The 115,343-nt window shown below is 60.6% G+C and carries 86 protein-coding genes, 1 tRNA gene, 6 rRNA genes and 1 riboswitch (1 of these 94 running past the window's edge); of the genes, 33 read left to right on the plus strand and 60 right to left on the minus strand.

Features of this window, described 5'->3' with window-relative positions; all coding sequences use genetic code 11:
• Positions 1-77: 77 nt before the first annotated feature.
• Complete coding sequence (locus tag FFA61_RS06530) at positions 78-1,271, minus strand: Fic family protein (protein WP_005964900.1); 1,194 nt, start codon at positions 1,269-1,271, stop codon at positions 78-80.
• A 91-nt stretch (positions 1,272-1,362) separates the two neighbouring features.
• Here FFA61_RS06530 and FFA61_RS06535 point away from each other — a divergent pair, with 91 nt between their 5' ends.
• The 3 genes from FFA61_RS06535 to FFA61_RS06540 are packed head-to-tail and all read left to right on the plus strand — an operon-like array spanning position 1,363 to position 3,357.
• Positions 1,363-2,907, plus strand: coding sequence for an aminopeptidase P family protein (locus FFA61_RS06535; protein ID WP_005964903.1), 1,545 nt, complete (start codon positions 1,363-1,365; stop codon positions 2,905-2,907).
• 8 nt (positions 2,908-2,915) lie between these two features.
• Positions 2,916-3,050, plus strand: coding sequence for a type II toxin-antitoxin system RelE/ParE family toxin (locus FFA61_RS09520; RefSeq protein ID WP_276670129.1), 135 nt, complete (start codon positions 2,916-2,918; stop codon positions 3,048-3,050).
• A 10-nt stretch (positions 3,051-3,060) separates the two neighbouring features.
• Positions 3,061-3,357: a HigA family addiction module antitoxin gene (locus FFA61_RS06540; RefSeq protein WP_005964908.1), complete on the plus strand. Its 297-nt coding sequence runs from the start codon at positions 3,061-3,063 to the stop codon at positions 3,355-3,357.
• Between the two features lie 48 nt (positions 3,358-3,405).
• On the opposite strand, the gene FFA61_RS06545 is transcribed toward FFA61_RS06540, so the two are convergent.
• Entirely contained in the window at positions 3,406-4,110 is a 705-nt protein-coding gene (locus FFA61_RS06545) for a YflT domain-containing protein (RefSeq protein ID WP_005964911.1), read from the minus strand.
• Positions 4,111-4,206: 96 nt separating this feature from the next.
• On the opposite strand from FFA61_RS06545, the gene FFA61_RS06550 reads away from it, so the two are divergent.
• The 4 genes from FFA61_RS06550 (at position 4,207) to FFA61_RS06565 (ending at position 8,079) form a co-directional block, all read left to right on the plus strand.
• Positions 4,207-5,496 carry a magnesium transporter MgtE N-terminal domain-containing protein gene (locus FFA61_RS06550; RefSeq protein WP_005964914.1) on the plus strand — a complete coding sequence of 430 codons (1,290 nt, stop codon included), beginning with the start codon at positions 4,207-4,209 and terminating at the stop codon, positions 5,494-5,496.
• Positions 5,489-6,094, plus strand: a complete 606-nt coding sequence (locus FFA61_RS06555) for a DUF1003 domain-containing protein (protein ID WP_005964917.1) — start codon at positions 5,489-5,491, stop codon at positions 6,092-6,094. Before FFA61_RS06550 ends, FFA61_RS06555 begins: the two co-directional genes overlap by 8 nt.
• A gap of 145 nt (positions 6,095-6,239) precedes the next feature.
• Complete coding sequence (locus tag FFA61_RS06560; RefSeq protein WP_005964920.1) at positions 6,240-7,370, plus strand: Mrp/NBP35 family ATP-binding protein; 1,131 nt, start codon at positions 6,240-6,242, stop codon at positions 7,368-7,370.
• 79 nt (positions 7,371-7,449) lie between these two features.
• A complete protein-coding gene (locus tag FFA61_RS06565) occupies positions 7,450-8,079 on the plus strand; it encodes an O-methyltransferase (protein ID WP_040314215.1) in 630 nt (209 codons plus the stop codon).
• Positions 8,080-8,183: 104 nt separating this feature from the next.
• Here the strand turns inward: FFA61_RS06565 and FFA61_RS06570 are convergent, their stop codons facing one another.
• From FFA61_RS06570 to FFA61_RS06595, 6 genes are all read right to left on the minus strand, one after another.
• On the minus strand, positions 8,184-8,348 hold the full coding sequence (locus tag FFA61_RS06570) for a DUF3117 domain-containing protein (protein WP_005964926.1): 165 nt from the start codon (positions 8,346-8,348) through the stop codon (positions 8,184-8,186).
• Between the two features lie 115 nt (positions 8,349-8,463).
• Entirely contained in the window at positions 8,464-9,198 is a 735-nt protein-coding gene (locus FFA61_RS06575; RefSeq protein WP_040314433.1) for an LOG family protein, read from the minus strand.
• A 103-nt stretch (positions 9,199-9,301) separates the two neighbouring features.
• A complete protein-coding gene (locus tag FFA61_RS06580) occupies positions 9,302-9,883 on the minus strand; it encodes a 50S ribosomal protein L25/general stress protein Ctc (RefSeq protein ID WP_005964931.1) in 582 nt (193 codons plus the stop codon).
• Between the two features lie 152 nt (positions 9,884-10,035).
• Entirely contained in the window at positions 10,036-11,007 is a 972-nt protein-coding gene (locus tag FFA61_RS06585) for a ribose-phosphate diphosphokinase (protein WP_005964934.1), read from the minus strand.
• A 37-nt stretch (positions 11,008-11,044) separates the two neighbouring features.
• A complete protein-coding gene (locus FFA61_RS06590; protein WP_040314217.1) occupies positions 11,045-12,085 on the minus strand; it encodes a bifunctional UDP-N-acetylglucosamine diphosphorylase/glucosamine-1-phosphate N-acetyltransferase GlmU in 1,041 nt (346 codons plus the stop codon).
• Between the two features lie 43 nt (positions 12,086-12,128).
• A tRNA-Gln gene (locus FFA61_RS06595) sits at positions 12,129-12,199 on the minus strand.
• Positions 12,200-12,207: 8 nt separating this feature from the next.
• On the opposite strand from FFA61_RS06595, the gene FFA61_RS09525 reads away from it, so the two are divergent.
• From FFA61_RS09525 to FFA61_RS06605, 3 genes are all read left to right on the plus strand, one after another.
• Entirely contained in the window at positions 12,208-12,330 is a 123-nt protein-coding gene (locus tag FFA61_RS09525; protein WP_005964939.1) for a hypothetical protein, read from the plus strand.
• A gap of 54 nt (positions 12,331-12,384) precedes the next feature.
• Entirely contained in the window at positions 12,385-13,005 is a 621-nt protein-coding gene (locus FFA61_RS06600; protein ID WP_005964941.1) for a TetR/AcrR family transcriptional regulator, read from the plus strand.
• A gap of 102 nt (positions 13,006-13,107) precedes the next feature.
• Entirely contained in the window at positions 13,108-13,617 is a 510-nt protein-coding gene (locus FFA61_RS06605) for a MarR family winged helix-turn-helix transcriptional regulator (protein WP_005964944.1), read from the plus strand.
• A gap of 72 nt (positions 13,618-13,689) precedes the next feature.
• On the opposite strand, the gene FFA61_RS06610 is transcribed toward FFA61_RS06605, so the two are convergent.
• From FFA61_RS06610 to FFA61_RS06665, 12 genes are all read right to left on the minus strand, one after another.
• On the minus strand, positions 13,690-15,141 hold the full coding sequence (locus FFA61_RS06610; protein ID WP_005964946.1) for a L,D-transpeptidase family protein: 1,452 nt from the start codon (positions 15,139-15,141) through the stop codon (positions 13,690-13,692).
• Between the two features lie 124 nt (positions 15,142-15,265).
• Positions 15,266-17,158 (minus strand): ABC-F family ATP-binding cassette domain-containing protein, encoded by a 1,893-nt coding sequence (locus FFA61_RS06615; RefSeq protein ID WP_005964948.1) that lies wholly within the window; start codon positions 17,156-17,158, stop codon positions 15,266-15,268.
• Between the two features lie 172 nt (positions 17,159-17,330).
• The gene (locus tag FFA61_RS06620; RefSeq protein WP_005964950.1) at positions 17,331-18,293 is read right to left on the minus strand and encodes a 4-(cytidine 5'-diphospho)-2-C-methyl-D-erythritol kinase; all 963 of its coding nucleotides are present in this window, start codon (positions 18,291-18,293) and stop codon (positions 17,331-17,333) included.
• The gene (gene rsmA / locus FFA61_RS06625; RefSeq protein WP_005964952.1) at positions 18,286-19,368 is read right to left on the minus strand and encodes a 16S rRNA (adenine(1518)-N(6)/adenine(1519)-N(6))-dimethyltransferase RsmA; all 1,083 of its coding nucleotides are present in this window, start codon (positions 19,366-19,368) and stop codon (positions 18,286-18,288) included. The genes FFA61_RS06620 and rsmA overlap by 8 nt, the downstream gene beginning before the upstream one ends.
• 31 nt (positions 19,369-19,399) lie before the next feature.
• Entirely contained in the window at positions 19,400-20,809 is a 1,410-nt protein-coding gene (locus FFA61_RS06630; protein WP_131247364.1) for an aggregation-promoting factor C-terminal-like domain-containing protein, read from the minus strand.
• Positions 20,810-20,830: 21 nt separating this feature from the next.
• On the minus strand, positions 20,831-22,015 hold the full coding sequence (locus tag FFA61_RS06635) for a resuscitation-promoting factor (protein ID WP_005964954.1): 1,185 nt from the start codon (positions 22,013-22,015) through the stop codon (positions 20,831-20,833).
• Between the two features lie 199 nt (positions 22,016-22,214).
• Positions 22,215-23,126, minus strand: coding sequence for a TatD family hydrolase (locus FFA61_RS06640; RefSeq protein WP_005964955.1), 912 nt, complete (start codon positions 23,124-23,126; stop codon positions 22,215-22,217).
• A 12-nt stretch (positions 23,127-23,138) separates the two neighbouring features.
• Positions 23,139-24,593 (minus strand): alpha-amylase, encoded by a 1,455-nt coding sequence (locus FFA61_RS06645; protein ID WP_005964956.1) that lies wholly within the window; start codon positions 24,591-24,593, stop codon positions 23,139-23,141.
• 54 nt (positions 24,594-24,647) lie between these two features.
• Positions 24,648-25,226 (minus strand): DJ-1 family glyoxalase III, encoded by a 579-nt coding sequence (locus FFA61_RS06650; protein ID WP_005964958.1) that lies wholly within the window; start codon positions 25,224-25,226, stop codon positions 24,648-24,650.
• A 51-nt stretch (positions 25,227-25,277) separates the two neighbouring features.
• A complete protein-coding gene (locus FFA61_RS06655; protein ID WP_005964960.1) occupies positions 25,278-28,691 on the minus strand; it encodes an ABC transporter ATP-binding protein/permease in 3,414 nt (1,137 codons plus the stop codon).
• Between the two features lie 181 nt (positions 28,692-28,872).
• Positions 28,873-30,621: a cation:proton antiporter gene (locus FFA61_RS06660; RefSeq protein ID WP_005964963.1), complete on the minus strand. Its 1,749-nt coding sequence runs from the start codon at positions 30,619-30,621 to the stop codon at positions 28,873-28,875.
• Between the two features lie 27 nt (positions 30,622-30,648).
• Entirely contained in the window at positions 30,649-34,482 is a 3,834-nt protein-coding gene (locus tag FFA61_RS06665; protein ID WP_040314218.1) for an efflux RND transporter permease subunit, read from the minus strand.
• Between the two features lie 312 nt (positions 34,483-34,794).
• Here FFA61_RS06665 and FFA61_RS06670 point away from each other — a divergent pair, with 312 nt between their 5' ends.
• The 3 genes from FFA61_RS06670 to FFA61_RS06680 all read left to right on the plus strand — a co-directional run bounded on the left by FFA61_RS06670 (position 34,795) and on the right by FFA61_RS06680 (position 37,407).
• Entirely contained in the window at positions 34,795-35,454 is a 660-nt protein-coding gene (locus FFA61_RS06670; RefSeq protein WP_040314219.1) for a hypothetical protein, read from the plus strand.
• Positions 35,455-35,676: 222 nt separating this feature from the next.
• Entirely contained in the window at positions 35,677-36,594 is a 918-nt protein-coding gene (locus tag FFA61_RS06675; protein WP_005964972.1) for a magnesium transporter CorA family protein, read from the plus strand.
• A 150-nt stretch (positions 36,595-36,744) separates the two neighbouring features.
• Positions 36,745-37,407, plus strand: a complete 663-nt coding sequence (locus FFA61_RS06680; RefSeq protein WP_005964975.1) for an HAD family hydrolase — start codon at positions 36,745-36,747, stop codon at positions 37,405-37,407.
• Here FFA61_RS06680 and FFA61_RS06685 read toward each other — a convergent pair.
• A complete protein-coding gene (locus FFA61_RS06685; RefSeq protein ID WP_005964978.1) occupies positions 37,381-37,695 on the minus strand; it encodes a TfoX/Sxy family protein in 315 nt (104 codons plus the stop codon). The genes FFA61_RS06680 and FFA61_RS06685 overlap by 27 nt on opposite strands.
• A 242-nt stretch (positions 37,696-37,937) precedes the next feature.
• Here FFA61_RS06685 and FFA61_RS06690 point away from each other — a divergent pair, with 242 nt between their 5' ends.
• Both FFA61_RS06690 and FFA61_RS06695 read left to right on the plus strand, forming a co-directional pair.
• Positions 37,938-38,723 carry a protein-ADP-ribose hydrolase gene (locus tag FFA61_RS06690; protein WP_005964983.1) on the plus strand — a complete coding sequence of 262 codons (786 nt, stop codon included), beginning with the start codon at positions 37,938-37,940 and terminating at the stop codon, positions 38,721-38,723.
• A 257-nt stretch (positions 38,724-38,980) separates the two neighbouring features.
• On the plus strand, positions 38,981-40,309 hold the full coding sequence (locus tag FFA61_RS06695; RefSeq protein WP_005964986.1) for a replication-associated recombination protein A: 1,329 nt from the start codon (positions 38,981-38,983) through the stop codon (positions 40,307-40,309).
• A 146-nt stretch (positions 40,310-40,455) separates the two neighbouring features.
• Here the strand turns inward: FFA61_RS06695 and FFA61_RS06700 are convergent, their stop codons facing one another.
• Entirely contained in the window at positions 40,456-41,394 is a 939-nt protein-coding gene (locus FFA61_RS06700; RefSeq protein WP_005964993.1) for a ketopantoate reductase family protein, read from the minus strand.
• A 141-nt stretch (positions 41,395-41,535) separates the two neighbouring features.
• Here FFA61_RS06700 and FFA61_RS06705 point away from each other — a divergent pair, with 141 nt between their 5' ends.
• On the plus strand, positions 41,536-42,159 hold the full coding sequence (locus tag FFA61_RS06705) for a class I SAM-dependent methyltransferase (protein WP_131247366.1): 624 nt from the start codon (positions 41,536-41,538) through the stop codon (positions 42,157-42,159).
• A gap of 127 nt (positions 42,160-42,286) precedes the next feature.
• Here FFA61_RS06705 and FFA61_RS06710 read toward each other — a convergent pair whose 3' ends face one another.
• The 5 genes from FFA61_RS06710 to FFA61_RS06730 all read right to left on the minus strand — a co-directional run bounded on the left by FFA61_RS06710 (position 42,287) and on the right by FFA61_RS06730 (position 46,162).
• Entirely contained in the window at positions 42,287-43,093 is an 807-nt protein-coding gene (locus tag FFA61_RS06710; RefSeq protein WP_040314221.1) for a class I SAM-dependent methyltransferase, read from the minus strand.
• 416 nt (positions 43,094-43,509) lie between these two features.
• A complete protein-coding gene (locus tag FFA61_RS06715) occupies positions 43,510-44,343 on the minus strand; it encodes a nucleotidyl transferase AbiEii/AbiGii toxin family protein (protein WP_005965001.1) in 834 nt (277 codons plus the stop codon).
• Positions 44,340-44,867: a type IV toxin-antitoxin system AbiEi family antitoxin domain-containing protein gene (locus tag FFA61_RS06720; RefSeq protein ID WP_005965004.1), complete on the minus strand. Its 528-nt coding sequence runs from the start codon at positions 44,865-44,867 to the stop codon at positions 44,340-44,342. Before FFA61_RS06720 ends, FFA61_RS06715 begins: the two co-directional genes overlap by 4 nt.
• A gap of 186 nt (positions 44,868-45,053) precedes the next feature.
• The gene (locus FFA61_RS06725) at positions 45,054-45,497 is read right to left on the minus strand and encodes a hypothetical protein (protein ID WP_083879504.1); all 444 of its coding nucleotides are present in this window, start codon (positions 45,495-45,497) and stop codon (positions 45,054-45,056) included.
• Positions 45,498-45,511: 14 nt separating this feature from the next.
• Entirely contained in the window at positions 45,512-46,162 is a 651-nt protein-coding gene (locus FFA61_RS06730; protein WP_083879505.1) for a TetR/AcrR family transcriptional regulator, read from the minus strand.
• A 443-nt stretch (positions 46,163-46,605) separates the two neighbouring features.
• Between FFA61_RS06730 and FFA61_RS06735 the strand changes: the two genes are divergently transcribed.
• Entirely contained in the window at positions 46,606-47,121 is a 516-nt protein-coding gene (locus tag FFA61_RS06735; protein ID WP_005965012.1) for a pyridoxamine 5'-phosphate oxidase family protein, read from the plus strand.
• 60 nt (positions 47,122-47,181) lie between these two features.
• Here the strand turns inward: FFA61_RS06735 and FFA61_RS06740 are convergent, their stop codons facing one another.
• Both FFA61_RS06740 and FFA61_RS06745 read right to left on the minus strand, forming a co-directional pair.
• Entirely contained in the window at positions 47,182-47,727 is a 546-nt protein-coding gene (locus FFA61_RS06740) for a ClbS/DfsB family four-helix bundle protein (RefSeq protein WP_005965015.1), read from the minus strand.
• A gap of 157 nt (positions 47,728-47,884) precedes the next feature.
• Positions 47,885-48,652, minus strand: coding sequence for a Fic family protein (locus tag FFA61_RS06745; RefSeq protein WP_242600909.1), 768 nt, complete (start codon positions 48,650-48,652; stop codon positions 47,885-47,887).
• A 447-nt stretch (positions 48,653-49,099) separates the two neighbouring features.
• Here FFA61_RS06745 and FFA61_RS06750 point away from each other — a divergent pair, with 447 nt between their 5' ends.
• Positions 49,100-49,279 (plus strand): hypothetical protein, encoded by a 180-nt coding sequence (locus FFA61_RS06750; protein WP_131247367.1) that lies wholly within the window; start codon positions 49,100-49,102, stop codon positions 49,277-49,279.
• 809 nt (positions 49,280-50,088) lie between these two features.
• On the opposite strand, the gene FFA61_RS06760 is transcribed toward FFA61_RS06750, so the two are convergent.
• Positions 50,089-50,907 carry a hypothetical protein gene (locus tag FFA61_RS06760; protein WP_005965024.1) on the minus strand — a complete coding sequence of 273 codons (819 nt, stop codon included), beginning with the start codon at positions 50,905-50,907 and terminating at the stop codon, positions 50,089-50,091.
• 847 nt (positions 50,908-51,754) lie between these two features.
• On the opposite strand from FFA61_RS06760, the gene FFA61_RS06765 reads away from it, so the two are divergent.
• The gene (locus FFA61_RS06765; RefSeq protein ID WP_005965030.1) at positions 51,755-53,527 is read left to right on the plus strand and encodes a hypothetical protein; all 1,773 of its coding nucleotides are present in this window, start codon (positions 51,755-51,757) and stop codon (positions 53,525-53,527) included.
• Entirely contained in the window at positions 53,527-54,144 is a 618-nt protein-coding gene (locus tag FFA61_RS09310; RefSeq protein ID WP_005965032.1) for a hypothetical protein, read from the plus strand. Before FFA61_RS06765 ends, FFA61_RS09310 begins: the two co-directional genes overlap by 1 nt.
• A gap of 575 nt (positions 54,145-54,719) precedes the next feature.
• Here FFA61_RS09310 and FFA61_RS06775 read toward each other — a convergent pair.
• The 3 genes from FFA61_RS06775 to guaA form a co-directional block, all read right to left on the minus strand.
• The gene (locus FFA61_RS06775; protein WP_005965035.1) at positions 54,720-55,541 is read right to left on the minus strand and encodes an alpha/beta fold hydrolase; all 822 of its coding nucleotides are present in this window, start codon (positions 55,539-55,541) and stop codon (positions 54,720-54,722) included.
• Between the two features lie 77 nt (positions 55,542-55,618).
• On the minus strand, positions 55,619-56,827 hold the full coding sequence (locus tag FFA61_RS06780) for an ATP-binding protein (protein WP_005965038.1): 1,209 nt from the start codon (positions 56,825-56,827) through the stop codon (positions 55,619-55,621).
• 82 nt (positions 56,828-56,909) lie between these two features.
• Complete coding sequence (guaA, locus tag FFA61_RS06785; RefSeq protein ID WP_005965041.1) at positions 56,910-58,478, minus strand: glutamine-hydrolyzing GMP synthase; 1,569 nt, start codon at positions 58,476-58,478, stop codon at positions 56,910-56,912.
• Between the two features lie 242 nt (positions 58,479-58,720).
• Here guaA and FFA61_RS06790 point away from each other — a divergent pair, with 242 nt between their 5' ends.
• On the plus strand, positions 58,721-60,097 hold the full coding sequence (locus FFA61_RS06790) for a hypothetical protein (RefSeq protein WP_005965044.1): 1,377 nt from the start codon (positions 58,721-58,723) through the stop codon (positions 60,095-60,097).
• A gap of 18 nt (positions 60,098-60,115) precedes the next feature.
• Here the strand turns inward: FFA61_RS06790 and FFA61_RS06795 are convergent, their stop codons facing one another.
• The 7 genes from FFA61_RS06795 to sucC all read right to left on the minus strand — a co-directional run bounded on the left by FFA61_RS06795 (position 60,116) and on the right by sucC (position 71,375).
• Positions 60,116-61,852 carry an ABC transporter ATP-binding protein gene (locus FFA61_RS06795; protein WP_005965047.1) on the minus strand — a complete coding sequence of 579 codons (1,737 nt, stop codon included), beginning with the start codon at positions 61,850-61,852 and terminating at the stop codon, positions 60,116-60,118.
• Entirely contained in the window at positions 61,849-63,864 is a 2,016-nt protein-coding gene (locus FFA61_RS09315; protein ID WP_040314224.1) for an ABC transporter transmembrane domain-containing protein, read from the minus strand. Before FFA61_RS09315 ends, FFA61_RS06795 begins: the two co-directional genes overlap by 4 nt.
• Complete coding sequence (locus FFA61_RS06805) at positions 63,864-64,112, minus strand: hypothetical protein (protein ID WP_040314226.1); 249 nt, start codon at positions 64,110-64,112, stop codon at positions 63,864-63,866. Before FFA61_RS06805 ends, FFA61_RS09315 begins: the two co-directional genes overlap by 1 nt.
• 256 nt (positions 64,113-64,368) lie before the next feature.
• Positions 64,369-66,219: a bifunctional phosphoribosylaminoimidazolecarboxamide formyltransferase/IMP cyclohydrolase gene (purH, locus tag FFA61_RS06810; protein WP_005965056.1), complete on the minus strand. Its 1,851-nt coding sequence runs from the start codon at positions 66,217-66,219 to the stop codon at positions 64,369-64,371.
• A 28-nt stretch (positions 66,220-66,247) separates the two neighbouring features.
• Positions 66,248-66,333, minus strand: a riboswitch (ZMP/ZTP riboswitch).
• Between the two features lie 366 nt (positions 66,334-66,699).
• Complete coding sequence (locus tag FFA61_RS06815; RefSeq protein ID WP_131247369.1) at positions 66,700-68,688, minus strand: cell division protein PerM; 1,989 nt, start codon at positions 68,686-68,688, stop codon at positions 66,700-66,702.
• A gap of 570 nt (positions 68,689-69,258) precedes the next feature.
• Complete coding sequence (gene sucD / locus FFA61_RS06820) at positions 69,259-70,179, minus strand: succinate--CoA ligase subunit alpha (RefSeq protein WP_005965061.1); 921 nt, start codon at positions 70,177-70,179, stop codon at positions 69,259-69,261.
• A gap of 20 nt (positions 70,180-70,199) precedes the next feature.
• Positions 70,200-71,375, minus strand: a complete 1,176-nt coding sequence (gene sucC / locus FFA61_RS06825) for an ADP-forming succinate--CoA ligase subunit beta (protein ID WP_005965064.1) — start codon at positions 71,373-71,375, stop codon at positions 70,200-70,202.
• A 319-nt stretch (positions 71,376-71,694) separates the two neighbouring features.
• Between sucC and FFA61_RS06830 the strand changes: the two genes are divergently transcribed.
• The 5 genes from FFA61_RS06830 (at position 71,695) to FFA61_RS09200 (ending at position 75,677) form a co-directional block, all read left to right on the plus strand.
• Positions 71,695-71,988, plus strand: coding sequence for a hypothetical protein (locus tag FFA61_RS06830; RefSeq protein WP_005965069.1), 294 nt, complete (start codon positions 71,695-71,697; stop codon positions 71,986-71,988).
• 228 nt (positions 71,989-72,216) lie between these two features.
• Positions 72,217-73,200, plus strand: coding sequence for a type 2 periplasmic-binding domain-containing protein (locus tag FFA61_RS06835; RefSeq protein ID WP_005965072.1), 984 nt, complete (start codon positions 72,217-72,219; stop codon positions 73,198-73,200).
• Positions 73,197-73,994 carry a hypothetical protein gene (locus FFA61_RS06840; RefSeq protein ID WP_138588771.1) on the plus strand — a complete coding sequence of 266 codons (798 nt, stop codon included), beginning with the start codon at positions 73,197-73,199 and terminating at the stop codon, positions 73,992-73,994. Before FFA61_RS06835 ends, FFA61_RS06840 begins: the two co-directional genes overlap by 4 nt.
• Before the next feature lie 9 nt (positions 73,995-74,003).
• A complete protein-coding gene (locus FFA61_RS06845; protein WP_138588774.1) occupies positions 74,004-74,807 on the plus strand; it encodes a hypothetical protein in 804 nt (267 codons plus the stop codon).
• Between the two features lie 9 nt (positions 74,808-74,816).
• Complete coding sequence (locus FFA61_RS09200; protein ID WP_175406559.1) at positions 74,817-75,677, plus strand: hypothetical protein; 861 nt, start codon at positions 74,817-74,819, stop codon at positions 75,675-75,677.
• A 45-nt stretch (positions 75,678-75,722) separates the two neighbouring features.
• Here FFA61_RS09200 and FFA61_RS06850 read toward each other — a convergent pair whose 3' ends face one another.
• From FFA61_RS06850 to FFA61_RS06865, 4 genes are all read right to left on the minus strand, one after another.
• Positions 75,723-78,557, minus strand: coding sequence for a UvrD-helicase domain-containing protein (locus tag FFA61_RS06850; RefSeq protein ID WP_005965078.1), 2,835 nt, complete (start codon positions 78,555-78,557; stop codon positions 75,723-75,725).
• 196 nt (positions 78,558-78,753) lie between these two features.
• Positions 78,754-80,244, minus strand: a complete 1,491-nt coding sequence (locus tag FFA61_RS06855; protein ID WP_005965081.1) for a DUF1846 domain-containing protein — start codon at positions 80,242-80,244, stop codon at positions 78,754-78,756.
• 111 nt (positions 80,245-80,355) lie between these two features.
• Positions 80,356-81,006, minus strand: coding sequence for a LuxR C-terminal-related transcriptional regulator (locus FFA61_RS06860; RefSeq protein WP_005965083.1), 651 nt, complete (start codon positions 81,004-81,006; stop codon positions 80,356-80,358).
• Positions 81,003-82,235, minus strand: a complete 1,233-nt coding sequence (locus FFA61_RS06865; RefSeq protein WP_005965085.1) for an ATP-binding protein — start codon at positions 82,233-82,235, stop codon at positions 81,003-81,005. Before FFA61_RS06865 ends, FFA61_RS06860 begins: the two co-directional genes overlap by 4 nt.
• A 326-nt stretch (positions 82,236-82,561) precedes the next feature.
• Here FFA61_RS06865 and FFA61_RS06870 point away from each other — a divergent pair, with 326 nt between their 5' ends.
• The 3 genes from FFA61_RS06870 to FFA61_RS06880 all read left to right on the plus strand — a co-directional run bounded on the left by FFA61_RS06870 (position 82,562) and on the right by FFA61_RS06880 (position 86,297).
• On the plus strand, positions 82,562-84,235 hold the full coding sequence (locus tag FFA61_RS06870) for a PspC domain-containing protein (RefSeq protein ID WP_005965089.1): 1,674 nt from the start codon (positions 82,562-82,564) through the stop codon (positions 84,233-84,235).
• Positions 84,236-84,307: 72 nt separating this feature from the next.
• Positions 84,308-84,778, plus strand: coding sequence for a hypothetical protein (locus FFA61_RS06875; RefSeq protein WP_005965092.1), 471 nt, complete (start codon positions 84,308-84,310; stop codon positions 84,776-84,778).
• 85 nt (positions 84,779-84,863) lie between these two features.
• Positions 84,864-86,297: a L,D-transpeptidase family protein gene (locus FFA61_RS06880; protein ID WP_005965095.1), complete on the plus strand. Its 1,434-nt coding sequence runs from the start codon at positions 84,864-84,866 to the stop codon at positions 86,295-86,297.
• A gap of 113 nt (positions 86,298-86,410) precedes the next feature.
• On the opposite strand, the gene metG is transcribed toward FFA61_RS06880, so the two are convergent.
• On the minus strand, positions 86,411-88,252 hold the full coding sequence (metG, locus tag FFA61_RS06885) for a methionine--tRNA ligase (protein WP_005965099.1): 1,842 nt from the start codon (positions 88,250-88,252) through the stop codon (positions 86,411-86,413).
• A 110-nt stretch (positions 88,253-88,362) separates the two neighbouring features.
• Between metG and FFA61_RS06890 the strand changes: the two genes are divergently transcribed.
• Entirely contained in the window at positions 88,363-88,938 is a 576-nt protein-coding gene (locus tag FFA61_RS06890; protein ID WP_005965102.1) for an isochorismatase family protein, read from the plus strand.
• A gap of 92 nt (positions 88,939-89,030) precedes the next feature.
• On the opposite strand, the gene rsmI is transcribed toward FFA61_RS06890, so the two are convergent.
• The 10 genes from rsmI to FFA61_RS06945 form a co-directional block, all read right to left on the minus strand.
• Positions 89,031-89,891, minus strand: coding sequence for a 16S rRNA (cytidine(1402)-2'-O)-methyltransferase (gene rsmI, locus FFA61_RS06895; protein WP_005965105.1), 861 nt, complete (start codon positions 89,889-89,891; stop codon positions 89,031-89,033).
• A gap of 37 nt (positions 89,892-89,928) precedes the next feature.
• The gene (locus FFA61_RS06900; RefSeq protein ID WP_005965109.1) at positions 89,929-90,795 is read right to left on the minus strand and encodes a metal ABC transporter permease; all 867 of its coding nucleotides are present in this window, start codon (positions 90,793-90,795) and stop codon (positions 89,929-89,931) included.
• Complete coding sequence (locus tag FFA61_RS06905) at positions 90,792-91,748, minus strand: metal ABC transporter permease (protein WP_005965110.1); 957 nt, start codon at positions 91,746-91,748, stop codon at positions 90,792-90,794. The genes FFA61_RS06900 and FFA61_RS06905 overlap by 4 nt, the downstream gene beginning before the upstream one ends.
• The gene (locus FFA61_RS06910) at positions 91,748-92,581 is read right to left on the minus strand and encodes a metal ABC transporter ATP-binding protein (protein WP_083879495.1); all 834 of its coding nucleotides are present in this window, start codon (positions 92,579-92,581) and stop codon (positions 91,748-91,750) included. The genes FFA61_RS06905 and FFA61_RS06910 overlap by 1 nt, the downstream gene beginning before the upstream one ends.
• The gene (locus tag FFA61_RS06915; RefSeq protein ID WP_040314230.1) at positions 92,530-93,717 is read right to left on the minus strand and encodes a metal ABC transporter substrate-binding protein; all 1,188 of its coding nucleotides are present in this window, start codon (positions 93,715-93,717) and stop codon (positions 92,530-92,532) included. The genes FFA61_RS06910 and FFA61_RS06915 overlap by 52 nt, the downstream gene beginning before the upstream one ends.
• Positions 93,718-94,504: 787 nt before the next feature.
• Positions 94,505-95,194, minus strand: coding sequence for a DUF6591 domain-containing protein (locus FFA61_RS06920; protein WP_005965118.1), 690 nt, complete (start codon positions 95,192-95,194; stop codon positions 94,505-94,507).
• Positions 95,195-96,400: 1,206 nt separating this feature from the next.
• Positions 96,401-96,517, minus strand: a 5S ribosomal RNA gene (gene rrf, locus FFA61_RS06925).
• Between the two features lie 142 nt (positions 96,518-96,659).
• Positions 96,660-99,799: ribosomal RNA gene (locus FFA61_RS06930) — 23S ribosomal RNA — on the minus strand.
• A gap of 329 nt (positions 99,800-100,128) precedes the next feature.
• A 16S ribosomal RNA gene (locus FFA61_RS06935) occupies positions 100,129-101,680 on the minus strand.
• The 16S, 23S and 5S rRNA genes sit together here, the layout of an rRNA operon.
• Before the next feature lie 399 nt (positions 101,681-102,079).
• Positions 102,080-104,551, minus strand: coding sequence for a YhgE/Pip domain-containing protein (locus tag FFA61_RS06945; RefSeq protein WP_165544477.1), 2,472 nt, complete (start codon positions 104,549-104,551; stop codon positions 102,080-102,082).
• 182 nt (positions 104,552-104,733) lie between these two features.
• Between FFA61_RS06945 and FFA61_RS06950 the strand changes: the two genes are divergently transcribed.
• A complete protein-coding gene (locus FFA61_RS06950; RefSeq protein WP_005965328.1) occupies positions 104,734-105,444 on the plus strand; it encodes a TetR/AcrR family transcriptional regulator in 711 nt (236 codons plus the stop codon).
• Positions 105,445-105,725: 281 nt separating this feature from the next.
• Here FFA61_RS06950 and rrf (FFA61_RS06955) read toward each other — a convergent pair.
• The 5 genes from rrf (FFA61_RS06955) to FFA61_RS06975 form a co-directional block, all read right to left on the minus strand.
• Positions 105,726-105,842: ribosomal RNA gene (gene rrf / locus FFA61_RS06955) — 5S ribosomal RNA — on the minus strand.
• A 143-nt stretch (positions 105,843-105,985) separates the two neighbouring features.
• Positions 105,986-109,125: ribosomal RNA gene (locus FFA61_RS06960) — 23S ribosomal RNA — on the minus strand.
• 329 nt (positions 109,126-109,454) lie between these two features.
• Positions 109,455-111,006, minus strand: a 16S ribosomal RNA gene (locus FFA61_RS06965).
• Positions 111,007-112,030: 1,024 nt separating this feature from the next.
• Positions 112,031-112,216: a DUF8730 family Cys-rich protein gene (locus FFA61_RS06970; RefSeq protein ID WP_005963540.1), complete on the minus strand. Its 186-nt coding sequence runs from the start codon at positions 112,214-112,216 to the stop codon at positions 112,031-112,033.
• Between the two features lie 158 nt (positions 112,217-112,374).
• On the minus strand, positions 112,375-114,057 hold the full coding sequence (locus tag FFA61_RS06975; RefSeq protein ID WP_005963539.1) for an FAD-dependent oxidoreductase: 1,683 nt from the start codon (positions 114,055-114,057) through the stop codon (positions 112,375-112,377).
• 92 nt (positions 114,058-114,149) lie between these two features.
• Between FFA61_RS06975 and FFA61_RS06980 the strand changes: the two genes are divergently transcribed.
• Together FFA61_RS06980 and FFA61_RS06985 are read left to right on the plus strand one after the other, a co-directional pair.
• The gene (locus FFA61_RS06980; RefSeq protein ID WP_005963538.1) at positions 114,150-114,440 is read left to right on the plus strand and encodes a metal-sensitive transcriptional regulator; all 291 of its coding nucleotides are present in this window, start codon (positions 114,150-114,152) and stop codon (positions 114,438-114,440) included.
• 133 nt (positions 114,441-114,573) lie between these two features.
• Positions 114,574-115,343, plus strand: partial view of an alanine/glycine:cation symporter family protein gene (locus FFA61_RS06985; protein WP_005963537.1) — the 5' portion only. 673 nt of this gene lie beyond the right edge of the window; 770 of the gene's 1,443 nt are visible here — the first part of the coding sequence; its start codon is at positions 114,574-114,576; its stop codon lies off the right edge, out of view.

Genomic DNA, 115,343 nt, shown 5'->3' on the forward strand with positions numbered 1-115,343 from the left:
CACTCCTATGTCCGAATGATTGAGACATAAGGACATTGGGGCGTGCAGCTCTCGAGATCTCCTCCTCCGGGGGCGACTCATGGGGCAACGTTGGTCTCAGTACGTCCCAGGAGAGTCTCGCGCAGCGCATCACGAACCGATCCCATGAGTTCGGGATAGGGGTCGGCGAGGGGAGAGCGCTTCTTGCGAATCTCACGGCGCAGGGCACGAAGCGGTTCCCCTGCAAGGTAGTAGCGCCCTCTCGTGTGCCCGAAGGGCTCGAGCAATCCGGTGTCAACGAGCTCTTTGAGATCTCTTGTCGCAGTGCGGTCCTCGATCGCCGCCTGCTTGGCATACGTCGGCCGCTGGACTCTGTATCCCAAAGCGGCATCGACCAGGGCATCGTAGGAGCGTTCCGGAATACCGAGAGGCGCCCCGATCTCCATAAGCCTGCGCCAGATCTCTTCGACTTCCTCCACCCTTCTGCGAAACGTTTGAGCCTGCATGTGGTGGGCCCGAAGGTTGAAGCGGATCCAGTCATGGGCGTCGTTTTCAGGATTCCAATGCCCCTGACCGGTCTTCGCGAGAATCGCATAGTAGTCATCGGTGTTGGTCCCGAGCCATTCTTCAATGCTCGAGAAGACGGGCTCGAGGATCCCCTCGCGCCCCAGGATGAAGGTCTGCATGATTCGGGCCATCCGGCCGTTCCCATCACGGAAGGGATGAATCATCACGAGATTGAGGTGTGCCATCGCCGCGGCGACTATCGCTGATGATTCTCCCTGAACTTCGATGCTCTCACTGAGCTCCCGCATGAGGCCCGGCACATCCTGCGGATCAGGTCCCGTGTAAACGATCTGATCGGAGGTGTCGTCTCGAACGTAGATCTCTGATTGACGAAAACGCCCTGGCGATTTCGTAAAATCATGCTCGAGCAGGAGGAAGTGGAGAGACTTGATCGTCTGAAGATCGGGCTTCACGTCCGGATCGTCGATCATATGCAGGATGTAAGTGAGAACGCGGCGATACGCGGTGATCTCTGCTGTCACCCGTTCATCCGCATTCATCGGGCTCTGTTCGTCAACGACCGCCAAGGCATCGTCAGGTGTGGCGTTGATGCCCTCAATGCGGTTCGACCCGCGAATCGCTTTGGCGCGCGAGGTCCGTCGTAAGGCACCCTGCCAGCGAGAGGGAACTCGCAGGAAGGTCAATAGTTCACTCCTCAGAGCGTGGATTTCTCTTAAGACCTCGTGATCGCGAAGGTCGAGGTCCGGTTGTTGATACAGCGTCATTCTCCCCCTCCTCTCTCATTGTCCTAATAATAAAGACATAAGGACATTGGGGCGAGTCCCCGTAATTAGAGAATTGCGCTCGGGTGCCACAATGGGGACCATGACTGATTCGCACACCAGCACGAACACTGAAGAAGCCCCCGAGCAGTCCATGGCCTCCCGGGGAGAGTCACGCTCGCGCCGCCCCGACTCCGATGCCTTCCGCGAGTTCATGGGCTCCGGCTGGGGCCCGAGGATCACGAAGGAGGTCGAACGCTGCGGCGCAGCCGACTACCTACCCCAGCGTGCAGCGAAAGCCGGAGAACCTTTCGCCGGGGAGCGCCTCGTCATCCCCGCAGGCACCTATAAGGTCCGTAACAACGATTGCACCTACCGTTTCCGCGCATACAGCGCCTTCGCGCACCTCTCAGGCCTGGGGGGCGAGCGCGAACCCGATTCCGTCCTCGTCCTCGAGCCGAAGGAGAACGGTTCACACGAGGCGGTCCTCTACTTCAAGCCGCGCACTTCGCGCTCTGCCCAGGAGTTCTACTCCGACCCGCAGTACGGAGAGTTTTGGGTCGGCGCACGCCCCTCCCTGGAGGAGGTTCACCAGGAGATGGGTCTTCGATGCGCCCACATCGACACTTTGCCAGACGCCCTCGCCAAAGACGCGGGAAGAGTGAAGCTGCGCATCGTGCGCGGAGTCGACGCCTCCATCGAGGCGATGGTCAATGAGATCCGCGAGCAGGCCGGGCTTCCCTTCGGCGAGGAGGCCAGAAGCGCCGATGAGGCCTTCGAGGAGCGCCTCTCCGAGATCCGACTGCGCAAGGACGCCTTCGAACTCGCTGAGCTTGCGCGAGCAGTCGAAGTCACCCGCGCAGGCTTTGAGGACATCGTGCGAGTCCTGCCCCGAGCTGTGGGGCATCGCCGTGGAGAGCGCGTCGTTGAAGGCGCTTTCGGGGCAGTCGCACGCGAGGAGGGCAACGGCCTAGGCTATGACACGATCGCAGCCTCGGGCAACCACGCGAATACTCTCCACTGGATCGACAATGACGGGCCCGTGAACGAGGGCGATCTGATCCTCGTGGATGCCGGCGTCGAAGTCGATTCCCTCTACACTGCCGATATCACCCGCACCCTGCCGGTCAATGGCCGTTTCACCGAGGTCCAGGCCCGCGTCTACCAGGCGGTTCTCGACGCCTGCGAGGCGGCGCTCGCCCGGGCGAACGAGCCGGGAACTCGTTTCCGCGATGTCCACGACGCGGCAATGTTCGTCATCGCTACGCGTCTTCGCGAGTGGGGCCTCCTGCCGGTCAGTGTCGAAGAGTCCCTCTCCCCCGCCGGTCAGCAGCACCGCCGCTGGATGCCACATGGCACGAGCCACCACCTCGGCCTCGATGTCCACGATTGCGCGCAGGCGCGCCGCGAGATGTATCAGGATGCGCTTTTGGAGCCTGGCATGACCTTCACGATCGAGCCGGGCCTGTACTTCCGCGCCGATGATGAGGCGATTCCCGCCGAGTACCGCGGCATCGGCGTGCGCATCGAGGACGATGTCGTTGTGAACGAGGACGGGAGCGTCACCCGGATCTCTGAGGACATCCCCCGCACGATCGACGATGTCGAAGCCTGGATCGCAAGGGCGCAGGGACGCTGAGCCTTTTGATGTGTCGTGTCATGGGCCCGGTCCGCATGCAGCGGGCCGGGCAGCACAGTATTCGCATCAACGAGCAATGGCGAATCTGCTTCGTCTGGACTTCTGCCGGCCCACGCGATGTTGAAATCGTCGACTACCACTAGGAGGTGCAATATGGGAGACCAGATCGCGCCGATCCATCCAGGAGAAATCCTCATGGAGGAGTTCTTACAACCCCTGGGTGTCACCCAGAACCGACTGGCCGTGTCCATCGACGTCCCGCCGCGCCGCATCAACGAAATCGTTCATGGGACGCGCAGAATTACCGCTGATACGGCTCTTCGTCTCGGACGCTTCTTCGGGACCAGTGCCCAGTTCTGGGTCAACCTGCAGTCACATTACGACCTCGAGGTCGAGTTGGATGCACTGGGCGACGAACTCACCAGGATCCAGCCCTTGCACAGCACCTGAGGGCTCCCCTTCACCGCTCCCCCGATTCAGCGCTCCCCTCGCCCGCTTTCAGTCCAGTGGCTTCCGGGAATCCTCGGCAGGCTCCACCGCAGTCTCGGCAGGCTCCTGAGCGGGGGCCGCATGTTCGTTGTCCCTCGGGGCCTCAGCTCCACCGTCCTCGCCCTCGTCACTGAGTCGAACGCCGAAACGAGGCTTCTCATCGGGACGCGAACCGTACTCGCTCGGCCCCTTCGACTCAGGCCGACGACGCGCGGGGCGCGGACGCATCTGGTTGCCGGGGCTGCGTTGCAAGAGCTCAAAGGCCTGATCGATCCCCGCCGAGGCGAGAACCGCATAACGCGAGGCGACGACTTGCGACTGGGAGGTGAAGTCCCTGCGCCCGCCCGTCATCGCATACAGGAGCCCCGACATGAAGGTTCCCGCGAGCGCGCCTCCCGCAATGCCGAAAAGGACCCAGAGGAAGGCCGACTGATTCGTCGAAGCGAAAGACATCATGAGCCCCATGAACGCACCCCACAATGCGCCCGAAGACGCTCCCGAAAGAGCCGCCTTCGCCATTGTCAGTCGGCCGGTCACTCTCTCCACGAGGTGCAGGTCTGTGCCGACGATCGTGATCGACTTGACGTCGAACTCCTCATCGGAGAGGAAATCGACCGCGGCTTGAGCCTCCGCGTAGGTGCGATAGGACGCGATCTCTGTACCGGAGGGCATGACGGGCATCTGCAAAGATCCGCCGGTGGCGCGAAGGGACATGACCTTCCTTCCTTCAACTCTGGGGCCATCAACAAAGGTCCCAGGGTGCCATCCTCGCACTGCGGGGCCTAGGCTGTCCCTGTGAGTGCATCGTCAATGGGACTGGGGACCGCGGGCAAACGCGTCTACATCGGTAAACTCGCTGGTACAGGGGTCTTCGACCCAATCGGCGATCAAGTTGGGAAAATTCACGATGTCGTCGCCACATTCCGGGTCGGCGGCACGGGGAACGTCATCGGCTTCGTTGTGGAAGTGGGGCCCCGCAAAAGAGTCTTCCTCCCCCTGACGCGTGTCACCTCAATCGAAGCGGGCTCAGTCATTACGACCGGCTTACTCAACATGCGGTCCTTCACGCAACGCCCCGTCGAAACCCTCGTTCTCGCTGAACTCTTCGACCGGGTCGTCACATTGAATGACGGTTCGGGTGAAGTGAGAATCCTCGACGTCGCAATGGAGCGCCGCCGCCCCAAGGACTGGGTCATCTCGAAGCTGCACGTGCAGCGTCAGCGCATCACCGCCCTCGGATTCACGAGGTCAGGCGAGACCCTCAATGTGAGGGTCTCGGAGGTGTCCGGGCTTTTGAAGGTCGACACGAACCAAGCGGCGACCTCCCTGATCGCTCAAACGGAGGACATGCGCCCCGCCGACCTAGCGGACTACCTCCACGACCTGCCCATCGAACGCCAGATGGCGATCGCTCAGCAGCTGCCAGATGCGCGCCTCGCGGACGTCCTCGAAGAGCTTGGCGACGATGACCGGGTTGCGATCGTGTCAGGTTTGGAGGCGAATCGTGCGGCCGATGTCCTCGACGTCATGCAGCCCGATGATGCGGCCGACCTTGTCTCTGAACTTCCCGAAGCCCAAGCTCAGGCGCTCTTGTCCCTCATGGAGCCCGAAGAGGCGAAGGACGTGCGCCGCCTCCTGTCCTACGCGGAATCGACGGCGGGCTCGCTCATGACGACCGACCCCGTGATCTTCGGCCCGGATGCGACGGTCGCGCAGATGCTCGCCTCAGTTCGACGCGAGGATCTGCCCGCCTCCCTTGCAACTGTCGCCTTCATCACGCGTCCGCCGGAGGAAACCCCGACCGGCCCCTATCTCGGGATGGTCCATATTCAGCGTGCACTGCGCGAACCCCCGCAGACCCTCCTCGGGACGATCCTCGATTCTGATATTGAGGCCGTCTCCCCTCAAGTCCACATTGCGACGGTCACGCGTCTGCTCGCGACCTACAATCTGACAGTCCTTCCCGTCGTCGATGAAGACTCCCACCTGCTCGGTGCCGTGTCCGTCGATGACCTCCTCGACGAGCTCTTGCCCGAGGACTGGAGGGACTACGACGACGAAGTGACCGACCGCATCATGGCGAGGAGCATTGATGGCTGATCGTCTCGACACTCCGCGAGAACGAGGTTGGCGTTTCTTTCACCGCCGCAGGACCTCAACCGATGGTTTTGGCCGTTTCGCCGAGGCGACCGCCCGTTTCATGGGCTCGCCGCGTTTCATTCTCTACATGACGATCTTCGTCGTCGTGTGGATCGTGGCGAACGTCCTGCTCTATCAGCTCTCCCGGGCCCACGCCTGGGATCCTTACCCCTTCATCCTCTTGAACCTCGCCTTCTCGACTCAGGCCTCCTATTCGGCTCCTCTGATCCTTCTCGCGCAAAACCGTCAGGATGATCGCGATCGCGTCCAGGCCCAGCAGGATCGTCAGCGTGCTGAACGCAATCTCGCGGACACCGAATACCTCACCCGTGAGATCGCGAGCCTTCGCCTGTCCATCCAGGAAGTCGCGACCCGTGACTTCCTGCGCTCGGAAATTCGTGATCTTCTCGATGATCTGCGAGAGGATATTCGCGCTGAGGTCCGCGAGGAGATGCGAGAAGAGTTGCGCGCCGAAATCCAAGCCGAGCTCGACGAGATCGGCCTTCACCCCGAAGCAATCGACGAGGCCGCTCCATCGGCTGAAAAAGCGGAAGAGTAGAGCATTTCTTTTCCCTCTCGCGCCCCAGGAAACTTCCCGGACGCACAGGCGGACATCCGCCGAGCTCAACACGCGACGCCTTCACCTTCGTGCACTACACCCCCCACTCTCACAAGCATGAGCGCAGGCCACGTACCATGAAGGCATGTCTGTTGTACTCGATAGCGTCATGACCGCCCTCGCGAGCGTCATCGACCCTGAGATTCATCGTCCGATCACCGAACTCAATATGGTGAGCCCCGAGGATGTCACCATTGATGGTTCCTCCGTTAGTGTGAAGATCCTCCTGACAACCGCCGGATGTCCGCTGCGCAACACGATCGCCGCCGATGTGAAGAGCGCCCTCGGCGCGCTCGAGGGCGTTGAGGATGTCACCGTGGAAATGGGCGTCATGAACGACGAGCAGAAGAAAGCTCTGAGGGAAAAACTCAACGGCGGACGCCCCGAGAAGGAGATCCCCTTCGCCCAGCCCGATTCGCTCACGCGCGTCATCGCAGTGACCTCCGGCAAGGGCGGAGTCGGAAAGTCCTCAATGACCGCGAACCTCGCGGCCGCGATGGCGAAGTCCGGGCTGAAAGTCGGCGTCATGGACGCCGACATCTACGGCTTCTCAATTCCCCGCATGCTCGGCGTCACCCACGAGCCGCAGGTCATTGATGGGATGATCCTGCCCCCGCTCGGCGCGCAAGGCGTGAAAGTCATGTCGATCGGCATGTTCGTGCCCGATGGCCAGCCCGTCATCTGGCGTGGCCCGATGCTTCACCGCGCCCTCCAACAGTTCCTGGCAGATGTGTTCTGGGGTGATCTCGACGTGCTCCTCATCGACATGCCCCCGGGCACCGGAGATGTCGCGATCTCGATCGCTCAGCTCCTACCCAACTCTCAGATCCTCGTCGTCACGACCCCTCAGGTTGCGGCCGCCGAAGTCGCAGAAAGAGCCGGTTCCATCGCCTCTCAAACGCAACAGCGCGTCATCGGCGTCGTCGAGAACATGTCCTATCTCCCCCAGCCCGACGGTTCTCGACTTGAACTCTTCGGCTCCGGTGGCGGCGCTTCCGTTTCAGCTCGCTTGAGTGCTCAGCTCGGCTACGAAACGCCCCTGCTCGCCCAGGTGCCCCTCGACATCGCGCTGCGCGAAGGCGGGGACGTGGGCCGTCCCGTCACCCTCGATGACGGTCCCGCATCACAGGCCCTGAGCGAACTGGCTGAGAAGCTCTCAATCGCCGAACGGGGCCTGAGCGGACGTCCTCTGGGTGTCTTCCCCGTTCAGAAATGAGCCTGTCGTCTCCTCGTATCATCGCGAGGAGACGATAGGCTGAGGCCCGAACCCCGTCGCGTTTTTCGGAGGCTGAGTGATGGCTGATAAGGCAGATGCCTGGATGTTCGCCGAGGACTATGTCCCCGAAAGTGAAATCGTCGTTGAAGCGAGGACCGCTGCCGTTGAACTCGGGGCTGACCCCGTCTCCCCCGGCACAGGGGCCGCCCTGCGCATGCTCGCCGCGGTCGCGGGAGCGCGCACGGTCTTAGAAGTGGGAACAGGCGCGGGAGTGTCGGGCCTGTGGCTTCTTGACGGTATGCCCGCCGACGGGGTCCTCACCTCGATCGACTCCGAAGCCGAGTTCCATCAGCAGGCTCGCAGGGTCTTCGCCGCCGCCGGGGTTTTGACGCAGCGCACCCGTCTCATCGCCGGTCGTGCCCTGGATGTCCTACCACGGATGGCGGCCCGCGGCTACGACATGATGGTCCTCGACGCGGATATCGCAGAAACACCCGAGTATCTGGACCATGCGGTGCGCATCTTGCGCCCCGGCGGGGTGATCGCTTTCGTTCACGCACTATGGCACGACCAGGTCGCAGACCCGGCCCGCCGTGACGGAGAAACGGTCGTGTGTCGCGAAGTCGTCCGTTTCTTCGCAGACTCCCCTGATTTCATTCCCGCGATCCTCCCAGTCGGAGATGGACTGGTCGTGGCGGTGAAGCGCTAAGACGCATCCGCCTCCTCGACAGGGGAGCATCCCGAGGGAAGAAGCGGGCGCCCCGACGGTTTCACCGTCGGGGCGCCCGCTTCGCAGTATATGAATGAGAGGTTTCAGACCGCCGCGCTCAGCGCGGAAGCGAGCTCAGAGGCCTCATTCGGTGTCAGTTCAATGACGAGCCGACCGCCGCCCTCGCTCGGGATGCGCATGACGATTCCGCGCCCTTCCTTCGTCGCCTCCAAAGGACCATCCCCGGTCCTGGGCTTCATGGCTGCCATCTGCCGCTCCTTGTCGTAGTTCGCGTGAACACACGCATCTCACCCCAGTATTTTACCCGTTTCCGAGGAACTTCTCACTCAAAGAAATGGAATACACCCCTTTCACAGGGTGGATTCAGCCTTGAAGGGCCAGTCGGACCGCCTCTTCAGGATCATCAACGAGCTTGACAAGATCGAGGTCGACCTTGTCAATCGTGCCCGAAGAGACCATCGCAGAAGCGAGCCAATCGAGCATCCCCGACCAGTAGTCCGAGCCCACGAGGACGATCGGGAAAGACGCGACCTTACCGGTCTGCACGAGAGTGAGGGCCTCGAAAAGCTCATCCATCGTGCCAAAACCCCCGGGCATGGCAATGAAACCGGAAGAATACTTTACGAACATCGTTTTGCGAGCGAAGAAATACCGGAAATTGATGCCGATCGACACCCACTGGTTCATGGTCTGCTCGTGCGGGAGCTCGATCCCCAGGCCCACCGAAGTGCCCCCGGCATCCCAGGCTCCTTTATTCGCCGCTTCCATCGCACCTGGGCCGCCTCCGGTGATGACCGCATGCTCATGTTGCGCAAGCAATTCACCGATCCGATAGGCCTGGAGCCAATAGGCGGTGTTCTCCTCGATCCGGGCAGAACCGAAAACACTGATCGCCGGTCCCAGTTCCGAAAGCGCGCCGAAGCCCTCAACGAATTCCGCCTGAATCCGCATGACCCGCCACGGGTCCTCGTGAAGCCAATCCACCTCTTCCGGGGTGCTCAAAAGCCTCGTATCAGAGGTTTCCTTCGGGATTGCACGCCCCCGCAAAATCACAGGTCCACGCTGGTAGACCCTCTTATGCGTGTGATCAGAGTTCACGTACTCCTCCTCGTTTCTTTTCGCGCTGTGAATGCGGGAACGGGCGGACCCCACGGCCCGCCCGTTCACCTCGCTTCTTTCCAGAAGATCGCTCGGCTCTGGCTCATTCAGCCTCGGGAGCCTCTGGCGCAGCCTCTTCCTCAGCGGCGAGCTCGGAGATGATGACAATGTCCTTCTCAGCGTCGAGTTCGCACTCGACACCCTTGGGCAGCACCAGGTCGGAGGCGCGAACAACGGTTCCGGCGACAAGGCCGGTGATGTCAACCTCGATCGACTCGGGGATCGCGGTGGCGGAAGCCTTGACGGTGATGGTGTGCTCCTCGATCGCGGCCTGGGTGGCGGGAGCGGCCTCGCCGACGAGAACGAGCGGAACCTCGACGTCAACCTTCTCTCCGGCCTTCACCGCGAGGAAGTCGGCGTGCAGGATGCTGCGCGACACGGGGTGGCGCTGAACGTCCTTCACGAGGGCCAGCTGGGACTTTCCGTCGATCTTGAGTTCGACGAGCGCGTTCGCGTTGCCACGGACGATGAGGAAGAGCTCGTGACCGGGCACATCAAGGTGGAGCGGATCACCGCCGTGGCCGTAGACGACAGCGGGAACGAGGCCTGCGCGGCGCGCACGACGGGCGGCGCCCTTGCCGAACTCAGATCGAGTCTGGGCGACGAGGATCGGGTTATCGCTCATGGGGATTCCTCCTGAAGGATTCGATTCGGACGCTACGGCGCGTCAAGAACCCCGAGGATCCACCCGGTAGGCCCTGTCGATAACGGCGGTATGAGACCGCCCTCGCCGGAGCAACCCCTTAAGGGTATCCGACAAGGGCGGTCACATGAAAGTCAGTCGAAGAGGGATGTGACGGATCCGTCGTCGAAAACCTCACGGATCGCTCGCGCCAGCAGGGGCGCGATCGACAGGATCGTCAAAGTCGGGAAGCGCTTGTCTGCGGGGATCGGCAAAGTGTCGGTGACGACGACCTCGTCCGCGCCACACTCGGAGAGGCGGCTGGTCGCGGGGGCGGAGAGAATGCCGTGCGTGGCCACGATAATGACCTTCCTCGCACCCGCCTTGGTGAGGACCTTCACGGCCTCGGTGATCGTGCCCGCCGTGTCGATCATGTCGTCAACGAGGACACAGTCCTTCCCCTTGACTTCACCGACGACTCGATTCGCGACAGCGACATTCGGACGAGTGGTGTCTCGGGTCTTATGGACGAAAGCCAGCGGGCAGCCGCCCAGCTTCGAGGACCACTTCTCTGCGACGCGGATACGGCCCGCGTCCGGGGAGACCATCACCGTGTTCGACAAGTCGATGCGCGAACGCACGTACTCCACGAGGACGGGCATTGCGAAAAGGTGGTCGACCGGGCCGTCGAAGAAGCCCTGCTCCTGGGAGGCGTGAAGATCGACACTCATCACACGATCGGCGCCGGCGGTCTTGTACAGGTCGGCAATGAGGCGCGCCGAAATGGGTTCGCGGCCCTGGTGTTTCTTATCCTGACGGGAATAGGGGTAGAAGGGGGCGACCGCGGTGATGCGCTTCGCGGAAGCGCGTTTCGCAGCGTCGATCATGATGAGCTGCTCCATGATCCACTTATTGATGTCACCCGTGTGGGACTGCAGGACGAAGACATCCGCGCCGCGAACCGATTCGTTGAAGCGGACGTAAATCTCACCGCTCGCGAAGTCGTATGCGGTCACCGGGGAGAGGCCGCAGCCGATCTCCTTGCCGACTTCCTCGGCGAGTTCCAGGTGTGCTCGACCTGAAACGAGAACGAGGCTTTTCTCTCCGCTGGTCACCAATCCGCTCATGCGGCGTTCCTCCCCTTGCCCTGAGAACCCGAACGGGTCAGCCTCTGTCCGGCTGCCCGATGACGCTGAATGGTACGACCATCGTATCGGCTGCGACGTCGGCTTTAGACACCCAGGAGCCCACAACGCGGGCGCGATCGGCCACATTCGCACAATCGAGGGTTGTTCCGGGACCGATCTCACAATGAGAACCGATGATGGTGTCGCCGCGAAGGACGCTTCCGGGCCAGATCACGGTGTCGTGGCCGATCTGAACGTCCACGCCGATCCAGGTCGAAGCCGGATCCACGATCGTCACGCCTTGGCGCATATGCGCCTGGCAAATCCTCTGGTTGAATTCGGCGGCGAGGAGGGCGAGCTGAGCGCGGTCATTACAGCCCTGAGCCTCCCAGGGATCGTCGAGGACGAGGGCTCCAGCGGTCCGGGATGCGGGTGCAGCGGCTGCCAGGACGTCGGTGAGGTAGACCTCGCCTTGGGCGTTGTCCTGACCGACGTGGAGGAGAGTCTTGGCGAGGAATGCTCCGTCGAAGGCGTAGACCCCGGCGTTGACTTCGGTGATGAGGCGTTGAGCCTCGGTGGCGTCCTTCTGTTCGACGATCGCGGTGACGATCCCGGCCTCGTCGCGCACGATCCGCCCATACCCCGTCGGGTCTTCGGCGATGGAGGTGAGGACCGTGACGGCGTGTCCCTCGTCCTCGTGAAGGGCGACGAGGCTGGCGAGAGTGCGTGGGGAAAGCATGGGGACATCACCGGAGGTGACGACGACGGTACCTTCGAGGGGACCATGGGCCTCGACCATGGCGTTGAGCGCGCACAAAACCGCTCGGCCGGTGCCGGGGATTTCATCCTGGTCGGCAATGAGGGTCTCCGGGGCGACGCGCATCACTTCTGCGGCGACAATATCTCGCTGATGGCGGACCACGGCGACAAGGTGGTCGGGGTGAAGGGCTTGGGCTGCTCTGAGCGCATGGCCGAGCATGGACAAGCCTGCAACCGGATGCACGACCTTTGGAAGATCGGATTTCATGCGGGTTCCTTGACCCGCTGCGAGGACGATAACGGCTGCAGGAACAGTCATGGATTCTGCCTTCCTCGAGCGGGCCACTCGACCCGCTATCTCGCTCCGCCCCCAGGACTCGAACCCGGACCAAAGGCACCAAAAACCCATGTGCTGCCGTTACACCAGGGCGGAAACTACCCATGATTCTGCCATACACCCACCCCTTCGCGCTCCTTGCCCTCCTCACAGCTGCCGATCTCACGGAGAATGAGGACACGATCACGGCGCTTCGGGGGCGCGCGATCCGCGAGATGGGGCCGTAATCGCCTGGGCTGGAGGCAGGATTGCGGGGCGACAAGAGATGGAATACTGGGAATATGTCTGAGAAGCGCACACGAATGAGCGGTGTTGCCCGCCGCGAGCAGCTCGTGACAATCGGTCGCTCCCTCTTCGCCGCACGCGGCTTCGATGCGACAAGCGTCGAGGAGATCGCAGCGAAGGCGAAAGTCTCAAAGCCGGTCGTCTACGAGCATTTCGGCGGCAAGGAGGGCCTCTACGCGGTCATCGTCGACCGTGAAGTCCAGGCTCTTATCTCCTCTTTGCATTCTTCTCTTGAGTCCTCCGAGCGGCCCCGCATTCTTTTGGAAAATGCGACCCTTGCTTTGCTCGACTACATTGAATCTCACACGGATGGCTTCAGGGTCCTCGTGCGGGACGCTCCCAATGACCGTTCCCTGGGGTCTTTTTCCTCAGTCATGGGCGATGTCGCCAGCAGGGTTGAGCACCTTCTCGCAGCTCAATTCGAACGCGGTGATATTAATCCGGCACTGGCGCCCCTGTACGCGCAGATGCTTGTCGGCTTGATCGCGCAGGTCGGCCAATGGTGGCTCGACGAACGCAGGATGAAGAAGGACGAGGTCGCCGCGCATGTCGTCAACCTCGTGTGGAATGGGGTGCGCAATCTGCGCCCCTCGCCCCAACTGGTCGTGAGGAACTAAAGGATTGTGAACAACAGCAGGATCGTGTGGGGCTGAAGCGGGCGAGTGCCGTCAAGGGATTGAGTCCTCTCCTTTTGTCTCGACCTCAAGTATCTTGAGGGAATGGAGCCTCAGGATGAAGTCGCCCAGATCGTCGCCGCGTGGAAGCTCGAGCGCCCCGATCTTGACTCCTCCCCCATGTTCGTCCTCTCGCGCGTCTCACGCCTCGCACGCCACCTCGACCTCGAACGGCGCCGGGCCTTCGCCTCCCACGGCCTCGAACCCTGGGAGTTCGATGTTTTATCCTCCCTTCGCCGGTCAGGCGCGCCCTATGCACTCACTCCCGGAACCCTCATGGGGGAATTGCTCGTCTCCTCGGGCACGATGACGAACCGAATCGACCGCCTCGAGTTGAAGGGACTCGTTTCACGTTCCCCCTCGCCTGAGGATCGGCGCGTCGTCCTCGTGAGCCTCAGCGACAAGGGGCGGGCCCGCGTCGACAGCGCACTCGCCACCCTCCTCGAGTGTGAACGCACAATCCTCGGCCCACTCGACGCCGAGGCGAGGCAGCAGCTCGCCACCCAACTCATGAGGATTCTTGCTCCTTTTGACCGCGCTCATTCCTGCACGTGATGCCAGAGTTCTTGTTTGACGCCAGTTGTTTGACGCCAGGATTCTCGTCAAGGGCGCTCATGAGCGCAGGGCTCAGCGGTGAGTGACCACCGTCGTCCCGATCTCGGCGAAATCGAAAACCCTCTTCGCTTCATCAACGGGGATGTTGATGCATCCGTGCGAGGACTCGTCAGTGCCGATCCCGAATTCTTCAACCCAGGGGGCACCGTGGAGCGCATAAGACGCATGCCAGTAGGACACCCAGGGCACGGCCCTTTCGCAGTAGGGCCACTCGGGAGTGCATCCCATGTCCTGAGCGGGGAACTTGAGATAAACGTGGTACACACCGGTGACGGTCTCATGCCCAACGCCACCGTGATTAATGAGGATCGGACCATAAATCCTCTCTTGGCCCTGGTACAGGGTGAGAGTTGAATCAGTCAGGTCGACATCGACCCATTTCTCCCCCGCACGCGCACGGTAGGCGAAACGCTCCGGCCCATTCGCCACGACCCTCTGCTCCGTTTCAAAGGGAATCTCACGGCTCGTGAGAACCCCCTGGAATCCGGTGCCTTTCTTCACGGCCTCTTCGAGTTCAGCTGCCGTATTCTCAACATTCGTCACATCAATGCCGACCTTGCCGGGTCTGGCGGGCTCGAGAAGAGTCCCATTCGCATCGACTTCATCGATCGCATTAATCGGGTCTCTTTCTTCTGCGGCGACCACCCCGTCAAGCCACTCCCGTACGGCGCTCCCATTGACATCGGCTGTGAGCCCGCCAAAAGCTCTGCGCGCCCCAACCCACGAGGCCTTATCGGCCGCCGAGGCCTCATGGAGGCGTTTAGGACCTTGGAGCGACACCTCTGCTTCCAACAGAGCATCCATCTCTTTCGCGGCCTGTGTCGCCTCCTCGGTCGACACCTCAGGTTCGATCTCGTGGACCTCGAGCTCAACTCGAGTGGACTCCATGCTCTCTGAGGCTTCGAAGAGAGCAGTGCGTACGCTCTCTCGGTCAACGCCGCGACCCGCGTGCCCTGGGATCACCCGGTGGGAAGTCCCCGAATCGTCGAGTTCAACGCTCGCCGACAGGGGGGCCTCGCCCACGAGGGCGTCCAATCTGTCGATGAGAGCCGTGAAGCCCTCTTCGTCAATGGTCGGCGCAAGCCGGACGGAGCGTGGAGCAACGGAAGTCAGGAGGCGCGAAAACGGGTTGGTCGCCCCTTTGAGGGCCGCGTCGGCGACGAGGCTTTCGTCAATATCCGCCCCTGATTCGACCAGGGGAATGTCAAGGCTCTTCCCCGCAACCGTGAAGGTGACCGTCGAAGCGGCAAAACGATTCTCGACCAGCTCAGAGATCTCAGAACGGGTCATTCCGGTGACGTCCTCACCTGCGACCTTCACTCCAGGCATGGCCGTGCCCTCATGGGAGTGGGCGTAGGCTCCACAGGCGATCGCAGAGGTCACGAGCGCAATGAGCATGAGGCCGACTCCGATGAGGAGGCGAGGTGCACTCCTCGCTCGGGATGCGGGGGCAATATGACTCATGGGTTCCACGCTACGGGAATCGTGCGGATCATTGCATTCTGAGTTGCACACTCCACTCGAACAGTGTCACGCAGCGCACATTTTCTCCTGTTCTGGGGCCGGGCGCGATCCCCGTCTTGTTCTCTCAGTCGAGGAGTTCGGCGGCCTCGAGCCATGCTTCTTCGAGTTCGTCGATCTGGGCGATCAGAGCCGAGTGTTCGACAGACACCTTCTCAAGCTCCTCGATCGCTTCCGCCTCCCTCGCGACGGCCGCCCCTAATTGCGCCAATTGCTCTTCCACTTGAGCGCATTGGGCACGCAGCTTCTCCACGCGCCGTTCGATTCGATTCGCTTCCTTCTGGGCAGCATGGCGGGCTGCGCCCTTGAGGCGAGACGAGGCTTTCGCCTCGGAAGCTAAAGGAGATTGGGCCACGTCGGCCTGGGCGCGCGGAGAGGTGCTGGAGTCTTCACGCTGCCCCTGCTCACGGATCGCCAGATACTGCTCCACGCCACCGGGAAGAGCATGGAGCTTCCCATCACCGAGGAGCGCGACCTGGTGGTCCGTCACGCGTTCCAGCAGGTAGCGGTCGTGCGAGACGACGACAAGGGTTCCCGGGAAGGAATCGAGCAGATCCTCCATCGCAGCGAGAGTGTCGGTGTCGAGGTCATTCGTCGGCTCATCAAGGAGGAGGATGTTCGGCTCGGCCATGAGGAGGCGCATGAGCTGGAGGCGACGCCGTTCCCCGCCGGAGACTTCACAAATCCTCGTGTAGGCGCGCTGGCGGGTGAAACCCATGCGCTCGCTCATCTGCATCGCACTGATCTCTCGGCCATCGACCCGACACGTTTGAGAGACCTGGGCGACCGCTTCAACGACCCGCATATCGGCGAGGGCGTCGAGCTCATGAGTGTCTTGGGACAGGGTTGCGACCTTCACGGTCTTGCCGCGTTTGACCCGCCCGGAGTCTGGGTGCAGGTCCCCGCGTAACAGATTGAGCAGGGTCGTTTTTCCCGCTCCATTCACTCCGACGATGCCGACGCGTTCGGCGGGGGCCAGACGCCAGGTCACCTCGTCGAGAATCGTGTTCTTCGTCCCATCCGCGCGGGTGAAAGCCAGGCTGAGCTCCTCGAAGTCGAGCACGTCTTTACCTAGGCGTGCACTCGCCATCTTCACTAGTTCGACCGTGTCGCGCGGCGGGGGGACATCTGCGATGAGTGCTTCGGCTGCTGCGATGTGGAACTTCGGCTTCGAGGTGCGCGCAGGCGCTCCCCTTCGCAGCCATGCGAGCTCTTTCGTTAAGAGGTTCGCACGTTTGTGTGCGGCGACATCGGCTTGCCTGGCCCTCTCTGCCCGGGCCAGGGTGTAGGCGGCGTAGGAGCCCTCGTAGACGTCGACGTGCCCGGGGATTTGCGGCCTGTCCCCGCCCGGGTCGATCCCCGGGACGACCTCCCAGATGTGCTCGCACACGGTGTCGAGGAACCAGCGATCATGGGTGACGACGAGGAGTGCGCCCGCGGCTCCAGCTTTCGCGAAACGCGCGTTGAGGTGCGCGGCGAGCCAGGCGACGCCTTCGATGTCGAGGTGGTTCGTTGGCTCGTCGAGGCACACGATATCCGAGGGCGCGGCGAGGACCTTCGCGAGCGCGACCCTGCGGCGCTGCCCGCCAGAAAGTGTCCCCACTTCAGCGTCGAGTCGGATATCGGCAAGCAGTCCCGCGTGGATGTCGCGGATCACAGGATCGGAGGCCCATTCATATTCATCAAGACCCGGGTGGACTGCGTCGACCACCCGCAGGCTCGGATCCAGGTGATCCGCCTGGTCGAGGACAAGGACTGTGACGCCCTCACGCTTCGTGATCTGGCCGCCGTCGGGTTCTTGAAGTCCTGCGATAAGGCGCAGAAGCGTTGATTTTCCCGCGCCATTCGGTCCGAGGATACCGATCCTCGACGAGTCCTCGACGCCGAGGGTGACCTCCTCGAGGAGTTTGCGTGAACCTGCGAGCACGGACAGTGATTGGGTTCCCAGAAGATGAGCCATGCGTCAGTGGCGTCCTTACATTGAAGTAGTGAAATCACGGGAGGGTCGGAGCGGCCAAGACCCTGCGGGCGGGGGCACAGAATGTCACTCCTTAGGTCCGGGGTTCAAGCCGGAACCCCGAGTTTCGCGCCGCGCCCCGCTCGGGGTGTACGCCCCCGTGGAAGCGCACGCCCTATTCGAGGCGAGCGCCAGGCACAGGCCCACGGGTCGTGAAGGCATGAGCGACGCTCGGCGCCCCTTCAAGAGCTTGTGCGAGTCTGTGCGCGCCATCCGCGTCCTGGGCGAGCGCCGCAATCGAAGGGCCCGAACCTGAAAGGATCACCGCGAGCGCGCCCGCATTTTGAGCGGCCCTCATCGTGTCGGCGAGTTCGGGGCGCATCCTCAGCGCAGTTTCTTGCAGATCGTTGACGAGGAGGGGAGCGAGTCCCAGGGAATCTCCTGTGAGTGCTCCGATCTCCTCTGAAGAGGGTTGTGTGAGTTCTTTCCATGTTCCGCCCGGGCCTTGGGCCTCGTCGAGTGCACGGAACACTCCTGGAGTTTCCAAGCCCTCATGTGCGAGCGCGATCGCCCAATGGTGGCGGGGCTGTGCGCCCTCGTCGAGGGGGTCCATGTGGTCGCCGCGCCCTGTGCCCAGCGCAATGCCGCCGACAAGGCAGGCGGGTACGTCGGCGCCGAGGGAGCGTGCCAGGAGTTCGAGCTGTTGCCCGGACAGGCCGAGTTCCCAGAGTTCATTGCAGGCGACGAGGGCGGCGGCTGCGTCCGCTGAGCCTCCCGCCATTCCACCGGCCATGGGGATGTGCTTGTCGACGTGAATGTCGATTCCGGCGGCGCTTTGTCCCCAAGGTCCGCTCATGGCGAGGCGTTGAAGTCGTTTCGCGGCTCGGTGGGCCAAATGGGAGTCGGCGGGAAGTTCGCGCATCCGAGCAGTCGTCGCCTCGTCGTAAGAGCCGTCTGGCAGGTAGGCGTCGGTTGTGACGCGGATGCCGGGGGTGCGTGCGGTCCTCACCGTGAGGTATTCACGCAGGTCGAGCGCTTCGAAGACGGTGACGAGAGGATGGTAAGCGTCCGGGCTCGGTGGGCCCACTCGTAAAGTGAGATTCACTTTCGCAGGGGCACTGGCTCTGATCTCACGCATTGTCAACGGCCTCGGAGTCGGATGCGGGAGAGTCGAGGAGCGTGGAGGAGGTGCTCTGCGTCGTCTTCGCCTCGTTGCTCGGCCTCGGAGATTCACCGCTGCGAGGGTCGACCCTTTCGATGAGCACCCCGGCTTCTCGTAGTTCGATGAGCGCACGCCCCAGGGCCACGAAGTGTTCAATGCTGAGGGTCTCTCCCCTGGCGCTCGGATCAATGTCCGCGCGTTCAAGGAGCGCCTCAGCCCCTTGGGCTGAGCCCGCCCACGTTTTGAGTGCTGCACGCAGGGTCTTGCGCCGCTGCCCGAAGGCGACATCGCAGACTTCGAAGGTTGCTCGGCGCAGGCGTTCCTCCCCGCGGGGCTCTCCCGCCCGCCTCAGACGCACCAGCGCAGAGTCAACATTCGGTACAGGCCAAAAAACAGAGCGTCCGATCGTTCCGGCACGTTCGGCGGTCCCATACCAGGCAGCCTTCACTGAGGGCACGCCGTAGACGCGTGAACCCGGTGAGGCCGCGAGACGGTCGGCGACCTCGGATTGGACCATCACGAGGACATCACTCAAGCTCGGGAAGGACTCGAGCATTGCGAGGAGGACGGGAACCGCCACATTGTAGGGAAGGTTCGCGACGAGCTTCGTCGGAGCGGGCCAGTCCACGCCGAAATCGTCGAGGCCTTTGACCTTCGTCGCATCATTGAGGACAACGTGGAAACGCTCGGCGGCTTCAGGCATGCGACTGCGGATCGTTTCGGGCAGGGCACGGGCGAGCACGGGGTCGATTTCAACCGCGCGGACCCTCGCGCCCCTTTCAAGGATCGCCAGGGTCAAGGAGCCCAAGCCGGGTCCAACCTCGACGACCTCGTCCCCGGCTTGCACTCCCCCGGCGCGCACAATGCGTCGAACGGTTCCAGCGTCGTGGACGAAGTTCTGGCCGAGGACCTTCGTCGGGCGAATGCCGAGGGCGTTCGCGATCGCTTTCACTTCGAGAGGACCGAGGAGACCGGAATCTGAAGGGAGAGCCCCCTCGGGAAGGCTCGGGTCGAGGCGGTGTCCGCGAGTGCGGGTATGGGATCGGGTCACGCGTTGACTCTAGCCGAATGAGAGCGCGGGATCAGTACCACCCGACCGCGTTCGAGTGAGCCCACGCGGAGCAGGGGGTGCCGTAGCGGTCTGCAATGTACCCGAGGCCCCAGGTGATCTGAGTTTCCGGGTTCGTCCGCCAATCCGCACCAGCGGTGGCCATCTTCGAGCCCGGGAGCGACTGGGGAATGCCATAGGCGCCCGAAGAAGCGTTCTCAGCGTAGGGGTTCCACTGGGATTCGCGGTTCCACAGGTTCACGAGGCACTGGAACTCGGAGGGGGCCCAGCCGCGCGCAGCGACCTGGATCTGGGCGATCTCCTTGGGGTCTTGCCCGATGTAGGAGACTCTCACTCCTGACCTCTGGGCTGCAGCAACGGCCTCGACCTTGCTCGCCTGATCGGGCAGGGTGTTGATGATCTCTTCGATCTCCGCCACCGATGAGCGGGTGCCGAGGGCGCCCGTGTACTTCGCGTAAGGGCGTCCGAGGGAATCCTTGCCCTCTTCAAGGCTCGCCTTCGGGTCAAGACCGGCCATGACGAGAGCCTGCGGTGTCACAGGTTTCGTTCCGATGGAACGGACCGCCACCGTCGGCTGGGTCTTCAAGGTCTCAGCTGTCGTCGCAGCTGAAGAGGTTTTCCCGTCGCGAGTCTCAACCCATTCGGTCCGTTGGGCCTGCCCTTCACTTCCCTCTTGGGTGATGAGGGATTCACCGACGAAAAGATCAGCCGACTCGACCTTGTGCTCCTCGAAAGGAAGAGGAACATCTGAGGTGACGAGTGAGCGGCGGACCCGTGCGACGGAAAGGGTCAGTGCCCCGCCACGAGTATTGCCCAGGGAGACTCGGTCATTCGCGCCGATACCGACACCGGCTTTATCGAGGATGCTCTTCACGTCATCCTTGGGCTGTGCCTCAATCGTCTTCGTCTCTCCATCAGCGACGACCCTCACCGAGCGGTCGCGTGCGACGAGGGGAACATTCTCTTTGTTCTCGCTGGAACGTTCGGTAGCGAGGCTGACGCTGCGTCCCATTGTGGCCGAGTCGGCCAAGACTGCGTCTGCTGTGGAAGAGGTCGACCAAATCTGTTGTTCTTCACCATCAACCGATACGGTGTAGGGCCTTGCTGTCCGGACAACGACAGCACCCCCATCGGGAATCGGAGAAGATGGGGAGGGCTGGACGAGGTCGTGTTCGCCGACTTCAATATCCGCCTTCTCAAGAACTGATTGAACGGTTCCACCCCAGACCGTGACCGGCTGAGAGACCCCATCGACTTCAAGGGTGGTCTGAACACGCGAAGAGGCGATGGAAACACCGGAGAGAACGAACATGAAAGCGGAGGCTGATGCCGTGCACGCGAGGACTGTGCGCCTCTGCGGCGCCCAGGAGATCCCCTGAGATTTGCGTGCTCCGCGGTGGCGTGCGCGCGTTTTCCTGCTCACGTGGTGATGTCCTTGTCTCGATCAGTACCAGTTGTTGCTTTGCCAGTGGCCGTAGGCGGAGCAGGGCGTACCGTAACGTCCCGAAATGTACCCAAGACCCCAGGTGATCTGGGTCGCCGGGTTGGTCGCCCAGTCTGCACCGGCCGACGCCATCTTCGAACCGGGAAGAGCCTGCGGGATTCCATAGGCGCCCGAGGGGTTGCCGGCGTTCGTTCGCCACCCGGATTCATGGTTCCACAGAGCCACCAGGCAATTGAACTCGCTATCGGACCAGCCGCGAGCCGCAACCATGGACTGTGCGATTCCCTGGGCCGAAGAGGGCGAGAAGGAACCCGCCGGGGCTGCTGAGGCTGCGGCGGGCGCAGATGTACTCGGCTTCTCCTTCGTGCCGACCGACACGATCTCATTGACCGGGGCGGTCTGCGTCTTGGACAGGAGCAGGTTGATCGTGGTTTCGCCGTTGATCGTCTCGCGGTAGTAGGTGGAAGAACTGGAGCCGTTCACCCCTTCTTGGGTGACCTTCTTCTCCCCCACGTACATGGAGTCGTCTTCTTGCTCCTCAGAGGAGAAAGGAATATCGGAGGTCTCGGTGACACTCCCGCGCACGATCCGCTGAACCTTCAAAGAGGTGTGCCCGCCTTGGGCGTAGAAGTCAAGGGTGTCGAGCTGGCCGAGGCTGACATTGGCCTTCGTGAGAAGAGCGTCAGCGGTGTCATTCGCTTCGGCATCAACCTTCAGGGTCTGACCATCAACGAAGATCTCAACGGGGCCGCGCGTAGAAGCGAAGGGCATCTGCGTGCGCACATTTGAACGATCCGCAGCCGCGAGGACGACCTCGCCGGGCTCGGCAAGAGAGTCGAGGACCGCGTCAACGGAGTCGGCAGTCGACCAGGCGGTCGTCGGCTTGCCGTCGATCTTCACTTCGTATTCGGTGGCGGTGCGCACGACGATGGTTTCGCCGTCTTTCACGCGGCTCTGGCCGCTGGGGGCGAGCAGGTCGTGGGCTCCGAGCTTCACTCCTGCGGAGGCGAGAACATCATCAACGGTGGTGAAGAAGCCGGATACGGGCGCTGAGACGCCGTCGACCTCGATGGTGACATCGTGGTGGGAGGCTGCAACTGAGGCTCCTGCGGTCGCAGTCATTGCGAATGCGAGCACGGAGGCTGTGGAGATGATGGTTCGGCGCGAAGGGTGCGTGAGATTCACGTGGCTCCAGAGTTCGTAGCTTCCGCCCGAGGAGGGGCCTTCATTCTCAAGGAAGGCTGCTCCGTAGCGGACTTATGCCCAACCGTAACCAATCCGCAACATGTTTCGCGCCCTTTCGTGCTCTGTCTCACGCTAGGACGCGAGGGTTGTCACAGTGTCCTCCACGCCCACTGTGCCTGAGGAAAGCTCTGAGAAGAGCTCACCAGGTGCCGTAGACGCGCCTCGTATTCTCCATGAGCTGCACACACGCCTCCTCCTCGCCCACGCCCCATAGCTCAGCAATGAATCGAACAGTGTGAGCCATCACATAGGAGGCGTTCGGGGAGCCCCGGTGCGGCGCGGGAGTCAAATACGGTGCATCCGTCTCAACGAGGACGAGCTCACGGGGCATGGTGACAAGAGCCGCACGAAGATCCTCATTCGCCGGATAGGTGAGGGGACCGGCGAAGGACGCATACCAGCCTTTTTCAGCCAGAGCCCTCGCCAAATGAGCATCGCCGGAAAAACAGTGGAACACGATCAGCTGATCGGCACGGGCAACATCAGCCAAAACCTCCAGGGTGTCCGCATGCGCATCCCGATCGTGGATCTGCACAGGCAAATCCGCTTCGGCGCCGAGTTCCAGGTGAGCGGCGAAGGATCGTTTCTGCGCTTCACGCCCCTGGGCTGCGGTGCGGAAGTAGTCGAGGCCGCTCTCCCCGACTGCGACGACCAGAGGATCTTTCAGGAGGCGCTCCACCTTCGCGATCGCCTCATCGAGAGGCACATGATGGGCCGCTTGACGCGGCACGAGGCCGTCAGGTGAAGGCTCAGTGACGCCCGCATGAAGGGCGGCCTCATTCGGGTGGATCGCCACAGCGACGCGCACCCCCTCGTAGGCGCGCGCGATCTGCATAGTCGGATCGAAACTCGGGATCTCACAGGCACTCGAAATGACTCCGACAATGTTCGTGGCCTTCGCGCGGGACAGCTGCTCATCCAAGGAGAGCTTGAGCCCATCGGCCCCGGGGATCTCGCCCTCGTGGACGGGAAGGTGCGTGTGATTGTCAATGATCGGACCAGCCAGGGGCTCGGGGAGCTCCGGCCAGCTGCGCTTCTTGCGTTTGCCCATGTCTCCTTCTCCTCAGGCTTTCGGGATGAACACGGCGAGGCCTTCGTCTCCGACCGTGAAAGCTGCCATCCCGTCCTCGTTGATGATGACGCTCTCCTGCCCGCCGAGGGCGCACTCCCACACCTGCCCGGCGTGACATGCCCCGACCTCGAGTGTTTTCACCGCGGCCCCCGACTGGGAGATGAGGACGGCCACACCGGTGGAGGGCGCGCCTTCTTCTCCTTCTTCACTTGACAAGCCTTCGCGGCTCCACCCGATGAGCTCAGAATCGTCGAAGGCGTCGCGCTGGATGCCGTGGGCGTGCGAGGCGCGCAGGCGCATGAGCGTTTCAAGGCCCGGCACGGGCGCAATGGGGTGTTCTCCCCCGACGCCGTCAAGGTCGGCTTGGAACACGCAGGGGTAACCGGCCTCTCGTAGGAGGATCAGTGCGTACGCCGCAGGCCTGAACCACTCGGCCACGGGTGATTGGAGGGACTGGCCCTCTTGAGTGTCGTGGTTCTCCACGAAGGTGACGGCCATCGTCGGATCGGCGTCAACGAGAGTATCGGCGAAGATCGCGCGAAGATCGTATTCCCCCCGGCTCCAAGAGGCCCGCTGCAGCGCGAAATGGAGGGGCACATCAAAAAGGGCGAGGGTACGGTCCTCACCAATGAACTTGCGCAGCTCTGCAAGGTCGTGAGTCCAGAACTCGCCGACTGTGAACAATTCACGCCCCGTCTCTTCCCTCATCTTTTCGAGCCAGGCCATCGTGAAGTCGCGGCCCATGTGCTTCAGGGCGTCCATCCTCAAGCCGTCCGCGCCGCTCGTGTTGAGATACCAGGTGCCCCAGTGGACGAGTTCATCCATGACCTTGGGTTCGGTCAAATGCACATCCACACCCATGAGATAGTCGAAGTTGCCGTATTCGGAATCGACCTGGCTATTCCACTGCTTGCCTTCGAAGAGCCAGAGTCCCTGCCTTTGGGTTGCCTCATCCCAGTCGGTGCCGTGAAAACACGTCCAATCCCAGTGGAAATCGGAGTATGCGTCGGCCCTGCCGGGAAAATCGAAGCGCGTCCACACCTCGATCCTTTCCTCCGGCCCGATGGCCTGATTACGATCTGCCGGATCGATCGGCGTCGCTGTGACCCACTCAGTGGCGTCGGCCCCCATCTTATGGTTGAGGACAGTGTCAACGAGAACATGGATTCCCGCCTCGTGCAGGGCCCTAATCGCCTGGAGGTACTGCTCTTTCGTGCCGTACTTCGTGGCAACGCTTCCCTGCTGGTCGAACTCTCCCAAGTCGTACAGGTCATACACGCCGTAGCCGACGTCGTTCACGCCGCCTTGTCCTTTGTAGGCGGGCGGCAGCCACACGGCCGTCACGCCAAGGGAGGCGAGGCGCTTGGCGTCAGCGGCGATCCTCTCCCAGTGGCCCGAGTCGGCGGGCACATGCCAGGAGAAGCCCTGCAAGAGCATGCCGTTCATGAAGGTCCTTTCACGCGCCGATCAGTGCAGAGTCGTCCGACCCGCACACGCGCTTCAGTAGACGAGGGCTTCGCGCACGGCCCCGGCAGCCTTCTCACCCAAGAATCGTTCGACAATGGCGAAGCCCAATTCGAAGGCGGTTCCCGCACCGCGACTCGTGAGGAAGGGGCCGTCAATGACGACCCGCTCCTCGAGGGCGTGTGCCCCGCCCTCGGCGATTGCCTCCATGAAACCGGGATTCGCAGTGGCACGTCGGCCCCTGAGGTGACCGCGAGAGGCGAGGATGGAAGGCGCGGCGCAGATCGCAGCGAGGTCGAGTCCGGCCTTCGCGCGCCGGTCGATCTCACGGCAGACCTGCTCGTTCGCTGCGAGATTCATAGTGCCGGGCATCCCGCCGGGCAAGAAGAGGAGCTCATAGGAAGCAAGATCCGCCTGAGCGAGGAGAAGATCGCAGGTGATGGACACGCCGTGGGAGGAGACGACCCTCAGATCCTCGAAGACCGCGATGAGGTCGGCGTGGATCCCAGCGCGGAACAGGGCGTCCACGACCGCGAGCGCTTCAACCTCTTCGCAGCCCGGGGCGAGAAGGACCCCGACGGTCTTGTCAGTGCTGAGGCTTGCTGGCGTGGGCATGTGTCCTCCTTAGCGTCGAAGGGGCGGCGCGATGACGCTCCCCATCTGAGCCTACTCGCTGCGCAGCGCCTCAACAGGGTCTGACTTCGCAGCTTTTCTCGCGGGAAGTAGCCCTGCGATGAGGGTGAGGAGTACGGAGATCGCAATGAGAGTGAGGGCCGCGCTCACCGGCAGCTGCGCAATATTGTCCACTCCGAGGCTGGTGGACACGATCGCATTCGCGAAAGCGGCGATGAGCAGGGTCGTGGCAATCCCGATGATGCCGGCGAGTAGGCCCTCGATGACGGTCTCCGCGTTGAACACATGCGACACGTCCTTCCTGGAGGCGCCGATCGAACGCAGGACCCCGATCTCTTTCTTTCGTTCGAGGACGGAGATGAACGTGATGATCGCAATCATGATGGAGGACACGATCAGCGAGATCGACACGAAGGCGATGAGCATCCACTTGATGATGTTAATGATCCTCGTCACCGAACTCATGAGCAGGCCCACGAGGTCCGTGTAGGTGATGGCCTTCGTCTCATCCCCAGCGTTGCGCGCAGCCTCGTTGTAAGCGTCAAGGATCGCTTTGACAGCGTCCTTGTCCTCGAAGGTCGTGGGATAAATGTTGATCTGTTCAGGGGTGGATTCTTCCGCCCAGCCGAGTTTCGCAAGATTCGACTCGTAGCTCGTCGGAACGCGCGACATCATCGTCTGGAGGATCTTCTGCAAGTCCTCAGGAGAGGTCGAAGGGGCGAAGGCCTTGGCCAATGCGGACTCATCGAAGGAGAAGGCGTTCATCATGGACTCAGCGAAACCACCCATGGCCTGCTCCATCTGGGTGGAAATCGCAGTGGAGATGGCGGTCATCATCTGTGTCATGGCGCTGGTCATTGCGCTGTGCACGTATGTGGACAAAACGGTGGCGAGTTGCTGACTCAAAGCCTCGCTGAGTTGTCCGGCGATCGTCTGCACGATGGCCGTGCCCACCTGTGCGGAGAGGTCTTTCGTGATCTCCCCCAGCGCGGGGTCTTCACCCAGGGCGGCGGCGAGCTGCGAGCTGAGCGTTTGAAGGTCGATGATCTGCCCGGAGTTGAGCGCCTCTTCGAGCGCGGCCTTCACTTCGGGGGTCTGCATGTATTGGGCGGCGAGGGTCGCCGGGTCCACATCGGGGATCCCATCTAAGTCGCTGTCGGCATGCTCCTGGTAGTAGTCGAGGAACCCCTGTGCGATCGGTCCGAGTTTTTCGGCGATCTTGCGTCCCGCATCGGGTTTGACGACCCCGCCCTCGAGGCCTTTGGCGAGAATCGTGGGCCAGTCGATCTCGGCGAGCTTGGGGTGTTTCGCAATGAGTTCGCCGAGGTTCAGCTTGTCGAGTGAGAGAGCGGAGGGGTCGATCGAATTGGCGAGGGCCTCAGCATCCAGGTCCGAGGGCGTGAATTCGAGGGAGGACATGTCAAGGGTGGACAGGTCGAAGGTAGACATGTTGATCGAGGAAAAGTCCAGTCCCGACAGGTCCATTTGCAGCGCATTCGGATCGATCCTAAAGGCGGCTTGGATCGCCTCTGCGTCAATGCTGAACAGGGAGGACATGTCGAAACCCTCGGCGCCCTGTCCTTTCGAAAGCTCCTCGAAGCTCTTGCCGGTGAAGACGTCGATCTTCGGATTTGCGAGCTGGTCCTTGACGATCTGCGAGGATGCGGCCTCGGCCATTGTTTCCCGAGTCAGGCCCGCGGTGTAGGCGATCCCTTGACGGATGATCGTCGTATTGTCGTCGCGGGGCTTGACGATCCCCGCGATTTCAAGAGTCGGGGCCTTCGCAATGAGCTCCTTCATGAAGGCTGTGTCTTCGGACTGCTCGGTCCACACTCCGTAGGTTTCGTCGTAGCGGTACAGGGAGGCACTGGGGACCAGTGAGAAGCTCCTTCCCAGGATCTGCTCGTAGTCGTAGATCGTGGCCTCAGATGCCGCTGCGCTGGTTTCGGCGGAAGCACCGGAAGTCTGTGGGCTTGAGCCCAGGCCGTTGCCGGAGTAGTAGTTCTTCATCGCCTCATCGAGTTCGGAGTGGGGCTTGAGGCCGAGGGTATATTCGAAGAAGTCGGACATCATGCCTTTGTCGTCGAGGACGAGGACGAGTTCATGGTCGTTACTCGGCCAGTGTCCGGCGAGGACCTCGTAGGAGTCTTCATACAGTCCCGTGTTGGCGGGGAGCTGGTTGAAAGCCTCGGTTTGCACGAAGCTCGAGAATGCGCCCGAACCGTAGGCGCTCGACAGAGTTGACATGGACTGTTCGGGGTTGAGTTGGACGATCCCATTGGAGGTGTCGCGCTGGTAGATCCGGGGTTTCGCGCCGTAATGGTATTCGATTGCGGCGACATGCTCGGAGATTCTGCCGCCGTCTTGATCGAAGTAGCTTTTCAGGCTCTTAAGGTCGTTCCTCGTTGTTGATTCACGCGTCGAAGCGAAAGCGGGAATGGTTTTCACCTTTCCTTCGACGCCCGATTGGCTGTGGGCTCCTTCAGCGTTCGCGCCGAGCATCGCACTCATGTCCATGCCGGTCTTCTGGATGGACAGCGGATAGGAGGTGAGGGCGTTCTCCTCGGTGCGTGCAATGTAGTCGTTGACGCCGTTCGCGAGGGCGAGGATCGAAGCGATGCCGATGATCCCGATTGAGCCCGCGAAGGAGGTCATGAGGGTTCGCCACTTTTTCGTCGCGAGGTTCTTCGCCGAAAGGCCGAGCGCCGTCAGGGGTGACATGGAGGTGCGCCGAGCGGCTTTCGCTTCGCGGATTTCCTCGCCTGCGGGCTCGTAGGGGCGGGTGTCGGAGATGACACGTCCGTCGGAGAGCTCAACGATCCTCGTCGCGTACTGCTCAGCGAGCTCGGGATTGTGGGTAACCATAATGACGAGGCGGTCGGAGGCGACCTCGTGCAAGAGGTCCATGACCTGCGTGGATGTCTGGGAGTCGAGGGCGCCGGTCGGCTCATCTGCCAGGACGATCTCTGGGTCGTTGACGAGGGCGCGGGCGATCGCGACCCTTTGCATTTGCCCGCCCGAGAGCTGTGAGGGCTTCTTGCGGACGTGATCGGCTAGGCCCACGCCTTCAAGAGCTTCGAGGGCGCGGGCGCGGCGCTCTTTGCGGGACACTCCCGACAGGGTCAGGGCGAGTTCGACGTTCTCGAGGACGGATTGGTGCGGGATCAGGTTGTATGCCTGGAAGACGAAGCCGATGCGGTTGTTCCTGTAGGCGTCCCAGTCGCGGTCGCGGTAGTTCTTCGTTGAGATCGAGTCGATGAGCAGGTCGCCCGAGTCGAAATGGTCGAGGCCGCCGATGATGTTGAGCATCGTCGTCTTACCGGAGCCGGATTGGCCGAGGATCGCGACGAACTCGTTGTCGCGGAATGCGAGTGACACGGAGTCGAGGGCCCTTTGGGTCAGGGACGCCGTCCGGTAGGCCTTCGTGATCCCGCGCAGTTCAAGCATGTTCCCACACTACGGCAGGGCGTGCAGAGCAGCTGAGTGGGGCGGCGGGCTTGAGCCGCAGGCGAAATCCTGCGTGATCCTGCGCTCTTCCGGCCTCGGGTTCCTCGCTCCCCCTCTTCGGCGGGGCATCACTTGTGCCCGGGTATTGCCTCCAGAGTGAAGCCTCGGCTCGGCTCAGCCTTCAATGCCGCTGCGCCAGCAGGATCTCCTCATAGTCGATGCGTTCCAAGCAGCGTTCAAGCACCGCTGAGGAGAAGACCCCGTCGTCGCGCGCTTCGATCAGCGCCTCGCGCTGCTGATGGATCGACTCGAGGGCGAGGGCGCGGGTGCGCTCTTCAGTGAAGGCCGGCCAGGCGCGCCCCGACAGGGGCACATTCACAAGCGAAGTTGGGGCACCCGGGACGGACTGAGTCTGCGTGATCGAATGGGACAGGGCAGAGTCCTTCACCCGTGAACGCAGGAGCGCAAAAAGGCGTTCTCGTTCTTCCTCGTCGTGGGATTCTTCAGCGAGTTGGGGTTTGACGAGGCGGATGAGCAGGGGAAGGCTCAGGCCCTGGATGACGAGGGAACCGGCGGCGACGAGGAGTGCGACGAGGAGCATGAAGGAGCGGGCCGGAGCGGTGAGTGGCAGGGTTTGAGCTGCGGCGAGGGTGACGGCGCCACGCATTCCGGCCCACACGATCACGGATCCTTCTCGGGGTCCGAGGGGCTCACGCAGCCAATACTTGAGGTCATTGCCCTTACGGGCCAGGCGTCTCTTGCCGACTTCGACTCGCGAATGCCATTTCGCGATGGCCGCGTCTAATTGTTCCTGCGTGAGATCACTCGCCTCCATGAGTTCATCGGCTCTATCGCAGGCGTGGGCGATGCGTTCCTCGTGGTAGCGGATGTGCTCGTCAATGCGTTCAAGGCGCCACCTGTGGTGTTTTCGACTGTAGGCGAGGAAAGCGAGGAAGGTGGCAACGAAGAGGGCCCTGACGAGGACCGTGAGGAGTCCAGCGATTATGGCGACGAGGGCGGCGCGCCCCAGGCCCATGTTTCCGCCGTACACGTCCGTGACGATCCCGAAGGCTTGCAGGCCCATGGTGAGGAACACGAGTCCTTCGAGGACGAATTCGAGGGTCCGCCAGTTCTGCTGGGCGAATCTCCTGTTCTGGGCGGGAATCAGTCCGACTCGACGGTAGGAGACGATGAGTCCGGCGACGACGGCTGCGACCAGTCCCGATCCTCCCAGGTGTTCGGCGGGAATCGAGGCGAGGAAGGGCATGGTGAAGGAGAAGACGGTGTCTGCGGCTGGTTCGGTGATTTTCGCGCGGATCCGCACCCCCAGTTCTCCGACGAGGAGGCCGACGAGGATCGCGATGACGAGGGCGATGAGGAAGTTGATGCCGAGGTTGAGGGGCGCGAGCGCGTGTTCCTTGGTGCGCAGGGCCGAGGAGGTCGCCGCTGAGAGGAGGACGAGGGCGGTCGCATCGTTGAAGAGGCCTTCGCCTTCAAGGACGGTGATGATCCTGTGGGAGACGCCGCGACCTCGGGCAATCGAGATCGCAACCGCGTCCGTCGGCGAGAGGACCGCGCCGAGCGCGACCGCCCAGGGAAGGGTGATCGCCGGGATGAGAGTATGAATGGTGAATCCGAGGACCAGTGCGCTCAAGGCGACGAGGCCGATCGCCAGGCCCGACACTGCGGTCAGATCCCTGCGGAAATCCATCACCGGCATGCTCGCTGCCGCACCGAAGAGGAGTGGTGGGAGGATCACTTCGAGGACGATCGCGGGTGCGAGCTCGATGGCGTCCACCCAGGGGAGGAAACTGATGGTGATCGACAGGGCGAGGAGGATCAGAGGTGAGGCGACGCCGATCCTCGGCCCGAGTTGAGCCGTAACAGCGATCGCGAGCATACCGGCGACTGCGACGAGGAGGAGATTCACTCATTCAGGGTAAGGGGTGAGCACCCCTCAGCTCCTCGTGGGTTCACGAAGGCGTGTGCGACCCCCGATCAGAGGATCCAGGGCGGCCAGGAGTCCCGGGAGCATGAAGAGGATGAGGATCGTCGCCGCGAGCGCGCCAATGGAGATCGTGCGGCAGATCTGAGCGACCGTCGGATTGTCGAAGAGGAAACTGAGGATCCCGGTGACGAGGATCATGATCGAAGCGGAGGTCATGATCGTGTGGATTGAACGGGCGAGGGCGTGCTCCAGGGCTTCACGAATCCCCAGGCTTCGGCGCGCCTCACGATACTGGCTGCTCACCAGGATGCCGTAGTCGATGGTTGCACCCATGAGGATGCATTGGACCATGAGTTGTGCGAGGTAGTAGTTCGAGTACCCCTGCACCCCGATCGTGGTGATCGTGATGAACACTCCCGCTTGGACGAGGAGGACGAGGAGTGCGGGCAGGGACGGGCTCAGGAAGGTCAGAGCGATGACAGTGAAGATCGCGGCGGCGGTGAGCCAGGAGATGAGGGACATTTCAGAGGGGAAGCTCTTCCTCATTTCGTGGATGAGCACGGAGTTGCCGATGAGGTGGCATCCTTGCGTGAACTCCGCTTGGCATGTGGCGAGGAGGGCGGAGATGAAGGCCTCCGTGTGTTCGGATTCTTCAGGCAGACTCGTTGTGATGATCATGCGCGAGTGGGTGGGGCCAATGAGTTGGACTGTTGCCTGTGCGATCTTCTCTTCGGCTTCAGTAATGGCCGCCCGGTTCTCTTGGGTGAGGAGGCTATCGAAGCGAGGGTCATTGAGGATCTTCTTCGACATTGTGGACACGAATTGGGCGATCGAGAGGCTTCGCCCCTGGGGGCTCCATGCCGAGGCCGCGTGCATGAGGTATGCGAGGCTGATCTGATCGGGGTCGATTCTTTCCGGCGCGCCCAAGCCCGCATCGTTTGCGGGGGCTCTAGTGAGGAATGCTGCAAGTTCTTCGGGCGTGTACGCCTTGTTTTCGACGACGGAATCGATGAGTGTGCGAAGGAAGCGGAGTTGTTCGCGCTCTTCGGATGTGAATCGCTGGGAGCTGTACACACTGGGGAGCATCGTGTCGACGAGGAAGGTGACGGCGTCGCGTGCGCTCATGTTCCAGGCGGAAGAATCCGAGTAGAGGGAGCTTCTCAGGAGCGCGATACTGCGAGCATCCCGGTCGCTCATCCCGGTCAGGGTGGCCAGGCGTGCTGGAGTGTAGGCCCTTCCGGCGATCGAGTCGTTGATGATCGTGGCGAGCTTCTTGAGCTCTGCCGCGTGGTCTTCAGCTCCCGGCTCCATGGCGAGGGCGTTGACGATTTCTTGTGGGCTGAAGGCCCATTGCCCGCCAAGGGTGGGGATATCCGCGAGGGCGTGCGCGAAGGCGATGGTGCGGTGGTCAATGCCGGTGAGTGAGGCGAAGTCTGCGGCGCTGGTGGCCTGCCCTGAAATGGACAGGCTGATGAGGCCGTGCAGTGCGGTGAGTCCTTTCTTCTCCTCAGCTCCGATCATTGTGGCCAGGGGCGATGTGGGGTCATTCGATGCGGCGAGGAGGAAGTCGAGATAGTCCTTCGGTGAGGCCATAAGAGCACTCGTGTCAGGTGGCGTGTCTGCCCCGCTGTGGGAGCCAGAGCTTTGAGGACCCTGAGGCGAATGCGTCCCCGATTGCGCGCCGGATTGGGCGCCCGATTGTGCACCTGATTGTGCTGAACCCGATTGTGGTCCCCCGGGAGGTGTTCCCCCCTGGCTCATTGCCGCTTTCAATTGGAGGATCATGCCGACTTCTTCAACGCTTTGACCGGTGATTCTCGCCAGGGAGGTGGCATCCATTGGCGTCATCATCGCCGCCGCATCCGCGATCTGTGCGAGCTTGTCCAGACCTGCGCCCTGGTCCTGAGCGAGCCCGGCTGCCGCTTGGGGAAGAGCCGCCACAGCGCCAAGAGCGTCGAGGTGTTGAGGAAAAGTCCACTTCGCCGAGTCGTAAGCCCCGCCAGAGGCTACTCGCGTGGCGTACACCTGGGCGAGGAGTTCTTCATCCATCCCCAAAAGCCTCGCCATCTGCGAGTACCCGATCGGCCTTGTCATCGCCTCCGCATCAGTGAAGCGCTCAACGCTCCTGAGCCTCGCGATCTGGGCGCCTGTCACCATGGACGAGTATTGGGGGTCTTGAGCCAGATCCTCGGCGACGAAGTCAATGAACTGGGCAAGACTCATCGGGTCCGCGCTAATCGAAGGATCGGAGATCGCGTGGGCGAGGAGGATGGCGCGCGCGTCCTCCTCACTCATCTTCAACACAGATGCGAGACCCGCAGCCCCCTGGGGTGTAAGAAGAGCCTCTCGATCAAGGAAAGGCGTCAAAGCGTCGAGACGATTACGCATCGACTGGTCCATATGAGAGGACGCATCCGGGTCGCTGCGCACAAAACTCACGAACTCGGCGAGCGTCATCGTCTCACTCGCCTTCCCCTCGTGAGCGAGGAAGTAGACGAGTCTGAGGGTGCGATCATCAAGGATAAAGCCCTGCGTCCCCGATTCTTCACTCATCTGATTGAGCGCGCTCTTCATGTCCTGAAGTGATCGTTGTTTGCCGATCGTGGATGAGTGCGAGGCTACGGAGCTCACACGGGGATCACCTTCAAGACGCTGAGCGAGGGCACGAGCCGCGTCCTCGTCCTCGTTGGCGTAGACGAGGACAATGGGGTTGTCCTTATCGAAGACCTCGGCGATCGGATCGTCTTTGCTCAGCGTGTAAGCGACGGGCGTGCCAGCTGCGCTGAAAGCTGATCCTGCGAATAGTGCGATGAACACGAGGAGGATCGGCCAGCGGAAACGGAATTGAACGTGGGCCAGGCCGCGCAGCCTCGGCTCCCAGTAGGGCTTTTGGCTTGCGAGGAGCCACCGGTCGAACATGAGGATGAGGCTCGGCAGAATCAAGAAGACCGAGAGCATGGACAAGAACACGCCCTTCGCGAGGGCGATTCCCAGGTCCATTCCGATTCCAAGGCTCATGAAGCAGAGCATGAGCAGGCCGACGACCGTCGTCATTGACGAAGACAGGATCGAAGAAGAGGCTCCCCGCAGGGCCCGGCTCATCGCTTCTGTCGTGCTGCGGGCGCTTTCGCGCTCGTGACGGTAACGGTTCATGAGGATGATCGAGTAGTCCATCGACAAGACGAGCTGCAAGATCGCGCCAATGGTGAAGGTGATGTCCGCGATCGACCCGCGAATGATATTCGTCCCGAGATTGAGGACAACGGCCATGCCGATCGTCGTGAGGAAGAGGAGCGGTTCGAGCCAGGAGGGGCACATGATGAAAAGGATCAGCGCCACAAGACCAACAGCAATAATGATGATCCACAGGGGGAGCTCGTCGGCTTGTGACGGAGTGTCCGAGCGGAGCACATGTTCGTTTCCGGCAAGCTGCTCCTCAATCGCATGGTGAATCGCCGTATCCTGGGCAGAGCCGTAGGGGTGGGGCGATTCCACAATGAAAAGGCTCGCCTCCCCCTTGTGGAAACGCGGGTCCCCCGCCTTGTGCTGAACCTTGGCGACACCGGGAATGCGGGCGAGGGCCTCAGCGGTCGCGAGTTCTTCTTCCTCGGAAAGCCCACGGGTCATGACGCGCGTCGTTGAAATCTCGGAATCTTCGGGGAATTCTTCTTCCATGAGGGCAATCCCGGCGCGCATCGAAGAATCGGCGGGTAAGAACTTCGCCATATCCGTGATGACACCGACTTTCGGGATGAGGAATGCGGCACCGATCGTCAGCGTGATCATCACGGCAAGAATCATGTGACGGGTGGTCACGAGGAATCTTGCGAGATTCATCGGCATGGAGGACTCCATTCATGCGGTGATTCACCACGACAAGGACCCACCATTGGGAGCATCGTCTTTCGAGAATACTGAGAAAGCACTCACCCCGGGTCGGACTCGGAGGATTGAGACCGGATCGCGATCTATCTGCGCCAATGTTGTGCTCATCCCTTTTGACGAGTGGCACCGGATAAGGGGTAGCACCCGATTCATTGCTGTACTTCAATTCCCTGTGGGAGGAGTCGTGTAGCGTTAAGTGAACTCTTCCGCATCGTTTCCTAGCGCACGAGAATCGTGCGCGACGCCGTGTGGAGGAAGCGAGGAAGTGCCATGTCCCGTTCGTCTGTGCCGGTTCTTGCTGTTCTCGCGCTTGCCGTGGGCGCTGTGGTGGGCTGTTCCTCGGCGCCTGATTCGAAGGCCGCAGACTCTCCCGCCTCTTCGGCGATGTCAAGCCAATCCGCCCAAGCGGAAACGAGCGCCCCCTCGGGCTCAGGTGCGAATCAACAGCTTGTGAAAGAACTCAAAGAATTCGGGATCTCTCCCTCGTCTGAGCAGGTCGCGACTCTTCTTCGGGCGGATACCGAACTCGCTCAGCTGGAGAATCTCGGCTTGGATCTTCAGCTTCTCGCGAAGACTTTCGTAGACAAGATAAGCTATGAGGTTTCGGATGCTCAAGTCCAAGGCGATACCGCCCTCGTGACGATTCGCGTCTCGATTCCGGATTTCAATGAGGAGGCCTCAAGGGGGCTTGAGGAAGCATTCACTCAGAAGGTCGCCGAGTCCGGCATTGACCCTATGGCCCCCGATGAGGCGACGCTCATCAAGCTCTTCTCTGACACGGTCAACGAGTACCTGGCAAGTTCGAGTTTCCCGATGAAGTCCGATGATTTCACCGTCGAATATGTGCGGAAGAACGGCACGTGGGAGATGAAGGATCCCACGGACTTCGATCGGGCTCTTGCGGAGTTCATGGGTTCGCCGCAGATCTGACAGCGCGATTCACTAAGACCAGGGGGCGCGGACCGCGAGGAGCGCCGTGGCGATGAGCGCTGCGATCCCGACAGACACGGTGGGGCACTGACGACGCCTTAGTTGAACAACGTTCAGTGAGTGGCCGCCACTATGCTCTTCTCCCCCACTTCCGCATCGGAGTTTCAAAGAGCCTGCGAGGACGTGGCAAACTCGAGTGCGCAGGGACGACTAGGAGGGACCATGCACTACCTCATCGACGAGCGCCTGAGGGCCTGCGAAGAGGCGGAGATCCGCTCTGCGAACACCCCTTTCGTCGCCATCCTTACGCCCGAGGAATGGGCCGAGGGACGCGATGCCTACGACATGGGCATCGAGTTCGACCCGGACCTCTCAACATCCCTCGACACTCAAGCGGAGACGAACTACGACGCCGTCACAGGAACGATCTTCATCCCGGACCGCGCGAACCCAGATCTCCCCGAAGCGCGCTTCACCTTCGCTTTGGACGAAAAGGGCGTCGTATTCGTCGACGCCCAGGACAATGCCTTAACCCTGGTAGAACAGATCGCCAAGAACCGGAGGTGGCGCAGACCAGGTCTCGAGCGCTTCCTCGCGGACTTCTTCGTGCAGATCATCAAGAACGATCCGCAGCTGCTTCGCGACTACGAGGACGAGCTCGACGGCATGGAGCACGCGATCATGGCGGGCAGTCCCGGCAGCGCCGCTCATAGGATCAACGAGATGCGTTCCGAGCTTCGTGACCTCGACGACCACTACGACCACCTCATGGACCTCGTCCGCCTCCTCGAGGAGAACGAGAATGGCTTCTTCGCCGAGGAGAATCTGCGTTACTTCCGCACGGTCTACGGCCGCCTCGACAAGCTGCGCGATCAAGCCTCCTCTCTTCGCGACCAGGCGCTGCAGATGAGGGATCTTTCCAAGATGCGACTCGACATCCAGCAGAACCACATCATGACGGTCCTGACTGTCGTGACCGTGATCTTCGCTCCACTCACCCTCATCGTCGGCTGGTACGGAATGAACTTCACGCACATGCCCGAGTTGGCGTGGCGCTGGGGCTACCCGCTGGTGTTCCTCGTGTCGCTCACAGTGACGCTGGGCCTGATCTTTTTCTTCAAGCGCCGCAAATGGCTCTGAGCCACTGTCCCCTCCTGTGAAGTCATCACTTCGCATGAAGTCATCACTTCGCATTCAAAGGGACAATCGCCTCGCTCTTCATTCTCCTCCCCCTTCGAGGAGCCGCTTCGCTAGGCTCGAAGCCAGAGGACAGCCGCGAAGGAGCATCCCATGATCCAGTCAGTGATATTCGACCTCGATGGTCTGCTCATCGACTCTGAGATGGTGTTCTATCGGATCTACCGCGACATGCTGGCCACAATCGGCCACGAGTTCACCCTCACCGACTATCTCTCTGGATTCTCCGGCCGCCCGATTCGCCCGATCATGGCGGACTTCATCTTTCGTTTCGGCCTGCCCGCCACCCTTGAGGAGGCCTGCGCTCATGTCGAATCCGAAGAGGTCGAGGCCCGCCGCAGGGGTATCCCTCTCAAGCCAGGAGCGCGTCAGCTCCTCGAAGATCTGCGCGAGAGCGGACTCTCTATCGCCCTGGGAACATCTTCGACCCGCGAGCGCGCCAGCTCGATCCTCGAAGCGCATGGCATTCTCGATCGTTTCGACGCCCTGATCTGCGCTGAGGACATTACGCGCGGCAAACCCGACCCGCAGGTCTTCCTCAGTGCTGCCGCAGCCCTTGGCACAGCGCCCGCGCACTGCCTCGTCCTCGAAGATTCGGAGATGGGCATCGAGGCCGCCCACGCCGCCAGCATCCCCGTCGTTTGCGTGCCCGACCTCAAGCAGCCCGATGAGGCCCACCGGGCGATGACCACGAGGGTTCTCAACTCCCTTGCTGAGGTTTCTCCACAGCTACTTGCGACGCTTCCTCGTCCCTGATGCGGCCAGTTGTGGGATCATCGCCGCAATTGTGTCGCTGATCTGCACCAGATCCTCGCTGTCGACCAGCAGCATTGGGCGCGCACCCTCATAGGGCTCTTGCTCCAGAGGGAAGACTTCACGGGCCGCGGGCACGTCCTTAAGGAGGAATCTGTCGTCATAGACGCCGCCGAAGAGGACGCCCTCGGAGTACAGCAGGTATTCGCCCATCATTGTGCGATGAGTAACCCCCGCAACCTTGGAGAGCAAATCGAGGACGTGCTCCAAGTACTCCTTGCTGCTCGCCATATCGGATTATTCTCCCCTCGAGGCAGCCTCGTCGACGCCGATGATGGAGTCGATGCTAATCCGCGAAGCTCCACTTCTCCCGGATACTGAGGATTTTTTGGATACTGAAGGGGCGTCGGCCTCAAAGGGCCCGAGGCTCCGCTCTCGGCGAGCGCGAGCGGGCCCGAGCGAGACCAGACGGCTCAGAGCGGAATGGACAAGGACGTAAGGAGCCAAGACACGAGGGGACGAGGAGGACTGATATGGAAGAGTCTCGCAAGCGCGAGCTGCTCACATCCTTGACGGAGGAACTCTTAGCGGAGCGGGACATGGAAGCGCCGAACAGCCCGGACACCGCTGCACTGTGGAGGCTGTTCCGGGCCCTGGTGAACACCCGCCCACCCGCCCCGATTGCACAGACCTGGCTCAAAGCGCAAGACGAGTTACTCTCCGGCCTCATCGCCGAAGCGGGCATTGCCACCCTTGAAGAGGCGAACTTCAGCCTTGAGGATCCTCGGATGCGCCTGTGGAGGGGCGATATCACCACCATGGCCGTTGATGCGATTGTCAACGCCGCGAATAGCGGACTCCTGGGGTGTTGGAGTCCCGGGCATCACTGCATCGACAATGCGATTCACACCTTCGCGGGCGTGCAACTGCGGGCCGAATGCGCCCGGCTCATGGATGAGCAGGGACACGCAGAGCCCACAGGATCGGCGAAGATCACCGGGGCCTACAACCTGCCTTCGACGCATGTCATTCACACGGTCGGGCCCATCGCGAATGGGAGGCCGAACGATGAGCACCACACCCAGCTCGCCTCGTGCTACCGAAGCTGCCTCGACCTCGCGGCGAAGAACGACCTTCATTCCATCGCCTTTTGCGCCATCTCCACGGGAGTGTTCGCCTTCCCGAAGGAGGAAGCCGCGAGGATCGCTCTTCGCGCGACCCGCGAATGGCTCGACTCGCACGAGGAGAACATGACGGTGGTCTTCAACGTCTTTTCCGAAGAGGACTACTCGATCTACTCGAGGCTTCTCGGCATCTAGACCTTCTCGAAGCATCAACGAGGAGTAGGAAAAGCCCGTCAGGGAGCATCTCCTCCCCCTCAGGGCACGACATCACGGCATCCTCTCCTTGCGTCAGACGCGCGACGATTTCGGGAGGATTCGCATCCCCGCGTTGTACTTGAGGGGAAGCACCCTACACACGCAACGCTGAGACAACCTGTCACGACACACCCAACAATCGAACACATGTTCTATACTGGTCGAGGACCTGCTGTCACAAGCGGAAGAAGCCAGCGATGAGCCACCAGGAGTCCCTCTTCGACAAAGCCGCCGATGCAACGCGCCCCCTGGCCGCCCGCATGCGCCCTGAGACTCTGGATGAGGTCGTGGGCCAAGAGCACCTCATCAGTGAGGGCAAGATCTTGCGCCGCATGATCGAGTCCGACCAGGTGCCCTCGATGATCTTCTGGGGACCTCCCGGCGTCGGCAAGACGACGCTGGCCCGGGTGATCGCCCATCAGACCCGCGCCTCCTTCATCGATTTCTCCGCAGTGACCAGCGGCATTAAGGAGATCCGCGACATCATGAAGCGCGCGGACGCGGCCAGCGGCATTGGGGCGCGCACGATCGTTTTCATCGACGAGATCCACCGTTTCAACAAGGCCCAGCAAGACGCCTTTCTCCCCTTCGTCGAAAAGGGCGCGATCACATTGATCGGCGCGACAACGGAGAACCCGTCTTTCGAGGTCAACGGCGCTTTGTTGTCCCGCTGCAAGGTGTTCGTCCTCAAAGGCCTGCTCGAGGATGAGATCATGGGCCTGCTGAGCCGAGCACTGGAGGAGCCTCGCGGCTTCGGTGATCAGGACGTCAGGATCGAAGACGATCTGCTGCGCGCGATCGCCGTCTTCTCGAACGGGGACGCCCGCTCGGCCCTGTCGATACTGGAAATGGTGGTCCTCAACGGGGATGAGGACGATGGGGTCATCACCGTCACGGAGGAGACCGTCGCCCAGTGCACCTCGCAGAGGTCATTGCTGTACGACAAGGCGGGCGAGGAGCACTACAACATCATCTCCGCCCTGCATAAGTCGATGAGGAACTCGGATCCCGATTCTGCGGTCTATTGGCTGGCGCGCATGCTCGAGTCCGGGGAAGACCCTGTGTACCTTGCGCGGCGCATCACGCGCTTCGCCGCGGAGGACATTGGGCTGGCGGACACGAACGCCCTCGCTGTGGCGATTAACGCCTTCCATGCCTGTCATTTCATCGGGATGCCGGAGTGCACGGTCCACCTGGCCGAGGCCGTCATTTACCTGTCAATGGCCCCGAAGTCGAACAGTTCGTACATCGCCTACGAGCATGCGAAGAAGGATGCCCTGCACTCGATGGCGGAGCCGGTGCCCTTGGTCATCCGCAATGCGCCCACCCGTCTGATGAAGGATCTCGGCTATGGCGAGGGCTACCGATTGGCCCATAACGAGGAGGACAAGGTCGCCGTCGATATGCAGTGCCTTCCCGATTCCCTGGTCGGTACGGAGTACTACACCCCGACGAAGGAGGGGCACGAGAACCGTCTCAGGGAGCGCCTCGTCCGGCTCAGGGCGCTACGTCAAGGCCACCAATGATGAGAGGCGAGCCAAGCCCCTGAGGCTCCTCGCAGCCCATTGTGCTGAAGATCAGCGCGAGCAGCTCACAGTCATCAGATGATGGAAAGACACGGATTGCTTGCAATCAAGCCTCCATAGTCGGAACGGACATGTGGGAACTCTCTTCAAGGGGTGATGTGAGAGGCGCGGCGCAGCGCATCCCATGTCGGCATCGTAAGAGCGGAGCCTGCGCGCATGTCTTCGAAGGCCTGATCGAGGGCGTCCATCTCATCGGGGGCGTTGCGACAGTGGTCGGATGCTGCGAGGCGCCCTGCCGGGGTCTTCGCCATGAGCCACAGCGTCGCCTGCGCCAGGGCCCGCCCCGCCCCCGCTTCGAAGCCCGCATCTTCCTTGTCGTTCACACTCATGCCGAGGTCGCGCAGAAGGGCTCTGGCTTCCTTCACCGCGTCGAGTATGCGCCCCGCATCGCCCCAGCTCGCTCTTTTCAGATTGAATCCGGTGGAGCGGCACAGGTAAACAGTTGGGAGGACGAGGGCGAGGTGGGCGGCGAGCCACTCGGCCATGTTCTTCTCCCAGGTGAGACGGCACCGTGATCCGACGAATGCGCGCTCAACGAGGCTGCGCTCTGGCGCGCTGGCCTCCCCCTGAGCGGCGCCGATGGTGATCGGCACTCCCATGTGGAAGGACACGACCCTGTGCTCATCGCGGTGTCCCGCGCTCATTTGGAACCCGAAGAGGACGGTCTTGCCATCATCGTGTGCTCGCAGGCCCTCGATGGTGGCCGAGGGGTCCGGGTTGTTGCCGATGAGAAGGACGGCAGGGGATGTGTTCTTCGCGATGCTCGGGATGACGGCGGGCAATTGAGTCCACTGCATGACGACGACGATGAGGTCGTAACGGTCCTCGGCGTCGAGAGTGTCGATGATTCGGGGCCGGTCACGGGTGGTGCGCATGGACGGACGGTGACCGATGACGAGCCCCTCCTGTTCGAGGACTTCCTTCCATCGCCCTCGCGCGAGCACGGTGACGTCGTTTCCTGCACGGATGAGTTCATGGGCGGTGAGGGAGCCAATGACTCCGCACCCGTAAACGAGAATCCTCATATGTCGATTGTGTCCCCCATGTCCCCGACTTCAAGTGACTGAGGTCCACGCTCCCGGGCGCTTCACTTTCTTACCTGTTCTAGCCTGGAGACGCATGAGGTGATCGTGCGGGCAGTTCCGCGCGGGGAAGAGAGGTCGAAGATGCTCAAGCGGAGCTTTTGGGATCGCTACGCCGGGGTCTACGACCTCGTGACGCGCCCCGGGAATAAAGAACTCGCCGAAGCGGCTGCATGGATCGCGGGTTTCCTCCGTCCTCGTGATCGTCTCCTTGACGCAGCCTGTGGGACCGGGACATTCGCCTGCCTTCTGGCCCCCGCAGTCGAGTTCGTTCTGGCCTGCGATTATTCGGAGAAGATGCTCGAACAGGCGCGCCGAAAGGCTGCTCGTCGAGGTCTTCGCAATGTCGCCTTCAGGGTTCGCGACCTCAGATCTTTGACACTGCCGAGGGAGGTGTTCGACGCCGCCGTGTGCGCCAATGTCCTTCATCTCCTCGACTCGCCCGAAAATGCGATCGCGCAACTGAAAATGGTCGTGCGCCCCGGTGGCCTGATCATCGTGGCGAACTACGTCCACGAGACGGGGGCGAATTCTGCGCGCATGGAGCTCATCAGCAGGTTCGGTTTCGAATTCGCCCAGGACTGGGATGCAGCGGCCTTGGAGGAGTTCCTCTCCGAGCAGGGCCTGAGAATCATCGACAAGCGTCTCTTCGACGCGTGGCAGCCCCTTGAGGTCGTGGTGTGCCGTGCAGATGACGATGTCGTATAAGGACCAGGAAGTCTCGTGGGGACGGGGACCTGCGAAGGGGTGAGTGGAGCATTCAGCCTAAGGACTCTTGTCGCTCGATTTGAGAAGACCTCCGGACACTCGGCCCACCGGATGCGCACTGGCGTTGTCACTGCCGAACTTGGATCGTATTCATGGCGACCATGTGGAACGCATCGGAGATGCGCATGGACACCCGAGCGCCGAGGCCGACGCCGCGAGTGTCGATATCACGGTAGTAGGGGGTGTGTTCAATGAGCCGCGCCCCCTCGACGAGGGCGTCGACGAAAGCCCGAGGGTCGTCGATCGAGAAGTGCATGAGAGAGGAGTTCTTCATCCGCTTCACGTAGTACTGCGACATCTTCACCCCGATTGAGGAGGTCGAATCGAAGACGACGCGCACATTGTGAAAGGCCGCGAGGTGATTGATGAAGTCGACGACCTCGTCCTCGTGAAAGTAGTAGAAGACGCCGGACACGATGACGATGGTCGGCCGTTCGCCGTACTCTTTGACCTGGTCGATCCACGAGTAGTCGAACATGTCGCCAGGAAGATTGATGTGACGCTGCGAGGAGGCGAGCAGCCCCTCTCGCACCTCAATGACCTCGGGAAGGTCGAGCTCGAACCACAGTGCGCTTCCATTGTCGCAGCGCCAGAAGGTGGTTTCGAGTCCGCATCCGACGTTGACGACGGCCCCATGGGGGTTGTCCGCAAGGAATGCGCGGATACGCCGGTCCATATTCACTGAGCGGGCAACGCTTGCGAGCATTGTGTACTCGCTTTGTCCGCGCCGCATCCTCTCGGCCTCGGCGGGCAAAGAAGACTCGAGGGCAAGGACTTTCGAATCGGCGATCATCGCGGGATAGTGCGTCGATGCGTAGATGCGGCCCACGAGGGGGACGTACAGGGTCTTCGACAATTCACTCAGTTCGCTCACGCTCAACTCCCCCTCGGCTCGTTGTTTCCCTGTGCATCAGCGAACACCAAGCGCGGCGAAGGTTCAAGGGCTGCGATCTGCCCGGCTCGCGGCGCGGACGTTCCATAGGCTGGACCGCCGTGCGCAGTGCCGGAGTACCTCTACGAGAACACCATTCAGACTCTTCGAGCGAAGAATCCCGCTGCCCCTGGCCGCGATCGGAGTACAGCGGAGCGCTGCGCTAGACGAGGACGTCAATCACACCACCGGGCCCTTCAAGGGACCGGTCATACGTATGAGACGAGATCGTAGTGCGACGCCAGCTTCCGGCAAAAGGATTCCCAGGTTCGCGACGGCGCGACAACTCCTTCGATTGCCTCTCCCAGGAGCTGCGCCCTATTGAGACTGAGGCATTGCGCGTCGAGCACTATCGGAGGCTAGACAGAAGCCTCGATCTTGGCGACGAGGGAGTTCGCCCAGTCGACGGCATCGTCAACGCTTGGCAGCACGCTGAGCCCCTGTGCCTGCGCGCCATACAGAGACTCCCAGCCTTCTTCCTTCACGAGAGTGGGAGGCCACCCCTGCTCCTGGCGGTACTCGAAAAGCCGTACGCATATTTTTCGGGCCTCAAGATAGTCGAGATTGCCGCCAGTGACGGCGATCTGAAGATCGATGAGATCGTGGGCGCGCTCGCTGCCGACTCCGCTGAGCGCGTGAAGCTTCTGGGCTATCTGGTGCTCGAGCCGCATGCAGGGCACAGGGGCAGGTTCAGGCAAGCCCAACTCCTTCAGGATGGTCGCAACCTCCGGGGAGGAAACCATGTCGGGGTCTTCAGCATCGCCTATCTCGTTGTGGCCGACTTCCAGAGGTAGCGTCATCCAGGATTTGCCGTTGTAGGCGAGTTTGATGTCGAAGGGGCGCATGACATAGGCGGCGGGGACTCCCCTCGGCGAGGCAGGCTCCTTCGGGACGATGATCCCGGTGAAGCCACTCCATCCGTCGGTGAGAGAGTCCTCCAGGCGCGACACGTATTCCTCGAGCGAGGAGGCGCGGGCGGTGTCGAGGTCGCGCGAGAAACGCGTGACGTCCTTGCCGAAGCGGATCTTGAGGGCGTTTCCCCCTTTAGCGGCACCGTTGGGGAGCATCTGCCCGACGATTACGGTAGCGATGAGGCGCTTCACGCGGGTGGGCTCCTGACCAGTGCGTATGCAGAGCCTGTCGATGGCGATGTCGAGGTTGCGTCTGCTGTTCGGCCGTTTCGGTTTCGTCACGATAGATCCTCTTTCAGTCTCCCGTGCTCTTCGGCGGTGAGGAGCCCTTCTCTGCGCGCCTGTTCGACGGCGTTGATGAGGCGCTCAGGCATGACGGAGGCCCTGCAGATTTCAATAGCGTCGGCGACTCGCTGAGAGGGGATTCCCTCGTAGGATGTCATTCGCTCTGTTGACGGGGCGGGCACGATCTTGACCCAGGAGGGAAGCGTGCGCCGCACGCGCTTCGGTGTTGCCACGGTTATCACCTGCGGATCTACAAGCGCGAGCCCGTGCAATGACAGGACCGACTCACCCCACAAATAACCGCCCTCTCCTACGAGCGCGACCGCCTCAGCGAAGGCGTCATAGGGTGTGGGGACCCAGCGCATGAGCTTGTAGACCCCGTGACCGCGGCGAATGAGCTTTCCCTCGGAACACCAGCGGCTCATTTCGCCGGTGGTGACCCCTGCCTCACGCGCCTGCGCAGCAGTCACAATGCCATACTCATCGGCTGCAATCTCGTATATGTCATCGTAGTGCGTCACGTCAAAAGCCTAACGCTTTTGTATGTGTTTTGACACTCTCAAGCAGCGCTGCGCTCGTCCAATGGACACCATCACCTATGTTTGAGCCCCATATGCCCCCTTGCGCACACCCCCGTCCTCGATTGTCACATCCACAGGCCGTCTGGAGAAGACGCTAGCGCTTGGGGAGCTGAGATGCGGCAGGCATCACCCGCGGCGCGCGTGGAAGAGCCACCCCTCGCCTTGAGCCCTGTGCATAAGGAAACTGACCCCGGCCAGAGCAAGGGCGAGGCCCAGGCCCGTGTAGAAGAAGGCGACGAACCAATCGGGGAAGATACCAGCCATCCTCATCCCCATGCCCATGGACATCATGAGCGCCATCATCACGTAGCCTCGCACATCGAAGAAGCGGAGAGGATTGTGCTTATCGCCCTCGAGCGACCTGATCCTGTGGGAGTTCTTGATCACGAGCTTGCTGAACATCATGTGGAACGCCAGGAAGGTCGCAGCTACTCCCACAATCAAGGCGAAGGCGACGAGGGCTGCGGCGTCATTCATGTCGGTGGCTGCGCGCAGGCCAAGGACTGCGACGTTGACGCCGGCAAGCATCCACACCACACCGGCCACGAGCATAAGGTTGCTCTTCTTCATTTTCATCATTTCCTTCACAGGGGTGTTTCAGCGTCGATGTAGAGGGTGGCGCCGACACTGGGGGCAGGGTCGGCATACAGAGTGGCGTCGGCGTAGAGGGCGGCGTCGGCATAGAGGGCGGCGTCGAGAAGCGCGAAAAACGCCTCACAATCGCTGCCCTCCATGAGCGATGCGAAGATGCTGCGAAGAGTGAAGCGGCACAGACTCTCAGGGTGAAGCGCACCAACGAGGCGCGCCCGAACCACCGCATCATCAGCATCGAGGACGTGGCGCAACCCCTGTTCCATATGGGCCATCATCGGGGCGCGCGCAGTTTCTAGGGCACAACGCTCACTATCGGGGAGCCTTCGCATCTGCGCAAACCAGTCAACGTTCATCGCCGCGATCGCCTCACTCAGAGCATCGTGGAAGCGCCTGAGGTAGGAAGTGAAGCCTTCGCCCTCGCGGACTGCGCAGTGCTCCTCGAAGAACGTCTCTGCGAAGAAGCGTTTGAGAACTGCAGCCGTAAGCTCGGCCTTCGTCGGGAAGTAGACGTAGACCGAGCCGACCGCAATACCGCACGCCGCAGCGACTTTTCGCACGGACAGGGCGGAGACTCCTTCATGCGAGGCGATCGCGTAGGCCTCGTCAATGAGCTTCTCCCTATCGATCACCTGTTTCGGCACGAGAATCCACCCCCTCTTCGCTGACAAAAATTTCTAATGAACACCGTTCATTGTAGACGTGTATCGTGAGAGGTGAAGAGTGAGGACAGGCTCGAGCTGAGTTCGATCGATCACAGGGTGGTCAAGAAGCTCCCAGAATCGGCGGTCTCTTTCAATGGAGCTCGCGACCACGAGGGGACGCACAGGGTCTTCGACAGCTCGTTCAAGTCGGCCTTGGCCGCCCTCGCCCTCGTTTCACACGACAGGTTCTGCCCACGGGGAACACCATCGAGAAAGGTGCCTCAAGGCGCACAGGTCCCTGGCCCTACGCTGGGAAGAAGGAACCGTGCCCGGAGGCAGCGGAGTAACCGCAGTGAACGGCCCGCAGCGTCTTTCCCGGACCTATGCTGGTGAGGGGCCCTCCGGATAGACACGGACCCCCACCACCCGAAGGGAGACCACCCATGAATGGAAGCGGAATCGACTGGGAGGCTGCGGCGAACCACTGGATCGACCAGGAGGTCGGCGAGGCGCGCATGCCCGAGGGCGAGCTGATCGCGGAGATCGAGGAGTTCCTTGGCCGCCACAAGATCTGCGCGTTGGCCACGGCGGGGGCCGGGATCGTGCGCAACACGACGGTTGAGTACGTCCACGCCGAGGGCGCCTTTTGGATCGTCAGCGAGGGCGGCCTCAAGTTCCGGGCGCTGCAGGCCAACAGCAACGTGTGCCTGGTCATCCACGACGAGGACACCTCTTTCGACACGCTCGCCGGATTGCAGGTGACGGGCACTGCCGAGGTGCTTGAGCCATTCGGTGCGGAGTACGAACACGCCTGCCTGCTGCGCGGCATCCCGGTGGAAAGACTGCGGAAGCTGTCCTTCGTCATGAACATCATCAAGGTGGTGCCCACGCGTTACGACTACGTGAACGGCAGGCTCAAGGAACGCGGTTTTAGCGCGCGCCAGCACGTCGATCTTTGAAAAGGCGGCGCCTGTGAACCCGAACTCTGAAGGGGTGCTCATAAGCGCACACGGACTGAGCTACTCGTGCCGCTTGCAGTTCCTCCTGTGGGCGCGGAGCTTCTTGAGCGCCCAGTCGTAGTGGGAGCTCGTGGCGCTCACGAAGTAGGAGCCCAGCGTCGTCGTCCCCGTCCAGTCGAATCGTCCCTTGTGGAACAAGTCCTCGTCGGAGAAGCCCTCCACCAAAGCCATAACCGCGTTGTGGGACTCGGCCAGCAGGTCGCGGGCCTCTTCCAGAGGCGTCTCCTGGTGTTTGCGCCACAGGGCGACGTTCATGTCGCCGTAGGTCCGCCACGTGTAGGGTTCGGGCACAAAAGGCCGCCTCTCCCCCGAGATGTTCGCGCCCACCCAGTCCAGTAGAAGGCGATGCCACTCGTGGAGGTGGGTCAGAACATCGCGCAAGTTCTTGTCCCGGCTCCAATGTGCTTCCTTCTTGCCCTTGTCGGCAGAAAAATCGAAGGGAGCCTCCAACTCGTTTTCGGTCATGGAGGCGGCGAATTCCCTGAGCTTCCCGTAAGCGCGTGCGGATGCGGCGATCAGCTCGTCTTTACTCGTCGGGCGCGCCATGGAACAGCCTCCTTCGTCTATCGGGCCAGGAGTTCTGGGCTCTTCGCATTCTAGGGTGCGGACCGCGCGTGAAGCATTCTCGATGCCATTGGTCTGATACCCCGAATCCTCAAACGTGAAGAACTAGTAGTGCCCCGCGTATTCAGAGCGTCACGGACTACTCGTGAACGATCCAGATGCCGGACCGAGTGCTTCCTTGCCTTGAAAGAATGCCCTCCTCTTTCAGCTCCGCGACCATGCGCTCAGCACTCCTCTTCGAACAGCCGAGAACTTCCGCGAGCTGGGAGACTTTGCCATCGCTGTGCTCCCTGAAGAAGTCAAGCGCCCTGGACCGAGCCAGCTCCCTCTCACCTTCGGGCCTGGAGAAGGGAAGGAGCGACTCCCTGATCGTGTCCAGCATGAACTCGACGAACTCTTCGCCAGACCCGGCGGCATCGGATTTCGCCAAAGCCTCGTAATAGCCCGCTTGACGCCGTCTGATTGTGCTCTCGATTGGAAGCCATGCGAGCACGGGCCGCCACCTCGATAAGAGAAGCGTGTGCCACAACCTGCCCGTTCTTCCGTTGCCGTCTAAGAAGGGGTGGCAGAACTCGAATTCGAAGTGGAAGACGCAGGAGGCGAGCAAAGGGTGCATGCTCGTTTCCTTCAGCCAGCCGAAGATACCCGCCATCACCTCGGGGACGTGGGCCGCTGGAGTGCCTGCATGAATGAGGATGTCGCCGTCAAACACGCCGACGTTGCCGTTGCGGAAGCGGCCCGCCTCGGGGACCAAGCCCTCCATCATCACTCGGTGCGCTCTGAGGAGATCGTCGATGGAGTACGGATCCAGTTCGGGGATGAGGTCGTAGGCGTGCTTGGCGTTTTCGACCTCGAGGATGTCACGGCTGTCGCCGAGGACCGGCTTCCCATCGAGGATGGCGCTCACGGTTCTCTCATCGAGTGTGTTCCCCTCAATCATGAGGGAGGAGCGAATCGTTTGTATCCGGAGCTCCCGATGCAGGGTGGGGCTTTTCGCCAGCGGTGCCTGCGGGGAGAGCATGCCTACGAGCTCTGCGATTTCCATGCAGAGCGAGTCAATCGCATCGTTTCGCTGCAATGGCGGTTCGTATGCCATACTCCATCCTCTCAATGCCGCCAAAATTATACCGCCACGGTTATACCGCCAATGGCGGTAATGTGCCTCTTCACAAGAGGAGGGTCGGTGTGTGTCGGCGTATCGGCATATCGGCCCGGGGCAGGTGTTATGAAGCTTGCAGTGGCGAGAGTTGCTGGGCGTACTTCGTCGAGAGCTTGTGAGCGGCGTAGGTGGGTGAAGGCCACACGTTCGAAAGACCCCGACGCAGATGACAGCACTGCTTGCGCAGGCTGCGCCGTGTCCTCACCTATCTCTTGCGACGCCTTGATGGACTCGGTCGCTCCCCCATTCGAGCGCCTCCAGATTCATCCTGAACTCTTCCTCGACTACAAGCGCACATCACATTCGCACAGGGCCCTCGAGGTCAGCGTTTCTCCTCTTGAAGTAGCCCACTACCGCGTCGCGCACAAGCTGTGAATCGATTCCGACAAAAGACCTCTGTGAGATGAGCTCGGCCACCGCACGCTCTGCCCGCTACGCCCTCACCATGGTGCCACCGGGTGACTTCACCTCGGGGGACTCACAAAAGAGGGCACGTGGGCTACATCAGGGTGGAGCGGTGACGTCAAGAGCGTAGGGCATCCTGTCTAAGAGCCCGACAAGGTAGAGTGGGCTGCCATGCGGGAGCACGTACTTCCTCCACCTGTAGGGGATAGAGGCAAACTCGTCGTCACACACCTCCGGTGAGCATGAAACATCCCTCGTGAGCTTATCTATGGCATTTGTTTTCAGGGCGTAGGAGATCGAACCGGGCAGAAAGCCTGCTTCCGCAATCTGTGCTGCGTTGACGACGCCCGCGGCACGCTCAATAGACCTGGCTATCTCTTCGCTTTTCCCATGGCCACACCTCTTTGATTTTTAGACACAAATCGCCCCCTATCATGTGTCCAGTAATCAAATTGACGAGCGTCGGGACGCAGAGGAAGGACGCCGATTCCACGCCCCCTCTCTTTTATTCAGCACATCGAAACAGGGGTCAGATAAGCCCTCGAAGAACACAACCACGATCAGCCACAACGACCCCCTTCACAAAGACTCTGTTGCAACCACCACTAGAACCTAGCCCCCAGTTAACACCACCGCTACACCCTTAATGGGGAAGAACCACTTATTCTTGTTATCATAGAAAAATCCTTACATAACGTCAACATGCCCTATTTATCCAATACAACCAATACAAAACGTTATTTTGAGAAAAGATGGCTACTCAATCAAAGAGCAAGTATTCATCCATCTATAAGCCGCTCCAATTCATTCGCCACCCACTCTCTTACTTCCTCCTCTGGAGCTGGACCAATTACAGGACCACTTTTTAAGCTTGTAGTGGGCCGATAGTTCCCTTCTATTGTCGTAGATGCTACCATGCTCTCACCATCATATATCCCGACATCAATACACCAGGCATACGGTATCGCCCCACTGGTATATTCGACTGAATTGCTCCTCTCCGCGCGATTTCTTACGATAACAAGATAGCCCACATCCGAATAGCTGCTAGCCTGGTATTGCGATGGAATATACTGATCAGAGTACCTGAACAGTTTTTCGCGAGGAAAATCAGTAACAAGGGCGACCGTTTTCATCATTCCATCCGCATAGGCACCAAAATTGGCATGTATAGTCACTGCCTTATTGCCTTTCAGAGGAGGCAATTCCTCAGAAAGATCATCAAGCTTCAGAGAGCCGTAATCACCAAAACGATAACTGACCGTGCTGCTATATGCGCTTGGCATATCCAGCGTCATACGGAGACTATAGAACTGTCCAGTGGCGAACAGAATCCCCAAAGATGCGGTAAGAACGCCTAGTAAGATTCCAACCTCCTTCGCACATTCAACAGAGTCGCCTTTCATTTTGACACGATTGAAGGCAACCCCAACGCCAACAATCATCAGCAAAATAAGGGAGACAAAAACTGCCGCCAGAAAGACAACCAAAAACCCCCTCAGACTATCCAGAAACGCAAGAACAACTGCGACCGCTACCAGAATCGCAACTGTCAAAGAAAAATAATGCGGTCCATCTTTCATCAGATAATCTCTCATCAGACACTCCTCCACTCCGAAGACGAAACGATATTGAAGCCCCCTCGACCTGCACCACCCTTTAATCGTTCCAGAAAAATAGGAAATCAGAATTTACTCGACGGTAGAATTGCGAATAAGAATGCGAAGCATGAAAAAGCGGAAGACAACCAGAGCACATATACTTGTTCTTTTGTGGCTCTTCCCAATTAAAGGTGTAACGGCGGTGTCACCTGGAAGGCGCATTGTGCCCAGTTGATGGTCGAGGTGTTTTGATGATGGGATTTGTCAGGGGGCCCATCTCGAAGACCTCGACATGTCCAACACTACCTTCAGGGGTCTTGATATGATCACCCTCATTGGCTTGGGCGACCTTGGTCTGGATGTCACCGGCCAGCTCATCGAGTCTGAGCATGCGGTATGGAAATTTCGGTTGGTCGAGCCCCGACGGTTGGTGCCGCCGGTGTGGGTGTCAGGGACAGCTCGTGACACTGTGACTCGACAGCTGGCTCATGAACCCCTCGAGTGACGCCCCATCACGCTACTGATCGAGCTGTGTCGTTTCCCCTGTAGTGGTTGTAGGCGCGTGTGGCGTCAAGATGAAGCGTCCTGGGTTCTGTTCCGCTTCTATGCTCCAACAAGGGTTGGGGCGTGGTGGTGAGTATAGTACGGATCTTTTGTTTCTTGTGGGGTGTGGTAGTTGAGGGCTTGGTGGAGGCGCTTCGTGTTCCACTAGTTGTATCACTAGAATCAACATCGGTCCCGCACTGATCTCGAAGGCTTAACCCCTCATCAAACTCGTTCACAGTTTTATGAGGAACAACAGCTAGTGCAACCACTTTGTAATCAACACCCCAGGACGGTAACGATGACTGACGGGGAGTCCTTCGACAAGGACACGCCATTCGTTCGATACGAGATGGTGTTTCCGAAAAAGCAACTGCTACCCGGATTTTTCGGCTCTAATCCCCTGAAGGGAAACGAGCCGACCGTCGATAGCGGAGCTTACTCGAATGTTGCCGATCACTTATCTGACCAGATTGACTGGGAACCCCATGTAGACAAGGCCGACAGGACCGATTACATCGTCGCAGTCAGCAGCGGCATCATCGCAGGCATCATCGATATCCTCCTCACCGGAGAATTCTCACTTGATAGAGCAAACGAGTGGGGCAGTGACAAAGTCGAGAAGATTGTGCTCAAGGTCGCCAAGGCAGAGGGCTACAATGGCGACGACCTTAACAAGGCCATCAAGACGCTTGAAGAAAATCACCCACTGGCCAGTGATGGCAACACCAACGATTGGGGCGGCGGCAGGCAGCATCATTTCCGAGACTTCGCCCATCACCTGAGTATTGGCGGGTTGGCGATGTCCATCTTCACGCAGTTCTCTGGCTTTTCAATCGGCACTGATACTAACGGCGCATTGGCAATCATTCCAATCCCCGAATCGCATAGACAATACCTGGGCAAAAGCACTCAAGAGAAGATCGTATTCGGAACCATCGAGTGGTTCTTCCACATGGTTAGCGACGCAGCCGGATCAAGCGGCAACGGTGGAAAGGGAACCGGCATCCCGGGCCCGCTGTTGTCTCTCTTGAAGGAGTTCTCATCACTCCCCTTCTTCAAGGACTCGAAGAGTGACGATCTGAGCTTCAGACTCTGGCTCTCGAAGCTGTTCAACGGAACCCTTCTTGCAGACCATGACGCGAACGGCAAGATCATCAAGGGCACGGAGCGGCGATTCGACCTTCGAACTGAGATCGGCATCCTCGAAGAGGTTGGCAGGATGGCGGCGCCGGTGCTCATCAATCAATGCATTGTCCGAGGGGCCTACTTCTGCCGAAGGCTTTTCCGCGAGATCGAGAGTCTCGACATCCGCAGCTTCGGCGACCTGGGGCGAATTGCACCCGAGGACATTCTTCCATGGGGCACTCCCGCCATGCATAGGATGGTGACTGTGTCGAGCGGAGTGTTCAGTGGCATCGACTTCGCAGATGCTCTCGTAAGGGCGATTCCCGCTAAAGACCCTGTAAAGTTTTTTCTCCACATCAATTACGTTGGTGTTGCGTCCTTTGTGGTCGCATGCGTCGTAGACGCGAAGGCAACATTTTCCGACAGGAAGCTTGAAGAGGGCGAGAGACCCGAGGACTCGTACGAACGCAAACTCGCAAGCCTCGGGTGTTTGAAGCTCGATTTCGAGAAGGCGCGAGTCCTTCACTCAATCATGTACCAGCTCGTTGCGTACGACATCGAGCTCGAAAAGCGCGATAAGCGCAAGGCCCGCAAGCAGAAATGGCTCGAGGAGTGGAGCGACAAAATCGTCGAGACGACGAACACCGTCTGGGCCGCAGGTGCCGAATATTTCCTGAACGACGCTCCCCTGTACGACGAAATCGAAAGACTGCGAAAAGAAGACGAGGACGATACGTGGCTGTGGCTCGTGGCAATGGAAGCAGCGAGGTTCGAGCCGTACAGATTCTTTCATAGTAAAAACGACAGAATGCACAAGGGCCTCAAGCCATGCTCAAATTACGCGAAAGACGTCTTTTGCGTACGCCAGGGGTCGGTGAGCTTCGGTAGTCTGAAAAACTTGACAAGGCCGTGGGCACAGCGCGCAGCCGCTTGGACGGATCCGTAATGAAGGGCATCGCAGGCGCAGCGGGAACCGTCGTCGTCGTTGCCGTGACCGGTGGATTCGCATTCTATTTCGCGCCCGTTTTGGCAGCTGCGCTCGGCGCGGAAATCGCCACACTCTCAGGAGCAGCACTTACGAGCGCCAGCCTCGCGTTCTTGGGAGGAGGAGCCCTTGCTACTGGCGGGGCGGGTATGGCAGGTGGAACGATGGTGATCGCAGGCGGGGGCGCACTTCTCGGCGCGGTCGGCGGCTCAAGTGCATCCGCAGCGCTGTCGATAGCTTTGGCGACGGACGAAAACTATATGCTCGAAGAGTGCGCGAAGCTAATTGCATTCAGCGAAGAGGTTCTCATCAAGCGGAAGGGAGACCATTCATCAGCCAACGAAATCGGGGAGACGCTAAGCATGCGAACTGTCGAGCTGGAGACCGAAATAGAGGCCATCAAACGTGTGTTGGCCTTCGACGAGGATTCCGAGACCGACGAAGATGAGAGCGACAACGACGCTGAAATCAGCCCGAAGAAGATGCTCAAGATTCTCGAGCGCAGCCAGAAATACTTGAAGCGAAGCAATGCGGAACTCACGAACGCGCTTGAGAAGGCGCTCAAAGAAAAGAGTTAGCGAGTTCAACACACACGCTGACGCTGTCGACCCCTCGGGCTCGACAGCGTTTCCTTGTGCACCGATAACAGGCTCATCCCAATTGAGAGTGTGGGCGGCTTCGAAGACTCCTGTTTCAAGCAGGTGGCGGGTGACGTACTTAGCGGGGGTTGCGAAAACCTAGAGCGCTGTCTCGGAGGTGTTCGAGGTGACCGTTGAGTGTTGCGCCCCGGATTTGATAAAGACGGCGATGATTGGAAAGGAGCCACAGCCTCTATCACACCCAGAGTCTGACAGCCATACTCCCACTCGATCGTTGCACGCTTCGTTTTCATGTAATCAGCGGGTCAGGTGGACTGGGGTTTTCTTTACTCTCCTATCGCGAAAACCGTTTGGTCACCATGTAGTCAGCGGTGACTACATGCTCTGTAATCACTTGAAAAGAGTATTTTCGTCCGACCGAAGAGTGACAGCTCTGAGCTGGGGAAATGCTGATTTGAGATCCGCAGGTGACGAAATATGACCTAGTAGCCCTCAGCGTATGTCGCTTATTGCATTGTTGGTGAATGCGCAAGAGGCAAGTGTGGTGCCTGGCGTTATAGCGTGGTCATGAGTTGCTCAATCTGGCTGTTCACAAAGCTGGGATTATCGGCATTCGAGTTATGCCCCGCGTCAGGCACCCACACGAGAGGGATGCTCTCACCGGCAGACCATTTGCGGTTGAACACCTTCACATCACCAGCGCGGTCCTTCTCCCCGCAGAGCAATAGTGCCGGACAGTCGATGTCGTAAGCGCGTCCGGACTCGACAGCATCAGCAAGCATCGTGTAACCGTGCGCGGCGAGCTCCACATACTCCTTCTTGGTGTAGCTTTCCATGAAGGAGCGCATGCTAGCTTTCCCCTCGGCGGTTGTCGCTACTCCCCATGAGCCCAGCGACTTCAGCCAAGACCAAGGCATAGAACGGTACATGCTCTTAGTATGTCGTAGCGCTTTGACTTCCCACGTCGGGTAATACTTTCTTTTGAGCGGCGCTGAATCGATGGAGACGAAGCCAAAGGCTTCTCCTGGATAGAGGTCGATGAACGCTTGCGCAACGTAACCGCCGAGCGACTGTCCCACAAGCACTGGGCCCTTGACGTTCTCTGCCTCCAAAACTCCGTGCAGAATGCGGGCATAATCGTCCAGGGAGAAGTCAAGCGGATACGGTCGTGATTTCCCGTGCGCAGGGGCATCCCACACCAGGCATTTTGCCTTGCCTGAGAAATGCGCCATCTGCGCGTCGAACAGGGTGTGGTCAGCAGTAAGGCCGGGAAGAAATACGAGCCATGGCATATCCGTATTGGCAGAGGCGTCCACCCAATAGGCGACGTCACCGCTATTGGTGCGATAAGCGCGCTCCTGCAAGGTTTGGGGCATGGGTGAATCTTTCTCGTTGAGGTTCAAGCAGGATAAGCAGTCGCAGCGTCCTTGGCTTGCACTTGCCTGAGGACGAGCTAGAGTTCCCAGACCGGTACGGCCTGTACGTCGCGCGTCACAAGATAGGGCTCATCGGTCTGGCAGACCACATGCCCGAACCCAACCTCGTAATCCGAGAGCCTGTCCAAGCAGCCGAAGTTTTTGACAGCATCGCTTCCAACGGTGGCCGCCGTCTTAACCTCCACGGGATGCAACACATGGCCATCCTGTATGACGAGGTCAATCTCGCGCTTCTTCGCATCTCGGTAGAACCACACGTCGCGGAGGTTCGCTCCTGCGTTCATGTAGCTCTTGAGCACCTCCGAGACAACGAAGGTCTCGAAGACGTGCCCGGCGACCGCACCGTTGCGAAGCTGTTCGGGGGTTGTCCACCGCGTGAGGTGACATACGAGCCCCGTGTCCATAAAGAAGATCTTCGGGGTTTTGGAAAGACGTTTGTCCACATTCGGCCAGAACGGCTGGATAACCTTCACGATGTTCGAGGCCTGGAGTACTGAGAGCCATGCCTTGACTGTTTTGTGGTCGACGTCGATTGCGTTTCCGATATCAGTAGCGTTCAACAACTGTCCTGACCTTGCAGCACAGGCAACCATAAAACTGTAGAACTTGGCCTCATCCTGAACGTTGATGAGGTCGCGTACATCGCGTTCAAGATATGCAGATACGTAATCCGAGTAGAAGGAGTCCCACTCCACGGAACTGTCTTGAAGCTCGGGCATGGAGCCCCTGTGGATGACGCTCCAAATATCCAGGCCTTTCACATGCTTGGGCTCGGTAATCCGCGCCGGCACGTAAGGATGCGGGCTGCTTGCAGAGCCGATAAGCTCCCTCAAGCTGAGAGGGGGCATTTCGATAATCCTAATCCTGCCAGCCAGAGACTCGCTCACGCCCTTCATCAGATGGTACGTCTGCGACCCGGTGAGCACAATGCGGCCCTTCTGGTCGGACTGGTCGACAATCCATTTCACGGGGGAGAACAGCTCGGGCACCCGCTGGACTTCGTCGACGATCAGAGGGAGTTCATGAGAATCGAAGAACAGCACGGCATCCTGTTTGGCCAGCAGATAGTCGCGCGGGTTTTCCATCGAGACGTAGCTGAAGGAGCCCCCAAGGTGTTCTTTGAGCACCGTGGTCTTACCTACTTGGCGCGCACCGGTGATAAGAACCACCTTGCCCTGTGTCAGCATGGCGTCGATGGTCGACTCAATTTCGCGCCTGATATACATGAACTGCCTCCTTCTGCATGAAGGCAATTTTCTTATTGCGTATCTATGCGGTCAAATTTGGGAACAGTATTCCCAAATTTGACTACTCCCACTCGATCGTGGCCGGGGGCTTGCTCGTCACATCGAGGACCACGCGGTTGACCTCGGGCACCGTGTTCGTGATGCGCGTCGAAATCTTCGCAAGAACCTCATAAGGCAGGCGCGTCCAATCAGCAGTCATCGCGTCCTCGGAAGACACGGGGCGCAGCACGATCGGATGACCGTAGGTGCGGCCATCACCTTGGACACCCACACTCCTCACATCAGCCAAGAGCACCACCGGGCACTGCCAGATCTGAGAATCAAGGCCCGCTGCGCTCAACTCTTCACGGGCAATCAGATCAGCGGCGCGCAAAATATCGAGACGCTCCTTCGTGACCTCACCAATGATGCGAATACCAAGACCCGGACCGGGGAAGGGCTGACGATTCACCAGGTAGTCGGGCAGACCGAGCTCACGCCCCACGGCGCGGACCTCGTCTTTGAAGAGGGCACGCAGAGGCTCGACCAGTTCGAAGGTCATGTCATCGGGCAGGCCGCCAACATTGTGGTGGCTCTTAATATTCGCCGCACCCTCGCCGCCGCCGGACTCGACGACATCCGGGTACAGGGTGCCCTGGACGAGGAACTTCACCTCGCCCTTAGCACCAACCTCTTCAATGACCTGCTTTTGAGCGGCCTCGAAGGAGCGGATGAACTCGCGGCCAATGATCTTGCGCTTCGTCTCCGGGTCAGACACCCCCGCGAGCGCAGAAAGGAAACGCTCAGACTCGTCGCACGTGATGACGCGAATACCCATTCCGCGCGCATAGTCGTTCTCAACCTGCTCGCGCTCGCCCGCACGCAACAGCCCATGATCGATGAAGAAGCAGGTCAGCTGATCGCCGACCGCCTTGTGGACGAGAGCCGCAGCAACGGAAGAGTCGACACCTCCGGACAGCGCGCAAATCACCTGAGCATCGCCGATCTGCTCACGGATCCTCTCGACCTGCTCGTCAACGATGGAACCGGGAGTCCAGGAGGGCTCAATGCCCGCGCCCTCGTACAAGAAGTTCTTCAAAGCATCCTGACCAAAAGCAGAATGGGCGACCTCGGGATGCCACTGGAGGCCGAAGAGGCGACGCTCACGATTCTCGAAAGCTGCGACAGGCGTCTGGGCGGTGGAGGCAGTGACCTCGAAACCCGAGGGAGCGGCCTGGACGGCATCACCGTGACTCATCCACACGACCTGGTCACCGGGAGTATTGGCGAAAAGACACGAGCCCACAGCAATATTCGCATCAGTGTGGCCATATTCGCGCGTACCCGTGCGCCCGACCGTACCGCCCAGCGCCTGGGCCATCGTCTGGAACCCGTAGCAAATGCCGAGGACGGGGACTCCCGCGTCGAAGATCGCAGGATCAATCGAGGGGGCGCCGTCCTCGTACACCGAGGAAGGACCGCCCGAGAGGATGATCGCGGCCGGCTCCTTGGCGAGCATGTCCGCAATGGGCATGGTGTGGGCAACGATCTCGGAGTACACCGAAGCCTCGCGCACGCGACGAGCGATGAGCTGCGCGTACTGGGCACCGAAATCAACGACGAGGACAGGGCGGGGAGCAGTCGTGTTCACACGGGGATTCTACCCGGCAAGATCGACGATTCGGGCTCCGTGGACTGTGCAGGGGGTCTCGGGCGGAGTGCTCCCGCTTCGCGCGGTGATTGTGCGCGTCTTCCAGGGCTCATCCGCCCCTCCCCTGATCTCTCTCCTCGTCCGCCTCAGCCAGCATATTCACCCCCGGCCTCGTCCCTCATCCTGCCCAGGCAGCGCCTTCGCCCCTGGCCTCGTCCCTCATCCTGCGCGACAATGCCACTATGGCCCCGAAGGATCGCAAACGCCCCGCTCTGCCCGTGTTCGTCGTCGAACTCGGCATGCACGGTGCGAAGAAACGCTACCCGGACGGGCGCAAACTCACGCGCGAAGAACGCGCCTGCCTCCCCCTCATCGCCTCCATCAACGAGGGCGTGCGCGCCGCCAGCGAGCTCGTCGCCACAACTGCGAAATCACCGGACGCCGCATGGCTGATCAAACAATTCCTCAACCCCGTGCCCCTCGCTGGCAGGAAAAAGGTGAAACTGCCATCCCGCCCGCTCCTGCTCAAGGCGATCGCACACCTCGAAGCGATCTACGAAGCCGGGGACCTGACTCTGAGCGCCACCCACACTCCCTCCGAGCCGAAGAAGCACCTCCTGCGGGCAATCGACTCGTGGTTCGCGGCCTTCGATGAGCGGGCCGAGAAGAAACAGTGGAAGAACGTCGAGGGCACTCCCGTCACACTTGAAGGCCTGCGCCGCTGGCAGGCCGATCTCGCCACGATGGACCTCACAGTCATCCCCTATCTCACTCTGCCTCCAGAGTTCGAACGGGCCCTGACGATGGTGGAAGCCTGGGATGACGTCCTCGACCGACGTGGCCACATCGGCGAACGCTTCTCCCTACGCGAGGAGGTCCTCCGCCTCCACAACTGGCCCGGCGACCAGTGGAGAAACGGCGACGACTACGCCTCGGCGCAGAAGAGATTCCATCGACGCTTGAAGAAGGCCCGCGCCCTCGCCGAGGATCCGATTCGCGATGCCATCATGCTGCGCGCCCTCTACCTGCGGGAGGGCCTGTTGCTCGGTCCTGTTGATCCGCTCGACTGGTTCCTCGCAGTGTGCCAATTCCGCTGGGCCGTACCCGAGATGCTCGACATGAGGCCCGAGCTCATGACCTGGAAGCTCGTCGACTGGCTCGCACGCCTAGCCACCCCGATCGAGCACGTCGAGGCGAAGACTCCGAAGTGGGCGCGTTCAGCCGCCTCGCCCGTGGATGTTCCCGAGGGCATGCTCGAGGTCGTGTCCGGCCCCGACCTCATGATCGACCTGGACGAGGACGTTGTCACCGCCCTACCACCGGGGTGTCGGGTCCGGCGTCTCATTGCGAGCGCCCGCACCGCCCTCGGCCCCGATTGGACTGTGTACTGGGTGGACTCCGAGTGGGAGAATTCGCGGCCGATCCTCAACCTCGTCGAATCCGCGAAGCTGCACCCGCAAGTCGTGTTCGTCTCCGATGAACAGCCCGCCGAACTCGCCGAGAAGATCCGTCCCTTCCTGGATCGTGCATACGAAATCCCCACGAATCCCCTCACTGCGCACAGCCATATTCCCGGGGTCATGCCGATCTTCCCCGAGCACCCAGACGCGGGGCTGTGAGAGCCCTTCCGCCAGCACTCACTCCCCCTGCCAGGCCCTCCACAGTGCCGCGTATTCGCCGCCGCATGCCAGCAGCTCCTCATGCGTACCGAGCTCGACAATGGAGCCCTCGACCATGACCGCCACCCGATCAGCGTCCTGCGCCGTATGAAGCCGATGGGCGATCGCGACAACGGTCCTCCCGGAGAGGACCCCACCCAGGGAATCCTCCACTGACCTCGCCGATTCGGGGTCCAAGAGTGACGTCGCCTCATCGAGGACGAGGGTCGCCGGATCCATCAGGGCGATCCTGGCGAGTGCGATCTGCTGGGCGCGCGCAGGCGTCAACTGGGTGCCGCCCGCGCCGACTCGCATCCCGAGCCCGCCCTCGTCTTGAACCCACGAGTCCGCGCCGACAAGTTTGAGCGCCGCCCACAGCTCCTCATCGGAAGCATCGACGCGGGCGAGCCGGACGTTATCGGCGATGGTGCCGACGAAGACGTGGTGCTCCTGAGTGACGAGGACGACCCGCCGGTGCAGTTCTTCTTCGGGCAGCTCGACGAGCTCGGCTTGCCCAGAGCGTACATGCCCCGAAGTCGGCGGATGGATGCCTGCGATCATGCGTCCGAGTGTCGATTTGCCCGCACCCGAAGGGCCGACGATCGCGAGAGTCTCGCCCTCGTGGAGTTCCAGGTCGATGCCGTGCAGGACGGGGCGTCCTTCGTGATAGGCGTAGGAGACCCCCTCGACGCGGATCGGGCCATCGCCTCGGGCCTGCGGATTCGTTCTCCGGTCGGGCTCAACGAGTTCGACGCCGAAGATCCGTTGAAGCGAGATCCACGCGAATTGGAGCTCGTCAATCCAAAAGGTTGCCTGCCACAGGGGCGTGCGAATCTGGTAGCAGTACATGACGAGTGTCGTCACCGAGCCCGCGGTGAGGACACCCGCCGGCACTAGGATGGCCCCAAGAAGGATCATCGCGGCAATCGGGACGAGGGTCACGGCGACCATCCCCAAGAAGAGGAAGCCCCGCATCCACGCCCCGTAACGTTCAAGGCGCCACATTTGGGCGAGCATCGAGTCAAAGGTTCGGTGTCTTCCCGCTCCGAGCCTCAGGGCGTCAACGGCCTCGGCCTGGGTGACCGTCTCGGACAGGTGGCCGGAGAATACCGCGATCATCGCCGCAGAGGCGCGGTAGGCGGGGATCGTCCTGGGCATGTACCACAGGCTCACGCCAACGACGCCAATGATCTCGATAGGAAGAATCCATGCGAGGCTCGGTGCGGCAACGAAGGCGGCACCGAGGGTCACTCCGATGGTCATCAGGAGGATGAGGATCGTCGATAGGCCCTGGCGGATCATCATCTGGACGCGGTCGATGTCCGTCGTGGTACGACTGATGAGGTCTCCGCTTCCCGCAGTCTCAACAGTCGACAGGGGAAGATGGACGACAGAGTCGACGAGACCGTCGCGCAGCCGGGCGAAGACCGTCTCGCCGAGGATTCTCGCCCGGGTCTCGGCCCACCAGGCGAGGATGAAGTTCGCGACGACGAACACGACAGCGAGAAGGAGGAGCCGACGCACCCACGCGCCACCCATTCCCGCGCGGATGCCGTCGATGATGTCGCCGACGATCCAGGGCAGGGCCACGGAGGCCAGTGCGGCGGCGAGTTGGAGGAAGAGAACGAGGGCTACTCCCCCGGCGTGAGCGTGCAGGAGTCCGATGAGGCGTCGCCGTGTGAGGGCTGCCGGGGCGATGGGGAGTCTGCGGCTCATGCGTCTTCTCCTCGTCGGGCGAGGATCTTACGGGCGGCGCACGTCGTCTCCGGCGCATCAGAGGGGGCGGAGTCGATTGCGTCGGGGGTGGTTTCGCCGATCACATGGCCTTCGGCGTCGAGGACGATGATGCGCTCTGCGGCTCGCGCAAGAATCGGCGACTCCGTGACGAGGACCGTGGTGCGACCGGCGCGCTCGAGGGGCAATCGTTCGGCGATGATTGCCTCGGTGTGGGAGTCGAGGGCGGAGGTCGGCTCGACGAGGAGGAGGATGGGGGCGTCTTGAGCGTAGGCTCGGGCCAGCGCGAGGCGCTGGCGCTGGCCTCCTGAAAGGTTGCGGCCCAGTTCGCTGAGTCTGCCGTCAAGACCCGCATCGAGCGAGTCGATAACGTCGGCGGCGGCCGCTGCTTCCAGGGCTGAGAACAGGCGAGGGTCGTGTTCTTCTGCGTCTTTGTTCTCGCTGCTTTGCTTTAACTCATCACCGAGTTCGGCGTTTTCCAAGACGTTGCGGTAGATGGCTTCGGTGGTCCCGGGGACTCGTTCTTCGGGGGCGCGACTGCCGAGCAGGGCGTCGCGCAGGGTTCCGGCGAAGATTTGCGGGATCTCTTCGGCGAGGAGGATGCTTTCGCGGACCTCGTCAATGGGTAGCTCGGCGAGTGCGATGGTGCCCTTTGGGGCGACTAGGAGCCCGTTGTCTTCCGAGTCGTCGATGCGTGCGAGCCGTCGGCAGACACGGAGCGCCATATCTGGGGCGGGTGCGAGGATCACGCTGATCGCTGCGGGAGTGATGCAAACTTCGCTCACTGGGTCGATGAGTTGGGCGTGGGCCCACTGCGGGCTGGGCTCGTCCTCGTCAGTCGGCGGCACGTCCCCGCGCGTCGGCGGCGCATTCTCACCCGTCGGTGGTGTGTCCCCGCCCTTCACGGGAGTGTCCCGCACCATCGGCTCGATGCCGAGCAGGTCGGCGGCTCGTTTCGCTCCGACCCAGGCTCGCGTCATGTGCTCAACGGATTCGCCGAGGAGCCACACGGGGTGGCGCAGGTAGACCGTGTACCCGTAGAAGGCGAGAAGTTGTCCGACGCTCATCCGTGCCTCGGAAACGAGGACGGCTCCCTGTGCGACGACAAGGACGGAGAAGAGCATCGGCGCGGCAGAGCGGATCGCCGCAAGGAGGGAGACCGTGGGGGCGACGCGGATACCTGCGGCGCGTACCCGCGCGGACTGGGCGCGGTAGGCGCGGGTGTAGGTCGTTTCACCTCCGATGCCTCGGAGGATCCGCAGCCCCTGGACCGCGTCTGTCGAGATGGAGGTGAGTTCTCCTTGTTCAGCGCGAAAGGCGGATTGACGCTGTTCCAAGGGTTTGGCGATGAGGAGGAGAAGCGCGAAGAGGAGCGGCATGCCGATGATGACGATGAGACCGAGACTCACCGAGACTCGCAGCATGAGGACGGCGACGAGGACCACGGCGGCTGCGGAGGCCAGGAGTTCGGGGATCAGCGCGGTCGCCCGTCCGAGGGCGTGCGCGTCGGCGTTGACGGCAGTGAGGATGTCTCCGGCTGATGAGGCGCGTTTGAAGGAGCGGGCTCGATCCGAGGTTCTTTCGCTCAGTGTTCTGGGGGCGCCGACTGCGGATCCCATCCAGGCGCTGATTTCGGTGAGCTGCGCCAGACTGTCTCCGATGGCGACGAGAAGGATGATGAGGAGGAAGAGGCCCGTCCATTCGGCGAGTTGGAGTGAGAGCCCGAAGGCGAGGGCAGCGTCGAGTGTGTGCCCCATTGCCCAGGAAATGAGGGCCGAGGCAAGGGCGCCCAATCCGGACGTGAGGGTGGCGAGGACGAGGGCACCGCGTCTGCGGGCGAGCAGCATCTTGAGGAAGGGGCCGGGTCTGGCGGGAAGCGGCCATGCCGGTCCTTTGAGGGTGCGAAGGGGGCGGGGCCAGCGGCCGGGCAGGGGCCCTAGAGGGGGTAGGTTCACGCCTGCTCGCGACGCGATCTCCTCGTAGGTCCTCTTCACTATCCCCTCGTTCCGATCAGTTTCGATTCATGGTGTGCGCCCGATGCCGAGGGGCCTGCGAGGAAGGGCCGCCCCGGGTGCGCGCGTCTTCCACGCACTCCTGAGAACACTCCTTTGACGGCCTTGTGTCCGCCCTGGGCGTGCGCGTCTTCCACGCAAGCGCGGGGCTGACCTTCCCCTCGCATCGTGGTCCGCCCGCCTGCGAGTGTCTTCCACGATACGGTGACTCGCTCAAGGCGTCGCGTCATCGCTCCGGTCTTGGAGGCATTGTCCCTCCGCTCCGAGCGTTCCCTCCCCGTCCTTTCGTTTCTTCCCAAGTGGAGGCAATCCCCTCCCGCGCTATCTGGTGATCAAGCGTGAATTCGAGTCCACGTGCTGAGTGGAGGGAATAATGACATCTGGAGGGTTTATATCCCCTCCACTTGTCGCCAAACCCTCCACTCGCAGTCGTCGACAAAGGCTCGATGCGCCCAGGTGAAGGGGTCAGTCCCCATCGGCGAAGGCTCAGTGCGCGAAATGACGAGTACCCGTGAGGTACATCGTGATGCCCGCCGCTTTCGCCGCCTCAATGGATTCGGCATCGCGAACGGAGCCGCCGGGCTGGACAACGGCCTTCACACCCGCGTCAATGAGAACCTGCAGACCATCAGCGAAGGGGAAGAACGCGTCAGAGGCCGCAACCGCACCGATGGAACGCTGCTCGGGCGCATCCGACACGAGATCCTCGCTCCTCGCGCCGCCTGCCGAATCAATCTGCGCCCCCGCGCCCTTCGCCGCGTCGCCCGTCGAACGGCCGCCAAGCGTGTTGGCTCGCTCGACCGCGAGCTTGCACGAATCAACCCGGTTGACCTGGCCCATGCCAACGCCAATCGAAGCCCCATCCTTGACGAGGAGGATCGCATTTGAGCGCACAGCTCGGACCGTCCGCCACGCGAACTCCAGGTCGGCGAGGGTCTTCGCGTCGGCAGGTTCACCCGCGACGAGCGTCCAGTTCTCCGGGGAATCACCGGGGGCATCGACCTCGTCGCGCTCCTGAACGAGCAGGCCGCCGGAGATCTGCTTGAATTCGCGGCCACCGCGCTCGGGCGGGAGGACCTCGAGGACGCGGAGGTTCTTCTTCGTGGACAAGACTTCAAGGGCCCCGTCCTCGTAGGCGGGGGCGAGGACGACCTCGGTGAAGATCTGGACGATCTGTTCGGCAAGCTCAAGCGTCACGGGCCGGTTGACTGCGATGACGCCCCCGAAGGCGGAGACGGGATCGCAGGCGTGCGCCTTGCGATGCGCTTGAGCGACATCCTCGGCCACCGCGATACCGCAGGGGTTGGCGTGCTTGATAATCGCGACGCAAGGAAGCTCGTGGTCGTAGGCGGCGCGCAGGGCCGCGTCACCGTCGGTGTAGTTGTTGTAGCTCATCGCCTTGCCGTGAAGCTGGCGGGCGTTCGCGATCCCGGGGAGGAGTTCGACGTCCTCGTCGCCGTCTTCGAACTCTTCCTCAATGTTGATCTCGCGGTAAACGGCAGCCCCCTGATGTGGGTTCTCACCGTAACGCAGGGCCTCGACGCGTTCGAAAGCATCGGCGGCGTAAACGGGGAAGGCTCCCTCTTCGGCGCCCGATTCGAGGACAGCCTCCTCGTCCTCGGAAAGCTCGAAGCCCAAGGAAGAGAGGAAGGCGGCGTCGGAGGCGTCAAGATGACGCTCGCAGGCCTCGGCAATCTCCTCGCGCAGGTCGTCACGGTCGAGTTGCTCCGCGAACCAGCCGGAGATTGCAAGGTCATAGGTCGCGGTGTGCACGAAGGCTTCACCGGCCAGGCCGCGGCGCTCCTCAAGGGTGAATCCCCCACCTTGAGCTGCAGCGATGACTTCGGAGTAGCGCGTGGGCGAAGTGACGACCGCGACGGAAGGGTGGTTCTTCGCGGCGGCGCGGACCATGGAGGGGCCGCCGATGTCGATCTGCTCAACGCACTCGTCGAAGGGTGCACCGGAGGCGACGGTCTCACTGAAGGGGTAGAGATTGCAGACCACGAGGTCGAAAGCTCCGACCTGAAGATCGTCGATCTGCTGGCGATGCTCGGATTTGCGCTGGTCAGCGAGGATGCCCGCGTGGATCATCGGGTGAAGGGTCTTGACGCGTCCTTCGAGGACCTCCGGGAAGCCGGTGACATCCTCGACGGGGGTGACTCGGATCCCAGCCTCGGCAATGGTTTTGGCGGTTGAGCCGGTCGAGACGATCTCCACTCCCGCCTGCGACAGGGCACTCGCGAGTTCCACGAGTCCGGTCTTGTCGTAAACGGAGATGAGGGCCCTGTTGAGGGGGCGAAGGTCGATGGGTTCAAGGTTGTCCAAGCGAACGGACATGCTTCCTCCGGTAAAGGTCGATCATCATGCCCGGCGCCCAGGCGGGCGGCGCCTCACGGGAACTGCCGGCCGCTCCCCGGTGGTGCCCCACCCTCGCCAGTTGCGACCGCCTCAAGCCTATCCCCCACTCACCCGGGTTCGGCAAGCCCGAGGACGGGGCTCAGTGTTCCCGAGGGTGGGAGGCGCGGTGCTGGTGCCGAGCGGAGGCGAGGCGTTCCTGAGGTGGAAGGTGCGTTTGCCACGCGGCGACACCTGGAAGAAGCGCGATTCCCAAGGCAGGAAGTGAGGCGACCACACGGCGATACCTGGGGGAGGTGAGGCACTACTCATGGGTGAGAAACTCCTTCAGAGTGAAGGGCGGTGTTCCTCTGGGTGAGGTGCCACTATTCATTTCAGTGACAACCCCAATTCCAGTGTTCCTCTGGGGCAAGAACCGGCAGGTGTTGGTTCAAGCTCCTCAGTGGAACTGTGGAGGCACTTTCAGTCCTCTTCCTCCTGCGTGCCCTCAGCGTGCGCTGATTCAGCGTGCACTGCGCTTCTTGAAAGTTCAGCGATTTCAACCGTTTCGGCGAGCTGTTCGGCCGGTGATTTCACGCTCGGAACGACATGCTGAGTCGTCCCGAGGAGTTCTTCAACGCTCACCGGGACCGGGGCTTTGGGAATCGGACGCTCGGCATGAGAGGAGTCCCCGGACTCAGTTTGGCCTTGTTCGGAGGCTGTCACTTGAGCCCGTGCTCGGGATGAGGCCCTGTCGTGGCCCTTCTCTGTAACGTCTTCTGTGCTTTCTGCGCCCGTTGCGCCCTTGGCGCGATGCTCGCCCGTGTCAAGGAGGTCCTCGCCGACCTCGCTGCGGTACTCAGCGGCCTCACCCTCACCATCGTTCATGCGGTATTTACCGTCCTCGTCAGCGCGGAAGTCACCGTCCTCGTCACCGCGCTCCTCGGCGTGATCCGCAAAGCTGTGCTGCTCACCAGAGTCGCCGTTGTCCTCACCCGGACTGTCAAGGCCCGCACTGTTCTCATGCGCTTCCAGAGCACCCGTCGCGCGTTCCCCGCCCTCCTTCGAGTACTCTCCGTCTTCGGCCAGGGGCCTCCCAGCCTCATTCACGTGCTCCCCGCCCTGAGCCAAGTGTCCTTCGCCGAAAGAGCCAGTCTCAGAATCATCCTCACCTTCGGAGGAGTCCCCCACAGACGAGTCCCCCATAAGCAAGTCCTCCAGAGAAGAATCCCCTGCAACTGTCCTCGAAGAAGACGCGGGGGCCCCTTCCTCGTCAATGGGAATCGGGAAAACCGGGGGCTCGGGCACGGGCTGGTTGCGCGAAATCGCCCACTGGGAGCGCGCCCACCAAACGCTGCGCGGATGAACGCCGACCATCCCCGCAAAGAAACCACCCCCGAATTCGAAGATCAGAGTCAGGACGACCGGGAAAAGCGGAGGGCCGACATGGGTCAAACGAGTATCACCCAGAACCAAAATCGAACTCGCGAACCACACGAAACCCACGAGCGTGAGCACCCCAATTCCCGAAGCGGCGACGTAGCACTGCTCGCGAAGACTTGCGCGAGTGTGCTTCCTCCCCCACCAGGCACCCACTGCAATACCGATACCAATCGGCGCGAGGATCGTCCAATAGTCCGGCGTCGAAGTCGGCAAAGCCCCTAGAAGGGGGATGGCGGGAATCGGCAGTGTCGGCGCAGAAGCGGGAGAATGCAGGGCATCCACTCCGACGTAGACGCCGGGCCCGAGGATCCACGCCAGACTCCACGCGAGCACGCTCGGGAGATAACAGAGCTGGGCGAGCACCACGAGGATGTTCGCGAAGGTCGAGTCGGCGAGAAGGAGCGCGTGAATCTGGCGGATCTGGTCCCAATGCGTCGCGACGGCGAGCACCGAAAGCACAACGGACAAGGCAAGAACACAGATGAGGAGCCACGATCCCGCTTTCACGCCTTCGCGGATAACGCTGGGGACGCGCAACACCTCCCAAGGGTTGTCGCTCACGTCGAAAGCGGCCCAAGCTGCGGCGATCCCGGGAATCAGGAGGGCCCCGGGGGCTGCCTCCCACCAGCGCGCATGCTCAGCGCTCGTCCCCACGATCACGAACGCGGACAGAGCGAAGGCGGGCACCGAGCACCATTGGGATGCCGCAGAAAATTCGGCGCTCTGACGTAAAAGCAGACGCAGGACGAGGACGAGGAGCACTCCGACAAGGGTCGGTGTCGCCCGGTAGGCGATCCCGCCCAGATGGAGTGGCGCCCCTAAGACGAGGGCGAGGAGGTCTGAGCCCGCATGGAGGGCCTGATCCCAGGTGGCCTCGCCCATCCACGGGTTCGAGGCGACCGTCGCGAAGGCGGCGACGGAGGCGGCGGTCGTCACAGCCCAGGTCATGAAGATCGTCTCGATCGCACTGAGGCCGACCCGGGCCCACCCGTCGGGCAGTTCCAGGCGGGTCCGTTGTCGCGGGGCCACGTATGTGGTCGTGAGTGTGCGGGGCTGTGGCCTGGGGGAAGGGGTCTCGTTCATATCACCCCCATGGTCGCGTACGCCGGGGGCTGGGCGGAGCGCGCAGCGCCGGGCTTCTTCAGATTGGGGTGGGAAGGGAGGAGAAGAAGGGCTGGGGTGACCCGGCGGGGGCTGGGCAGGGCCGGAGGTGTGGCGGTCAAGGCCGGACGCGGCTGGGCGGGGCGGGGCTGGCCACAAGTCGGACCTTAGAACGCGTCAAAGCCTCCTCACGGGGCGAATTCCACGTTTCACCCCGCCCATCGTCCGACTTGTGCCCGACCTACACTCTCCCAAGCCCCGGCTCCCAGCCCGGCCCAGGCGCGCAGCAACCCAAACCCCAACCCAAGCCCGGCAGGGCCGGAGCGGGCCACAAGTCGGACCTTAGAACGCGTCAAAGCCTCCACACGAGGCGAATTCCACGTTTCACCCCGCCTATCGTCCGACTTGTGCCCGACCTACACTCTCCCAAGCCCCGGCTCCCAGCCCAGGCCCACCCCAGGCACTCAGCCCAGGCCGGCCCAGGCTCCCCAGCCCCTCTCAGCCCTGCAGGATTTGGCGCGCCAGAGCCGCGGTTTGCGAGGGCGTACGCCCGACCTTCACACCGACAGCCTCAAGAGCTTCTGCTTTCGCCGCAGCTGTTCCTGAAGAACCGGACACGATCGCGCCCGCGTGCCCCATGGTTTTGCCTTCGGGGGCGGTGAATCCGGCGACGTAGCCGACGACGGGCTTCGTCATATGCTCGGCGATCCACGCGGCCGCGCGTTCTTCCGCGTCGCCGCCGATCTCGCCAATCATGACGACGAGTTCGGTGTCAGGATCGGCTTCGAAGGCTTCGAGGGCGTCGATGTGGGTGGTGCCCACGACGGGGTCCCCGCCGATCCCGAGGCAGGTGGTGAAACCGATATCGCGGAGCTCGTACATGAGCTGGTAGGTGAGCGTGCCCGACTTCGACACGAGGCCGATACGACCCGGACCTGTGATGTCCGCTGGCGTAATGCCGACATTGGATTGTCCGGGGCTGATGATTCCGGGGCAATTCGGGCCGATCAGGCGTACGCCCGCTTCAAGAGCACGGTTGACGAAGACGGTCGCATCGGCGACGGGGATTCCCTCGGTGATGACGACGATCGTCTGGATGCCCGCGTCGATCGCTTCAAGGGCGGCATCCTTCGCGAAAGCCGGTGGCACGAAGATCACGGTGGTGTTCGCGCCGGTTGCGGCCATGCCTTCGGCGACGGTGCCGAATACGGGGACCTCCACGTCCCCGTTTCTCACGCGTTGGGCGGCGGGCCCGTAGCCTTCGACCTCGAAGGTGAGGGTGGTGCCTGCCTTGCGGGGGTTGACTCCGCCGACGATTCGTGTTCCCGCGCTGAGCATGCGGCGGGTGTGTTTGCGTCCTTCAGCACCGGTCATTCCCTGTACGAGGACCAGGGAGTCCGAGTCGAGGAAGATCGTCATTGTTCTTCAGTCCTTCCCAGTCACTTCGCTGCTGCGAGTTCGGCGGCGGTGCGGGCCGCCTCGTCCATCGTCTCGACCATGTGGATGAGCGGGTGATTCGCCGCAGAGATGATCGCTCGTCCCTCTTCGACCTTGTTGCCGTCGAGTCTGACGACGATCGGCTTGGCGGCCTGATCTCCGAGGACTTCGAGTGCTTCGAGGATCCCGTTCGCGACGGCGTCGCAGGCGGTGATTCCTCCGAAGACGTTGACGAAGACGGAGCGGACCTGCTCGTCTCCGAGGATCACTTCGAGTCCTTTCGCCATGACTTGCGCTGATGCTCCGCCGCCGATGTCGAGGAAGTTCGCGGGTCTGACACCTAGGTCTTCACCGGCTATCGCGACGACGTCGAGGGTTGACATGACGAGGCCCGCCCCGTTGCCGATGATGCCGACTTCTCCTTCGAGGCGAACGTAATTCAGGCCAGCGGCCTTCGCCGCTGCTTCGCGCGGATCCTGGGTTTTCACGTCGACGAGGGCTTCGTGGTCGGGGTGGCGGAATCGCGCGTTGTCGTCGAGCGTGACTTTCCCGTCGACGGCCCAGAGGCTCCCGTCAGTCGCCAGGACGAGAGGGTTTACTTCGACGAGGGTCGCGTCCTCTTGTGTGAAGACCTCCCAGAGTTTGACGAGGACGGGGGCGATCCTGTCTGCACGTTCGGGCGCGAAACCGGCCTCGTGGAGGATTTCGCGGGCGATCGTGTCGTCAATGCCGCTGAGAGGGTCGAGGGCGACTTTCGCGAGCGCTTCGGGGCGTTCCTTCGCGAGGGTTTCAATGTCCATCCCTCCTTCTTTGGAGCACAGCGCGAGATGGCGGCGCTTCGAACGGTCGAGGAGGATTGAGAAGTAGTATTCCTCGGCGATGTCGGCGCCGGAGGCGATGAGGAGGGTTTCGACGATGTGGCCCTTGATGTCTAAGCCGAGGATCGCCTGTGCCTTTTCTGCTGCTTCTTCGGGGGTTCGGGCGAGCTTGACGCCGCCGGCTTTGCCTCGTCCGCCGGTTTTGACTTGGGCTTTGACGACGAGGAGTTCGGCTCCTTCGGCAAGAAGGGCCTGTGCAGCGTTGCGGGCTTCTTCGGGGCTGGTGGCGACGCGGTCGGGTAAGACGGGTACCCCGTGTCGACGGAACAAGTCTCGGGCTTGGTATTCGTACAGATCCACCTCGAGTTTCCTTCCTGATGGTCGGCGTGCGAAGGCCGATTGGGATTTCTCGACGTCGAAAAATCCAGGTTCAGCCTACAAGCATCTAGGCATTACGTCCTATCTTTCATCTTGGGGGATCAAGATCTCCACGAGGACGAGGACGGGGCACCCTTTGGGAACAGTTGCGTTGACTCCCATCACCGGAGTGTCTGAACAACCCGGGATCGCGTGAAAGAGGACAGCCTGAGGCATCCATCCACACCTCGCGGATCGCAAGAGAACCCTTGTGATTCCCTGAGGTAGCATCGAGGCGATCTTCGATGAGTTAGGGGCTGAAATGAGCGCGGAGCTCCTCAGTATGTGGACCGATCTTCTTCGGGAGCGCACTCGACTGGTGGATGATGCGTATTCCTCCCTCAAGAGTGTGCGACTCGAGGCCGCCCCGGACTTAGGTCCTTCTTCCTCTCCGGCTCGTGCCGTTCTTCAGGGTCTTGAAAGCGATATTCCTGACTGCGCGCTCGTCGTTGACACGATTGCGAGTTCGATGATCGCGGCAGCGAATTCCTTCGAGGATCTTGAGGAGCAGATCCGGTCGGGAATGGTGTCCGAGTTGACGGCCTTCGATGCGTGAGGGTGTGCGATGAGTGGAATCGTGGATTGTCGTGTGAGGGTAGCGCCGAACTCGCCTACCGCTTGTGCGACTTCACTGAAATCCGAACTGGTGAAGCTTCTTGATGCTCAGGAGTGCCTGAATGCGGTCCTTTCCTCACTTGTTGAGACCTTGAGCGGGGCTACTGTTGCTGCGATTCGCTATTCTGTGCAAGCCCAAACGCAAGTTGTTGAATCGCTTTCTCAACGGATGACGTTGTTCATCATTGGACTTGAGATTTTGGCTGAGGATTTGGCGTTCGTCGAGTTGGGCTTGTATGACGTTCTTGAGGAGGCAGAAGCATGGGAACTACGCGTAATCAATGGGATTGTCCAGTCTCCTTCTTCCTCCGACCTTGATCATGATGTGAAGCGTCGCAAGTTCGATGATTTGTCTGCGCTGGTTGCGGAACTGCGCCGTGCAGAGCAAACAGCACATGCCGAGTTCGCCGAGGCCTGTAAGGACGCGCAGATGCTCCCCACTGAGGCTGGGGAAGCCGCCGAGGAGGTGCAGCGCACCCTCATCGCGGCACGTAGCATAGGGATTGAGGCTGCGTGGGCGACGGCTGCTCTTCCTGGGGTGACGTTCCTGTCGCCTGATACTGTCGCCCGACGGGCCCGTATGCGCGAGATCATCAATCGTTCAGAGCCACCGGAGGACCTGTCCCGTCTCATTGATGAGTTCAAGGCGGCGCGCGCCGCGAATAATTCAACGGCTGTGGGACGCTGGTCATCACGTGTGCGGGAATTGGGCCAAAGGATCGATTTCGCGAACAGAGTCGCGGTTGCTGGGGAGGCTTCTGCTACTGGACGAGCCCTTCGGGCGGGGCGGACCGTCCTCAGGGATGCCAGCATCATTGGGGGGATCCTTACTGCCGCCTCCGTTGTCGACAACACTTATGCCCAAGCCCGTGAAGATTCGATCGATCCTGATCTGACCCGTGAGGAGAAGTTCGCGCGCGCCGCCACTCATGGAGCCGTTGAGAGTGTCTTTGAATTCATCGGCGAATCTCTCGGAGGAGCCGGAGGTGCCATTGCGGGGTTCTCTTGCGGTCCCATTGGGATTGGTGCAGGCTTCGTTCATGGGGCTGAGAAGGTCGGAGAGGAGGGAAAGGCCTTCGGGAAAACGCTCGCCAATGAAGTTGACCAATCCATTACTCCTTTTCTCTTCGGCCAAAGAAGGGGGGACTCATGACAGGATCAGAACTGCTCGAAGGAGTGATCTTCACAGCAGCAATATGGCTCATGTGGGCCTTGGCGATGTTCACCGACACCACACTCGGCCGCACAACTAACATGATCGGGAATCTTTTCGGCCGCGGAATGATCGCCGCGCTCTTCCCCCTGACAGCATTTGCGTTTACAACGGCCATCATTGGAATCTTGATCGAGCCGACAGGGTTTTATGAAACAACTCCAGGCACAGTGCTGGTCGCCATTTTTGCCCTTCTCTTTCTAGTCTCATGTAGTGTCGGACTGGCGATATTTTTCTTCGATATCCCTTTACCTAAGTGGGCTTACCCCGAATACCACGCAAAACGCCGCAAAGCCCGACACCCACAACCCGACAACACCACACAACTGCCCCACGACCTCCACATCGCCACCCACCCCACCACAACCACACACACAAACACCCCCACCCCCACACTCCTACGCATCACCCGCCCCTGGTGCTGGTACAACTCCGCCCTACGCTCCATCCTCATCACCGCAAACACCACCCCCATCGGACGCATCTGGAACGGCCAAACCCGCACCTTCCCCCTCCCCAGCGGCCCCACCACCATCCGCGCCACCCTCGACTGGACAAGCTCCAACCTCGCCCACACCACCCTCACCCCCGGACACACCATCGACCTCACCCTCACCTTCAACACCCCCGACACACTCCTCACCAACCCCCACACCTACCTCCAACTCCACCCCACCAACCCACACGACCTCCTCCCACCCCCACACAACAACACGATCTCTGGCATCGACTAATGGGATGAGATGAGCATGCAAACTGATGGCTTGACAGGAGGCGTTCTGCTCGCCGCACTTGGTTGGACAATGTGGGCCTTGGCGATGTTCACCGACACCACACTCGGCCGCACAGTGCTCATGTTCGGAAATCTTTTCGGCCGCGAGGTGATCGCCGCAATCTTCCCCCTCGGGAGCCTTGGATTCACCGTGGGCGCGCTCATGATCTTGATCGAACCGACAGGGATTTACGAAACAACTCTAGGAGCAGCGATTAAGATCATCTCTCTCCTAACAAGCGTAGTCGCAGCAATCTCCGCCGTGGTCATATATTTTTTCGGGATCCCTTTACCTAAGTGGGCTTACCCCGAATACCACGCAAAACGCCGCAAAGCCCGACACCCACAACCCGACAACACCACACAACTGCCCCACGACCTCCACATCGCCACCCACCCCACCACAACCACACACACAAACACCCCCACCCCCACACTCCTACGCATCACCCGCCCCTGGTGCTGGTACAACTCCGCCCTACGCTCCATCCTCATCACCGCAAACACCACCCCCATCGGACGCATCTGGAACGGCCAAACCCGCACCTTCCCCCTCCCCAGCGGCCCCACCACCATCCGCGCCACCCTCGACTGGACAAGCTCCAACCTCGCCCACACCACCCTCACCCCCGGACACACCATCGACCTCACCCTCACCTTCAACACCCCCGACACACTCCTCACCAACCCCCACACCTACCTCCAACTCCACCCCACCAACCCACACGACCTCCTCCCACCCCCACACAACAACACGATCTCTGGCATCGACTAATGGGATGAGATGAGCATGCAAACTGATGGCTTGACAGGAGGCGTTCTGCTCGCCGCACTTGGTTGGACAATGTGGGCCTTGGCGATGTTCACCGACACCACACTCGGCCGCACAGTGCTCATGTTCGGAAATCTTTTCGGCCGCGAGGTGATCGCCGCAATCTTCCCCCTCGGGAGCCTTGGATTCACCGTGGGCGCGCTCATGATCTTGATCGAACCGACAGGGATTTACGAAACAACTCTAGGAGCAGCGATTAAGATCATCTCTCTCCTAACAAGCGTAGTCGCAGCAATCTCCGCCGTGGTCATATATTTTTTCGGGATCCCTTTACCTAAGTGGGCTTACCCCGAATACCACGCAAAACGCCGCAAAGCCCGACACCCACAACCCGACAACACCACACAACTGCCCCACGACCTCCACATCGCCACCCACCCCACCACAACCACACACACAAACACCCCCACCCCCACACTCCTACGCATCACCCGCCCCTGGTGCTGGTACAACTCCGCCCTACGCTCCATCCTCATCACCGCAAACACCACCCCCATCGGACGCATCTGGAACGGCCAAACCCGCACCTTCCCCCTCCCCAGCGGCCCCACCACCATCCGCGCCACCCTCGACTGGACAAGCTCCAACCTCGCCCACACCACCCTCACCCCCGGACACACCATCGACCTCACCCTCACCTTCAACACCCCCGACACACTCCTCACCAACCCCCACACCTACCTCCAACTCCACCCCACCAACCCACACGACCTCCTCCCACCCCCACACAACAACACCAACCCACCACCACAAGAACACGAAGAAGACCCACCACACGACAACGCCCTCGGGCAGGGCGAGTCTCAGGAGTAACGCCACACTCACGCCTCAAAGAATCCCCGTGAAAACCGAGGAGTTTCAGTCAATTTTCTCCATCGGAGCCATCCGCACGAGGAGGCGCTTCTCCGCCTGGCCAAATTGAACGCGAGCGATCATCCGGGGCCCTTGGCCCTCCACTCCGATGACGGAGCCCACTCCGAGGGTCGCGTGGCGCACACGATCCCCGATTTTCAGTTCGAGCGCCGGACAATCGGCCTTGATCTTCGGAGTCTGTGCGCCGAGGCGAATGGTTTTCCCGGTCCGCACACCCATGATCTTCGCGCCGTTTCCTCGTCCTGACCCGAACACTGGGCCGTCCTCGTCCCCCCAAGGATCCTTCGAGCGCGAGGGTGAGCGCCACGATGTCGCGGAAGAAGAGCTCAGAGCGCGCAGGCGGTCCTGCGAGCTGTGGGCGCGCCGAACCTCGCACAGGGCAGCGGGAATATCGTCGAGGAAGCGCGAGGGGGCCATCTCCTGGGGGGTGCCCCAAGCCGAGCGCACGGCCGCGCGAGTCAGGTAGAGGCGCTCTCTGGCGCGAGTGATCGCCACATATGCCAGGCGTCGTTCTTCTTCGAGTTCCCCAGGATCAGAAAGAGAACGCTGATGGGGGAAGGTGCCGTCCTCCATGCCTGTGACGAAGACGGTCGGGAACTCCAGGCCCTTCGCCGTGTGCACGGTCATGAGAGTCACCTCGCCTAAGCGCTGATCCTCCGAGGGCACTTGGTCCGAGTCCGCGACGAGGGCGACCCGTTCAAGGAAGGCGGCGAGATCGCCCTTCGGGTTGGCGGTCCTGAAGTCCTTCGCAACTGAGTGGAGTTCTGCAAGGTTCTCGACTCTCGAGGCGTCCTGCGGGTCTTCCGATTTTCGCAATTGTGCGAGGTATCCGGTCTTATCGAGGATCTCTTCGAGGATTTCGGCGGGACCGATTCCTGCCTGGTCTGCGCGGCGGGCGGCTTCGAGGAGACCCCAAAAGCCCGCAATGGATGTGGCTGCCCTTGGTGAGAGTCCCAGGACCGCTCGGCGCATGGGCTTGTCTCCTTGCAGGGCGCCATCACCCGCCCCAGCAGAGCTCCCTGCATCCCTCGCCTCGGCAGAGCTTGCCACTTCCCCCGCCCCGGCAGGCGTGGCGAGATTCCACTCGATGCCCTCGCCCTCGCCCTCGGGGCGCCCCTGTTCCTCCCAGACGTCGGCGATTGCCTGTCCGAAGGAAATGCCGTGGCGCTCCGCGTGGGCGACGAGAGCCGCTTCCGCTTTCGCCCCGATACCGCGGCGGGGCACATTGAGGACCCTGCGCAAGGCGACGGTGTCATCCGGATTGGAGACAGCCTGCAAATAGGCGAGCGCATCCTTGATCTCCTTGCGCTCGTAGAAGCGGGTGCCGCCGATAACCCGGTAGGGGATGCCTTGACGGACGAGGAGTTCTTCGAGGGCCCGCGATTGGGCGTTCGTCCGGTAGAAGACCGCGACATCGCCCCATTCGGTGTCCGCATCGTGCAGGCGGTCGATTTCGGCGATGACGAAGCGGGCTTCGTCGTGTTCAGAATCGGCGGCATCCATGACGATCCGTGCGCCTTCACCTGAAGCGGTCCACAGGTTCTTGGGGCGGCGTCCCTCGTTCTTCGCGATCACCGCATTCGCGGCGGAGAGGATGTTCTGGGTCGAGCGATAGTTCTGCTCGAGCAGGATCGTCCTCGCACCGGGGAAGTCGCGTTCGAACTCTTCAATGTTGCGGATCGAAGCGCCCCTGAAAGCGTAGATCGACTGGTCAGAATCACCGACGACGGTCAGTTCGGCGGGCGCAACCCCGTCGGTGCCGTCACCGGTGAGGAGGCGAACCAGCACGTATTGCGCATGGTTCGTGTCCTGGTACTCGTCGACGAGGATGTGGCGAAAGCGCCTGTGGTAATGCTCGGCGAGCGGGGGATTGCCCGCGAAAAGCTCAACGGTCCTCATGATGAGGTCGTCGAAGTCGAGGGCGTTCGACTCGCGCATGCGCTTCGAATATTCCAGGTAGGTGTCGGCGACGACCGTGGAGATCGGGTCGTTCGCAGCCGTGTCAGCAAATTTGCGCGCTGTGATGAGTTCGTTCTTCAGGTCGGAGATCTTCGCGGCGATCATCTTCGCAGTGAAGCGCTTAATGTCGACGTTTGCGGCTTTGAGGATGATCTGGATGAGGCGCTGCGAATCCTGCGCATCGTAGATCGTGAAGGTTGAGCGAAGCCCTGCGGCCTTATGCTCGGAGCGCAGGATGCGCACGCACGCGGAGTGGAAGGTCGATACCCATATTCTCGACGCTGAGGGGCCGACGAGGGCGGCCACGCGCTCACGCATTTCCGCTGCGGCCTTGTTCGTGAAGGTGATTGCGAGGATCTCTCCAGGGCGGGCTCGGCCGGTCGCCAGAAGATGGGCGATGCGGTGGGTGAGGACCCGAGTCTTGCCCGAACCTGCCCCCGCCATGATGAGGAGCGGCGCCCCCTCGTGCACGACAGCCTGTGCCTGTTGCTCATTGAGCCCTTTGAGGAGCGCTTCCGCTCTCATCTGCGAGGACGTGGCTTGCTCGTGAGCTGAGGGCATGGTTCGCCCTGGAGACGAAAACGTGGCCTGCTCGTAGGCGGAGGGGGCAGTGCGCGAAGCCTCGGGAACAGAGCGCTCGGACACGCTCAGGTACTCGTCCTCGTCCCAGACCGGCGGGATGTCAGCGGGGATCGCGGCTGCGAGAGCTGCGGGGTCGTAGGCTCCGGGCTCAGTGGGCTCGGATTCGGGTTCGCTCGGGTCACCGGCGGTCGGGTCCCACAGGGGCAGGTCCCCATTGGCGGGGTCCCACAAAGGGGCGTCGATCGGTCCGAGGTCGGGAAGTGCACTGAAATCGGTCATGACCCCACCAGCCTAAGACAAGGCTCCATCGTTTGGGGTACGCGACCTCCACCACTGGGATACGCGACCCCGTGCTCCTTCACGGCACAGCATGCTTTGCGTTGACGCAGCGCCGAACACAGACAGCCCAAGAGCTCGTCTTCCCGCCGCCCAGCCCAAGCCTCCCCTTTTAGGGAGTGTCACACTGACAAAAGCGTCACTTCTTCCGGTAGAGGGACTTCGTCGCATACACGGGCTCGTTCGTCACCTGAATGCCAAGTGAACGGAAAATCCCCTCGTCAACAGAACCGAGGATCGTGGAGGTGTGAACATCACAGCCCTTGAGCTCACCGAGCCTGTCGAAGGCGGCGCGAGCATTCTCATCGGTGGAAGCGGAGACCGCGAGCGCGATAAGGACCTCATCAGTGTGGAGGCGAGGGTTACGCGAACCGAGGTGGCCGGTCTTAAGGCATTGGATCGGTTCGATCGCCTCTCTCGCCAGCAGGTCGATCTCTGGGTCGATTCCCGCAAGAGCTTTGAGCGCGTTGAGGAGCATCGCTGAAGAACAACCCAAAAGGGGTGAGGTCTTACCCAGGATGATCCGCCCATCAGCCAGTTCGACCGCCGCAGCCGGAGCCTTCGTCGCCTTCGCCATTTTCCTGCAGGGCGCCACGACCGGACGATCTTCGCCAGTAATGGAGAGCTTGCTCATGAGCAAGGCGATGCGTCCCGACTGGAGGGGCTCGGCGAGTTCCTTCTTCTCAGTGACAAGCGCCTTGTAGTAGCGGCGGATCACTTCCTGTTTTGAAGCGTCTTGGCAGGCCTCGTCGTCGCAGATCGACAGTCCCGCCATATTGACACCCATGTCCGTGGGGCTCTGATAGGGCGATTCTCCGAGAATCTGAGTGAAGAGGCGGTTGAGGACGGGGAAGATCTCAACATCGCGGTTGTAGTTGACCGTCTGGACGCCGTGGGCGGCAAGATGGAAGGGGTCGATCATATTGACATCGTCGAGGTCGGCGGTCGCGGCCTCGTAGGCGACGTTCACGGGATGATCAATGGGGAGGTTCCAGATCGGGAAGGTCTCCCACTTCGCGTAGCCCGAGGAGATGCCCCGCTTGTGGTCGTGGTAAAGCTGGGAGAGGCAGGTCGCCATCTTGCCAGACCCGGGTCCGGGGGCGGTGACGACGACGAGGTCGTGACTCGTCTCCACATAGTCGTTGCGTCCCAGGCCCTGATCGGAGACGATGCGTGCAACATCATTCGGGTATCCCGGGATCGGGAAGTGGCGGTAGACGCGGATCCCGAGGCGCTCGAAACGGCGTTTGACGGCTTTCGCTTCGCGATTGTCGTCGGTCCACTGGGTGATGACGACTGAACCGACGTAGAGTCCGTAGTCGTCAAAGGCATCGATCTGGCGCAGGACTTCGTCCTCGTAGGTGGTGCCCAGGTCTGCGCGCATTTTGCGACGTTGGAAGTCCTTCGCGTTGACGACGACAATGATTTCCACGTCCTCGGCAAGTTCGCGGAGCATGACGAGCTTGTTATCGGGAGTGAATCCGGGGAGTACTCGGGCGGCGTGCATATCGTCAATGAGTTTGCCGCCGAACTCGAGGTAGAGCTTCCCGCCGAATTGGGCGCGACGCTCGGCGATGTGCTGGGACTGTAGTTGGATGTACTTGTCTCGATCGAAACCGATCCGGTGCACGAAGGTCTCCGTCCTTGCTGGGATCGTTCCCCGCTCGGCTCTCCATCGTATCGGCACTTGCACTCCTGTCCTAGCCGCTTGAGGTTCGGAGCGTCACACACTGTTTCACCGTCACACGATGTGCCTTTGCATCGCCCAACGGGTCAGTTCATTGCGGTTGGACAGCTGGAGTTTACGCAGCACCGCTGACACATGCGTCTCCACGGTCTTGACGGAGATGAACAGCTCGTTGCCGACTTCTTTGTAGGTGTAGCCGCGGGCGATGAGCCTCATGACTTCCTGTTCGCGTGCGGATAGGAGGTCGAGTTCGTTGTCTCCGATGGCGACTTGCCCCGTGCCGAATGCGTCGAGGACGAAGCCCGCGAGCCTGGGGCTGAAGGCGGCGTCTCCCGATGCGACGCGTTGGATCGCTTCGACGAGTTCGGGGGTGGAGATCGATTTCGTCACGTAGCCGCGAGCGCCGGATCGGATGACCTGAACGACGTCCTCGGGAGAGTCCGAAACGGACAGGGCGAGGAAGCACAGTCCCTCGATATCTTGGCAGCGGGCGGACACTTCAGCGCCTCCCCCTCCCCGTCCTCCGGGCAGGTGCACGTCGAGGAGTGCAACATCGGGTTTGAGTTCGTGGCAGGCAGCGACCGCGCCCTCGACGTCGGCGGCTTCGCCAACAATGACGAGGTCGGCACCGGAGTGTTCGAGTTCGCTGCGCACGCCTGCGCGCACCATCGGGTGATCGTCGATCACTACGAGTCGGATCGTCATGATGCTCCTTGGGTGTTGGGGACGCCGTGCGGGATATTCGAGGCGTCGTGCGTGATATTCGGGGCGTCGCGCGGGATGTTTTCGGCTTTCCTGGGCACTTCGAGGGCGATCTCCGTGCCCGATGAGCGGACGCGGATGTGCGCTTTTCCTCCGACTCTTTCCATTCTGCCAATGATGGAGTCGCGCACTCCGTGCCGGTCGTGGGGGATGGAGTCAAGATCGAATCCGTTTCCGCAATCTTTGATGAAGGCCTCAATCTTCTCCGCGCGCGCTTCGAGGTAAACGGAGACCGGGGGGCTCCCGTGGCGCAGCGCATTGGTGACTGCTTCCCCAAGGGCTGCGACGAGGGCGAGTTCAGCTGGCCCGGGTTCCACGTCGGAGACGGTGACGACTTCAACGGGCACGCCGAATTTGCTTTCGAGGGCGCCAACGCTTTGGCGCACTGCTTCGGCAAGTGAACTCGCCGCCTCCGAGCGGCCGGTGTAGAGCCAGGAGCGCAGCTCACGCTCTTCACTGAGCGCCAGGGCCCGTACTCTTTTCGGATCTTCAGCCGAGGCGCGGATGAGAGTGAGGGTTTGGAGGACGGAGTCGTGCAGGTGGGCAGCAATATCCGCTCTTTCAGCGTCACGAACCTGCTGGGCTTGTGATGCGGAAAGATCCTTCGAGGTTCTCAGCCACAGGGGCGCGAGTGCGAAGAGGACGCCCGCGACGATGACCGCCCCGATGAGGCCGCCGCGCAAAAGGATGATCGGAGGATCCCCTCGGGCGACGAAGAGGAGGATCCCGAGGGAGAGGAGAATGACGCCGGAGATGATGCTCGCGAGGAATCTGATGGAGCGCCACTGCTCGAGAGCGCCGGCTTGGCTCCACACGAGGCCAATGCCGAGAACGATTGATAGCGTGGCGGCGATATCCCTAATGGACGCGAAGCCGGCGCGGCTGAGGATCACCACCCCGAGGGCGATGAGGATGAGAAGGATGCCCGCGCCGAGAAGTTGATTGCGCACGGTGAGGCGCATCCGTTTCAAGTCGATCGCTTCGAGTCCGCGTGAGAGGACTGTAGTGCCGATGCCATGTAGCTCACCGCTGTCTTTTGGCACCATGACCCACAGCCATAGGTACAGCAGGACTCCTGCACCGCCGAGCGCAGAGAGGACAACGAAGCTCCACCGCACGAGGGATACGCGCACACCCGCGTGTAAGGCGATGCCCGAGCAGACTCCCGCCATCCACGGGGTTGCCCGTTCGCTGGAGGCACCAGTCGCGCGCCGTAGCGGTGGGCGGAGCCTGCGAGAGGGGAAGGGCGCCCATTCCTGGGGTTGTGCTGTGTATATCCCCGGGTTCGGGTTCATTCCACCTCCCCCGGTGGGCGCAGAGGGCCTCCCCTCCGAGGAGGGCGGAACCCACCTCAAAGAGGAGGGGGAGATCGGGGCGTTCACGGAACTCATCGTCTCACGACCCGAGTGCGAAGCAGGGGCTCCTACGGGACCATTCAGGGGAGGATCAGGGCCGTACCCCATTTTCTCCGCGCAGCTGCGGGAGGAGAGTTGATGTCATGAACAACGGCTTCAATTACTCCAGTACGCCGAACTCTCATCCCACAGGTGATCACTTCGGCGGGCAACAATTCCAGGCCCCTCCCCCTGGGGCACCTTCCCCTCGCCCTTCAGGCTTCTTCGATTCGATTCGCCGCTCAGGATGGTACCGCCCTGAGCTTCGCACCATTGGCGGAGTCTGTGCGGGTGTATCCGCCAGAAGCGCTTGGGATCTCGCCCTCGTTCGCGGAATCACTGTGGTCGCGGCGCTCTTCTTCCCCTTCGTCTTGGTGTTCTATGCGCTCGCCTGGGCTCTGCTCCCAGAAGAACGCGATGGGCGGATCCACTTCGAGGAACTCACCAAGGGGCGATTCGACATTGCTCACCTCGGAGTGCTCCTCTTCATCCTCTTGGGCGCCGGTTTTGGGCCGACGATCGGATTCGAGCTCTTCGGCCCCGCATCGGTTCTCGTGAGTCTGCTCATGGGCCTCGGGATGCTGCTGTTGGCACTCGTGGTCCTCGCCGTGGTCCTCGCTTCGCGTTCCTCCCAGCCTCACTCCTCTCCCACCCGGCCCGTTTCTTCAGGCTGGACGCCGCAGAGTGGACCCGCGTGGACTCCGCCTACTTCTGCCTCCCCCGGGACCTCCTTCCCCGCTCCTGGGAGTGCTCGCGCACCGGGTGCCTCGGATGTACCGTTCTTTCAGGCCCCCTCAGTCCCACACAGCAGTGGAGCCGAGCCCGGCGTTCAAGGGAATCCTCTGTCCTCACCCCCCACTGCCCAGAACACAGACCCCTCGTCTCCTCAGGTGCCCTATTCCTCATCGCACATGCCAGTAGGCCCTTCTCCTCTTGTCGCCTCCTCTCATTCCCCCTCGGCGTGGACGCGCCCGCCACGCGTCGTGTTCAAAACGGTGAGCAAAGGTTTCAACCTCGTCATCACGGGGCTCGTGCTCCTCTCAATCGCCGCGACCTTCGCCACGATGTTCTATTTCTCCCGTATCGGCAACCCGGAGGCTCAGATCCGTTCGGGCCTCATCGGCGCGGGAATCTCCCTTTTCATCGTGGGCCTCGCCCTCGCCTACGCGTCCTTCAAAGATCGGGGCGCAGGCTGGCTCATCGCTTTGTCCCTGCTCGGCTTCTTCCTCGCCTGGCCGACAACTCTCGTGGGTCTCTTGGCGAGTGAGGATCATCCCCCCTTGAACTTCCCGAGTGACGCTCTCGTCTCTGATCACTTCGATTGGAAGGTCAATGAGATTCCCTCTGATTCTTCCGGCTTCGTCGTCCTCGATCTCAGGGATGCGCCCGCGGGAGTCTCCAAGGAGATCAGCGTGGATGATTCTCTCGTGACCCTCACAGTGAAGGCACGAAAAGACCAGCCCATCCGTTTCATCTGCAATGGCATGGTCGAAGGAGTATCAACCTCCTACGCCGATGGTCTAAACAATGGCTGGGCGGATGCGCTCAAAGCCTGCGCGAAGCTTGACGGCAGTGAAGAACAGGTCAGCGCTGTTTCACCGACATGGACGAAGGATGAAGGGATCACGGTTCGCATCCCACAAGACCTCTTGACCTTCGCCTATGAAGAGTCTTCGCCTGCGCCTGAGAGCTCCCAGTCTTCACCGGTTCCGCAGTCTGGAACCGAGGCACCTCAGTCGGCGGCCCCAAAGCCCCAGCTTGCTCCGAGTTCATTGTGAATCGGCACCCCTCTGAACTGTCCTTTGAACTGTTGAACTGTTTCCTCCCCTTATTCCTTTTAGGAGCTTGAGATGAACGAGATGAGTACCCCCGCTCGAAGCTCGAATCCCACTGATGACGCAAACTCGCAGATCCGCGTGAACGATGAGCACAAGACCCCAGAGACGCGAGACACCCCCACCCAAGAGATGCCCGTACAGGAGCCTCCGGCCTCTGAAACATCCTCTCCCGCCTCTTTGAACGGGACAGGTGGGAAAGATCACCTCGCTGATTCTCAAAGGCCCAGTGATCCTCAAAAGCCGAAGGTATGGACCGTGGCCGATGCGCCGAAGACCTCGCCGACGGGCGCGACTTCCATTCGAGTCGGACAACTCGTGTGGGCGTGCATCATCATGCTGACCTCGGTTTTCCTCATGGCCCTGCCTTTCCTCGAGCTTGAGAACCTGCCCCTATTCTTCATCGCTCTGGTGGCGCTCCTGGGAGTCTCCCTGATCGTGGCGGCCTTCGCAGTCGGTCGCGAAGCGAAGAGAAAGGGTGATTGACGAGCCAGATTCTGCCTGAAAATGGGCAAGAGGCCACTTTTCTTGCGCTTCCCGAAGACTTGGTCTTTCCCTAAGATGGACTCCGATGACACAGACATTTTCGACTCGACGCAAGGTCCTGCTCTTCTGCACCCTCGGGGTGCTCACGCTCATTGTCGGAGCATCGGGCGCTTATGCGTATTCCTTCTCCGACAGGGCCCTGCCGAACACGGCTATTGCGGGCCATTCGCTTTCCGGCATGAAAGAGAGCGCGATCGCCTCTCTCGTCGCCGATCTTGAAAACCAGACGAAGATCAACATTACGGTCGGGTCTTCTTCTGCTCAGGCGTCCCTTGCCGACCTGGGTGTCTCAATTGACGAGGACGCGACCGCTCGCGCCGCTCTTGAGCGTTCAGATCATGTGCTCGCCAGGTTTACGGCTTTGTTCTCATCGAACTCGATCGAACCGGTCGTCACCAAGGATTCCGAGGCCTTTACCCGTTTCACTCAGCGACTCTCTGAAAGTCAGGGGCCCGCCCCCGTGAATGCTGGGGTCTTCGCTGATGCGGATGGGACGTTCAAGGTCACGCAGGGTTCTTCGGGCTTGTCCATCGAGGCCTCGCCTCTCGAGCAGGCGATCGACACTGCGCTCTCAACTCTTAGCTCAACCTCGGTCAGTGTTGAGGTGAAGGAACACGATCCTCAAGCGACAACGGATGAGGCGCAGAAAGTCGCCGATGCTGCGAACAGCCTGATCGCTCCTGAGGTGAAGCTCGGGGATGGGATCGACACTTTCACGGCGACTGCGCTTGAGAAAACCGCTTGGGTGAGCCTGCCGAAGATTCCCGATGAGACGGCCAAAGCCGCCCTTGATTCTCACGCCGTCAACGACTGGGTGGAGCAGATCGCTCAGAAGACGAACGTCGCTCCTATTCCGATCTACGACAATGTGGATTCGGCGGGCAACGTCCTCGTTGAGGAGGCTTATCCCGGTAAGAGCGGACTGGCTGCGAATAATGTTTCTGACATCGCTTCCGCCCTCTTCGACGCTGTGAGTAAGGGCGAGTCCTACAGCGCGACTTTCAACTACGACAAGGTCGAACCCACTCGCGAGACTCGTCAGGTGATGGCCGGATACGAGGGTTACGCATACCCGATGGCAGAGGGCGAGAAGTGGATTGACATTGATCTGTCAGCAAATCGTCTCACCGGCTATGAGGGGCAGACTCCCGTGATTGGCCCCTTTGCGATCAATCACGGGGCGCCAGGTCATGAGACCGTTACGGGCCTGTTCCACGTGTACCTGCAGTATGCGAGCCAGGACATGGGGTGTACTCCTGATTGGCCGTACTGTGCACGCGATGTCCCCTGGGTCTCCTACTTCACGGGCTCCTACGCGATGCACGGCGCTCCTTGGGTGTCGAGCTTCGGACGCGGATCTGTGGGCGGCTCGCACGGCTGCGTGAATCTGCCAGTCGGGGCCGCGCACGAGGTCTACACCTGGGCGACGATCGGTACTCCCGTCGCGAGCCACTACTGAGAGAACAGTTCTTCTCTGAGCCGCCGAGCGGCTCAAACCCGCAAGGCGGGGCTGCAGTCACCACTGCAGCCCCGCCTTCAAGCTAGGGTCCATCGAGCTAGGGTCCTAGGGTCTCAGGCGCCCGTCACATCGTCTGGAACCGAATCCGCGTAGCGGGCGAGTTCTTCTTCGACGATGCTCTCATCGAGTTTGACGAACACCGGCGTCGGCTTGGCGATGGGGGTGCCGACTTCAATCTCGTGACGCTCCCAGGTCGGGGCGCAGGTGTAGTCGCCCGTGATGATCGGGTAGCCGCTTCGCCCTTCGAAGGCGGCTGGCAAGACCTCGGGATTGAGTTCCTCAACTTCTTCAATGCGCGGCATCGGGGCGATCTTCCCCTGCCCACCCATGACTGTGTCGATGTCGTTCGCAGCGTGGGGAAGGAAAGGGGAGAGCATGAGGTTGAGGTCCGTTACAGCCTGCGCCAGAGTGTGCAAGACCGTCGCGAGGCGCTCACGCTCCTCAGGGGCCTTGAGTTTGAAGGGCGCGGTCTCAGTGACGTACTTGTTTGCCTCGCCGACTAGGCGCATCGCCTCGGCGAGCGCGGCCTTTTGACGGTGGTGGCGAATCAGATCGCCGACGGTGTCGAAACCTGCGCCGACCTCGTCGAGGAGCGCCCGATCAATGTCCTGGAGGGGGCCGGGGGCGGGGATTTCGCCGAACTTCTTCGCGATCATTGAGGCCGTGCGGTTCACGAGGTTACCCCAGCCTGCGACGAGCTCACCATTGGTGCGACGCAGGAACTCCGCCCACGTGAAGTCCGCGTCGGAGGTCTCGGGTCCTGCGGCGGAGATGAAGTAGCGGAGCGCATCCGCCTGGTAGCGGGCGAGCATGTCGCGCACGTAGATGACGATGCCGTGGGAGGAGGAGAACTTCTTTCCCTCCATGGTGAGGAACTCGGAGGAGACGACCTCTGTGGGGAGATTGAGGACGCCGAGCTCACCGGGTTTTCCGCCCTGTGCTCCTTGACCGTTGTAGCCGAGCATCTCAGCCGGCCAGATCTGCGAGTGGAAAACAATATTGTCCTTGCCCATGAAGTAGTAGGACAGGGCCTGGGGGTCGTTCCACCACTTGCGCCAGGCCTCGGGGTCGCCCGAGCGCCTCGCCCATTCGATTGAGGCCGAAAGGTAGCCGATGACGGCGTCGAACCACACGTAGAGGCGTTTAGAGGGTTGATCCTCCCAACCGGGAACCGGGATTCCCCAGTCGATGTCGCGGGTCATGGCGCGCGGGCGGATGTCCTCAAGGAAGTTCTTGGAGAATTTGATGACATTGGGACGCCAGGAGCCTGAGTTCTCACGCTCATCAAGCCACTCGGACAGGGCTTCAGCGAGGGCGGGAAGGTCAAGGAAGTAGTGGGTTGACTCGACGAACTCGGGGGTTTCACCGTTGATGCGCGAATGAGGGTCGATAAGTTCGGTCGGGTCCAGTTGGTTGCCGCAGGCGTCGCATTGGTCTCCGCGAGCGCCCTCGGTTCCGCAGATCGGGCAGGTGCCTTCGATGTAGCGGTCGGGCAAGGTCCGGCCCGTCGAGGGTGAGATCGCTGCTCGAGTGACCTGTTCGACCATGTAGCCGTTGTCGCGCACGGTGCGGAACATGTCTTGCACGACGGCGTAATGGTTGCCCGCGGTCGTCCTCGTGAAGAGGTCGTAGGACAGGCCGAGGGCGACAAGGTCTTCAACGATGAGACGGTTGTTCCGATCCGCGAGTTCACGTGCGCTCACGCCCTCTGAGTCGGCGGCGACGAGGATTGGCGTGCCGTGCTCGTCGGTTCCAGAAACCATGAGGACGTCATGACCGGCCATTCGCATGTAGCGCGAGAAGACATCGGAGGGGACTCCGAATCCGGCAACGTGTCCAATATGACGGGGGCCGTTGGCGTAGGGCCATGCGACGGCGGACAGAATTCGACTCATAGCCTCCTAGCCTAGTCGCCGCCACAGGCTCAGTCGAAGCGCCCCATCTCCCCTTTTCTCCTCTTCGCGACTAAGTTGGAAGCATCATTCCCCCTCTTGAGGAGTTCTTCATGAGCCGCGCACTGATCGTTGTCGATGTCCAACCCACTTTCTGCGAGGGCGGGGCGCTTCCCGTTGATGGGGGGAACGCCTGCGCAGAACGCATTGCCCGTTTCATCGCCGAGCGCGGCGGTGAATATGCACTGGTGGCGACGACTCAGGATTGGCATATCGATCCGGGTAAGCATTTCTCATCGGCTCCCGATTTCGTCGACACTTGGCCGCCTCATGGTGTCGCGGGCACGCCCGAGGCTGAGCTCCACCCGGCGCTAGCAGGTCTTCACGCGGATGTCAGCGTGAAGAAGGGCCAGTATTCCGCAGCCTATTCGGGTTTCGAGGGGGTGGCCGAGGACGGGACGAGCCTTGAGGAGGCCCTTCGGGCGGCGGGAATCACCGAGGTCGATGTCGTGGGTCTTGCTCAGTCGCATTGCGTGTGCGAGACCGCGCTTGATGCCAAGCGCGCGGGCTTTGAGGTGCGAGTCCTCTCCGACTTGACCGAGCCCGTGAGCGCGGAGACTGGCGCGTCCGCTTCGAAGCGTTTGAGTGAGGCCGGGATCGCGGAGGTTGCTTCGGTGCCGCTGTCATAGCGAGGAAGCGGGGCCGCTGGAGCGGGAGGCGGGGGCGCGCGGAGCATCGCGAGGCTGGATCTTGCGCTGTGGAGGAGGTAGCGCCGCCCCGCTCACCCTTTTTCTTTACGGCGCAGCGCCGCCTTGTAGAGCTCGTTCTTACGCAAGCCGGTCGCTTCGGCGACTTCGGCGGCAGCGTCTTTGAGTCTCATTCCCTCCGATGCGAGCGCAAGAACGGCTGGCACGTGCTCCTCGGCGTTTCCTCTTCCCCGGTAGCCGGCGATGACGATCGTGATCTCCCCGAGCACTTCACCCGTGGTCTGCTCCACGAGCGATTCGAGCTCGCCGCGAAGGATCTCCTCGTGAGTCTTCGTCAGTTCACGGCAGACGACCCCTTGGCGCTGCGGGCCGAAGGTTGTGGCCATCGCGCGCAGGGTTTCGTTGAGGCGCTTGGGCGATTCGAAGAAGATCAGGGTGTGGGGATCGTGGGCGAGAGCTAAAAGATACGCCTGTGCTTCTCCGGGCTTGCGGGGCAGGAATCCTTCGAAACTGAAACGGTCTGAGGGAAGCCCGGACACCGCCAGCGCCGTAATGGGCGCGGAGGGGCCGGGAAGGGCGCTGACCTGCACTCCCCTGTTGACGGCAGCTCTGACAACCCGGAACCCCGGGTCGGACACGGTCGGCATTCCCGCATCGGAGACGAGCAGGACCCGGGCCCCACCTTCTGCCAGATCGACGAGGCGTTCGGCCTTATCGGCTTCGTTGTGGTCGTGGAGGCTGATAAGTGTGCCTGTGATGCGCGTCTGAAGGCGATTCGCAAGGCCGAGGAGTCTGCGCGTGTCTTCGGCCGCGATGATCTCGGCTTCGCCGAGGGCGCGTATGAATCGCGGCGAGGCGTCGGCGACGTCCCCAATGGGGGTGGCCGCTAGAAGGATCGAGCCGGGACCTTGGACGGGCGTATCACTGTTCTCCACGGCCTCATCGTCTCACCCCGGCTTGCCTTGTGCGAAGTCAGTGGCTGAGCGTGCGCGAGGCTGCGCGCCCGCGTGAAGCGAGCAGGCGGCACAGGGCATAGAAAAGTCCCGCAAGCACCGAGATCGTTCCGCCGATCGACAAATCCGCAATGCTTCCGAGGAAGAGGCCACCGAGGCCGATGAGAATCCCAACCACTGGTGCCGCGATCATCAGTTGTTTGACGGAGCTGACGAGGGGGGCGAGGCCTGCTGCGGGAGCGGCGAGGAGTGCAATAGACAAGACCGTGCCGACAGCGGGGATGAGAGTGACCACCGTGATGAGGATGAGCGCGAGGATCACTTCTCCCATCCGCTGCGGGTTGCGTCCACTCGTCAGATACGCCGCAGGGTCGAAGGCGCAGGCGATGAGGTCCTTGCCCCATACGATGAGGACGAGGAGGGTGAGGAACAGTGCCGCGCCCGCCGCCCACACATCCCAGGGGCCGACGGTAAGCACAGAGCCCGTGAGGAAGGCTTGGACTTGCAGGGGCAGGGGCGCGAACCATTTCGCGAGGAAATAGCCGAGAGCGAATCCGAATGAGAGGATGATTCCCGCTGCGGCTTGTGAGGAGATTCCGGGCAGATCCGCGAGGAAACGCATCAGCCATCCCAGTGGGAGGCAAAAGAGTGCGGCTCCGATGAAGAGCGCGATTGAGGTCGGCCCGTGTCCGAGGTGGAAGCCGTGTGCGATGACGACGCCGAGGACTGCTCCGGGGAATGTGCCGTGGGTGAGTGATTCGGCGAAGAAGATCTTCTTATCGAGGAGCGCCAGTGTTCCGACGATTCCCGATAGTGCCCCGAGGATCACCAGTTCGATGATGGGGAGGACGAGAATGCTCGTCGTAATTCCGGGGAGTGTGTTCACTGTGCACCCACCCCTTGCAGTTCGCCCTCCGTGGAGGCTTTCACCTTCGGCGCCATAATCTTGCGGAGGACAGTGTAGATCTTCAGCCCCGCGATGATCAGCACGAGAAGAGCAACGATCGAGAGGACGACTGCGGCCTGTGGAGACACGGGATGGGGCGTGGGGACCAGCATGAGGCGCATTCCTAACCACCCGCCGAGGACGGCGACGAGGATCGAAATGACGCACATTCTTCCAACGCTCGCTGAAATGAGGCGTCCAGCGGCCCCGGGGACGACCAGGTAGGCGATGACGAGGAGCACTCCGACGGCGGAAGAGGCGGAGATGACGATGGCGGCGATCGCGCAGTTGAGAGCGAGATCCACGGCGAGCAGGTTAATTCCCATCGCCCTCGCGCCTTCACGATCATGGGCGACCAGGATGTTTTCTTTCCATGTCGCGATGACGAGGAGGAGGGCGAGGAGGCAGACGATGAGCGACTGGAGGAGTCTCGCGTCCGTCACTTCGAGGAGGCGTCCGAACATGAGGGCCTCGAGTTGGCCGGACATATCGCCCTTCTTCAGGGAGATCACAATGCCGAGCCCGAAGAAGGCGGTGAGGACAACTGCGGTCCCGCCCTCGTGATGCGCTTCCGTGTGCTCGACGAGGACGAGGGCGGCGACGACGAGGAGGGCTGTCAGGGAGGCTCCGAGTGGGATCGCGTCAGTGCCCCCGAAGGCGAAGCCTGCGACGATTCCCGGGAACACTGAGTGGACCATCGCTTCGGCGTTGAACTCGACTCTCCTGAGGTTGACGAGGGTGCCGACTGCCCCTGCTGCCACCCCGAGAACGAGGAGGAGGATGAAGGGGCGGAAAAGGAAGGCCTCTTGTGCGAGCGGGGCGATACCGGGGATGTGGGAGGCAAGGCTTCGCAGTTGTTCAATGGCCTCGATGAAGGCGTGGAGGACTCCCATTAGCCTGCGGCCTCGATCGTCTCAGGCAGCGGCGAGACGGAGAGTCGACTCCGCACGGCATCCGCTCCTCCCCCATACGCGAGGGCGAGGTTGTGAGCAGAGAGGACGGAGTCCACTGCTCCGAAGCCGATTTGTCGTCCTGCGACGAGGAGGGCTTGATCGCAGACCGAATCAGCAAGGCTGAGGTCGTGTGTTGAGGCGACGATCATGACGCCCTTGGCTTTCGCGTCCTTGATGATGTCGATGAGGGCATCACGGTTCGGCTGGTCGAGGCCGTTGAAAGGCTCATCGAGCAAGATGAGCGCGGGTTCGGCGACGAGGGCGCGGGCCAGGAGGGCGCGTTGGCGTTGCCCGCCTGATAAGTCCCCGAAGCGTCGGCGCGCCAGCTCGGCGAGTCCGACACGTTCGAGGGTTGCTTCGACTCTGGCCCGGTGGCGCGCTCTGGGGAAGCGCCCCCAGCCGATCTCCTTGTAGAGCCCCATCATGACGACGTGTTCGACAGTGACGGGGAAGGAGAGGTCGAGGTCAGCGTTTTGGGGGACGTATCCGATTGCCCCCTGAGGTTTGTGGACTTCTCCGCCGAGGATTTCGACGGCACCTGTCAGCGCTTTGAGCAGGGTTGTTTTCCCTGATCCGTTGGGGCCGACGAGGGCGAGGGCCTGCCCCGCTTCGAGTACCCCGCTCACGTCAACGAGGACGGGGTGTCCACCGTATCCGACGGCGAGGTGGTCGAAGACGAGTCGGGGCAGGCCGGCCTTGAGGCCGTTGTCCTCTGAGGGGCTCACTGTGCGCCGCCGAGACTGGTGGGCACGGGCGCGACGGTTCCGTTCCATGCATTCACGATAGTGGTGACATTGTGGAGGATCGAGCCAATGTAGGTTTCCCCTTCCGTACCTTGGGGGCCAAGGGAGTCTCCGTAGAGGGCGTCTTCTCCGACGACGGCGTTCACTCCGGCGGCTCGGGCGATGGCTTCAATGGACTTGGAGTTATTCGAGTTCTCCGCGAAAATTGCGCGAGCACCGCTGGCTTTCACTTTTTCGGCTTCTTGGCTGATATGCGATGCGGTTGCGTCTTGCTGTTCATTGAAGTCTGAAAGAGCAGCGCCGATGAATTCGATGCCGTAGCTCTTCGAGAAATATCCGAAGGCGTCGTGGGAGGAGAAAAGGATTCGTTGGCCTTCGGGGACTGAGTCGATGGATTCTTTCGTCCAGGTATCGAGCTCGGAGAGGCGCTCCTCGTATGCGGCAACGGAGCTCTTGAGGGCCTCGGCGGATTCCGGGGCTGCTTTTTCCAGGAAAGAGCCGATATTCGCTACTTGGATGGCGGCGTTCTTCGGGCTGGTCCACACATGGGGGTCGTAGGAGAACTCGGGCTCGCTTTCACCTTCAGCAGGAGGGAAGGGCCATTTCTCGACCTCGACCTTCTTGATTCCCCGGTCGATCGTGTAGGGCAGCGCGGCTTCCTTCGAGGCGTTCGCTTCAGGGTCACTCACTTCAGTGCTGGTGAGAACGCCGGTGGTGACGCCCATGGTTCCGTGGAAGCCGGAGGATTCGATCGCTGAGTCGAGGAAGTGTTCGAGGTCGACACCGGAAACGAGCATGATGTCAGCGCCGGCGAGTGCTTTCTGCTGGAGGGGCGTCATTTCGTGCTCGTGGGCGGAGGCATTGGGAGCGAGAAGGCAGGTGAGTTCGATTCTGCTCTTCGCTTCATTGTCAGGTGCGCCGATCTGAGTGGTCTTCGCATCGGATCCCGTCTTCTTCAGGGCGAGGCCCGCTTCAGCTGGGGCGCCTTGAGCGATCTGGGTGACGTAGTCGCAGATCTGGGTAGTGGTGGCGACGACTTTGATCGCGGGGTTCGCTGACTCACTGCTCGCGGTGTCCGTCGTTGCGCAGGCGCTGAGCGTCCCAGCGGCGGCAAGAGCGCCCAGAGCGCAGACGAGGACGGGGCGACCGTGGGGGGCGCGGTGCATTCTCATTTCTCCTTAAGATTTCGGCTACCCGAAACTTTAGTCCAAGTGAAAACAGCGTTCAACAATTCACCTCTGCACGAGCAGCGCTGAACCCGCGCAAGGGGCGGCGAACCCCTTACAAAGCCGTGCAAACCCCTTGAGGGAGGGCAGTGTTGAGCAACGTGGGCCGAGTACGTTGAGCGTCGCGGGAGGACTACGCTCAATAACGGCAAGGCGGGCTGAATCAGGCGAAGAAGAGGCATCCTCAGCACAAAAACGACCTGGGACGCTGCCCCCATCTCCTTCGATTCAAGGGAACTTCTCTTTCGTATTCACGCCAACACCTTGGCGTTCACCCAAAACTAGGCGTCCATTCGCACCCTGGCATTCACCCAAAGCTGGGTGTTCACACGCTCCTAGGCGTCCATTCGCACCAAGGCGTTCATGGGAAAGATTCCGCTCTTCTTGAGCGGGCCGACGTGCTGCGTCGGCCCGCAGGTTCTCACGCCGATGAATGGCTCCCGGAGTTCTCCTTCGCAGGGCTATTCCTTCGCGGGGCTATTCCTTCACAGGGCTACTCCTTCGTAGGGCTACTCCTTCGTAGGGCGCTGCACCTGTCCTTGAGGAGGAGCGATCGAACGAAAGAGTTCCTCCCCTCACACAAGTGGGCTGGGTGTGAAACCCTATTGAGTTTCACACCCAGCCCCTCGTATATCCGCTGTCCCGACTCTCGTTTCCACCCATCTCAGTGTGAAGACAGGCACCGGATTCGCGCAGTCTACGCTCAGCAGCAAGCGCCCGTAGCTCCTCAGCCGAGCATCTTTTTGGCGCCCTCATTGAGGTTGTCGAGCACGGTCAGCATCTTCTGACTACAGCGTTCCATCACCTCTCCGAGGCGGGAAAGCTCTTCTTCACTCAATGATTCCACCTTCCACTTCTCAGCCTCTTGGGTGAAGGTCTCAGCCTTCTGCTGCAGCTCGGCGGCTTCCTGCGTCAGTGATAAGGGATTCGAGCTCTCCTTGAACTTCTCGCTGAAAGCCACGTACTCGTCGACGCAACTCTCATAGGCGGCCAAGAACTCGTCGAGGTCCATATCTGCGGTCGCCGTATCTGACTTCTTCTGTTCAGGGGCAGCGGAAACCGTGTCTTGAGTACCTTCCTTGGCTCCCGACTTTGCGTCGTCTTTCTCACCGCAAGCGGACATCGAAAGGGCGAGGGCACCGGAGGTGACAATAACGGCGAGCTTCTTCCACATAATGGTGGATCCTCTCTGTGTCAGTAAACGAACTGTGTTGATGAAAGAGCTGTCTGGGTGAACAAGCTCGAGTGCGGATGTGTGGATGGGAACATCCTTCTCATGAACACTAACAAGGGGCCAGAGGCTCACAGAGGAGAACCGAAAAGCTATTGAGTTCATCTGACACCTTGTGTGGTACCGGTTGTGCGTGGTCGGGGTGTGTGTCTTGGCGGGCTCTTCGGTGTGGCCCGTGTTGATCATGGCGAGAATTGGGCTGAGAGCTGCTTGTGCTTCGGATGAGACGCTTTGCCCGCGCCACCGCCCATTCGAGGAACCCAGAACGTGATCTCGGCGCAACCGCCCGCCCTTGAGCCCCGCCGAAACTACAAACAGGGTCAGCAAACACCCGCCTACCCCCACTCGAACACCCCGAAACATGATCTCGGCGCAATCGCGGCCCAAACGTGATTTCGGCGCAACCGCCCGCCCTTCAGCCTCGCCGAGACTACAAGCAGGGTAGGCAAACACCTGCGTTTCTCCCCTCGAACACCCCGAAACGTGATCTCGGCGCAACCGCCCGCCCTTGAGCCCTGCCGAGACTACAAACGGGGTAGGACAACACCTGCCTATCCCCCTCGAGCAACCCGAACAATGATCTCGGCGCAACCGCCCGCCCTTGAGCCCCGTCGAGACTACAAGCGGGGTAGGACAACACCTGCGTTTCTCCCCTCGAACACCCCGAAACATGATCTCGGCGCCACCACCCACCCCTTGAGCCCCGCCGAAACTACAAGCAGGGTAGGACAACACCTGCCTACCCCCACTCGAACACCCCGAAACATAATCTCGGCGCCACCACACACCCCTTGAGCCCCGTCGAGACTACAAGCAGGGTAGGACAACACCTGCCTACCCCCACTCGAACACCCCGAAACATGATCTCGGCGCCACCACCCACCCTTCAGGCCCGTCGAGAGTACAAGCGGGGTGGCAAAGCTGGGATAGTGGCCTAAATGTGTGGTGCCGTTCCGGGGGTGGCACTGGTTGGGGGTGGTGGTGCTTGAGTCGGATGTTGTGGTTTGGGTGTTGAAAGGTAGGTTCGGGTTGGTGTGTGAGTGCTTGGACTTATCCGCCGCCTGTAAGGCTGGTGCACCGCTCGTTGTCGTCGAAAAAGTGGGCGTGTTGTTCCCTGTTTGCTCCGTGTGTCCCCTTGGCCGGTGTTGGTGCCTGTAAAGCTTGGTGTGTTTGCGTGTTGTGGGTGGGGTTGTGCGTCTTTGCAGTAGTAATCCGGGTTTGCACCCGGTTGTGTGTTGGCGTGTCTGGTGCACCACTTGCAGGGATTGTTGTGGGTGTGTTCAGGATTGTTGTGTGTGAAAGAGGGGTGGGGGGTGGAGCGTTGGATGGGGAACACTGGTGTGTGTTCCTTGGTTTCCTTTGCCCTACCCCCCACCCCTTTTTGTGGTGTGGTTGCGGCGGTTTCCTACTCTCCCACACCCTGTCGGGTGCAGTACCATCGGCGTTGTTGGGCTTAGCTTCCGGGTTCGGAATGTTGCCGGGCGTTTCCCCAATACTATGACCACCGCAAGTTTGGTGTATCCACTCCCCACCCCCACAGGCGCGTGGTTTGCGCGCGTGTTTTGGGGGGTTTGTGGGTTGGATGTGATTCGTATAGTGGTTGTGAGCACAAGCGTGTCGTGTTCCCCCTCATTGTTTGTGTGGGGGGGGTTGTGTTTAGTGTTGGCCGATTAGTACCAGTCGGCTTACGAGCACATTACTGTGCTTCCACCTCTGGCCTATCTACCCAGTAGTCTGCTGGGGGCCTTCACACCCCACAAGGTGGGGTGTTGGAAACCTCATCTTGGAGCAGGCTTCCCGCTTAGATGCTTTCAGCGGTTATCCTTCCCGAACGTAGCTAACCAGCCATGCACCTGGCGGTACAACTGGCACACCAGAGGTTCGTCCATCCCGGTCCTCTCGTACTAGGGACGGGCCTCCACAAGTTTCCTACGCGCACAGAGGATAGGGACCGAACTGTCTCACGACGTTCTGAACCCAGCTCGCGTACCGCTTTAATGGGCGAACAGCCCAACCCTTGGGACCAACTCCAGCCCCAGGATGCGACGAGCCGACATCGAGGTGCCAAACCATGCCGTCGATATGGACTCTTGGGCAAGATCAGCCTGTTATCCCCGGGGTACCTTTTATCCGTTGAGCGACCACGCACCCACGTGCCATGGCCGGATCACTAGTTCCTGCTTTCGCACCTGCTCGACCCGTCGGTCTCACAGTCAAGCTCCCTTGTGCACTTACACTCGCCACCTGATGACCAACCAGGCTGAGGGAACCTTTGAGCGCCTCCGTTACTCTTTAGGAGGCAACCGCCCCAGTTAAACTACCCACCAGGCACTGTCCCCAACCCGGATCACGGGCCGAGGTTAGATGACCGCTTGAACCAGAATGGTATTTCAACTTTCGACTCCACACAGGCTGGCGCCCACGCTTCACAGTCTCCCACCTATCCTACACAAGCCCAAGCGAACACCAATACCAAGCTATAGTAAAGGTCCCGGGGTCTTTCCGTCCTTCTGCGCGAAACGAGCATCTTTACTCGTAATGCAATTTCACCGAGTTCACGGTTGAGACAGCGGAGAAGTCGTTACGCCATTCGTGCAGGTCGGAACTTACCCGACAAGGAATTTCGCTACCTTAGGATGGTTATAGTTACCACCGCCGTTTACTGGGGCTTAAATTCAAACCTTCACCACACGAGTGTGGTTGAGTCTTCCTCTTAACCTTCCAGCACCGGGCAGGCGTCAGTGCGTATACATCGCCTTACGGCTTCGCACGCACCTGTGTTTTTGATAAACAGTCGCTTCTCCCTATTCTCTGCGACCCCCAGCCACACCACCCACGCAAAAACGGTGGGCGCATCGCCAAGGGTCCTCCTTATCCCGAAGTTACGGAGGAATTTTGCCGAGTTCCTTAACCATGATTCACTCGAACGCCTCGGTATACTCTACCTGACCACCTGAGTCGGTTTAGGGTACGGGCGCGTAACACCCTCGCGTCGAGGCTTTTCTTGACAGTTGAGGATCACCACCAGACACCCCACACGGGGCACCCCCATCAGTCCTCACCCCTTCATGTTCCCCGGATTTACCTAGGAAACGGGCCACAACCTTAGACACACACAACCAACGGTGCGCGGCAGCTACCTTCCTGTGTCACCCCTGTTAACACGCTTACCTACAACAATCAGGGCCCCACAACTCCCACAACCACCACAACCCGAAAGCTGTGACGACATGAAAGCAAATGGTTAGCATAAAAGCTTCAGTATTGGCGGTTGTTACGCGGTACCAGAATATCAACTGGTTGTCCATCGACTACGCCTGTCGGCCTCGCCTTAGGACCCGACTAACCCAGGGCGGATAAACCTAGCCCTGGAACCCTTAGTCAATCGGCGGACGGGATTCCCACCCGTCATTCGTTACTCATGCCTGCATTCTCACTCCCACACGCTCCACCCACCATTACCAGCAGGCTTCACCGCACGCAGGACGCTCCCCTACCCACCCACACCACCACACGACAACTACGCTGCCCAGGTGTTACACGTGTGAGTGCCACAGCTTCGGCGGTACGCTTAAGCCCCGCTACATTGTCGGCGCGAAACCACTTGACCAGTGAGCTATTACGCACTCTTTCAAGGATGGCTGCTTCTAAGCCAACCTCCTGGTTGTCACCGCGATCTCACATCCTTTCCCACTTAGCGCACACTTAGGGGCCTTAGCTGATGATCTGGGCTGTTTCCCTCTCGACTACGAAGCTTATCCCCCGCAGTCTCACTGCCATGCTCACACCTTATGGCATTCGGAGTTTAGCTGACGTCAGTAACCCACAGGGCCCATCGGCCATCCAGTAGCTCTACCTCCACAAGGCAACACACAACGCTGCACCTAAATGCATTTCGGGGAGAACCAGCTATCACGGAGTTTGATTGGCCTTTCACCCCTACCCACAGTTCATCCCCCAGGTTTTCAACCCTGGTGGGTTCGGTCCTCCACACAGTCTTACCTCTGCTTCAACCTGACCATGGGTAGATCACCCCGCTTCGGGTCCAGAACACGCGACCAACGCCCTAATTTCAGACTCGCTTTCGCTACGCATACCCCACACGGGTTAAGCACGCCACGTATCACTGACTCGCAGGCTCATTCTTCAAAAGGCACGCCATCACCCCACAAGGCTCTGACGGCTTACAGGCACACGGTTTCAGGTACTATTTCACTCCCCTCCCGGGGTACTTTTCACCATTCCCTCACGGTACTATGCACTATCGGTCATCAAGGAGTATTCAGGCTTACCAGGTGGTCCTGGCAGATTCACACGAGATTTCACGAGTCCCGCACTACTCGGGCACCCATCCAACACACAACCGCACCGGTACGCCTACACGACTCTCACGCACTCCGGTCACCCATCCCAAGATGTTCAACTCCCAACACGATCACATGCCCCCCTCCGGCAGAAGGAAGGAAACAGACAAGCCCCACAACACCGCACACGCAACCCCCGCCGAGTATCACACGCACACGGTTTAGCCATCCTCCGCTTTCGCTCGCCACTACTCACGGAATATCTTTTCCTACGGGTACTAAGATGTTTCACTTCCCCGCGTTCCCCCCACCACCCTATACACGTTCAGATGATGGTAACCAAGCACAACCCTGGTTAGGTTCCCCCATTCGGACACCCTCGGATCAACACTCGCTCGCCAACTCCCCGAGGCATATCGCAGGCCGCAACGTCCTTCATCAGCTCTTGATGCCAAGGCATCCACCGAATGCCCAACAAAACTAAACAAAACCACAAAACAAACAAGATGCTCACAACCACTATACAAATCACAAACAACCCACCACACCACCAACCCCACACAACACGCAGAGCCAACAGCAAGCCACACACCCCCACCACAACCCCAACAAAAAGAAAAAGGAAGAGGGGGCATCACGCCCAACAGGTATTGAACGTGAACCCGACAGTGTGTCCATCACAAATGCCCAACCCCAAACGCACCCACACCCACCACCCCACAACAGGGCAGCACACATGCAAGCACAAGAAACACCCACCCACACCACCAACACATGACAGCATGAAGCGAGCATCCCCACAACGAGGCTCCCTAGAAAGGAGGTGATCCAGCCGCACCTTCCGGTACGGCTACCTTGTTACGACTTCGTCCCAATCGCCAATCCCACCTTCGACCACTCCCCCCAGACAAACCGGTTAGGCCATGAGCTTCGGGTGTTACCAACTTTCGTGACGTGACGGGCGGTGTGTACAAGGCCCGAGAACGTATTCACCGCAGCGTTGCTGATCTGCGATTACTAGCGACTCCACCTTCATGGGGTCGAGTTGCAGACCCCAATCCGAACTGAGACCAGCTTTAAGGGATTCGCTCCGCCTTACGACATCGCAACCCTCTGTACCAGCCATTGTAGCATGCGTGAAGCCCAAGACATAAGGGGCATGATGATTTGACGTCATCCCCACCTTCCTCCGAGTTAACCCCGGCAGTCCCCCACGAGTCCCCACCACAACGTGCTGGCAACATAGGGCAAGGGTTGCGCTCGTTGCGGGACTTAACCCAACATCTCACGACACGAGCTGACGACAACCATGCACCACCTGTACACCCCCAACCAAATGCCACCACATCTCTGCAGCGTCAGGGCGCATGTCAAGCCTTGGTAAGGTTCTTCGCGTTGCATCGAATTAATCCGCATGCTCCGCCGCTTGTGCGGGCCCCCGTCAATTCCTTTGAGTTTTAGCCTTGCGGCCGTACTCCCCAGGCGGGGCACTTAAAGCGTTAGCTACGGCGCAGAAACCACGGGTGGCCCCCACACCTAGTGCCCAACGTTTACAGCGTGGACTACCAGGGTATCTAATCCTGTTCGCTCCCCACGCTTTCGCTCCTCAGCGTCAGTAACGGCCCAGAGACCCGCCTTCGCCACCGGTGTTCCTCCTGATATCTGCGCATTCCACCGCTACACCAGGAATTCCAGTCTCCCCTACCGCACTCAAGCCAGCCCGTACCCACCGCACGCCCCCAGTTAAGCCAGAGGATTTCACGGCAGACGCGACCAACCGCCTACAAGCCCTTTACGCCCAATAATTCCGGACAACGCTCGCGCCCTACGTATTACCGCGGCTGCTGGCACGTAGTTAGCCGGCGCTTCTTTACCCACTACCCTCACCACAACCCAAAGCTGCGGCTTGACCATGAGCGAAAGAGGTTCACAACCCGAAGGCCTACATCCCTCACGCGGCGTCGCTGCATCAGACTTGCGTCCATTGTGCAAAATTCCCCACTGCTGCCTCCCGTAGGAGTCTGGGCCGTATCTCAGTCCCAATGTGACCGGTCACCCTCTCAGGCCGGTTACCCGTCAAAGCCTTGGTAGGCCACTACCCCACCAACAAGCTGATAGGCCGCGAGCCCATCCCCCACCAAAAACACCCAAAAGCATCTCTTTCCACACACCCCCATGCGAAGACATGTGAATATTCAGTATTAGCAGCCCTTTCAGACCGTTATCCCAAAGAAGAGGGCAGGTTACTCACGTGTTACTCACCCGTTCGCCACTAATCAACGGTGCAAGCACCGCATCATCGTTCGACTTGCATGTGTTAAGCACGCCGCCAGCGTTCGTCCTGAGCCAGGATCAAACTCTCCGAACAAAAACAAAACGTCAAAGCCCAGAAAAACCCACCACACCACAACAGCACAGCAGGCAATCCCAACCAAAAACAACTCAAAAACAAAAAACAGGCATAAAAAACAAACACACTATCGAGTTCACAAACAACACCCCACACCCAACCACAACACCCCACAACAGAGCACCACAACCAGGCAAGGCAACCACCACAACCCCACAACCAGGAGCCGCAGCAACAAAACACAAACCTACACACCCCCACCCACCCACGTCAAACCCACACAACGTAACACCCACCACACCCCACGAGTAGCCACGAAGAAACGGGGCCCACCCTCTTAAAAGGTGTACGCCCCGTCTCCACAATAGAAATGCGCGCCCTGAAGCGGAATATCCACACCCGATTCAGGAGATCAGCTCAAGCCGCAGTCGGCGCAAGAGCGTTATCCACCGGCAATGGACAACCACCCCTGCGCTTCTTCGCCGCCATGAATGTGACAAGAATTGCAGCTACGGTCCAAAGGAACAGGATCATGAGCGTCTTTTCGATTGTCCCGTCAACGCCAGCCCCTCCCGAAATGAGCGCACGGAAAGAGAGCTGTGTGTAACTCATCGGCAAAAGAGGATGAATCCACTGGAAGAAGCGGGGCGCGGTTTCGATCGGGAAGGTCGCACCCATAGAGGTGATCTGAAGGCTCAGGAGAACGATAGATAAGAAGCGTCCTCTGAAGGCGAAAGCCGCAACGCACGCCTGATTCACAGCCACGAAGCACAACGATGTGGCGATCGCCATTGCGCATAGTCCAAGGATGTTCGCTGCATGAAGCTCACCGACGGCATTCACCACAAGCATCATGATGACGGCTTGCCCTATTGCCAAGAAGAGTGCTGTTGCAGCCGGGCGTGTTGCCGATTTCCACCATCGTTCTGCGTGCGGGCGCTTGTCGAGCGCCGGAAGGATGAGGAAGAGGGCGATTGCACCGACCCATAGGGACAAAGACATGAACATTGGGGTGAATCCGGCACCGTTGTTCACAACGCCATTCAAGCGGTCCGATTCAACATCCACGAGCTTGCCAGCAACCTCAGCACTATGGCTCCGCTCAGCCTCGTTGAGAAGAGGAATACGATTCGTTCCTTTGTCGAGCTGTTCCGAGAGTGTGCCGCTTCCTTTCGCGAGGGTCGAGGCTCCGAGTTGGGCCGTACTCATTCCATCAGCGAGGGCGGAAGCTCCCTGTGCGGCACTACTCGTCCCCTGCGCGAGTTCATTGAGGCCTGAGACGAGACCTGAGGTGTTCGTTGCTGCCGAGCTGCTTCCTCGTGAAAGTGATTGAAGAGCTTCAAAGATCTGCGAGGTACCGTCCGATATTCTTTGAGCTCCCGCATCCACAGCTTCGACACCAGAAGCGAGGTGCGGAGTTTTCGTTTCGAGGTCACTCAGGCCCTGTGACACCGCGGATAGTCCACTGTTGAGCTGATGCGCGGCCTCGGACAGCTCCGAGGAGCCCAGTGATAGCTGGGAGGCGCCCGTTGCAGCAGCACCAACGCCCTCGGAAACGCTTTGCGCACCAGAGACGAGCTGGACAAGCGCCTCGCTCATTGATGCGAGCTTCTCATTGAGCGTCGTATCTGCTGCCACGAGGGCGGTGTTGAGCTGTCGTGCACCATGATTCAGATTCGGGGATTGCGCCGATAGCTCGCGCAGGGCTTGGCAGGTCGTTGATTGATCGGCCGCAGCTGCGCATGCTGCAGCGAGTTGATCGACCGTCCCCGAATAGGATGCGATGCTTGATTCGAGCTGCTCACCGCTTTGAATGGCAGCGCCCAGAGAAAAGCCGTCCATTTCCATCATTTCGCTGTGTACAGTCGCTAAGCCTCCGGCGACGCTCGCCGCCCCCTCCTTCAGGCTTGGGGCACCCCCTTCAGAGCGATTGAGTGCATCGTCGAGCCTCTTCGCCCCCTCGTTGATCGCTGCTGCGCCCTCGTCAATGGCTCCTGATGCATTGAGTGCCGAGGACGCTCCCGAAGCGAGTTGCCCGACACCCGAGGCCATGTGCCCTGCCTGCTCTGTGAGAGAAGCCGTGCCGTCGGCGAGGCGGACAGTAGCATCGGCGAGATCGCCAGATCCAGCTGAGGTCTGTTGCGCTCCTTCTGCGAGCCTGTTCAGTCCCGAGGAAAGCTCAAGCGCCCCTGTGAGGGCTGCGTGCGCGCCGGTGTCGAGGACCTCCAGACCACTAGTCAGTGTCACTGATCCTGTCTGGAGATCAGCGATGCCAAGGCTGAGCGTGTCGCTGCCCTGCTGGAGCGTATCCGCACCCTCTTGTGCTCTTACAAGGCCTGTTCTGACGCTCTGGATCGAAAGGATGAGATGATTTGCGATCCGCGTGGCTCCATGCTCGTTAATGCGGTTCGTCATCTCCTCAGCCACGCTCTGCGCCATGGTGCCGGCCAGATAGTTGATGGAGTCATCGGTGACGAGCCTCAGTTCCTGCGTTGTGGCTTCGTCGCGTTCATCGGTGGCAAGTCTCGATACGTTCTTCGAGAAGTCTTCGGGGATGTAGAGGATCGCACGAACATCCTCGGTCCTCATCCTCGACTCAGCCTCCTGTGCGCTCATCGCTTTCCAGGTGAAACCGACATCCTCTCCTTTGCGCGGTTCGAGAAGCGCAGATTCGAGCTCTGAGCCCAAGGAGAAGGTCTCTTCCTCGCCGTTGACGAGTTCGGCTGTAACAGGAGAATCAGAATTGACGATCGCCGCAGTCATCGTCCCAAGACGATGCGTTGGATCTTGGTAAGTCAAAGTGAGAAGTCCGGCATACAGCAGGGGGATCACGAGGACCGCAATGATGACGATGGTGTTCCCAAGGTGGGATCCGTTCAGCTTCTTCATGTGCATGACATCCCTTCGCACGATGTTCACAGCCAAAGGTGCGAGCCTGAAATCGCGCCAAGCAAAACGATACACACGTGTATCCATCACTTCAATACAGACCTGTATCCTTTTGGATAGTGTGAGTGAGTCCAGCAGCAAGGGCGAAGAAACCCTACCGAGTAGCGCATGGAGGAGACGTAGTGACGAAGCAGGCCAGTACGCCCCCGCTCCACGTTGGGCACACAATCTCTGCGCGCAAGGCAACGCTGAAAAAGCTCGCATCGATGCCCCCGAGCGATCGGCGCGCCGAAACTCAAGCCCTTCTCCTCGAAGCTGGCCGTCAGCTCTTCATCGAACAGGGCATCATGGGAACCAGCGTCAAAGATCTCTGCAGCCTCGCAGGATTCAGCCGCGGCGCCTTCTACTCCAACTTCTCCGACATGGAGCACTTCATCGAACGCCTCGCACACGAGCAATGGAGGACCATTACCGAGGCCGTGGACGAGTCCCTCGAAGCCTTCCTCAATTCTGAGCGCCTACCACTCGTCCTCGATTCGAAAAACGCCACGGAACTAGCGAGCCGTTTCCTCGAGATTATGCCGATATCACGCGCCTTTCATCTCCTCCACACAGAGATCGTCAGCTACTTAGCACGCAGCTGCACAGCGAGAGAGGAAATGCGCATCGAATACCGAGCTTTCAAAGAACATCTCGGACGCGCTCTGAGTTCGGCTCTCGAAAAGACCGGCAGGCACTGCATTCTCTCCCCGATTGACACGGCTGAACTGTTCTTGGCGTGTGCCGAACGTTCAATGTGCATTGGCCTGGCGGAGCGGGATGATGATTTGAAGGCGTATATCGAAAGGATTGCGCCAACGCTGCTTGTGCAGTTGACGGTTCCGAGCCATTAGAAGCATCTGGGTTCTTCGGGCTGGTGCCGTGTTTTGTGTCTTCTTCGACGCGTTGTGCTCTGTGTGTGTTGGGTGGGGTTGTGCGTCTTTGCAGTAGTAATCCGGGTTTGCACCCGGTTGTGTGTTGGCGTGTCTGGTGCACCACTTGCAGGGATTGTTGTGGGTGTGTTCAGGATTGTTGTGTGTGAAAGAGGGGTGGGGGGTGGAGCGTTGGATGGGGAACACTGGTGTGTGTTCCTTGGTTTCCTTTGCCCTACCCCCCACCCCTTTTTGTGGTGTGGTTGCGGCGGTTTCCTACTCTCCCACACCCTGTCGGGTGCAGTACCATCGGCGTTGTTGGGCTTAGCTTCCGGGTTCGGAATGTTGCCGGGCGTTTCCCCAATACTCTGACCACCGCAAGTTTGGTGTATCCACTCCCCACCCCCCAACAGGCGCGTGGTGTGCGCGCGTGTTTTGGGGGGTTTGTGGGTTGGATGTGATTCGTATAGTGGTTGTGAGCACAAGCGTGTCGTGTTCCCCCTCATTGTTTGTGTGGGGGGGTTGTGTTTAGTGTTGGCCGATTAGTACCAGTCGGCTTACGAGCACATTACTGTGCTTCCACCTCTGGCCTATCTACCCAGTAGTCTGCTGGGGGCCTTCACACCCCACAAGGTGGGGTGTTGGAAACCTCATCTTGGAGCAGGCTTCCCGCTTAGATGCTTTCAGCGGTTATCCTTCCCGAACGTAGCTAACCAGCCATGCACCTGGCGGTACAACTGGCACACCAGAGGTTCGTCCATCCCGGTCCTCTCGTACTAGGGACGGGCCTCCACAAGTTTCCTACGCGCACAGAGGATAGGGACCGAACTGTCTCACGACGTTCTGAACCCAGCTCGCGTACCGCTTTAATGGGCGAACAGCCCAACCCTTGGGACCAACTCCAGCCCCAGGATGCGACGAGCCGACATCGAGGTGCCAAACCATGCCGTCGATATGGACTCTTGGGCAAGATCAGCCTGTTATCCCCGGGGTACCTTTTATCCGTTGAGCGACCACGCACCCACGTGCCATGGCCGGATCACTAGTTCCTGCTTTCGCACCTGCTCGACCCGTCGGTCTCACAGTCAAGCTCCCTTGTGCACTTACACTCGCCACCTGATGACCAACCAGGCTGAGGGAACCTTTGAGCGCCTCCGTTACTCTTTAGGAGGCAACCGCCCCAGTTAAACTACCCACCAGGCACTGTCCCCAACCCGGATCACGGGCCGAGGTTAGATGACCGCTTGAACCAGAATGGTATTTCAACTTTCGACTCCACACAGGCTGGCGCCCACGCTTCACAGTCTCCCACCTATCCTACACAAGCCCAAGCGAACACCAATACCAAGCTATAGTAAAGGTCCCGGGGTCTTTCCGTCCTTCTGCGCGAAACGAGCATCTTTACTCGTAATGCAATTTCACCGAGTTCACGGTTGAGACAGCGGAGAAGTCGTTACGCCATTCGTGCAGGTCGGAACTTACCCGACAAGGAATTTCGCTACCTTAGGATGGTTATAGTTACCACCGCCGTTTACTGGGGCTTAAATTCAAACCTTCACCACACGAGTGTGGTTGAGTCTTCCTCTTAACCTTCCAGCACCGGGCAGGCGTCAGTGCGTATACATCGCCTTACGGCTTCGCACGCACCTGTGTTTTTGATAAACAGTCGCTTCTCCCTATTCTCTGCGACCCCCAGCCACACCACCCACGCAAAAACGGTGGGCGCATCGCCAAGGGTCCTCCTTATCCCGAAGTTACGGAGGAATTTTGCCGAGTTCCTTAACCATGATTCACTCGAACGCCTCGGTATACTCTACCTGACCACCTGAGTCGGTTTAGGGTACGGGCGCGTAACACCCTCGCGTCGAGGCTTTTCTTGACAGTTGAGGATCACCACCAGACACCCCACACGGGGCACCCCCATCAGTCCTCACCCCTTCATGTTCCCCGGATTTACCTAGGAAACGGGCCACAACCTTAGACACACACAACCAACGGTGCGCGGCAGCTACCTTCCTGTGTCACCCCTGTTAACACGCTTACCTACAACAATCAGGGCCCCACAACTCCCACAACCACCACAACCCGAAAGCTGTGACGACATGAAAGCAAATGGTTAGCATAAAAGCTTCAGTATTGGCGGTTGTTACGCGGTACCAGAATATCAACTGGTTGTCCATCGACTACGCCTGTCGGCCTCGCCTTAGGACCCGACTAACCCAGGGCGGATAAACCTAGCCCTGGAACCCTTAGTCAATCGGCGGACGGGATTCCCACCCGTCATTCGTTACTCATGCCTGCATTCTCACTCCCACACGCTCCACCCACCATTACCAGCAGGCTTCACCGCACGCAGGACGCTCCCCTACCCACCCACACCACCACACGACAACTACGCTGCCCAGGTGTTACACGTGTGAGTGCCACAGCTTCGGCGGTACGCTTAAGCCCCGCTACATTGTCGGCGCGAAACCACTTGACCAGTGAGCTATTACGCACTCTTTCAAGGATGGCTGCTTCTAAGCCAACCTCCTGGTTGTCACCGCGATCTCACATCCTTTCCCACTTAGCGCACACTTAGGGGCCTTAGCTGATGATCTGGGCTGTTTCCCTCTCGACTACGAAGCTTATCCCCCGCAGTCTCACTGCCATGCTCACACCTTATGGCATTCGGAGTTTAGCTGACGTCAGTAACCCACAGGGCCCATCGGCCATCCAGTAGCTCTACCTCCACAAGGCAACACACAACGCTGCACCTAAATGCATTTCGGGGAGAACCAGCTATCACGGAGTTTGATTGGCCTTTCACCCCTACCCACAGTTCATCCCCCAGGTTTTCAACCCTGGTGGGTTCGGTCCTCCACACAGTCTTACCTCTGCTTCAACCTGACCATGGGTAGATCACCCCGCTTCGGGTCCAGAACACGCGACCAACGCCCTAATTTCAGACTCGCTTTCGCTACGCATACCCCACACGGGTTAAGCACGCCACGTATCACTGACTCGCAGGCTCATTCTTCAAAAGGCACGCCATCACCCCACAAGGCTCTGACGGCTTACAGGCACACGGTTTCAGGTACTATTTCACTCCCCTCCCGGGGTACTTTTCACCATTCCCTCACGGTACTATGCACTATCGGTCATCAAGGAGTATTCAGGCTTACCAGGTGGTCCTGGCAGATTCACACGAGATTTCACGAGTCCCGCACTACTCGGGCACCCATCCAACACACAACCGCACCGGTACGCCTACACGACTCTCACGCACTCCGGTCACCCATCCCAAGATGTTCAACTCCCAACACGATCACATGCCCCCCTCCGGCAGAAGGAAGGAAACAGACAAGCCCCACAACACCGCACACGCAACCCCCGCCGAGTATCACACGCACACGGTTTAGCCATCCTCCGCTTTCGCTCGCCACTACTCACGGAATATCTTTTCCTACGGGTACTAAGATGTTTCACTTCCCCGCGTTCCCCCCACCACCCTATACACGTTCAGATGATGGTAACCAAGCACAACCCTGGTTAGGTTCCCCCATTCGGACACCCTCGGATCAACACTCGCTCGCCAACTCCCCGAGGCATATCGCAGGCCGCAACGTCCTTCATCAGCTCTTGATGCCAAGGCATCCACCGAATGCCCAACAAAACTAAACAAAACCACAAAACAAACAAGATGCTCACAACCACTATACAAATCACAAACAACCCACCACACCACCAACCCCACACAACACGCAGAGCCAACAGCAAGCCACACACCCCCACCACAACCCCAACAAAAAGAAAAAGGAAGAGGGGGCATCACGCCCAACAGGTATTGAACGTGAACCCGACAGTGTGTCCATCACAAATGCCCAACCCCAAACGCACCCACACCCACCACCCCACAACAGGGCAGCACACATGCAAGCACAAGAAACACCCACCCACACCACCAACACATGACAGCATGAAGCGAGCATCCCCACAACGAGGCTCCCTAGAAAGGAGGTGATCCAGCCGCACCTTCCGGTACGGCTACCTTGTTACGACTTCGTCCCAATCGCCAATCCCACCTTCGACCACTCCCCCCAGACAAACCGGTTAGGCCATGAGCTTCGGGTGTTACCAACTTTCGTGACGTGACGGGCGGTGTGTACAAGGCCCGAGAACGTATTCACCGCAGCGTTGCTGATCTGCGATTACTAGCGACTCCACCTTCATGGGGTCGAGTTGCAGACCCCAATCCGAACTGAGACCAGCTTTAAGGGATTCGCTCCGCCTTACGACATCGCAACCCTCTGTACCAGCCATTGTAGCATGCGTGAAGCCCAAGACATAAGGGGCATGATGATTTGACGTCATCCCCACCTTCCTCCGAGTTAACCCCGGCAGTCCCCCACGAGTCCCCACCACAACGTGCTGGCAACATAGGGCAAGGGTTGCGCTCGTTGCGGGACTTAACCCAACATCTCACGACACGAGCTGACGACAACCATGCACCACCTGTACACCCCCAACCAAATGCCACCACATCTCTGCAGCGTCAGGGCGCATGTCAAGCCTTGGTAAGGTTCTTCGCGTTGCATCGAATTAATCCGCATGCTCCGCCGCTTGTGCGGGCCCCCGTCAATTCCTTTGAGTTTTAGCCTTGCGGCCGTACTCCCCAGGCGGGGCACTTAAAGCGTTAGCTACGGCGCAGAAACCACGGGTGGCCCCCACACCTAGTGCCCAACGTTTACAGCGTGGACTACCAGGGTATCTAATCCTGTTCGCTCCCCACGCTTTCGCTCCTCAGCGTCAGTAACGGCCCAGAGACCCGCCTTCGCCACCGGTGTTCCTCCTGATATCTGCGCATTCCACCGCTACACCAGGAATTCCAGTCTCCCCTACCGCACTCAAGCCAGCCCGTACCCACCGCACGCCCCCAGTTAAGCCAGAGGATTTCACGGCAGACGCGACCAACCGCCTACAAGCCCTTTACGCCCAATAATTCCGGACAACGCTCGCGCCCTACGTATTACCGCGGCTGCTGGCACGTAGTTAGCCGGCGCTTCTTTACCCACTACCCTCACCACAACCCAAAGCTGCGGCTTGACCATGAGCGAAAGAGGTTCACAACCCGAAGGCCTACATCCCTCACGCGGCGTCGCTGCATCAGACTTGCGTCCATTGTGCAAAATTCCCCACTGCTGCCTCCCGTAGGAGTCTGGGCCGTATCTCAGTCCCAATGTGACCGGTCACCCTCTCAGGCCGGTTACCCGTCAAAGCCTTGGTAGGCCACTACCCCACCAACAAGCTGATAGGCCGCGAGCCCATCCCCCACCAAAAACACCCAAAAGCATCTCTTTCCACACACCCCCATGCGAAGACATGTGAATATTCAGTATTAGCAGCCCTTTCAGACCGTTATCCCAAAGAAGAGGGCAGGTTACTCACGTGTTACTCACCCGTTCGCCACTAATCAACGGTGCACGCACCGCATCATCGTTCGACTTGCATGTGTTAAGCACGCCGCCAGCGTTCGTCCTGAGCCAGGATCAAACTCTCCGAACAAAAACAAAAACGTCCAAGCCCAGAAAAACCCACCACACCACAACAGCACAGCAGGCAATCCCAACCAAAAACAACTCAAAAACAAAAAACAGGCATAAAAAACAAACACACTATCGAGTTCACAAACAACACCCAAACACCTTCTTAAACAAGACACAGGAATGCCCTGCGAAAGAAGGGGAGGCTTAGCGCCGTGGCGCGAACTTTTGACTTGAAAGAGTCTCAAGCGCTCGGCGCAACAAGAAGAACATTAGCGACCGCCCGATGCACCGTCAAATCGAGATCCGAACCCTTCAAACACCACTCACCAGCTCACAAATGCTGAGAATATCGCCAAAAACTCCCGCTCCCACAAGAGGAGCACAAGGCTACGAAGCGGGCACGTAATCCATCACACACACAGCTTCTTCGAAGTCAGCAACATGTGGCTTGAGCATTCTTCTCAGCTTCTTTTCGCCCGGATTTCGCGCATTTCCCGGGTTGATTGGAGCCCCCGCCTCTCCACGACAACGCGCAAAGGTTCCCTCTATACGCACTATTCCTCCGTTCGACGGGTTCTTCGGCGGAGGCTTAGCTCACAGCCCCTATACGTGCCACCCGTGCGGCACAGTCAAGATCTGGCACGCGTGCGAATCCATAGACATCGAGGAAATAGAAACGGAGAAGAGGGCTGAAGCCGACGCGCATGCGCACGCTTCCCTGCTGGTCTGCTGGTCTGCTGGTCGACGGCACGCCGATACCCACGCCACCGCAAACCCCAGCACACATGAATGCGCGGCACGCCGGAACATAGTCCGTGCGCGCCGCGCATTGGTGTTCAAGCGATCCGCATAGCCGCAAGCCTGAGAGTCGACGGCCTCAGACTTCGCAGGTAGATCGGAACAATGAGCCTGAGAGGCGAAGCGAGGCTACGGCGCCCTTCCAACATAGAAGGGGCTTCGCCCTTATACAGAGGTCTCGCCCTTCCCGCATACCCGCATAATGGGGGCCTCCGATTCGCTCTGACCTCAACGGGAACTCCGGGTCACCTACGGCCGAAGAGGCTCCCGAAGAAGCTCGAGTTCCCCTTCACCTTCGCAATCTCTTCCGCACTGTGCTTGCCATCGCACCACTGCGAAGCGGGAACCATCGCACGCACCGCGTCAATGTGCTGGCCGCAGCCAGCCCACGTCGTCTTACCGCACACCTTGCACTTCACCGGACTGCACATGTTGTTCTCCTTGGTTTCTCGCACCCTCGTGCGTCGTTGTTCAATCCTGTCAAACCCGAGCCCTGACAGCGCCCGATTGCTCCGATCATCAGCGTCACCCTCGCGTGCGAGTGATTGATGTCTTGTACCTCGAGCACTGACACCGAGCACGAAGAAACTCAACGCTCAATGAGCCCCGGGTGACGTTTCGCCCAGGCTTCAAGCGTGAGCATCCCCCCGTCGAGCGAAGCGGACTTGAATCCCGCGTCGGTGAGCATGCGATGCGCCAGATAGGAGCGAACGCCCGAGCGGCAGTGGATCGCGATGGGACGCTCACCAGCGGCCTCACGGACCTCGTCCATACGCCGACGAAGCTCAGTGTGGGCAATGCGCAGCGAGCCGGGAATCCTCGGCCCTTCGGCGACCTCATCGGGCTGGCGCACATCGAGGATGAGGTGAGTCTTTCGGATCTCGTCGAGCTGGTTCGCGTACCAGAGTTCAAGCATGCCGTCGAAAAGGTTCTCCGCGATCATTCCGACCATATTGACAGAGTCTTTCGGAGCTCCGAAAGGAGGAGCGTAGGCGAGGTCGAGGTCAATGAGTTCTTCCGCCTTGAGCCCTGCACGGATCGCCGTTGCCAAGACATCGATCCTGCGGTCGACGCCCTCACGCCCAACACCCTGCGCCCCCAGGATTCCCCCGTCTTCGCCAAGGAGGACCACCAGGGAAATGGTGGAGGCACCGGGGAAATAGCCGACGTGCTGAGCATGGTGGGTGTGGATCGCCCTGAAGGGGATTCCCGCTCGAGTGAGTTCACGAGAGTTGGAACCGGTCATCGCGACCTGGAGATCGCCAGCCCGCACGATCGCCGTACCCAGGGGCTTGACAATCTCCTTAGCGGCCGGGGCCTGGCCATTGAGAACCGAGATGATGTCGTCGGCAATACGGCGCCCCGCACGGCTCGCAGGACCCGCGAGAGCAACGGGACGACGAGCGCCGGTTGCCGCAATGGTGGACAGCGCAGCATCTCCGGCGGCCCAGATGCGCTCATCGGAGGTACGCCCATGATTGTCAACGTCGATCGCGCCATTCTCGACGCGGATCCCGGCGCTTAGGGCAAGTTCGATGCGGGCGCGCGCACCAACCGCAACGAGCACGAGATCAGCTTCGAGAGCGTCGATCCCCTCGACGATGACCCGTCCGCGCCCGCCCTCGTCTTCAATGCCACTCACCCGAGCGGATTCGATGACAGTGATGCCGATGCGCTCGAGTTCATCGAGGACGAGGGAGGAGAGTTCCTCTTCTACAGGAGGCAAGACATGGTCGCTTCCTTCAACAAGAGCGACCTCCATGCCCGCAAGACGCAAGGACTCGGCGGCCTCGAGGCCAATGAAGCCCGCACCAATGACGACTGCACGTCCGCCGGGCTCGGCCATCTCCTTGACCCCAACGGCGTCGGGGATGGTGCGCAAAGTTTTGACGAAGGGCAGATCAATTCCCGGGATCGGAAGATCAACCGATCGGGCGCCGGGGGCCAGGACGAGGGCGTCGTAGGCGAGTTCTTCTTCTCCCTGCGAAGAGCGGATACGAAGGCTTCGATTCACAGAGTCGACCGCGAGTACTTCCGTGTTGACTCGGATATCAAGGTTGAGGGAGTCGTAGATCGACTTCGGGGTCTGAACCCGAAGTGCGGCTTCCTCGACGATTTCCCCGCCAACGAAGTAGGGAAGACCGCACGAAGCGATGGAGATATCCATGCCCTTTTCGAGGACGATCACGTGGGCCTGTTCGTCGAGGCGACGAAGACGAGCCGCGCAGCTCATTCCGGCGGCGACGCCGCCAACGATCACGATGGTGTTCATTGGTCCTCCGTTGAGTTCGGATTGTCAGGAAAAATATACCCTGCGGGGTATCATTTCCTTGTGTTCGCAAGTGCACGTGGAGGGAGAGAGATATGACACCTGAAGCCCTTGAGTCCGAGCGCGCACAGGCCCAAAAAAGGGCCCTCAACCGTCTTAAGCGAGCGCGGGGCCAACTTGATGCGGTCATTCGCGCGGTCGAAGAGGGGCGACGATGCAGCGACATCGTGACGCAGCTCGCGGCGGTGAACTCTGCTCTGCAAAGAGCTGGTTTTTCCGTGATCTCCTCCACCATGCGCGACTGCGCGAGCAACAAAGAGCAGACCCCTGAGGATGTAGAAGCCCAGTTCAAAGAATTGGAGAAGCTCTTCCTCTCTTTGTCCTAAGCTCACTCCCTGCTCATTCCCCTCCCCCACATTCCGCACATTGGCATGACTCGGACTTGACTGTTCTTATAAGCTTTTCAGCGACAACCTTGGCTCAAAGCCAAAGATTCCCAACTTCTGATAAGAGAACGTCATGCCTTCTGAACCCCAGTCGCTGTCCGAGGTCATCAACGGATACCTCGACATCGTCTCCACGGCGCTCTACAGCTACATTCTCATCGCTCTCCTCATCGGCACGGGCCTGTACTTCTTTATCCGCTCCAAGGCCCTGCCCCTTCGCATGTTCCGAGAGTCCATCCGCGTCGTCTCTGAACCGCCAGACCAGGAGGGGGCGATCTCTTCCTTCCGGGCCCTGATGATTTCGACCGCCTCGCGAGTGGGCGTCGGCAATATCGCAGGTGTCGGAACGGCCATCGCGCTCGGCGGCGCGGGCTCCGTGTTCTGGATGTGGGTGATCGCCACCCTTGGCGCCGCATCCGCCTTTGTCGAGTCCACCCTTGCGCAGATCTACAAGAAGCGCGGGCACGGCCCCGACGATCACTCGATCGGCGGCCCCGCCTACTACATTCAGATCGCGCTCAAGCAGCATTGGCTCGCAGCGACCTTCGCCCTCGTCTTGATCCTGACGTACATGGGCGGCTTCAATATGCTTGCCTCCTTCAACGTTGTGGATTCCTTCAGCCAGTACTCCTGGTTCGATCCCTCCTGGACCCCCTACCTCTTGGGCGGAATCCTCACCATCGCCATGGCCCTGTCGATCTTCGGAGGCACGCGCCGCCTGACCTACGTCACCGGCCTCCTTGTGCCGATCATGGCGCTGATCTACCTCGCTGCAGGCCTCATCGTCGTCATTTTCAACTACCAGAACATCCCCTCGATGTTCCTTCAGATCTTCGAACAGGC

The sequence above is a fragment of the Schaalia cardiffensis F0333 genome (assembly GCF_005886435.1).
Taxonomy (GTDB): domain Bacteria; phylum Actinomycetota; class Actinomycetes; order Actinomycetales; family Actinomycetaceae; genus Pauljensenia; species Pauljensenia cardiffensis.

What these genes read in the sequence shown, in the direction of transcription:
- FFA61_RS06530 (WP_005964900.1), bottom strand. Translation starts at nt 1,271, where the DNA reads ATGACGCTGTATCAACAACCGGACCTCGACCTTCGCGATCACGAGGTC.
- FFA61_RS06535 (WP_005964903.1), top strand. Translation starts at nt 1,363, where the DNA reads ATGGGGACCATGACTGATTCGCACACCAGCACGAACACTGAAGAAGCC.
- FFA61_RS09520 (WP_276670129.1), top strand. Translation starts at nt 2,916, where the DNA reads ATGTGTCGTGTCATGGGCCCGGTCCGCATGCAGCGGGCCGGGCAGCAC.
- FFA61_RS06540 (WP_005964908.1), top strand. Translation starts at nt 3,061, where the DNA reads ATGGGAGACCAGATCGCGCCGATCCATCCAGGAGAAATCCTCATGGAG.
- FFA61_RS06545 (WP_005964911.1), bottom strand. Translation starts at nt 4,110, where the DNA reads ATGTCCCTTCGCGCCACCGGCGGATCTTTGCAGATGCCCGTCATGCCC.
- FFA61_RS06550 (WP_005964914.1), top strand. Translation starts at nt 4,207, where the DNA reads ATGGGACTGGGGACCGCGGGCAAACGCGTCTACATCGGTAAACTCGCT.
- FFA61_RS06555 (WP_005964917.1), top strand. Translation starts at nt 5,489, where the DNA reads ATGGCTGATCGTCTCGACACTCCGCGAGAACGAGGTTGGCGTTTCTTT.
- FFA61_RS06560 (WP_005964920.1), top strand. Translation starts at nt 6,240, where the DNA reads ATGTCTGTTGTACTCGATAGCGTCATGACCGCCCTCGCGAGCGTCATC.
- FFA61_RS06565 (WP_040314215.1), top strand. Translation starts at nt 7,450, where the DNA reads ATGGCTGATAAGGCAGATGCCTGGATGTTCGCCGAGGACTATGTCCCC.
- FFA61_RS06570 (WP_005964926.1), bottom strand. Translation starts at nt 8,348, where the DNA reads ATGGCAGCCATGAAGCCCAGGACCGGGGATGGTCCTTTGGAGGCGACG.
- FFA61_RS06580 (WP_005964931.1), bottom strand. Translation starts at nt 9,883, where the DNA reads ATGAGCGATAACCCGATCCTCGTCGCCCAGACTCGATCTGAGTTCGGC.
- FFA61_RS06585 (WP_005964934.1), bottom strand. Translation starts at nt 11,007, where the DNA reads ATGAGCGGATTGGTGACCAGCGGAGAGAAAAGCCTCGTTCTCGTTTCA.
- FFA61_RS06590 (WP_040314217.1), bottom strand. Translation starts at nt 12,085, where the DNA reads ATGACTGTTCCTGCAGCCGTTATCGTCCTCGCAGCGGGTCAAGGAACC.
- FFA61_RS09525 (WP_005964939.1), top strand. Translation starts at nt 12,208, where the DNA reads ATGATTCTGCCATACACCCACCCCTTCGCGCTCCTTGCCCTCCTCACA.
- FFA61_RS06600 (WP_005964941.1), top strand. Translation starts at nt 12,385, where the DNA reads ATGTCTGAGAAGCGCACACGAATGAGCGGTGTTGCCCGCCGCGAGCAG.
- FFA61_RS06605 (WP_005964944.1), top strand. Translation starts at nt 13,108, where the DNA reads ATGGAGCCTCAGGATGAAGTCGCCCAGATCGTCGCCGCGTGGAAGCTC.
- FFA61_RS06610 (WP_005964946.1), bottom strand. Translation starts at nt 15,141, where the DNA reads ATGAGTCATATTGCCCCCGCATCCCGAGCGAGGAGTGCACCTCGCCTC.
- FFA61_RS06615 (WP_005964948.1), bottom strand. Translation starts at nt 17,158, where the DNA reads ATGGCTCATCTTCTGGGAACCCAATCACTGTCCGTGCTCGCAGGTTCA.
- FFA61_RS06620 (WP_005964950.1), bottom strand. Translation starts at nt 18,293, where the DNA reads ATGCGTGAGATCAGAGCCAGTGCCCCTGCGAAAGTGAATCTCACTTTA.
- FFA61_RS06640 (WP_005964955.1), bottom strand. Translation starts at nt 23,126, where the DNA reads ATGGGCAAACGCAAGAAGCGCAGCTGGCCGGAGCTCCCCGAGCCCCTG.
- FFA61_RS06645 (WP_005964956.1), bottom strand. Translation starts at nt 24,593, where the DNA reads ATGAACGGCATGCTCTTGCAGGGCTTCTCCTGGCATGTGCCCGCCGAC.
- FFA61_RS06650 (WP_005964958.1), bottom strand. Translation starts at nt 25,226, where the DNA reads ATGCCCACGCCAGCAAGCCTCAGCACTGACAAGACCGTCGGGGTCCTT.
- FFA61_RS06655 (WP_005964960.1), bottom strand. Translation starts at nt 28,691, where the DNA reads ATGCTTGAACTGCGCGGGATCACGAAGGCCTACCGGACGGCGTCCCTG.
- FFA61_RS06665 (WP_040314218.1), bottom strand. Translation starts at nt 34,482, where the DNA reads ATGCCGATGAATCTCGCAAGATTCCTCGTGACCACCCGTCACATGATT.
- FFA61_RS06670 (WP_040314219.1), top strand. Translation starts at nt 34,795, where the DNA reads ATGTCCCGTTCGTCTGTGCCGGTTCTTGCTGTTCTCGCGCTTGCCGTG.
- FFA61_RS06675 (WP_005964972.1), top strand. Translation starts at nt 35,677, where the DNA reads ATGCACTACCTCATCGACGAGCGCCTGAGGGCCTGCGAAGAGGCGGAG.
- FFA61_RS06680 (WP_005964975.1), top strand. Translation starts at nt 36,745, where the DNA reads ATGATCCAGTCAGTGATATTCGACCTCGATGGTCTGCTCATCGACTCT.
- FFA61_RS06685 (WP_005964978.1), bottom strand. Translation starts at nt 37,695, where the DNA reads ATGGCGAGCAGCAAGGAGTACTTGGAGCACGTCCTCGATTTGCTCTCC.
- FFA61_RS06690 (WP_005964983.1), top strand. Translation starts at nt 37,938, where the DNA reads ATGGAAGAGTCTCGCAAGCGCGAGCTGCTCACATCCTTGACGGAGGAA.
- FFA61_RS06695 (WP_005964986.1), top strand. Translation starts at nt 38,981, where the DNA reads ATGAGCCACCAGGAGTCCCTCTTCGACAAAGCCGCCGATGCAACGCGC.
- FFA61_RS06700 (WP_005964993.1), bottom strand. Translation starts at nt 41,394, where the DNA reads ATGAGGATTCTCGTTTACGGGTGCGGAGTCATTGGCTCCCTCACCGCC.
- FFA61_RS06705 (WP_131247366.1), top strand. Translation starts at nt 41,536, where the DNA reads ATGCTCAAGCGGAGCTTTTGGGATCGCTACGCCGGGGTCTACGACCTC.
- FFA61_RS06725 (WP_083879504.1), bottom strand. Translation starts at nt 45,497, where the DNA reads ATGAAGAAGAGCAACCTTATGCTCGTGGCCGGTGTGGTGTGGATGCTT.
- FFA61_RS06735 (WP_005965012.1), top strand. Translation starts at nt 46,606, where the DNA reads ATGAATGGAAGCGGAATCGACTGGGAGGCTGCGGCGAACCACTGGATC.
- FFA61_RS06740 (WP_005965015.1), bottom strand. Translation starts at nt 47,727, where the DNA reads ATGGCGCGCCCGACGAGTAAAGACGAGCTGATCGCCGCATCCGCACGC.
- FFA61_RS06760 (WP_005965024.1), bottom strand. Translation starts at nt 50,907, where the DNA reads ATGAGAGATTATCTGATGAAAGATGGACCGCATTATTTTTCTTTGACA.
- FFA61_RS06765 (WP_005965030.1), top strand. Translation starts at nt 51,755, where the DNA reads ATGACTGACGGGGAGTCCTTCGACAAGGACACGCCATTCGTTCGATAC.
- FFA61_RS09310 (WP_005965032.1), top strand. Translation starts at nt 53,527, where the DNA reads ATGAAGGGCATCGCAGGCGCAGCGGGAACCGTCGTCGTCGTTGCCGTG.
- FFA61_RS06775 (WP_005965035.1), bottom strand. Translation starts at nt 55,541, where the DNA reads ATGCCCCAAACCTTGCAGGAGCGCGCTTATCGCACCAATAGCGGTGAC.
- FFA61_RS06780 (WP_005965038.1), bottom strand. Translation starts at nt 56,827, where the DNA reads ATGTATATCAGGCGCGAAATTGAGTCGACCATCGACGCCATGCTGACA.
- FFA61_RS06790 (WP_005965044.1), top strand. Translation starts at nt 58,721, where the DNA reads ATGGCCCCGAAGGATCGCAAACGCCCCGCTCTGCCCGTGTTCGTCGTC.
- FFA61_RS06795 (WP_005965047.1), bottom strand. Translation starts at nt 61,852, where the DNA reads ATGAGCCGCAGACTCCCCATCGCCCCGGCAGCCCTCACACGGCGACGC.
- FFA61_RS06805 (WP_040314226.1), bottom strand. Translation starts at nt 64,112, where the DNA reads ATGACGCGACGCCTTGAGCGAGTCACCGTATCGTGGAAGACACTCGCA.
- purH (WP_005965056.1), bottom strand. Translation starts at nt 66,219, where the DNA reads ATGTCCGTTCGCTTGGACAACCTTGAACCCATCGACCTTCGCCCCCTC.
- sucD (WP_005965061.1), bottom strand. Translation starts at nt 70,179, where the DNA reads ATGACGATCTTCCTCGACTCGGACTCCCTGGTCCTCGTACAGGGAATG.
- FFA61_RS06830 (WP_005965069.1), top strand. Translation starts at nt 71,695, where the DNA reads ATGAGCGCGGAGCTCCTCAGTATGTGGACCGATCTTCTTCGGGAGCGC.
- FFA61_RS06835 (WP_005965072.1), top strand. Translation starts at nt 72,217, where the DNA reads ATGACGTTGTTCATCATTGGACTTGAGATTTTGGCTGAGGATTTGGCG.
- FFA61_RS06840 (WP_138588771.1), top strand. Translation starts at nt 73,197, where the DNA reads ATGACAGGATCAGAACTGCTCGAAGGAGTGATCTTCACAGCAGCAATA.
- FFA61_RS06845 (WP_138588774.1), top strand. Translation starts at nt 74,004, where the DNA reads ATGAGCATGCAAACTGATGGCTTGACAGGAGGCGTTCTGCTCGCCGCA.
- FFA61_RS09200 (WP_175406559.1), top strand. Translation starts at nt 74,817, where the DNA reads ATGAGCATGCAAACTGATGGCTTGACAGGAGGCGTTCTGCTCGCCGCA.
- FFA61_RS06850 (WP_005965078.1), bottom strand. Translation starts at nt 78,557, where the DNA reads ATGACCGATTTCAGTGCACTTCCCGACCTCGGACCGATCGACGCCCCT.
- FFA61_RS06860 (WP_005965083.1), bottom strand. Translation starts at nt 81,006, where the DNA reads ATGACGATCCGACTCGTAGTGATCGACGATCACCCGATGGTGCGCGCA.
- FFA61_RS06865 (WP_005965085.1), bottom strand. Translation starts at nt 82,235, where the DNA reads ATGGCGGGAGTCTGCTCGGGCATCGCCTTACACGCGGGTGTGCGCGTA.
- FFA61_RS06870 (WP_005965089.1), top strand. Translation starts at nt 82,562, where the DNA reads ATGAACAACGGCTTCAATTACTCCAGTACGCCGAACTCTCATCCCACA.
- FFA61_RS06875 (WP_005965092.1), top strand. Translation starts at nt 84,308, where the DNA reads ATGAACGAGATGAGTACCCCCGCTCGAAGCTCGAATCCCACTGATGAC.
- FFA61_RS06880 (WP_005965095.1), top strand. Translation starts at nt 84,864, where the DNA reads ATGACACAGACATTTTCGACTCGACGCAAGGTCCTGCTCTTCTGCACC.
- metG (WP_005965099.1), bottom strand. Translation starts at nt 88,252, where the DNA reads ATGAGTCGAATTCTGTCCGCCGTCGCATGGCCCTACGCCAACGGCCCC.
- FFA61_RS06890 (WP_005965102.1), top strand. Translation starts at nt 88,363, where the DNA reads ATGAGCCGCGCACTGATCGTTGTCGATGTCCAACCCACTTTCTGCGAG.
- FFA61_RS06905 (WP_005965110.1), bottom strand. Translation starts at nt 91,748, where the DNA reads ATGGGAGTCCTCCACGCCTTCATCGAGGCCATTGAACAACTGCGAAGC.
- FFA61_RS06910 (WP_083879495.1), bottom strand. Translation starts at nt 92,581, where the DNA reads ATGGAACGGAACCGTCGCGCCCGTGCCCACCAGTCTCGGCGGCGCACA.
- FFA61_RS06915 (WP_040314230.1), bottom strand. Translation starts at nt 93,717, where the DNA reads ATGCACCGCGCCCCCCACGGTCGCCCCGTCCTCGTCTGCGCTCTGGGC.
- FFA61_RS06920 (WP_005965118.1), bottom strand. Translation starts at nt 95,194, where the DNA reads ATGATCAACACGGGCCACACCGAAGAGCCCGCCAAGACACACACCCCG.
- FFA61_RS06945 (WP_165544477.1), bottom strand. Translation starts at nt 104,551, where the DNA reads ATGAAGAAGCTGAACGGATCCCACCTTGGGAACACCATCGTCATCATT.
- FFA61_RS06970 (WP_005963540.1), bottom strand. Translation starts at nt 112,216, where the DNA reads ATGTGCAGTCCGGTGAAGTGCAAGGTGTGCGGTAAGACGACGTGGGCT.
- FFA61_RS06975 (WP_005963539.1), bottom strand. Translation starts at nt 114,057, where the DNA reads ATGAACACCATCGTGATCGTTGGCGGCGTCGCCGCCGGAATGAGCTGC.
- FFA61_RS06980 (WP_005963538.1), top strand. Translation starts at nt 114,150, where the DNA reads ATGACACCTGAAGCCCTTGAGTCCGAGCGCGCACAGGCCCAAAAAAGG.